The organism is Streptomyces sp. NPDC047061, from assembly GCF_040643955.1.
In the GTDB taxonomy this organism is placed as follows: Bacteria; Actinomycetota; Actinomycetes; order Streptomycetales; family Streptomycetaceae; genus Streptomyces.
On record NZ_JBEYVI010000017.1, the window covers coordinates 1 to 113,942 of the forward strand.

Below are 113,942 nucleotides of genomic sequence, written 5' to 3' on the forward strand. Positions count from 1 at the left end.
CTCCGCCAGCGCATCCTGCTCAGCTGATGCTCCGCCAAACCCGGCGATCACCCGCTACGAAAATCTTGGAAGACCCGCTCGCTTTACAGACCCGTTTTCCTCCGTGCAGAGTTCCCCGGTACGCGATCGCGTTGGCCAGTCGCATCACCGCCGGACCGAAGCGGTGCTGCTCGGTCAGGGTCACGCAGGCCGGGTGCCGCCGGGCGTCTGCCGGGTCCCGGATGCCGCAGTGCTGGAAGACGTCCGGAAGCAGCCAGCGCTTGACGTCGGGGCGGTCAAGGTCTTTGAGTTGCTCCTCGATGACCGGGCCGAGCTGCATGAAATCACCGAGCAGGACGGCCGCGCGGGTCGCTTTCGCCGTCGCGAGGATCACCTCGGGCAGCGTGGCCGCGCCGGCCTCGTCGACGAGGACCACGTCGTACGGGCCCTCGAAGACCGCCTTGTTGGTCCGGAATCGCGCGAGAGTCGTCGCCACCAGCCGGGCGCTCTTGATGATCTCGCCCTGGGCATTGCGGGCGAGGCGTTCGTACTCCTCCTGGAGCTCCTGAAACTTCTGCTCAAGGGAGGAGCGCTGTGCGGCATCCGCGGTGACTCGCGGTCGTAGACGCTCGGCACGGGCGTGTTGGGCCGGCCAGCCCCGCTGCTCGGCGAGGGCCGTGAGCGCGGTCGCCTCCTGCGCGCGGGTCACGGCCATTTCGACGCGGGTTGCTTCCGCACGGCGGTCGGAGACGAGATCCAGGGCCGACCGGTGAGCGGACCGTGCCGCAACGAATTCCTGCTCCAGGGAGGTGATCTGCTGCGGGGTATGGGCGATGCTGGCTGTCAGTTCCGTCAGCTGTGTCTCCAGCGCGGTGACGTGAGCGTTCGCGGTGGTGCGTGCGGCTCGCGCGGCGTGCTGTTCCCGGACGACGTCCTCCTCCGTGATGGCCGACTGCTCGCGAAGTTCCTGCCGCTTGTCACGGGTACGCCAACGCGCCACGGACCCCTTCTCGTCAAGTTGCCGCAGCTCCTCCCGTAGATCCCGGAGGTAGTCCTCGGTCATGAGGGTGTCGGCTTCTTTCCGCTCGGCTGCCCTGAGAACGCGGGACTGTTGGTCGCGCAGGGTGCCGACCTCGGCCCACTTGAGGCGTGATTCCTCCGCGTCCTTCCGGCGCTGCTTGGCTGCCACGGCTGCCTTCTCAGCCGCCTCGGCCGCGACGACGGCTTCGTCCGACAGGACCGTGGCCGTCGCGGCCCGAGTCCGTAGGGAGGCCGTGTCCTGGCCGGGCGTGCGCAGCATCTTCAACGCGTCGAAATATTCGGCCGGATCGAAGCGCACGAGGGAGGTGTCCAGTGCTGCCAGTTCCGCCGCGCGTGCCCTGATGTCCACCAGCGCGGCTTCGACCCCGCGACGGCGCTCGGCGGTCTCTGCCAGGCGCTCGCGCACCATGAGCGGCAACGACACCTCGGGGTTGTCGGCGATCTCACGCAACTGTGGAGGGCCTACGCGGACGATGTCACCGGGCTGGTGCCGGTTCTCCTTCACCACCCCCAACAGGGCGTTGTCCACCGCGATGTTCGTGGCGGACACCAGCAGGCCCCGGTCGCCGCGGGTGAGCAGGTCACCGATGGCGCGCTTCAGCACGGTCGTCTTGCCGGTGCCCGGAGGGCCCCACACAAGGTGCACACCCTCGCCGAGCAGGCACGGTAGGCATCGGCCTGCGCGGGGTGGAACCCCGGGGGGTTCGGGTCGGCCGAGGACGTACCGCCGATCGAGCCACCGGCCAGGGCGTTCGCAAGCGGGGCCTCGCCCAGCCCCGCGATGCCGTCGCGCAGAGCCTCGACGAGGAACGTCGGCGGCTGCTTGAGGATCTACAGATACGGGTCCGTGACGTCGGCGAACTCGGCGACCTTGACGGTGAGCAGAGAGCCGTTCTGCACCGTCTCCGAGACGGAGAAGCCACTCTTTTCGATGCCGTCCGACTCGGGGCCCGCCAGTCGCAGACCTTCGAGTTGGTCCGGCCCGATGTCCGAGCCGCGTACGTCGACCGCGTACCAGCCGTCCTCCCCGGTGCGGACCGCACGCCCGATCCGCTGCCAGCGCGGCCGTTTGCCCGCACCCCCCGAGATCGCCAACAGTTCCCCAAGGGCCGTAGCGATCTCCTCGCGCCACCCCACCTGCTGTCCCCCTGTCCGGTCTCAGTTCTGTGGATCCATGGAGCGGAGAAGTTCGAGCAGACCCTGCGCCGGCAGCAACTGGTCGTCGGTCACGGGGTCCGGGCTGAAGTGCATCAGGCTGTTGCGGAACTGGCGGCACTCCTCAAGCGCGGCCAGGAAGTACTCCTGGTCGATGGCCCAGTCCAGGGCGGCCCAGTTCTCCGGCACCTTGAGCAGGTGCCCATACGCTCCGAAGGTCAGATTCGCAGCCGAGTTCACCCGGGTAGCGCGTCGGCCGGGAATCACCGCGCGGATGAGGTCGAGCGGGATGCACCGGTCGACCACCCGGCGCAGCCGCTGCTCGATCTCCTCGACGAGCACGAAGGGACGTACCCGGGTTCCGAACTGAACCGTCAGATCGGCCGCCGTGACCAAGCCGCAGACCTTGTGATCGCGGTCCCGTACGAGCACGTACCCGGACTGCTGGACGGTGCCGATCCAGTCCAGCAGGTCGTCCGAACGGTCGGCCTCCTGGCCCCTGACCGTGGCGGCTTCGAGGCTCGCATGCGGATCGGCCATGTGGGCGCGCCCGATCGACTCCCAGCTGACGACGCCCCGCAGCCGCCCGCCCGCGTCGAGGACGGGTAGCTGGCTGTAACCGCGCAGCACCATGAGCGTCATGGCGCTCTTGAGGCTGGCCCCCACCCTTACGAACTCGGGCATGCGGTTCGCCGACTCGAGATTGCTGACATGGTAGGAGACGGTCTGTGTCTCGACCTCGCCGTCGGCCTCGACGTCACCACGCGGCACCGCGGCGGTGTCCGTGAAGCGGGTCATGGCGCTCGTTCCCGATGCGTCGGGCTCGGCACCGCCCGCCAGTACGGCGATCCTGCTGTTGATGCTGCCTTCCGTGAAGGGCGGTACGGTCACGAGGCCCCGCTGGTCGAGATCGTTCTTGATCTGCTCGACGGCCGCCGGGTACCGGCGCTGGACGCCCCAGACGGCGAGGAAGTCACGGATGGACAGCGCGAGCGGTTCGTCCGCGGCGCGGCGGCGCACCTCTTCGTACAGCTTGGTGGGTTCCGTCAGACTAGCGGCGAACTCATCGGCGTCGGGCCGCCCCGGATCGGGCTTGCCCTCAGCCAGAGCGGCTACGCGCTCCGCCGCCGCGAACCGGCTGAGTTCGAAGACGGCCAGCAGCGATCCCATGCTGTCCTGCAGGTCGGGCTGAATCGACTGCCGGTCGATGTCTTTGATCAGCCACTCCACCCGCCTAATGTGACGCGGATCGCCGGCGGTAGCCGCCTGGTACTCGTAGCCGTCGACGACTCGGCCCACAGCCACGCGCCCCGATCTCAGCGGCAGGACGACGAAGTCCTCGGGCTTTATCTCGTGGACGAAGCGGTAGAGCTGACCGGTCCAGTTACCGACCGTGTAGGGGCCTTCGTCGGGGTAGGCGGCTGCGACGGCGGCCTTGATTTCCTCGCGGGTGGTGAGGGTGGTCAGGTTCCCCAGCCCCTGCCACGCGACCAGGAGTACGCCATCCTCCAGGGCCAGGTTCTCCCGTTCGCCGTTCTCTCCAGCCCGTATCACCCAGGCCCGCATGCCGTTCCTCCCCGTATGAACATGACACCCGATCGCGCAGCGTGCACATGTATAGCGTCCAGTGTTCAGTCAGCCGTTGATTCAAGCCAGGGCAGAAACAGGCGCCTTGCCGCCGTTCACCGACCGCCCCTGTCCTGGCACTGCCCGTAAACTGATCGACAGCAGTGCGGCCGGGGGGTCGTGACGTGAGCGTGGGGGTACGAGAGCTCCGATGAAGCCGCTGGACGCCGACAAAGACCCGCGTGTGCTGGGGCCGTTCGAACTGCTCGCCCGGCTGGGGGAAGGCGGCATGGGCGTGGCCTATCTGGCCCGCCGGATCCCGCTGGACGGCCTCACGGACGAACTGACCGCGACGTACCACCTGGTCGAGCCCGACGAGGGCGCGGACGCTGCTGAGCCGAGGCTCGCCGTGGTCAAGATGATCCAGCCGCATCTGCTGGACAAGCCGGGGGCCCGGAAGCGGTTCGACCGGGAGATCGACACCGTCCGGGCCGTGGTCAGCGACCGTGTACCGGCACTCCTGGCGGCCGACACCGACGCGGCGGAACCGTGGTTCGCCATGGACTACATCGAGGGACCGTCGCTGCACAACATGGTGAAGGAGTCCGGCACGTTCTCCGTGGGCCCGTACGTCGCCCTCGGCCTCCACCTGGCCGACGCGCTGCGCGCCATCCACGGCACGGGACTGCTGCACCGGGACCTCAAGCCGGACAACGTGGTGCTGGGCCCGGACGGCCCGGTCGTCCTGGACTTCGGACTGGCCACGCTCATCGAGCGACGGACCAGCCAGGCGATCACCGGGCCCGGTGAAGCATGGGGAACCAAGCCGTTCATGTCCTACGAGCAGCTTCACGACTTCCCCAGCGCCAAGGAACCCACCGACGTGTACGCGCTCGGCGCCACGCTGTTCTTCGCGTTGACGGGCAGGCCGCCCTACCCGGAGGAGCCCTTGCTCACCCCGCCGAACTGGAACGGTGTCGGCGCGGACTTCCGCCCGCTGCTCGCGCAGATACTGGTGGACCTCCCCGGCCCACGGCCGGATCTGGACCGGGTGGAGATGGGGCTGCGGGCCCTCCTCCACGAAGCGGGGCTGACTCAGGACCTGGCGTTCGAGGAGCTGCGGGTGCTCGTGGCGGAGGCCGGCCTGGCTCCGGAGCTGCCCCCCGAGGCACGCTCGGGCGGTGTCGATCCGGCGGTGCGGGAGCTGGCCCAACGGGCGGTCGATGTGGGAGTGGCGCCCGACGCTCCCTGGGCCGGTGGCACGCCCGTGGACCTGTCGAGCGGCGGCGCGGATTTCTTCGGCATCGTCGACACCGACGACATCGAGCTGGCCGTGGACGCCGCCGAGGACGGCGTCCCGCCCGGGTATACGCCGACGGCCGTCGACCAGCCCGAGGCACAGCCGGCCGAACCGCTTCCCGCCCCCGCGGACGGGAGCCCCGAGGCGCCCGCTGCCGAAACACCCGACCCCACCAGCTACCCCCTCCAGCCACCGCGGCCGCCCGAGGATCAACCCGCAGCCGCTCCGCCCCGTGCCGCACTGCGCGTGGCCGAGCGGTTGCGGAAGGCCTACGCGCACAGCGGCAAGCTGTAAGCAGCGGAGACGTCGCCGCCGGAGGTCGGGCGGAGTTGCCTCGATGCGCGACGGGCTCACGCACGGCCCGGCTGGTCGCGGGTGCTCCGCGCCATCCCCCGTCCGCTCCCACGTCACCTCTCCGGCGCTCTAGGCTTCAGGACGACGCCGTGCCCATTGGTGGCATCAGCCGCCACTCGGCCTGATCACCACAGGGCGTTCCCGTACGACCCGAAAGGACCCGCACACCATGCCCGACACCGTGCCCGGCAGCACCGAGGACCGCCCCGCCGCCCAGGCAATGGCGCGACCCGACGGAGCTCCGCCCGCCGGCACGGTGATCGAGGTGCGGGACGAGGAGTGGATGGTCCGCAGCAGCGAGGAGGTGCGGCCCGGCGAGTTCGTGATCGAGGCGGTCGGAGCGTCCGAGCTGGTGCGTGGCCAGGAGGCCCGGTTCCTCGTGCCCACGATGGACCAGCCGCGGATCCTGCTGCCCGAGGACACCGAGCTCCTCGGCGACCGCTCGCCGCACTTCCGGCGCAGCCGCCTCTTCCTGGAGGCGGTGCTGCGCAAGACCCCGCTGCCGCAGACCGAACGCCGGCTGGCACTCGCCGACGGCTTCCTCCTCGACCGCATGGACTACCAGCTGCGGCCCGCCGCGAAGGCCCTGGCGAACCCGCTGCGGCCACGTCTCCTGATCGGTGACGTCGTGGGGCTCGGCAAGACCCTGGAGATCGGGGTGCTGCTCAGCGAGCTGATCCGGCGCGGCCGGGGCGAGCGCATTCTCGTCGTCACGCCAGCTCCGGTGCTCGAACAGTTCCAGCACGAGATGTGGACGCGCTTCTCGCTGCCGCTGGTGCGGCTCGACAGCGCGGGCGTCGCCCGGATCGAGCGGAAGATCCCGGCGGGTCGCAATCCGTTCACGTACTTCAAGCGCGTGATCATCTCCATGGACACGCTGAAGAACCCCAAGCGCTACCGTCCCTGGCTGGAACACATCCGCTGGGACGCGGTGGTCATCGACGAATCCCACAACCTCATCAACCAGGGCAGTGACCGGCGCGCCCTCGCCGACCTCCTGGCCGAGCGCACGGACGCCCTGGTGCTGGCCAGCGCCACCCCGCACAACGGTGACATGCAGGCCTTCACCGGCCTGATCCGCCTCCTCGACCCCATGGCGGTCAAGGACCCCCGCCATCCCAAGGCCGAAGAGCTGGACCATCTGATGCTGCGCCGCACCAAGGTCAGCGCCGAGGTGGCGCAACAGCTCAAGGACCACTGGGCTCCGCGCGGTGCCTCCCACCCGGTGCGCTGCCAGGCGAACGATCTGGAGGAGGAGGTCTTCCAGGAACTGGCCCGGCACTGGCTGAAGCAGCCCGATGCCGAGGCCGGTACGGAGGACAGACTGTTCCCGTACGTCCTGCTCAAGTCGTTCCTCTCCTCGCACCGCGCCCTCTTCGTCACGGCTTGCCAGAGGCTCACCAAGACGGGGCACCGCCTCCCCGACGGACACAAGATCTTCCACGAGCCCCCGGCCGACGTCGCGGTACAAACGCCCGAGGCCGCCTCCCTCCTGCGTCTCATGGAACTCGCCCGTGCCATCGACCGCGCGGCCGGCGGGAAGGACGGGCTGACCGCCACTTCCAAGCTCGCAGGGTTGGTCGAGGAGCTGCGCCGCATCGGCGTAGGGGCGGGCAACGTGCCCCGGGCGGTCGTCTTCTCCGAGCGCCGCGAGACCCTCGACTGGCTCGGCGAGGTACTCCCCCCGCTGCTGGGCTGGAAGAAGAAGGACGACGCCAAGGCCGCGGTCAAGGTGCTCCACAGCACCGGCGTTTCGGACCGGGTGCAGATGGAGTACGTCGACGAGTTCGCCCGCGCGGGCGGCGACGTCCGCCTGCTGCTCACCGGCGACGGCGCCTCCGAAGGCGTCAACCTGCACCGTCAGTGTCACCACCTGATCCACTGGGACCTGCCCTGGAGCCTGATCAGGGTCGAGCAGCGCAACGGCCGCATCGACCGCTACGGGCAGAGTGAACCGCCCGAGTTCCGCGCGATGATCCTCGAATCGTCCGTCGAGGGCGCGCTCGACGACACCGACATCGCAGAGAAGGTCCTCGCCCGTGAGGCGCGAGTGCACGCCGTCCTCGGCGCCGTGGAGGCGGCGACGAAGGAGAACGACGGCGACCTGGAGGAGAAGCGCGTCATGGAGGCGCTACTCAAGGGCGAGGCACCGCAGGAGGCCGTGGCGGACCTGGAGTCCGTTCTCCTGGACGACGGCGTCACCGCGGCGGATCTGCCGCTCGCGCAACAGCTGAACGCAGAGTTCGGCGCGGACGGCGACCCGTTCGAGGACGCCGACTTCGACTTCGACACGGACTACGACGGCGACGCGGGCTTCGACTTCGACGACGCCTCGGACGCCCCGCGGGAGGAGCCGGCCCCCGCCGCGCAGGCCGCCGCAGCCCCGGCCCCTCTCCACCACGTCGACGAACTGCGCCTGTTCAAGGACCGCCGCGCCTACATCCTCGCCGGCCTCGCGGAGCTGGCCGACCTGGAGCCCTTCCGCCTGGACACCACCGTGAACGGCACCGACCTCAGCTTCGACACCCCGGACGACCTCGCCGACCGCCTCGACGTGCTACCCGCCGGCTACCTGCGCGACCAGGGCATCACCCGCCGAATGAAGCTCACCTTCAGCAAGAAGGACGCCACCGACTCCCTGAAGCGGGCCCGAGAGGACGCCGACTCGTCCTCGCTGTGGCCGGACGCCCACTACGTCGGCGAGCTGCACCCCGTCATGGAGTGGATCACCGACAAGGTCCTGGTCCAGCTGGGCCGTCAGCAGGCACCGGTGATCCAGGTGGACCGCACCCGCCTGCCCGAGCCGGTGTTCCTCACGCAGGGCGTGTGGTCCAACAAGGACGGACGGCCGACGGTCGTCGCCTGGCTGGCCGTCGACCGGCTCGGCCGACCGGACGAGCAGCCCCGGATCAGGGAACTGACCCCGGCACTCCTCGCGGACCTCGGCCTGGGCCCGGACATGCCCGACCACTTCGCCGAGGGCGACCCGGCCGCGCTCCGGCGCCATGTGCCCGAGGCCGTGGAGGCGACCCGCCGCGAGATGCGGCTGCGCCGCGAGGACGCGGAGAAGCTGGTCGACCGGCCCCTGCACGAGTACGAGCAGAGGGTCGGCCTCTGGCGCGCGCAGACCCTCCCCGGTTTCAGCGGTGGCCGCACCGCCCGCGACCGCGCCGCCGAGAACCTCGAAGAGGCGGCGACCCGGCTCCGTACGACGGGCGACCCGATGGTGCGGGTCCTCGCGGTCCTGGAGCCGAGCTCATGACCACCTCCGCATCCCCCCGCCCCACCACCACTGACGCGATCCGGCAGGAGCAGCAAGCGTGAAGTTCGACGCTCTGACCAACGAGGGTGAGTACTTCCCGCCCTTCTACCTGGACGAGATCCTGCCCAAGCAGCTCAAGACCGGCCGTCTGAAGGAATGGACGACCGAGGAGCGCCAGGGTCGGCCCACCCCGCGCCAGGGCCTGCGCGACCTCACGGGCCCGTACCTCGACGTACGCCTCACCGTGGGCGGCGAGGCCGAGAAGTACAACCCGCTGCCTGATGCCGGGGCGATCGCGGCCCAGAAGTCGGCGACGGAGGCCCTCAAGGTACATACGGGCCCCGACGGCCCCCTCGCCTTCCAGCCGACGCCCGAGCCCCGCGTCTACGACGACACCCCGGAAGGCGCCTGGCGGGCGGGCCTGAACGCCTGGCACGTCCGGGTCCTGAAGGCCCTGGGATTCACTCCCGCCCCCGGGCACCTCACCGTGCACGGCGCCGCCGCTCCGGTCGCGGTGCCCGTGGCCCACAGCGAGCCCGGTATCGCCGTCCTCACCGGCGGCTTCGCCGACGACATCGCCGCCACACGCGGCGACGGCTCCGCCAACCGTCTGGCCGCTCCCGTGCGCGTGGCGTCCGGCAAGACCCTCACCACGGTCACGGACCTGGCGGCCTGGCTGCTGTCCGCCGACGACGCGCCCCACTACGCGCTGCTCCTCTTCGGCGGGGTCATCGTCCTCGCCGACCGGGAGAACTTCGCGCGCGGCCGTCACCTGGCCGTCAGCCTGGAGGTGGCGCTGCCCCGCAAGGGACTCAAGGGCGCGACCGCAGGCGAACTCGACGTGATCGCCGCCCTGTTCGGGGCCCAGTCGCTGCGTCCGGCCGAGGACGGCGGGGACGACGACATCGCCCGCCTGGTGGCGGAGTCCCGGGACCACTCCGTGGGCGTGACCTCCGACCTGCGCGAGGGCCTCAAGAAGTCGGTCCACCTCATCGCCAACGAGGTGCTGGAGCTGGCCGGCCGGCAGGGTGCCAGGCCGCAGGACCTCCCGCTGTGGCTCCCGGGCCCCCTCGGCGACCCCGGCGCGCTGCCCCGCCTCCTCACCAACGAGTCGCTCCGCTACCTGTACCGCATCCTCTTCCTCCTCTACGCCGAGGCCCGCCCCGAGCTGGACATCCTCCCGATGAAGAGCCCGGAGTACACCTCCGGCTACAGCGTGGGCCGACTGCGCGAACTGGTCGTCCAGGAGAAGCTGTCCAGCGCCTCGCGCGACCGCCACCACTTCCACGACTCGCTGGCGCTGCTCTTCGAGAAGGTCTTCACCGGTCATCCGGTCGCGGATACGGTCACCTCGCGCGAGGCGGTGACCGACGTCGAGAGCGAGACACCGGAACTGGCCGAGGACGACGGCTACGCGGACGTCCGCATTGAGGCCCTGCGCTCCCGGCTCTTCGACCCCACGTCGATAAGGCTCGTCGACCAGATCATCGTCCACCCGGCCGACCCCGCCCGCCGCCTCGATCTGCGCCTGCGCAACAAGGTCCTGCACCAGGTGCTGCGCAACCTGACCCTGGTGGAGGGCCGGGGCCGTAACGGGCGCGGCGGCTTCATCTCGTACGCCAACCTCGACATCAACCACCTGGGCGCGGTGTACGAGGGCCTGATGTCGTACACCGGTTTCATCGCCGACGAGCCGCTGTACGAGGTCGCCAAGGGCGGTGACCCGAGCGGCGGCTCCTGGCTGATCAAGGCGAGCCAGGTCAGCTCGGGGCGCTACCCGAACGACGTGTTCGTGGGGACGGAGCGCGACCCGCAGACCAATCAACTGGTGCCGGTGCCGCGCAAGATCGACTCGTACGTCTACCGTCTCGCCGGCCGCGACCGCGAGACCAGCGCGTCGTACTACACGCCCAAGTCCCTCACCGAGGCGACGGTCGAGCAGACGCTGCGCTTCCGTCTTGACGAGAAGGGCGAGGTCGATCCCAAGGAGCCGGAGAAGGCCTGGATCAACGCCGCGGATGTCCTGAAGTGGCGGGTGTGCGAACCGGCCCTGGGGTCTGGCGCGTTCCTCAACGAGGCGGTCAACCAGCTGGCCGTGCTGTACCTGAAGCTCGCCGAGCGCGAGCGGGGCGTGGAGATCGACCCCGAGGACTACCAGCGCGAACTCCAGAAGGTGAAGGCGTACATCGCGCTGCACAACGCGTACGGCGTCGACCTCAACGAGACGGCGGTCGAGCTGGCCGAGATCTCGCTGTGGCTGAACACCATGCACCGGGGCATGAAGGCGCCTTGGTACGGCCTTCACCTCCGCCGGGGCAACTCGCTGATCGGTGCGGCGCGCAAGGTGTACCCCGGCAATAGCCTGAGCAAGGGCGGCTGGCTGACGGCGAAGGAGCCGCAGAGGCCTCGGCACGTGCCGCTGGGGGAGAAGCTGAAGGTGCGGGAGGTGCACCAGTTCCTGCTGCCCGCGATGGGGTGGGGGTCGATCGGGGAGAAGGTCTCCGTCCGGACCCTGAACAAGGGCACGTCGGAGGAGACGGTCAAGGCCGTGGTCGACGGGAAGGTCGTCGACTGGCTGGAGCCGGAGCTGGTCGAGGCGCTGCGTAAGTGGCGGTCGGCGATGCGGCGCAACCCGAAGGGGGACCCCAGGCGGGCGCCCGCGCCGAAGAAGAAGGCTGCGCCGACTGCGGAGAAGCAGGCGGAGAGGGATGATGCGCTGGGGCAGGGCGCGTTCGATCTCGGCTTGGAGATCTGGGAGCAGCCGACGCTGGGGATCTCGTCGGCGGCGGGTAGTGGTGGCGGCAGTGGTGCGTCTCGGGTGACGGCTGCTGTGCCTCCGGCCAAGTCCGCGCAGGATGATGACGAGGAGCCTGGGGCGAGGACTCAGACCGGGCGGTTGATCGGGCTTGGTCGGCGGGTCGAGTATCTGTGGGACCTCGTCGTGATGCGGCTGAAGCTCTCCGAGGAGGAGATCTCACGGCACGTGGATGTGTGGGGGGCGACGGCTCCCCGGGACGGGGAGGGGGACGAGGGCCGTCGCCCTCCGATGGACCGGGACGCGGTCCTGAAGGCCCTGACCCGGGTGGGCACTCCCTACTGGCGTCTCAAGCAGGTCATGGACGCCTGGTGCGCGCTGTGGTTCTGGCCGCTGGAGGAGATCGGCCTGCTGGACGGCACGGACGAGTTCCAGTACCTGCCGAACGGGGAGGACCTCACGGCTCTGCCCAAGGGGCAGGCAGGGCGGAAGGTCGCGCTCAAATCCCTCGACGACTGGATCGAGTTCGCCGAGTCCGTACTTGGGCGGGTCGACGTGGACACCGGGGAGGGGAAGCAGGTGTCGCTGTTGTCCTTCGACGGTGTGAAGAACCTTCGTGCGCTGGATACGAAGGAGGCCGAACTCGACGAGAAGATGACCGAGGCCACGGCGTGGTCCCGGCCGGCGGATCTGGGGGACGTCTTCCCGTGGTACGAGTCGGTGCAGCGGATCGCGGAGGAACGAGGGTTCTTCCACTGGGAGTTGAACTTCGCCCATGTGTTTACGGAGGGCGGGTTCGACTTGATGGTGGGGAATCCGCCGTGGGTCAAGCAGGAGTGGAGGGAGGGTGGGGTCCTCGCCGAGTTTGAGCCGTGGTTCGAGCTGGCCGAGAAGCCCAGCAACGAGGCCTGGGATGAGCGCAAGGCCGAGGTCGTGGGGTGGCCGGGGGTTCGGCCGACGTTTCTGGGTGAGCTGGCGGACCATGCGGCGCTGTCAGGATTCCTCGCCTCGGTGGACACCTATCCGGAGTTGGTGGGGACGCAGCCGGATCTGTATCGTGCGTTCATGTTGCTGGGGTGGAGGGCTGTCGGGGACCGGGGGACGGCCGGGTTGGTCCACCCCTCCACGCATCTCACAGGGGCGAAGGAAGGGGTCCTACGTAAGTCGGCTTATCAACACCTGCGGCTGCATGCGGACTTCGTGAACGCCAAACTCCTCTTCGCGCCACCGGTCAGTGACACCACGCACTTCAGCGTCAACGTGTATGGGCGCGCACAAGAGATCAGTTTCCAGCACTTGAGCTGGCTCTTCCACCCGCTGGTGCTCACCCAGTCCATCCGCCACAACGGTGAGGGCGACGCTCCCGGCATCAAGCACCGGGGCACATGGGACATGCGCCCGCACTTGAGCCGCGTCATCACGGTGACCCGCGAGACTCTTACGGAGTGGCAGAAGTTGGCTGGCGAGGAGAATCCGCCTCCTGTGGCTGAAGCCAAGCTCCTGTTCCCGGTGACGGCTTCTGAAGACGCGGCCATTGCAGCTCTCGCTAAGTGGCCGCACCGACTTGTGGGACTCGATCCACGCATTAGCCCTGGTTTTCACGAGAAGAACGACCGCACTGCGGGTTACTTCATTTGGGACTCCGGGCCAGCAGATACGTGGAACGACGTGATTCTTCAAGGGCCCTTCTTTGGTATCGCAACGCCCTTTGCGAAACGGCCTATCGAGGGTGCTCAGACCTCACTCCAGGTGGAGCCGTGGGATGCTGCGCAGCTGAAGATTGACGAGGTGCCGCGCACGAACTATCGCCCTGTGGGGGATCATGTCGGATTCGTGGGCGCGCAGGATCGATGGGTGGACCACGAGCGGCTTGCCCAGCTTCGGAACAACGCAGCTGCGGTTGCTGCTGCGGAGGCGGACGTCAAGGTAGCCGACCCGGAGCTGGAGGAGGAGTACCTTGGCGAAGCTGTCGAGGAGTTGCTGCTTGCGGTAAGTATGCGTCCGTACTCTGAGTTCTACCGGGTGGCGTGGCGCGAGATGATCGCTTCCAACACTGAGCGCAGCCTGTTCGCGGCACTCATTCCGCCCGGGGCTAACCACATTCACGCGGTGCGAAGTGCCACGGTGAGGTCGCCGCGTATTACGGTATTGACAGCAGGCTTCTTTGCCTCGCTGCCTCTCGACTACTTCCTCAGAAGCTCAGGGCGGGGCCACCTGGACGCGTCAGACGCCAAGGTCATGCCGGCACCTGCAGAGGGACACCCCCTTGAAGGAGCCCTCCTCCTCCGCACCCTCCGCCTGAACTGTCAGACCAACGCCTACGCTCCCCTCTGGCAAGAGCTCTACGACCCCGCCTGGCAGCAGGACACGTGGGCAGCCTCCGGAACCTGGCCCAATTCCACGCCCCCACTCGCCGAAGGCGTAGGCCGCACCTGGACCCGTGACACCCCCCTCCGTACGGAGTTCGCCCGTCGCGCGGCCCTAGTCGAGATCGACGCCCTGGTCGCCGTATGGCTCGGGATAAGCGCGGACGAACTCGTCGCCATGTACGACGCCCGGTTCCCCGTACTCCAGCAGTACGAGGAGAACATGTGGTTCGATGCGGCCGGCCGCCGTATCGCCAAGGCGCACCAGCAGCACGGCTACGGGCAGCCCAAGGACGCCTGGAAGACACTGAGTTCACACGACGAGTTCCCGAACGAGTACACGGTCCCCGACGGTTACACCGACCCCCTCTACCAGGCCCGCCGCAAGAAAGAGATGAAGGCGGCGCACGCCGAGTTCACCCGCCGCATGCGCGAAGCGTGACGCAAGAGAGCCCTGCCGCCCGACAAGGACCGGCAGGGCTCTTGCGTACGTACGATCGTCAGGCCTCCCCGACGAACCCCGCCCACGCCTCGCGCGACACATGGATGACCGGCCCGGCCATGGCCTTGGAGTCCCGGATGTGCACAGCTCCCGTACCGGCGGCGACCTCGACGCACTGGCCACCCTCGGCTCCGCTGTAGCTGCTCTTGAACCAGGCGAGACCGGACGCGACGGCCGGGGACTCAGAGTTGTTCATAGCGATCCCAGCAACCCTTCCATGAAGTCAAGCGACTCTCGTGACGGGAGAGCCTGCGATCGGATGATCCCATAGCGGGCGGCGGCGAGAGTCGTCTGTTCCGGCTCGGTCTGAAGGGCGCTGGTTCCCTGCGCCTCGGTGTAGACGAACCTCTTTCCTTCCCTGCGTGTGATTACCGTGAACGCGCCGTCTACACCTGCGTTGTACTCGCGGTCTGTCGGCATGACCTGGATCTCGACGTTCCGTTTCTCGGCGATCAGAAGCAGGTGCTCCAACTGCCCACGGTGCACGACCTCACCTCCCCAAGGGTGCCGCAGTGCCGCCTCTTCGAGCACGAAGCTCAGTAGCGGTGCGGGCCAGCGACTGAAGATGTCCTGCCGGGCGAGGCGGGCTGTCACGCGCTGCTCGATCGTCTCCTGGTCCAGGACGGGGCGCCGCATGTCCAGCACGGCCCTCGTGTACTCCTCCGTCTGGAGCAGCCCGTTGAGCACATGGGTGTCATAGGCGAGCAGCTCAACGGCCTCCTTCTCCAGCGTCGCCATCCCCTGAAAGAACACCGGATACTGAGCCCGCTCCACCTGCTCCTTCCACACCGTCAGCAACCCACCCGCCCCCAGCACCTCATCCGCCAGCTCGATCGTCCTCGGCGACGGAATCCTCCGCCCCTGCTCGAACGACGCGACAGTCGACGCCGAATACCCCAACCGCCGCCCGAACTCCTCCCGCTCCATCCCCGCCCGCACTCGCAGCGTCTTCATGCTCTGCCCGAACGCGGTCACCACCCCCTGCCCGGCCTTGTCCGCCGCGGCCTGCCCGCCCGCCTCCCCACCGCAGTTCTCCCAGCCGTCCCCGAAGCTCGCCGTCACCTCGTCGCCCGCTGCCCCGGTTCCCGCCTTCGCGCTCGCACCGTCGGTCACCACTACCGCCTCCCTGGCCCAACGCCCGCCCCGGAGCGCCGTCACGCCGCGTGTCTCGTACTGGTACCGACAACGCGCGTACAACCGGCCCGCGTCGGCGCGTCACCACTGGTCACGCTACGCGACCGGCGACACCGTTGTCGGCATGACGAACAAACCCGGCACTCCCACCCGCACCACTCAACCCGCCCGCCCCGCCAGCTACCTGATCACCCATCACGCTCCCCCCGACCACGCTTTCGAGATGCGCTTCACCTCCACCCCGCGCGGCGCCCGCCTCGCCCGGAGGCTCGCCGCGAACCGGCTCGACGCGTGGGGGATCCCGTACGACACGCACCGGCACGACGCGATCGTGCTGGTCCTCGCCGAGCTGGCCGCCAATGCCGTGCGGCACGGTCACGTCCCCGGCCGGGACTTCCACCTCCGCCTCCAGGCGATCGCCCACACCCGGACCGTCCGTATCGAGGTCACCGACACCCGCGCCGAACGGACACCGCCCCGCCCGGACGCCCTGCCCACCCCCGGTGCTGAGGACGCCGGCGGCCGGGGGCTGCTCCTGGTCGCCGGCCTCGCCTCCCGCTGGGGCTGGCGTCTCCGGACCGACGGGGGTCCGGGTAAAACGGTCTGGGCGGAGTGCGCGCTCACCGCGGCAGGGTCGGTTGAGCGCCGCACAACCGCCGACGGAACCGGCGCGGTCACCCCGGCCTGTGACTGACCAGCCGGTCGAGCATGCGCTCAAGGGGCTGGTTGTCGCCCAGGAAGCTCTTGACCGAGGCGTCCTGGTTCTCGCCGGGATCCATCGCGGCCCAGCTGATCGGCCAGCCCGCCTCCCCGCTCAGCGCGGTGAGGAAGGCGCGCTGGGTGCGTCCGTTGCCTTCACGGAAAGGGTGAAGGGCGTTGATGTCCCCGTAGAGACCGGCCGCCGCGCGGACGAAGTCACCGCGAGCGAGGCCGCGAAGGTGATCGGCGGCCTGGAGGCGGCCGAAGACCTCCGCCGCGTAGGCGGACAGGTGCTGGAGCGGGCAGAACGGCGTGTACTTGGCCAGGTCCACCGTGCGTAGTTCGCCCGCCCAGTCGTACAGATCGTTGAAGATCGCGGCGTGGAAACGGCATAGGTGGGCCAAGTCGAAGTCCCCCGGCGGAGGATGCTCGTCGACCTGGAGAAGCCGGGCACGCGTGATATCGGCCTCGGCGGCGGCGAGCGTGGCGGCGTCGGTGATACCGAGAAGGTTGCGCAGGACGCCGTTCGGCAGGACGTACGGGTCGCTCATCCAGTCGCCTGGCGCTTCTCGGGTCGATGGCGGGCCAGGGCGCGGGCGGCCATCTCCTCGGCCGAGAGAGCGCCGCGCACGTAGGCTTCGGCGTCCTGGTCGGATGCGGCGGTCGGCCGGAGGCCTTCGGCGGCGAGGGAGCCGGTGACGGTTTCGACCGCCCCCCGGCGGGCGGCACGACCCGTCAGTTCCTCGTAGGCCTCGATGGAGAGCAGCACACCTTGCGCCTTGCGATGGGCGCCGATCAGCACCGGCTCAGCCTGCGGGCCCGCCTCGGCCAGTTCGGCCAGTATCCGCGACAGGCCACTTCGGGCGTCGCTCACGGTGACGATCTCAGGTACTCGCACAGCTCCACGCTACCCGAAATCTGGACTTAATTCTGTACAGATTTGCGCTATCCTCCGCTCCTGTGGCGACGGCGCGGGTAGCTGGGGCTGGCACCTCCGGCCGGACGGCCCCGGCAAGACGGTCTGGGTCGAGTGTGCGCTCACGCTCCCCGAGTGACCTGGACGGGTACGTACCCGTACCCGTATCCTGGCGAGGCTCGAACGAGGAGGCTGCCATGTCCGACGCCAACGTCCGTATCCCCGCCGATGCCCGCGACAGACTCGCCCGGATAGCTTCCTCTGAAGGCATGTCCCTGCGCGGCTACCTGTCCCACCTCGCCGAGACGCTGCTCACTCCTGAGGAGCGCGCGGAGCGGGCCGAGCAGGCTCGTGCCGCCCTGCGGGAATGGAACGGTTACGACCCGAGCGCCGACGAACAGGCGGCGCTCGACGCGGAGTTGGACCAGCGGCTGCGTGAGGCGGGAGCGCGGTGACAGAGCCCCTGCACATCGTCCTCGACGATACGGCGATGGTCGCGGCCGGGCAGGGCAACGTGCTCGCCTCGCGCCTGATCCATCGCGCCCATGCCGAGGCGGGCTGGTTCCTGTACGCCCCGGCATGTGCCCTGGTCTCGGCGGACCGCGTACGGCCCGGCACGGCGGAGCATCTCGCCGCGCTCCCGGGGGTGACCGTTCTCGACCTGGACCTGCCCGCCGCGCTCGCCCTGGCCCGCGAGGACTCGTGGGCGCCGGCCCACGCGCGGTACGCGGCCGAGCCGACGCCTGAGCGGCCGAACGGCGCGGTGGTCGCCACCACCGAACCCGAGGCCTGGAAGGGGCAGCCGGTGAGGATCATCGACCTCAGACCCTGATCGTCCCCGTCCTGTCGAACGCGGGTGCACTGTCAGTGGCCGGTCGTAGAGTGGAGCGTGATCAGTCCAGGCGGTGACGGGTGCCGGGACACGGGAGACGGGGGCAACGGCGCGTCATGAGACCCACACTCGCCGCGCGGACACTGCGCGACACCACGGTCGAGTATCTGACGACGACCTTCGCCCTGGCCGAACCCGACACCCAGGACGCCTTGGAGGAGTTCCTCACCGACCCGGCCGACGGTCTGTTCCGGGGCCCCTACCTCCGTATCCGGCGCCCCTTCCGGCCGGCGGCCGACGGCTGGGAACGGCACCTGGACTGGTTCCCGGGAGGTTTCCGGCCCTACGCGCACCAGGCGGAGTCGTTCGCCCGGCTGACCAGCAAGGGCGGACACCGACCCGAGCCGACCCTCGTCACGACCGGCACCGGCTCCGGTAAGACGGAGTCCTTCCTCATCCCCGTACTCGACCACTGCCGCCGCGCGCGGGCGGCCGGGAAGGCGGGGATCAAGGCCGTACTGCTGTATCCGATGAACGCGCTCGCCGGTGACCAGGCCGGGCGTCTCGGTGACCAGTTCGAGAATGACAAGCGGCTCGACGACGTCACGGCGGGGCTGTACATCGGCGAGGCCTCGGCCGCGCGCGGGTCGGAGCCGCCGTACGGGCGGGTGATGGTGGACCGGGCCGAGATCCGCCGCAACCCGCCGGACATCCTGATCACCAACTACAAGATGCTGGACCTGCTCCTCCAGCGGCAGCAGGACGCCTCCCTGTGGCGGGACGCGGACCTGGCGTATGTCGTGATCGACGAGTTCCACACCTTCGACGGCGCGCAGGGCACCGACGTGGCGATGCTGCTGCGCCGCCTCGCCGCCGTGGTCGGGGCCGCAGAGAAGGGGCGGCCGCTCGGCTCGATCTGTCCGGTGGCGACCTCCGCGACGCTCGGGTCCGGCGGCGGTGCGGGCGGGGCGCGGGCCATGCTGGACGTGGCCTCGCAGGTGTTCGGCGTGCGGTTCCCGGACGACGCGGTCGTGGGGGAGGACCGGCGGGACATAGACGAGTTCCTCTCTCCCGTCGACCACTCGCTGCCCCTGCCCTCTCCCAAGGAGCTGGCCGACCTCCCGGACCCGGTGCGCACGCCCGGCGGCATGGACACCGTGGCGCGGGCCACTCTGGGGTGCGACACGGCGGATCCGCGCGAGCTGGGGCGGCGGCTGCTCGCCCACCCCCTCACGCACGCGCTGCTGCACACCAAGGACGCCCCGCTGACGGCCTTGGAGGTGCTGGAAGAGTTCGACGCCACGTCGGCCTGGCGGGCCGTCGCCGTGCAGGACCCGGAGAGGGCCGCAGCCGCCCTGGCACGCTTCGTCGCGCTGATCTCCGTGGCCCGTGATCCCGACGCGCCCGCCGACAAGGAACGGCCCCTGCTGTTGGTGGAGACGCACCTGTGGCTGCGGGCGCTGTCCCGCGTGCTCAGGTTCGTCAGCCCCGAGCCGGTGTTCTCCTGGTCGGACGCAGACCAGGCCGCCCTCGCCGAGCAGGCCCGCGCGGACGCCGAGCGGCAGGCGGTGACCGTGGCCGCGCAGGTGGAGCGGCGGCGGAAGGCTCGGACCTCTGGGCGGCTGCCGGCCGCGTACTGCCGGCACTGCGGGCGCTCGGGATGGTCCGCCATCTGCCCCGACCGCAATCCGCAGAACCTGGTGCACGCCCCGGACGAGATCTACCGCGCCAGCGCGGCGGGCGGAGCCGCCAAGGGCCGGGTCCGGGCAATGATCGCGGCCACCCCGGCGGAGGCCGCCGAGCAGGCCCGCGCCACGCTCGCACGTCGTGCCCAGCGCGGCCGTCGGGGCGCCGCGCACGACGCGACCCTGATGGTCCTGGAGGACAACGGCACGACACTGCGCCGACTGGAGCCGGACGAGGTCCTTCGTGGTGACGGCGGGATCTCTCCCGCTCCCGACAACGGCGTCTACGTCTGGACCTGGTACGAGAACCAGGAACGCAGCGAATTCGCGAAGCAGGACCGCTGCCCCGCCTGCGGGCAGACTCAGGGCATCCGCTTCCTCGGTGCCGGTGTCGCCCCGCTCGCCTCGGTCGTCGTCACTCAGCTCTTCACCGGTGGCGAACTGCCGGACGAGGACGAGGAGAAGCGGGACCGCCGCAAGACCCTGATCTTCAACGACTCCGTGCAGGACGCGGCACACCGCGCCGGCTTCGTGGCCAGCCGCGCCTGGAAGTTCTCGCTCCGCTCACTGATCCACGAGCAGCTGTCCTTGCGCGTCCGTACGGAGCCCGCCTTCGCGGCCGACGGTGTCCCGCTCAACGAACTGATCGCCGCCATGGTGAGCCGGGCCGCCGTGCAGGAGAAGCGGGTCCTCGCCTCCGTCGTCCCGCCCGACCTGCATGACGTGGCGCAGGTCAAGCGCCTGCTCGAAGGCCGCAAGCGGATCCCGGAGTCGACCTGGGAACTGGTCGGCCAGCGCCTCGCGTTCAACACGCTACTGGAGTTCGGCCTGCACTCCCGCCTCGGCCGCACGCTGGAACTGACCCGCACGGTCGCGGCCGAGGTGCACCTGCCCCAGCCCGAGAAGGCGGCCAAGACGGCCGAAGCCCTGTTCGACCGGCACCAGGGGCAGCTCCTGCCCGATGGCGTTGGTGCGGCGAGCGGCCCCCCGGGCCCAGGAGACCCCGAGCGGTTGCGCTACTTCGAGGGATACGTCCGCGGACTCCTCGAACACATCCGTCAGATCGGCGGTATCCACCACACCTGGCTGGACGACTTCATCGACGAGGAGGGCCGTACCCGCTACCCGGTCTGGACGGGGCGTCCCCCGGGTATGCCCGCGTTCGGCCGCAACTCCGAAGCACCGGCGTTCGTGCTGGTCGGTGCTCGCAGCGGAAGCACGGACTTCGAACGGGTGGACAGCCGGGACAGCTGGTACGTCGACTTCACTCAGCGCTGTCTGCTGATGGACCGGCAGACCGCGCAGGAGTATCTGGCCGCGCTGTTCGAGCAGCTGGCCGACGCCGACATCGGCGCACTGGCTCGGCGGCGTACCGACACCGCCGACAAGCAGCAGGGCCACGGCGTGTACGGGCTCACACCGGGCCATGTCCGTGTGCGGCCTCTGGACGACGAACAGACCCGGCTCGCCGTACTCACGTGCCGGGAGTGCGGCTGGACGCAGACCGTGCCGCCGGAGCGGGCCTCCGTGTGGCAGGGCACGCGGTGTCCGGCCAAGCGTTGCGAGGGAGCCCTCACCCGGCCCTCCAAGGAGGTCGGCGGCCGGGCGGCCCGCGACCCGCGCTCCAACTACTACCGGCGTCTGTACCGGGAGGCCAAGCCGTACAGCGTGGTCGCCGCCGAACACACCGGTGTCCTCAAGCGCAAGGAGCGCGAGGAGGTGGAGAAAGGTTTCCGGCGCGGCGTCAAGCACACCGACCCGAACGTCCTGTCCTGCACCCCGACCCTCGAACTCGGTATTGACATCGGTCAGTTGGAGTCGGTCATCCTGGCATCGCTGCCGCCGTCCACGGCCGGCTACGTCCAGCGGGTCGGCCGCGCCGGCCGCGCCACCGGCAACGCCTTCATGGTGTCCCTGGCCGACACCAGCCCTCGCGCGCTCTACCACCTCGCCGAACCGCGCCATCTGATCGCGGGCCCGATCCTGCCGCCCGGCTGCTTCCTGTCGGCGGGCGAGCTGCTGTGCCGTCAGTACACGGCGTTCCTGATCGACCGCGCGGCCCGGGGCGCGCTGGAAGGTGTCATTCCGCTGCCGGACCGGGTGACTCAACTCGTCGGCGTTTCCGGTTGGCTGAAGCGGTTCAGCAAGGCGACGGTCGGCCGCCTCGACCTCGCGGACGAATTCCTGCGGCTGTTCCCCGAGATCGACGGCGTTCCCGGTTCCGGCGCCTCCAGCGATGCCCGCAAGGTGCTGCGGCGGTTCGCCGCGGAGAAGCTGGGCCAGGAGTTGGACGCCGCCGAACGCGCCTGGCAGGCCGAGTGCGCCGACCTCGTCCAGCGCCGCAGCATGATCAACGAGGCGGCGGACGCACTCCAGGAATCCGTTGACGACGAGGCCCGCGAGAAGCGCACCCTGATCAGGGAGGCGACCGGCGTCACCAAGCGGCTCGCGGAGATGGCCCAGTCCGACGCCCAGGGCTTCCTCGTCGAGCACGGGCTGCTCCCCAACTACAGCCTCGTCGAGGACGGCGTACGACTGGAGGCGATGCTCAGCTTCAAGGAGCCCGTGCGCAAGAGTCGTACAGCTGCCGAGAAGGCGGATCCCGCGGGCGCGCCGAAGACCAAGTGGAGCAGCGAACCGCGCGTCTACGACCGGCCCGCCGAGGCCGCCCTCACCGAACTCGCCCCGGGCAACGCCTACTACGTACGTGGCTATCGGCACGTCGTCGACGGGTTCGACCTCGGCCCCGCCAGGAAGGGCTCGCAGACCGGCATGCCCGTCGGGCTGCGGACCTGGCGGATCTGCCGGGAGTGCGGCCATGTCCGCACCGGTGAGCGGGCCGAGCAGGACACCTCCCCCTGCCCGCGCTGCGGCGGCCACGGCATCGGCGGACGCAACGCCGTCTTCCAGGTCGTCGTGCCCCGAAAGGTGACCGCCCACGACAAGCGGGACGACGCCAGGATCGTCGACGACCACGAGAACCGTGTCCGGACCACCTACACCACCGTGACCGCCGTCGACGTCGACCGGCAGAACATCAAGGAGACCTGGCGGCACAAGAACAGGACCTTCGGGGTGGACCACGTCCGCGAGGCGGTCATCCGGCGCTTCAACCTCGGCAAGGCCCGGCACGGCCGCCCCAAGGACACCTACTTCGCCGGCACCGAGGTGGCGGCCCCCACCAAGTTCACCGTGTGCCCGCGCTGCGGCGGCGCCACCGACCGGGAGCCCGGCAACAGCCCCAGCCCCACCCAGGACTCGCTCAGCCAGTCCCTGCTCGGCCGTCCCGAACTCGCGCACCACCGGCCGTGGTGCCCCACCCGCCGCCGCGACAAGCAGGCCACGCCCGAGGACGTGCAGGTGATCACCGCCACCGAGCACCGCACGGAGGCGCTGCGCATCCTGCTTCCCGCCGCCACCCTGAACGTGCCCGAACGTCTCGCCTCCTTCTCCGCCGCACTCCACCTGGGCCTCGCCCGGCGCTACGGCGGCGACCCCGCGCACATCCGCTCCGCTCCTGCCACCGAGCCCGACCGGGACAGCGAGCTCACCCGCAACTACCTGGTGCTGTACGACGCCCTGCCCGGCGGGACCGGATACCTCCAGCGCTTGGTGGAGCGCGAGGGGGAGGAGTTCCGGGCGGTGCTCGCCGAGGCCCAGGCCGCGCTGCGGGTCTGCCCCTGCAAGGACACCCCGCGCCGCCGCGCCTGCCACCTGTGCCTGCTCGGCTATGCCCCGGAACGGGACTACAAGGACCTCGACCGGCAGGAAGCCCTGTGGATGCTCGACGATCTGCTGGGCGCCGACGGCCACAGCGGTTGGGACTTCCGCAAAGAGTCGGCCGACGCCGAGATCCGCTTCGCCGCTCAGGCGGAGAGCGACCTTGAGCGCCGTTTCATCGAGGCCCTGGACAGCTGGCTGGCCGCCCCTGAGAACGCTGCCGCCGCTGACCACGAACAGACCCCGACCGGCAGGCAGGGTAAACAGTTCACCCTCGCCCGGCCCGGCGGCGGCAGCCCGGTTCGCTGGGAGGTCGTCGCCCAGAAGGACCTGCACGGCTACCGCACCCGCCCGGACCTCCTCTTCCGCCCGGTCGCCGGCGACACCACGACCGAGGGCGCGCCACCGCTGTCGATCGCCGTCTACCTCGACGGCTACCGCTGGCACGCCTCCTCCCGTACCAACCGGATCGCGGCCGACGCCGCCAAGCGTGCCCTGCTGCGCGCCGACGGCATCCTCGTCTGGCAGATCACCTGGGACGACGTGGTGGCCTGGGAAAGGTCTCTGAGGGGTCCGCAGGAAGAGCCGGCCGACGACGCGGACGAACCTCGCGACCCGCTGGCACCCGTCATCGCGGGGCCCGAGGCCGACGCGGCATGGCCGCCGTACGACGTGGCCTCCCCCACGGGGCCGGGGGCCGTGGTGCGCAAGCGGTGGGCGGACGCACGGCGGGATCCGTCCGAGGTCGATGCCCTCCTGTACGCCGGGGCGATCCCCTCCCTGCTGGGCTTCCTGCGCGACCCGCGACTCAACAAGTGGCAGCAGCTCGCCCAACTCGCGGTCAGCGCACCCGCCTTCCTCCGCAAGAACGACCTCGTCGACGCCGACCGGGTCAGCGCGACGGGGTGGATCGAGGCTGCCGTCCGGGACGAGCCCGCCCCGGCCGTCACGGGACAAGGGCTCAAACTTCTCCCGTTCCAGGACGGTTCCGGGCTGCCGCTCGTCCTCGCCGGAGCCCAGCGCGCCGACGCCAAAGCGCTGCGCTGGAGCGCCCTCGCCGTGCTCGACGACCGGCCCGAGGCGGTCGAGGGCGATCGGCCCGAGCACAGGCGCCGTTGGAAGGCCTGGCTGAGCTGGGGGAACATCATCCAGTTCCTCGACCCCAGCGGCGCGGGTCAGGCCGACGGACTCACCCTCGCCCGCTCGACGCTCGACGCCTTCGACGCCTCTCTGCTCGCCGCCACCGCCGGTTCGGGCACGGGCCTCCTGGCCGCGCTACGCGGAGACGTGCCGGGCACCGGACTCGCCCTTCCGGAGGACATCGACGAGGCCGGCGACCGCGCTCACGGCGTCAACCCGATGGAACCCGAAGACCAACCGGAAGTGGGGATTCCGGACGTAGCCGAGGGCATGACTCCAGTGGAGCGCACAGCCTGGCAGCTGGTCGTGGGAGAGCTCTCCAAGTGGGGAGACCCCGAGGTTGCGGCGCTCGCCGAACAACTGTCGGCCCATGGGGACGTACCGGCGGGCAAGGCCGGCTGGGACGTCGACGGCGTCTCCCGCACCATCGAACTCGCCTGGCCCGCCCATAAGATCGGCATCGTCCTCGGGGAGGACGCCGAGGACACGGAGTACATGGCCCAGTGCGCGTCGGCCGGCTGGCACGTACGCGCGCCGGGTGACTGGGACGTGGAGGAACTCGCCCGGCTGCTGGGCGAGAAGGGGGTCGCGCAATGAGCTACGGGGCGGGTCGGCCGGGGAACCGGGCCAGGACGCGGGTCCAGGTGGGGCTTCAGGCCCACGAGGACATCCGGCGTCGGGGCGGCGCCGCGGCCGACGCGGTCGCGACCTTCGTCCACCGGCTGCGAGCGGACCGGAACAACCAGGCCCTGCGCCGGACCTTCCTGCGCGCCGCGGGCGACAACGGAGACCTGTACGTCGCGCAAGCCGACACGTGCATGGTTCTGCTCCTGTCGACCGACGGCGAGGACGAGATGCGGGTCCTCGCGGTACGCGACGGAGCCCTGGCCGGTGCCGAACTCGCCCGGCTCACCGTCGAGATCAACCCGGTGTCGGGCGCGATCGAGGTGGTCGACCAGAGCGAGGTCAGCGCCAATGTCCTGGCCCTGCCGGACCGTACGGAACCCACTGCGGACGACGCCACGCGCGACCGGACCACGACGGCCGCCCCACCGGACACCCCTCGTGCTGAAGCCGCCCCACCGGTACCGACACCCACCAGCAGCCTCCGCACCCCGCTCTTCGCCCGTTACGACGACGAGCTCCTCCTCGACCTCGGAGTCGTCCGCTCCCTCCTGCCCGCGTTGCGGAAGGTCTGCACCGACGAGCAGTTCGACGGACTGCTCACCCACAACCTCCCGGAACTCACGCGGGATGTTCTCCTCGCACTGCGCGACCGCGTGGATCCGAAGGAAGTACGGCAGTACATCACGGAGAAATGGCGTTCCGAGGAGGACGTCAATCCCCGTGACTGGTCCCGTGCGGCCCAGCGTGCGGTGTCCCAGGCCGAGACCGACGACGACGCCGTACTCGGTGCGCTGGGCAAGAGCTTCGACGCCTGGCGGCTGTTCCTCCACCCCGAGCAGAAGCGGCTTGCCACCGGTGACTTCAAGGGCTCGGCGAAGGTCACGGGCGGTCCCGGCACCGGCAAGACGGTCGTGGCCCTCCACCGGGTACGCCACCTGGTCGACCGGCTGCCTCCCGGTCACTCGCACGCAGTTCTGCTCACCACGTACAACGCCAACCTCGCGCTGGACCTCAAGGAGCGGCTGCGCCAGCTGGGCGGCGACGAACTGCTGGGTCGCGTCGACGTCAAGTCGGTCGATGTCCTCGCCCGCGAGATCGTCCAGGAGGCACGGATGGATCTGGGCTGGCCGATTGACGACAGTACGGCCATGAACCTGTGGCACACGGTGATCACCGAGACGAGGAGGTTCGAGTACGACGCCGACTTCCTGGACACGGAGTTCAAGCATGTGATCGTCGCGGGCGGGTGTGGCTCGTGGGAGACCTATCGGCGCGTCAGCCGCTCGGGGCGCCCCCGCATCACCAACGCACAGCGCCACGAGATCTGGGAGCTCGTGCTCGCCTACAAGACCCACTTGGAGTCGCCGCCGCTGCAGACGACGTATGCACTGATCGCCGAAAAGGCGGCTGCCATCGAACAGAGGCGGATGGCCCGCACCGAGGAACAGGCCCGCTACAAGGAGGAAGTGGGGGGCCGCGACCTGGTCCACCGCGAGGCGGGGAGCGGCATGTGGCTCAAACCGCGCTACCAGCACATCGTCGTCGACGAGGCACAGGACCTGTCCGCCTCACACTGGCGGATGCTGCGTGCCATGGTCCGCAAGGGCCCGAACGACATCTTCCTCGTCGGCGACGCCCACCAGCGCATCTACGGCAACCGGGTCGTCCTCGGCCACCAGGGCATCGAGGTCCGCGGCCGCGCCTCACGGCGTCTCACCCTCAACTACCGCACCACCCGGCAGATCCTGGGCAGCGCGAACCGTCTGATCGAGGGTGCGTCTTTCGACGACCTCGACACGGGCACGGACACCCTCGACGGCTACCGCTCCGTCCTCACAGGGCTGGCTCCACAGTTCTGGCGTGCCCCCGACCGGCTCACCGAGATGCGGGCTGTGGCGACCCTCATCCAGGAGCGCCACGACGCCTACGGCACGCCGTACTCCGCCATGGCCGTGAGTGTGCCCGACGGGAGCGCGGCGCAGGAGTTCGCCAACGTTCTCGCCCGTGAGCCCTACCGCATTCCGGTGGTGGAGCTGGGACGAGAGGGAGTCCGCGCCGACCTGGACGCCGTACGCATCGGCACCATGCACCGTTTCAAGGGCCTGGAGTTTCAACGGGTCTTCCTCACGTCCATCGGCGAGGGTCAGGTACCGCATCAGCGCATCGAGCAGTACCGACTCACGACCCCGGACCGCTACCGCCAGGAGGAACAGCGCGCCCGCTCCCTTGTGTTCGTCGCCGCCACCCGCGCACGCGACGAGCTGATCGTCACCTGGAGCGGCGAGGCGAGCCGCTTCCTTCCCGCGGGCGCCGACAAGACCGCCCACCGAGCCACCGACCTGCTGAGACAGGACGGACCACCGTCAGGTTCGTCGGGAACTGCCGCCGCCTGACGGTAGCGGTCACGGTCCTGTGGGCGGGGCGGGCTGAACCGGCCCGCCCCGCCTCTCTCGACCACGCTCCTCATCGATCGCAGCCGTCCCACCCCTCACAGATCCTTTTGGTCCGGCTCGCGATCCGTCGTGAGCCGCTCGGCCTCCTCCGCGCGGTCGGGGAGCTGGCGAGTGTGTGGCGGTCGGCAGTCGGGGGTGCGGCAGCCGTCGGCCGACAGTCGGTTTGCAGGGCAGGAGTGTAGGCACAAGGCGCTCAGCCTTCACCTCGGCTGGTACGGCCTCGTAACCCGGGTCCGCGACCGGCCTGCGTCCACCATGCACAGACGTTCGCAGCGGACCTTCTGACTCCGACGTCCTGTTACGTCATCCTTGAGTTGTCGCTGGGGGCGGCGGGAGGCCTGGGCTGAGTTCAACGGCCGCTCAGCCCAGGGTCCTCACCCCGCCGTCGGACTCGGCGACACCGTGCTGTTCGCCGGTGGAGTGAGGACGACCTGCGGCTGGCCCGCGACCGCGGGGGGTGGGGTCAGGGACTGGGCCGGGAGGTTGGGCGTGGTGGTCTCCTGGGCGAGGGCCTGGGTGAAGTCGACCAGGCCGGTTTTCTCCACGGCCGTGATGTGGTCCAGGACGGTGTCGTTGGCCTGGTCGGCCAGCGCGCGGACCAGCGAATTCCTTGTGGTGGAGCGGATGCTCGCGATCGTGGTGAGGAGCTGGCCGTTCGTCGCGCGCACCGTGGTCGCCAGGTCTGTGTCGAACTGCTTGCCGCTCTCCCCGTTGAGGCGGGTCTCGAAGCTCTGCTGTTGTGGCGACGGCTGGTTGGGCAGCGTGATGCCCAGCTGGTTGGCGACATCGCGGACCGCGGCGTCCAACGAGGCATCTCCGGCGACCAGTTGCTTCCCGGCGTTCCTGACCGCCTTCGTCGTCCCCTTCTTCGACGCCTTCTGGCCGACCGGGTACTCCCAGAGCCCTGCTGCGCGGACCTTGACCACGAAATCCTGGTCGGCTGCCGTCAGCGGTCCGGTCGCCGGGGTGGCGACGATCCGTTCGGGTGCGCTGCTGACCTTCTGGACTCCGAGCATGGAAGGGTAGACGAGGGAGCCGAGGGTGATGCTGAGGGCACCACCTACAAAGAGAGTTCCCGCCGCCTTTCGTGAAACGAGCACCGTGTCTCCTGATCCGGTTCTTCGGATCCCGCACGTACGGACATACGGATGCGACGGTTCCGTAGAACCTTTTGGGATCGTCATGGGTTCGTAAAGCAATCCGTTGCCGAGGTGTGGAGTCAGGTGCGCCTGTGCGCTCAGGGGCGTGAAGAAGGGCCGTTCGGCCCTATCGGGACCGGGTGCCTCACGGCCGATCATGTAGCGGCGACCGGGAAGGGCCAGGTCCATTCCCGCACTTCTGTTCCTTCCCGGCTCGTCGACGACATCAGTTGGTGAGGAGGGCGCCGTTCGGTTGACGAGACAGAGCAGTTGGGCACTGTGGGATGCATGGGGATTGAACGGTTCATCGGTATCGACCTCGCCTGGGCGCAGAGCGGAGCCCGCACCAAGCCCAATGAAACCGGCGTGGCCGCCATCGACAGGCACGGCGTCGTGGTCGAGTGCGGCTGGACCCGTGGACTCGAAGAGACAATGGCATGGCTGGCCAGGACGGCAGTCGACGGATCGACCCTTGCGTTCGTCGACGCTCCGCTGGTCGTCGACAACCCGGTTGGCCAGCGGACGTGTGAGCGGGAGGTCGGCCAGCGGTACGGCCGTTGGAAGGTGAGCGCGAACAGCACCAACCAGAGCTCTCCTCGACAGGCTGGAGTACTGCTCCGGGAACGGCTGCAGGAGTCGGGCTGGAGCTAAGACGACGGTAGAAGCGGGCCCTTCTGCTCTCCTCCCACCCGGTCTCCCGTCGGCTGCTCTCCGAGCCCTCACCCCACAAGGCGGCTGACTACAAGCACCGGGAAGATCTCATCGACGCGCTGCTCTGTGCGTGGACGGCCGCACTGTGGTCCCGGCACGGACTGGCGCGCTGCCAAGTACTCGGAGCGGACAGTCTCCTGCCTCCCGGACAGGCTCCCACCATCATCGCGCCGGCCCGCCCCGAGCAGCGCCGTGACTGATGTGAACTAGCAGGAAAGGAGAGGGAGTTGGGTCGTAGGATGTGCCGCGAACGCTCCCTGCCCCGGCCGAAGGACGTGCCCGACCCATGAGCGACTCCGTCATGACTCCCGACCCGGCCGAGCAGCAGAAGATCGACACGACGGTGCCGCACTCCGCGCGGATCTGGAACTACTGGCTCGGTGGCAAGGACAACTACGCCGTCGACCAGGCGGCCGGTGACGCGTACACCGAGGTCTTCCCCGGGATCGTCACCATCGCCCGCTCCAGCCGGGCCTTCCTGCGGCGGAACATCGCGCACCTCGTGTCCGAGGCGGGGATCCGGCAGTTCCTGGACGTCGGGACCGGGCTTCCGACCGCGCAGAACACCCACGAGGTCGCCCAGGGGCTCGCCCCCGAGGCGCGGATCGTGTACGTCGACAACGACCCGATGGTGCTCGCCCACGCCCGCACGCTCCTTTACTCCAGCAAGGAGGGGGCGACTGCGTATGTCGACGCCAACGTGACGGATCCGGAGCGGATTCTCGCGGCCGCCGCCAAAACGCTGGACTTCGGTCGTCCCACCGCGCTGATCCTCAGCAACATCCTGGGGCACGTCGCCGAGTACGACCAGGCCCGGTCCATTGTCGCCACGCTGATGGAAGCCCTGCCCTCCGGCAGCTATCTGTCCATCAATGACGGGTCGCGTGGCATCGACCCCGTCTTCGAGCGGGCCCAGGACGCCTACAACGACAGTGGTGCCGTTCCGTACAACCTGCGCAGCATCGATGAGATCACCGCCTTCTTCGACGGTCTGGAGCTCGTCGAACCGGGTGTGGTGTCGGTGACGGAGTGGCGGCCGGAGGGTGGTGACGGCGGTTCGGGTGGCTCGGGCGCTCCGGAGGTCGTTGCCGAGCACGGGGGACTTGCGCGGAAGCCGTGACGCGCTGACGTCATAACGGCACGAGGCTGCTCAGGCCACCGCGCTCAGCGTGTCCGCCAAGCGGCGCCTGGCCGCGCGTGCCGCCGGGAGGGCGGACAGGGCCGCCGCGCCCAGGACTGCCGCCATGCCGAACAGGAGCAGCAGCGCCGGCGGTGGGCTCTGGGCGATGCCCGCGCCGATGCCGCTCGACCTGCCCTGGGTGTTGATCAGCCAGTGGGCGAGTGGGGTGCCGAGGACTGTGCCCGCCAGGGTTGCGGCGAGGGCCGTGCAGCCGGTGGCCGTGACCGTGACCGCGGTGATCTGACGGGGGGAGAGGATCGCGGGCGGATCGGGGGTGGGGTCGGGCCGGGCTCTGCGACTGGATGGTGGACCGGTGCCGAAAGTTCGGACGCGCCGCCGTGGCGTGCGTCACAGTGCCGGACGGGCGGTCCCGCCAGCCCGTGCGGGCGATCGGGTCATCTTGCCGGTACGGCGCACTTCACGGCCTCGTACAGTGAGCACGGCGAAGCGGCCCGGACGCGGTGCGGAGCCCGACGGCCCGTCACGACAAGGGGGAAGATCTGTGCGGAACGTGATTCTCGTCCACGGCGCGTTCGTGGACGGATCCGGCTGGGCGGGGGTGCACGAGCGCCTCGTCGCCGCGGGATACCAGGTCACCATCGCGCAGAACGCCACCCGGTCCCTCGCCGAGGACGTCGCGGCGGTCCGGCGGCTGATCGCCCTGCAGGACGGGCCGGTGACCCTGGTGGGGCACTCCTACGGCGGTGTCGTCACCACCGAGGCCGGTGTCGACCCCAAGGTGTCCGCGCTCGTCTACGTCGCCGCCTTCGCCCCGGACCGCGGCGAGTCCGTCGACTCCCTGATCTCCGACCCGCCCCCGGGCGCGTCGGTGCCGCCGTTCCTGCCGATGCGGGACGGCTATGTGCTGCTCGACCACGACCGGTTCCACGCCTCCTTCGCCGGTGACCTGCCCGAGGCACGGGCGCGGTTCATGGCCGACTCGCAGGTGCCGTGGGGGTCCGGGGCGCTGTCCGGGACCGTCGGCGAACCCGCGTGGCGGACCAGGCCCAGCTGGTACCTGGTCGCGGCCGACGACCGGATGATCCCGCCGCTGGCCCAGCGGGCGATGGCCGAGCGCGCGGGCGCCACGGTCGTCGAGGCACCCGGCAGCCATGCCATCTATGTGTCGCGGCCCGAGGCGGTCGTCGAGGTCATCGAGCTGGCCGCCGCCACCGGTTGAGACACCCGGCGGCCCGAGTCGCACCCCTGGCACCTCCCGTGTGCGTACGCTGTATCACCGCGCGGAGCACATAGGCGAGCACCTCGGCTCACCCGCGTAGCACATCGACGAGAGGCCCGACCGCATGTCCGAGTCATCCGGCACCGAGCTGGCGTCCGAGTACAGCGCGCGGATCGCGCAGGACCTGGAACTCAACGCCGCGGAACAGGACCGCCTCGCCACCGAGATCGCCGCCCTGGAAGAGCGGTTGCACGCGGTACGGGAGAACCGGGTGGTGCTGGAGCGGCTGCAACAGGCACTCACCCCGCAGGCCACCGCCCCCTCCGCAGCCGGGACAGCCGGTACCGCCGGGACCGTTGGGACAGTCGGGACCTCCGGAGCGGCCGAAGCCGCCGACACCGTCGAGGCCGCCGTGCCGCACCAGCGGACCGAACCCGCGCCGGACCGCGCCGACTCCGCGAAGTCCGGCTCCGCGAAGTCCACCCCCGCGAAGCCGAGCCTCGTCGAGGCCGTCCACACCTACCTCGCCGAGCAGCGGGAGCCGCGCTCCGCCACCGACGTAGCCGAGGCGATCAGGGCCGGTCAGCCCGGCCGCACCATCAAGACGACGGTGATCCGTACGACGCTGGAGAACCTGGTCGCCAGGAACCGGGCCCGGCGCACCAAGCAGGGCCGGGCGGTCTTCTACACCCTGACTGCACCCGAGACCGGAGCCTGACACCGCGCCCGGCCCGCCCGGGACACAGGTCCGCCGTCCACGACCGACACAACTCCGCCGGCCTCGGCCGACATATGTCCGGCGGCCGACGCCCGGCGGCCGCAGACATGTCCGGGCGGCTTCCTGTGCGAACGAACCCACACTCCGAACGAAGGGGCGGACGACCCCGGTGAGCGGGAGTCCGGTGGCGGCCCTGCCTGGTACAACCTGTGTGTGTCGACTGGCAGTCCGGGCGCCCGGGAGAGTCGCTCGACCTCGCCGTGCCGGCCGACGTCCCGGCGCCCGACCCCCGTACCCCGAAAGGCACTGGAGCGCGCCATATCGGCACAGAGGGGCGTAAGTTTCATTGGGTCATTTGACGTAAGCCGGTGACTCACCGGCGCCATAAAGTGCCGAACGTGCCTGAGAACCAAGCAGATGGAATGTGCGACGCGCTGAGCGTTCCGGTCTCCGTCGTCCTGCGGGCGAGCGACGCGATCCTGGAACACGCCACCGGCGCCTACCTGCAGTCGAGTGCACGCGTGAAACTCCTGACCGCGCAGGGGCTGCCCGACGCGGACGTGTCCGTCCTCCTGCTGAGCGCCGTGGACGACCACTGGATCAGGGTCATGCGGCAGGACGCCGCCCGCGCCCCCGGCCCACCCGTCCCGGTCGTGATGATCGCCGACCGGATCAGCGAGCGGCAGCTCTCGCTGGCCGTCGAGTACGGACTGACCAGCTTCCTGTACCGGGGCGACCTGAACCTCGACCGGCTGGTCGACGCCGTCGTCGAGGCCGGCGCCGGGCGCTGCCGGATGCCCGAGGACCTGGTGGCGCACCTGATCGCCGAACTGGGCAACCAGCAGCGGCAGCAGACCCTCACCGACCTGTCCCGCAGGGACGGCCTGCTGGTCCGGGAGATCGAGGTGCTCCGCATGCTCTCCGAGGGAATGAACACGGTCGAGATAGCCGACAAGATGAGCTACTCGGAACGCACCATCAAGGGCATCATCCACGAGGCCGTGAAGAGACTGCGGGTCAGGAACCGGACCCAGGCCGTGGCGTACGCGATCCGGACGGGCATCTTCTGAACCCGGCCCGCAGCAGGATCCGGCACAGCGCGGGAAACACCTGCGAAACGGGACGTTCCTAGACTCGCGGACGTGCGCCTGACCGTGCTTGACGCCCCCACCGAGTGGAGCCGCTTCGCCGAGGGCTCCGTCGAACGCCGGATGCTGCTCGCCCTCGGCGAGAGCCTCGGCACCGCGCTGCGCCCGAAGCCGCTGATGCTGCCGGACGGCAGCCGGGTCGAGGTCGAGGGCATCGACGCCCCGGGCCGCGTGCTCGTCCAACTCGTCTGCAACCAGGGCGCCTACAAGCCCGCCTACCGCAACAAGGTCATGGCGGACATGTTCAAGCTGCTCTGGCTGCGGAACTCGGTACCCACCGCCGAGCGCACGGTCCTGCTCGTCACCGAGGTGATCGTGCAGGCGCTGGGCGGCTGGGTGGCGCGCGCCGCCGCGGATCTCGGCGTCGAGGTCTACGTCTTCGACGGCGACAGCGTCGTAACACTGCCGCGCCGAACGTAAAGCCGATGAAACGGACCGCCGTGACCGGGTGAAACACGAGGTTCCTACTGTCGGGGGCACCTAAGCGGATTTCCGCGTGGCAGTTCCGCACTCGCCACGCACGCTCTCCGACTTCCAGGATCGGGCCTTCGTGCTCGCGACATGGATGGGAGCGTGAAGGTGACTGGTACGCCAGCACTCGACCTGCGGTCGGTGCGCCGGGTCTACGGATTCGGGCCGTCCGCGACGACCGCCCTCGACGACGTCCACCTGTCGGTACCCGTGGGCCGGTTCGTCAGCCTGATCGGGCCCAGCGGCTGCGGCAAGTCGACGCTGCTGCGGCTCGCGGCCGGTCTGGAGGAACCCGACCACGGCACCGTACGGGTGCACGGCGTCCCGCCCGCCGAGGCCTGCGCGGCCAAGATGATCGGCCTGGTGCCGCAGAGCCCGGCCCTGCTGCCGTGGCTGTCGGTGCTGAAGAACGTCACCCTGCCACAGAAGATCAACAAGGGTGCGGCGCGCCGCCGGGAGCGGATCGCCGGCCACGCCGAGCGCGTGGTGACCGGCGCCCCGGACATGCGGGAGCTCCTGGCCAAGGCCGGTCTCGGGGAGGCCATGCACAAGCTTCCCGCCCAGCTCTCCGGCGGGATGCGGCAACGCGCCGCGATCGTCCGCGCCTTCGGCCTGCGGCCCGACGTCCTCGTCATGGACGAACCCTTCTCGGCGCTCGACGAGTTCACCCGGGAGAGCCTCCAGGACCAGCTCCTCGACCTCTGGGACGAGCTGAGGACGACGGTCCTGTTCGTCACCCACTCCGTCTCCGAGGCCGTACGGCTCTCCGACACCGTGGTCGTCATGGCCCCCCGCCCCGGCCGCATCGTCGACACCGTCGAGGTCGACCTGGAACGGCCGCGCGGCGACCGCCTCTTCGGGGAGCGCCGGTTCCACGCGTACGAGGACCTGATCCGGGACCGGCTGCGCCGGGCCTGGCACGGTGAAGCCGCGTGAGGGAGGCGGGAGCGATGACCGTAGCCGACGAACGCAGCGCCCGGACCGCCGCCGCCACCGAACCGCCCGCCGAGCCCTCCCGTTTCAGCCTGCGGCATCCGAGGTCCCGGATCGCCTGGATCCGCCCCGCCGTCTGGGCACCGCTCCTCGTGACGCTGGCCCTGCTCGCCCTGCTCTGGCAGTGGGGCGCCGACGAACTGCCCTACCTGCTGCCCCCGTTGGGGAAGATCGGTGCCTCGCTCACCGCCGAGTTCGGCTACTACGTCGACAACGCCCTGGTCACCCTCGGCGAGGCGGCGGCCGGCCTGGGGACGGGGTTCGCCGCCGCGTTCGTCCTCGCGGTGCTGACGAGTGAACTCCCGCTGCTGCGACGGGCCGTCATGCCGATCGCGGTCGTCCTCAACGTGACCCCGCTGGTGGCGATCGCACCCGCCCTCGTCGTCGCCTTCGGCTTCGGCCCGCTGCCCAAGCTGATCATCGCGGCCCTGATCTGCTTCTTCCCGATCCTCATCAACACCGCCGCCGGACTGCGCTCGGTGCCCCGACAGGTCCTCCAGGTGTACCGGACGATGGACGCGAGCCGCGCCGAACTGCTCTGGCACGTCCGCATCCCCCACGCACTGCCGTTCCTGTTCGCCGCGCTGCGCATCGTCTTCCCGCTGTCGATCATCGGTGCCGTCGTGGCCGAGATGTCGGCGTCCGGCTCGGCCCGCGGCCTCGGCACCGTGATCAGCGTCGCCTCGTCCATGAACCAGCTCCCGGTCGTATACGCCGCGATCCTCGTCCTCGCCGTCATGGGCGTCCTGCTGCTGCTCGCCGTGACGCTGGTCGAACGCCGCGTCCTGCACTGGCACGACAGCACGCACGACTGACCGGGCCCGCGCCCGCACCGTCCCGCCCGGGACCCACGAGGCCCGGCGCGCCGACGCCCCGTGCCGTCACCCGCCCCACTCGTCAACACCTACGCGCACACCGCCAGTTGGGAGTCACCCATGCAGTCACGCCTCGCCAGATCCGGCCTCGCCACGCTCGCCGCCGTCGCCCTGACGGCCGTGGCCGCCGGATGCGGATCGGGATCCGACGCCACCACCTCGAAGGGCTCGGAGGGATCGGCGATCTCCGCCGGGCGCTGCGCCGAGAACAAGGCCGCGGGCAGGATCACCTACCTCTCCGGCTACCAGTACCAGTCGTCCGCGTCGATCCTCGAATACATCGCCGCGAGCAGACTCGGCTACTTCAAGGACCTCTGCCTCGACGTCACCCTCAAGCCCGGCACCGGCGACACCTCCCAGAACACCAAGCTGCTCGCCAGTGGACAGGCCACCGTCAGCCCCGTCGCCGAACAGGACGTCATCCAGGCCCGCGCCAACGGGATCGACATCACCGGCGTCTCCTCGTACTCCGACGCCGGCCTCGACATCCTCATGACCAACAAGGACATCACCGCCCTGACCCAGCTCGACGGCAGGACCGTCGGCCACAAGGGCTATGTGCCCGCCTCGGTCCGGGCGATGCTGGTCAAGGTCGGCGTGAAATGGGACTCGCTCAAACTGGTCAAGGAGGGCTACGACCCCTCCGTACTGCCCCGCAAGCAGGGCGGACTCGAAGCGCTCACCGGATTCGTCTCCAACGAACCCAACCAGCTCAAGGCGGCCGGCCACGATGTCACCGTCTGGAAGCCGGTCGACTACGACGTCCCCAGCTCGCTCGGCGCGATGGCGGTCGACCCGGCCTTCGCCAAGGCCCACCCGCACGCCGTCGAGGACATCCTGCGCGCCGCCCTGCACGCCTACGCCTACTGCTCGGCGAGCACGGCCCACATCACCGAGTGCGTCGGCTACGCGGCCGCCCTGTCGGGACCGACGTACGACAAGAAACTCAACGCGACCATCTGGAAGACCGAGACCCAGGTGGTGAAGGACAACCCGACGCCGGGACAGCCCCTCGGCGCCGTCGACCCGAAGAACGTCACCGCACTCGTCGCCATGCTCCACCAGTTCGCGATCGTCCCCGCAGACGTGACCCCCGCCAAGGCCGCGACATGGTTCGACACGTCGTACGTCAAGAACATCTACACGGACGGCAAGCTGACCTGGCCCGCTCCGTAAACGGCTCCGGCAGGAGCGCCCCATAGGGGCGCGGGGAACTGCGCGACCAGCCCCAACGGCGCCGCAGCCGACCGACGACGCACACCCGCACGAAAGGCCCGCAACGTGCCCACGAAAGAGTACGGAATCTTCCTCCCCATCGGGAACGGCGGCTGGATGCTCTCCACCACCGCCCCCCACCCCGAGGCCAGCTACGCCTGGAACAAGCGTGCCGCCGTGCACGCGGAGGCCATCGGCCTCGACTTCGTGATGTCGATGGCGAAGTGGCGCGGCTTCGGCGGCAGCACCGACCACTGGGGCCGTTCACTGGAGTCGATGACCATGATGGCCGCCCTCGCCGAGGCGACCAGCAGGGTGAAGATCTGGGCGACCCTGCACGCCAACGTCCACAACCCCGCCGTCGCCGCGAAGATGTTCGCCACCCTCCAGGACATCTCCGGCGGCCGCGCCGGCATGAACATCGTCAACGGCTCGTACGCGGGGGAGTTCGAGCAGTTCGGCCAGTGGGACCCGGACCTCGGCCACGAGGACCGCTACCGGATGACGGAACTCTGGACCGAGGCCGTCACGCGCCTGTGGACCGAGGACTCCGTCACCCTGCACACCCCGTACTTCGACCTCGTCGACTGCGAGTCCCGCCCGCATCCGGCCGTCCGCCCCACCCTCATCAACGCGGGCCGCTCCGAGGACGCCCGCCGCTTCCAGGCCCGCTACGCCGACGGCGCCTTCCTCGCCGCCGAGAGCCTCGACGAGATGCGCATGCTGTCGACGGACGTGCACGAACGGGCGGCGGCGGCCGGCCGGGTCTGCAGGACGTACTCCATGCTCACCGTCGTCCAGGACGAGACCGACGCACTCGCCGCCGAGAAGGTCAGGGCCTGGGGCGCCGGCCTGGACCGGGAGGCCCTCGCCCGGATGCGCAGCACCTGGGGCATCCCCGAGGAACAGGCCCGCGCCTGGGCCGAGGGCGCGGACGGGGAGGCCGCGTTCCAGACGCCGTACGTCGCCGGATCGGCGAGCACCGTCACCGACCACATCGAGTACATCGTGCGCGAGGCCGACCTGGACGGACTCATGCTGATCTTCCCGGAGTACGACGAGGACATGCTGCTGTTCGGCAAGACCGTGCTGCCCGAACTGCGGGCCCGGGACGGGGTGACCGCCTGATGCCCGGCCCCGGCCCCGCCCTCAGGGAGAGACAACTCGCCCACCTCGCGCGGCCCGGCAGCGGGCCCGCGCTGGTCGTGGTCGACGTACAGCGCGACTTCGCCGAACCGGAACGCCTGACGGCATACGGCCTGACCGACGACTGCCGCTCGGCCCTCGACCTGGCCGTCACCCGCACCCAGCACCTCGTCGACGCCGCGCGTGAGCACGAAGTGCCCGTCGTCTGGGTCGAGTTGGGAAGCGACCCGGCCCGGCCCTGGCGGGCCGGCAACTGGCTGCGCGGCGGCGACTACGACGCCCCCATGGGCCCGGACGAGCCGTGCGTGCTCGGTTCGCCCGGCGCCGAGTGGTTCCGGCTACGGCCCGCCGACGGCGAGACGCGGGTGGTCAAGCGCGGCTACAGCGGGTTCCTCGGCACCGACCTCGACACGCGGCTGCGCGCGGCCGGCCGCGGCTGGCTGACCGTCGTCGGCCTGACCAGCGAGTGCTGCGTGTACGCGACCGCGCAGGACGCCGTACAGCTGGACTGGCCGGTCGTCGTCCCCCGGGACGCCACCGCCGCCTACGACCTCGACGTCAACGCCGCCGCCCTGGCGCAGCTGGCACTGAACGTCGCCGTACTCAGCGACGCCGACGAGGTCGTCGGCCTGTGGAAGCGGGGCGCCCGGTGACCGGCATGCACATCGGCTTCGACCTCTCCTTCACCCACACCGAGGGCGCCTGGGCCCGGCCCGGCTCCTGGGTCGGCACGGACTTCCCCGACGTCCGCCTGTACATGGAACTGGCCAGGACCGCCGAACGCGCGGGCGTCGGCCTGCTCTTCTTCGGCGACGGCAGCGGCATCCCCAGCACCTGGCGCGGCAGCATCGCACCGGCCGTGGAGTGGGGCATCCAGTGGCCGCGCCACGACATGTCCCCGGTGATCGCGGCGATGTCCACGGTCACCGAACGCATCGGCTTCGGCCTGACCTACTCCTCCACCTTCATGCACCCGTTCTACGTCGCCCGGCTGCTGAACTCCCTCGACCACGTCACCGGCGGCCGTATCGCCTTCAACGTGGTCGCCTCCACGCGCGGCGCGGACGCGGCGAACTACGGCTTCGGCGAGCTGATGGACCACGACCTGCGCTACGAGCGGATGGAGGAGTTCGTCGCGGTCTGCCGGGCGCTGTGGGACTCCGTCGCCCCCGACGCGATCGTCCGCGACCGGGCCACCGGCCGCTTCGCCGACCCGGCCAAGGTGCACCCGATCGACCACGAGGGCCGCTTCTTCACGGTCAAGGGCCCGCTCGCCTCCGTGCCCGGCCCCCAGCACCATCCGCTGATCGTGCAGGCGGGCAACTCGCCCCGCGGCATCGCCGCCTCCGCCCGCTTCGCCGACCTGGTCTTCGGCTTCGGCGGCAGCCTCGCCGCCCAGCAACGGCACCGCAAACTGCTCGACGAGGCACTCCTCGCCGAGCGCCGCGACCCGGCCGGCGTCGGCATCCTGTGGGCCACCCAGGTCATCGTCGGCCGTACGACGGCCGAGGCACGGGCCCGCCGCGACGCGGCACTCTCGTTCTGGAACGAGGAGACCGTCGCCACCCACCTCTCCCACAACATGGGCTACGACCTGGCCACGCTCCCGGAGTCGTTCCGCCTCGGCGAGCTGCGGGACGCGATCGTCGCGGCCAACGCCAGCCCGGCCGGTCTCGTCGGCTCGCTCGTCGCGGAGTTCGGCACCGAGCACACGATGAGCCGGGCGGAGTTCCTCGCGCACGGCCGCAGCAGGGCCACCGGCCTCGACCACGGCATCGTCGGGGATCCCGGCACCGTCGCCGACGCCCTGGAGGAGAACTTCGCGGCGACCGGCTCGCGCGGCGGCTACATGTTCTCCAGCCCGCTGGCCATGCCCTCCGGCTTCGCCGACATCGCCGAACTGCTCCTCCCCGAGCTGCGCCGCCGCGGCAGCCTCGCCCCGGCCTACCCCGGCACCACGCTGCGCGAGAACCTGGCGGTGTGAGATGACCGCAGGGAGCGGGCGGCGCGACTGGCTCGCCCTCGCCGGCATCTGCGCGGGCCTCTTCATGCTGCTGCTGGACAGCACCGTCACCTCGGTCGCCCTGCCCGCGCTGATCAGCGGCCTGCACACCACCGAGACCCTCGCGATCTGGGTCAACAGCGGCTACCTCATCGCCTGTGCCGTCCCCCTGGTCGTCGCGGGCCGGCTGGGCGACCGCCACGGCCACCGGCGCGTCCTCCTCCTCGGCCTCGCCGCCTTCACGCTCGGCTCGCTGCTGTGCGCGCTCGCCCCCACTGCCGGGGCCCTCATCGCCTGGCGGGTCCTCCAGGGCATCGGCGCCGCGCTCATGACCCCGCAGTGCCTCACCCTCATCAGAGCCCTGTTCCGGCCGCCCCGCCTCGCCGTCGCGCTCGGCGTGTGGGGTGCGGTCGGCGGGGCCGCGGTGGCCGCCGGCCCGCTGCTCGGCGGCCTGCTCGTCGCCGCCGGCGGCTGGCCCGCGGTGTTCTGGGTCAACGTGCCCGTGGGCCTCGCGACGATGGCGGCCGTGACCGCGTTCGTCCCCGCCCTGCCCCGGCAGGGGGCCGTCATCCCCGTCTGGGCGGTCTGCGCGAACGCGGCCGGTGCCGGGGCGCTCGTCCTCGGCGTCCAGGGCACCGACGCGGCCCGCGCCGACGTGTGGGGCGTCCCGCGCTGGCTCCTCGCCGCCCTCGGCGCGCTGCTCGTCACGGCCGTGGTCCGGCTCCAACGCCGTTCAGGGCGGCGGGCGTTGGTCCCCGTCACCGTCCTGCGCAGCCGGGGCTTCGTCACCGCGGCCTGGGGCGCCGGCGCGGCCTCCTTCTGCTCCGGCTCGGCGATGATCCCGCTGATGCTCTACCTCCAGCGGGAGCGCGGGCTCGCCCCCGGCACGGCGGCGCTCACCCTCGTACCGATGGGCGTGGTGTGCGTGCTCGGCGCCCCGCTCTCGGCCCGCCTCAACAACGGCATCGGCCCCCGTGCCGTGGCCGTCACCGGCTCCGCCGCCCTCGTCCTCTCCGTCGGCGCCTCGGCGGCACTGGTCGCCACGGACGCGCCGATCCCCGTCCTGACCGCCGCCTTCGCGGTGTACGGGGTGGCCAACTCGTTCGTCTGGTCGCCCTTCTCCATCGCCGCCGTGACCACGGTCGCCCCGGACGAGGTCGGAGCGGCCTCGGGAACCTTCAACGCCGTGAAACAACTCGGCGCGGTCCTGGGCAGCGCGGTCTGCGCCGTCCTGCTGACCGGGTTCGGCTACGCCACCACCCTCGCCGCGCTCGCCGCCGTCGGCCTGCTCACCCTCCTCGCCGCCACCCTCCTCCGAACCGACCAGCACCCCGGGGCGGGACCTCCCGGGGCCGGCACCGCCACCCCGCACCTACCCACAGGAGTCGCCTGATGAAGACCGAACCCCCGATGACGACCCCGGCAGGCTTCACCTCGGACCCCGGCGACATACAGGGGGCGTTCTCCGCGTTCCCGTCCGGCGTCGCCGCCCTCTCCGCACGCGTCCACGGCGAACCGACCGTCATGATCGTCTCGTCGTTCGCCGTCGGCGTCTCCCACCGCCCGCCCATGGTCTCCTTCGCCGTCCAGCACACCTCGACCACCTGGCCGACCCTCGCGGACGCCCGGACCATCGGCGTCTCCGTCCTCGGCGAGGACCACAGCGGCAAGGCCCGCCAGCTCGCCTCCCGCAGCAAGGCGGGCCGCCTCGTCGGCCTCGGCACACTGGAGACGGCATCGGGCGCCATCCTCCTGGAGGGCGCCCCGGTCTGGCTGGAGTGCACCGTCGAACACACCTACCCGGCCGGCGACCACGACATCATCGTGCTGCGCGTCCTCGCCCTGATGACGGACGACGACCGCAGCCCGGTGGTGTGGCACCGGCGGGAACTGAAGATGCTGGCGGGGTGAGACGGGCGACGGACAGCAGGCAGGACCGGACGAGGCACCGGGCGAGCCCCGCCGTCCTGGGCCGCGGCGAACCGGCCCCCCCGCACCACCGACGCCGTGACGTCCGGACTGGCAGAGTGGGACGGCACACACGGTGAACGGGTCCCCGGGGACCGGCGGACCATGCGGAGGGTGACCATGCGTTCCTTGACCTTCGTCATCGGTACGGGACGCAGCGGCTCGACCGCGCTGTCGGGCATCCTCAACGCCCATCCGGACGTACTGAGCCTCAACGAGTTCATGGCCTCGGTGGGCGACGCCGCCTTTCCGGAAGGGAGGGTGACCGGCGCGCAGTTCTGGCAGACCCTCGTCCAGCCCGCCCCGCACTTCGAGCGGATGATCCGCAGCGGTCTGCCGCTGCCGGAGTTCCTCTACACCCGCCGCCCCGGCAGATACACGGCGGAGACCACAGGCATCCCCGCGCTCTCCCTGATGGTGCTGCCCCACCTCTCGGACGAGCCGGACGGCCTTCTCGACGAACTGGGCGCAGCGGTGGCCCGGTGGCCCGAGCGGACCGCCGCCGAGCATCACCGGGCACTGTTCGACCTGCTGTGCGCGCGGTTCGGACGGACCGCCGTCGTGGAGCGGTCCGGCTACTCGACCGGCTGGGCGCCGGGGCTGCGGGCCGCGTTCCCGCATGCGAGGTTCGTGCACATGTTCCGGGACGGACCGGACTGCGCCCTGTCCATGAGCCGCCATCCCGGTTACCGCACGATCTCCCTGCTGCGCGAGATCAAGGCACGCGCCGGTGTCGACAGCTTCGCCGACCTGACCGAGGAACACGTGCGCGCCCTGCCCGCGGACCTGGCTCCGCTGCTCGGCGAACGCTTCGATCCCGCCCTCGTACGCGACCGGGACATCCCCCTGCGGACCTTCGGCACCCTGTGGTCCGAACTCGTCACCGAAGGCACCCGGTTCCTTGCCCGGCTGCCCGCCGACCGGCGCAGCACGCTCTCCTACGAGAACCTGCTCGACCGTCCTGCCGAAGAGCTGACGCGCCTGGCCGAGTTCATCGGCGTCGCCCCACTGCCGCACTGGCTGCACACCGCGTCCGCGCTGCTCGACCACAGCCGACGCGGTTCCGCCCGCAGACTGCCGGTGGCCGAACTCGCCGAACTGAGCGAGAGCTGCGCGCCGGGCACCCGCGTTCTGGAGGCGGTCCGCTAGACGGGTGTATGGCCCTTCAGGTAGACACGTACGGGTTCGGGGAGCCCGGCGTCGAGGGCTTCCGGGATCGGGGTCCAGCGGAGTTGTTCCGGGGGGAGCCGTGTCTCCGTGTCGGACGGGGTCTCGGTCAGCAGCTGGCACACCACGAACGAGCGTGGGTCCGACGGATCCGTACCCGCCGGTCCCAGCGGCGTCGAACCGTCGACGAGATAGCCGGTGAGTTCGTACACCACGCGCGCCGCGGCGGCCGTCGCCGACTCGGCTGGTTCAGGAGCACCCGAGGGCAGTTCCCAGTGGTTGTGCGCGTTCACCATCAGCAGGCGTCCGTCGTACACGACGACCGCGTCCACCGTGTTCCCGGCGGTCTGCTCCGACGCCATGGCCCACCCGTCCCTTCCCGCTTCGGCCGACGGCCCGGTCGGCCGCGTCAGCCCGGTCCATCCTTTCCTGCCCGGACCCGCCCGACACCGTCAGCCGGTGACGATTCCCACGACGAGGTTGATGGCGGTGGCGAGGATGCCGGTGCCGAAGACGTAGGAGAGCAGTGTGTGCCGGAGTACGATCGCGCGGATCGTCGAGCTCGAGACGTCGGTGTCGGAGACCTGGTAGGTCATGCCGAGGTTGTAACTGAAGTAGAAGAAGTCCCGGTACGCCGGCGGGGCGTCCGAGTTGAAGTCGATGCCGTCCGCGGACTCGTAGTACACGTAGGCGTAGCGGGCGGCGTACATCAGGTGCAGCGCCGCCCAGGCCGTGAAGACGCCGCACAGGGCGGTCGCGGCCGCGGCATGGCCGGGGTCGGGCTTGCCGCGCACGAGCAGCAGGACGATGGCGGCGAGTCCGCACAGCGCCGCCGCGACCACCACGAGTTCGTCGGTCACCGGCCGGAAGTCCTCGCGCCGCGCATTGCGGTGGGTGGCGGTGGCATCCATCGGCCACAGCGCCGCCCAGCCCGCCACGACGAAGCAGAGTTCCGTGGTGGCGATCGCGGCCAGCGCCCCCAGTGCTCCGTCGACGGCCACCGCGACGGCCGTGCCGACCACGGCTCCGGCGACCGCCGCGCCGGTGAGGCGGGGCACCGCATCCAGCGGCAACGGGATCTTCATGCGTCGTCACGGTAGTCCCGCCTGCGTGTCCACGCCTCCGCTCGCTCCACGGCTGCCGCGAGTCGCCGGGGCCGGGGAGGAGGGTCAGAGTGTCCTGTCGATGTGGCCGGGTGCGGCGGGTGCGGATCCGTCCGGAAGGTGAGTCGTCGTCGATGAACCCAGCGACCGCGCCGTCACCCTCGCCAGATGTCCCCCGAACACCCCCGCCGCGTCCGGCGTCAGCGTCCGCAGCGCCACCAGTGCCGTGATCACCACGTCGCACAGCTCCCCCTGTACGTCCTCCCAGGTGTGGGTGACGCCCTTGCGGGGGTTCTGGCCGGTCGCCCCGATCACCGCCTGGGCGACCTCGCCGACCTCCTCCGTGAGTTTGAGCATGCGCAGGACGAGGCCGGTGTCGCCGCCGTGCGTACGGTTGGCGTCCAGCCAGGTCCAGAGGTCGTCGATGGCGGCCCACAGGTCGGCCGTGGGCGGTGTCCGCTGTTCCGTCATGGCCCGTAGCCTGCCCCACCCGCACAGACGGCTACCCCTCGAAGAGCGCCCCCTGCTCGCCCTCCTCGGCCCGCCGCACCCGCCGGTTCCGCGCGCCGATCACCACCGCCGTCACCGCCGCCGTCACGCCCAGCGCCGCCGGGACCATCCAGCCCCGGTCGAAGACGTGCCCGAACGCGTGGTCCAGGGAGAGCCGGCCGGGGCCCGCGACGGCCAGACCCGAGGCGGTCAGGCCCAGGGTCGCCGCGTACTCGTACCCGCCCCCCTGGGCGAAGAAGCCGTTCGGCATGTGCAGGGCGGTCGCGCCCGCCATCGCCCCGGCCGCCGCGGCCCCCGCCGCCGGGGTCGCCAGGCCCAGCGCCAGCAGCGTCCCGCCGCCCGCCTCCGCCAGCCCCGCCGCCAGCGCGCTCTGCCTCCCGGGCACGTACCCGACCGACTCCATGAACCGGCCCGTGCCCTCGATCCCGCCCCCGCCGAACCAGCCGAACAGCTTCTGCGCGCCGTGCGCCGCCAGCACCCCGCCGGTGCCCAGCCGGAGCAGCAGCAGGCCCACGTCACGTCGGTCGTAGCAGGTCACGGGTGCTCCCATCGGCGGCAGCGGATCACGGGTCTCCACCGTCGCACCCGGCACACCCGGTCGGCCCGTCCGCGCGGCCGTTCGGGTGGCGGGCGGGTGGCGGGCCGCCGGGACCGATGTGACGCTGACTGACATGACGATCAAGACAGCCAAGCTCAGCGACCCCGCCGTCCGGGCCTTCGTCACCGCCGTCAACGCCAGCGACCGTGACAGCTTCCGCAGCATCCTCACCGAGGACGCGACCATGGCCGACGACGGCTCCGACCGGAACCTCGACGACTGGATCGACCGGGAGATCTTCTCCTCCAACGGCCACCTGGACGTCGACAACGAGTCCAACGGCGGCCGCTCCCTGCTCGCCCACTACCGCAACGACACCTGGGGCGAGATGGTCACCCGCTGGGACTTCACGGTCGAGGACGACGGCCGCATCTCCCGCTTCGAGACCGGGCAGGCGTAGCGCGAGGGCGGCGCGAGGGCAGCGGGCCCGGTAAGTGCCTTGCCTTGGTGTGCACTTCAACTCCTAGCGTCTCGGTCATGGAAACCGAAAGCATGGAAACCGAAAGCACGGGAACCGAAAGCACGGGAACCGAAAGCACGGGAACCGACAGCACCACCAGGACCCTGGGACGTTCCGGCATCCGCGTCAGCGCGCTCGGCTTCGGCTGCTGGGCCATCGGAGGCGAGTGGCAGGACGCCACCGGGCAGCCGCTCGGCTGGGGCAAGGTCGACGACGAGGAGTCCGTACGGGCGGTCCACCGCGCCCTCGACCTGGGCGTGACGTTCTTCGACACCGCCGACACCTACGGCGCCGGCCACAGCGAGCGCGTCCTCGGCCGGGCCCTCGGCAAGCGGCGCGACGACGTGGTCGTCGCCACCAAGTGGGGCAACGTCTTCGACGAGGGGAGCCGTACGCTCACCGGCAGTGACGACTCCCCGGCCCACGTCCGCCGCGCCCTCACCGCCTCCCTGCGGCGTCTCGGCACCGACCACGTGGACCTCTACCAGTTCCACCTCTCCGACGCCGACCCGGTCCGTGCCGCCGAACTCCGCGACGTCTGCGAGGAGTTGGTCGCCGAGGGGCTGATCCGGGCCTACGGCTGGAGCACCGACGACCCGGCCCGCGCCGCCGTCTTCGCCGAGGGGCCGCACTGCACGGCCGTGCAGCACACCCTCAACGTGCTGCAGGACGCTCCGCAACTCGTCGCGCTGGCCGAGGAGTCGGGGCTCGCCGCCATCAACCGCAGCCCGCTCGCCATGGGGTTGCTCGGCGGGCGGCGGGCAGGCGCCGCCGACGGCGACATCCGCAGCAGGCCGCCGGCCTGGCTGCCCGGGTTCGGGGACGGCGCCGGGGCCGACCCCGAGTGGGTCGAGCGGATCGAGGCCCTGCGGGAGATCCTCACCAGCGGCGGACGGACCCTCGCCCAGGGCGCCCTCGGCTGGATCTGGGCCCGCAGCCCGCGCACGGTCCCGATCCCGGGCTTCCGGTCCGTCGCCCAGGCCGAGCAGAACGCCGGCGCGATCGCGAAGGGGCCGCTCACCGCCGAGCAGATGGCCGAGATCGACCGTCTCCTCGGGCGGTGAGCGGCCCCGGCCGCCCGCTGATCGCGGTCAGCAGCCCTGACCGCAGCCCTGACCGTGGTCAGTAACCCTGACCGCCCCCGTACTGCTGCTGCACGTACGGCTGCTGGTCGTAGCCCTGCTGCGGACCGCCGTGCGCCGCCGCCTGCTGCCGGCCGTCACCGGCCGCCGCCTGCTGCGCGTACCGCTGTCCGCCGCCCTGCTCGGTGAGGGTGATCTGGCCGGCCTTGATGGTGGCCAGGCGCGGGGCACGGCGCGCGATGGAGGAGTCGTGGGTGACCATGATGAACGTCAGCCCGTACTCGTGCCACAGGCCCTCCAGCAGGGCCATGATGTCGTCGCGGGTGCCCTCGTCGAGGTTGCCGGTCGGCTCGTCGGCGAGGAGCACCTTCGGCTTCTTCACCAGCGCGCGGGCGATCGCGACGCGCTGCTGCTGGCCGCCGGACAGCTCGGAGGGGGCGTGCGTGAGGCGCTCGCCCAGGCCCACCGAGCGCAGGGCCTCCGCCGCCCGCTCGCGACGGTCCGCCGGCTTGATGCCGAGCGGGACGAGGGCCGTCTCGACGTTCTCCTGGGCGGTGAGCGTCGGGATGAGGTTGAACGACTGGAAGATGATGCCGATCTTCTCGGCGCGCAGCCGGGTCAGCTTGGTCTCGCTGACCCGGGCGAGGTCGACGTCGTCCAGCATGACGCTGCCCTCGGTCGGGCGGTCCAGGCCGCCGATCATCTGGAGCAGGGTCGACTTGCCACCGCCGGTCGGGCCCTGGATGACGAGCTGGTCGCCGTCCTCGATGGTCAGGTCGACGCCGCGCAGCGCCTCGACCGTCTCCTTGCCCCGCGTGTAGCGCTTGGTGACTCCGGTGAGTCTGTACATGGGTTCTCCACTGGGTGCTGTAAGGGGTGGGGGCGCCGCCTCCCGGGGGGAGTGGAAGCGGCGCCCCGGCTTGGAGGGAGGGGCGGGGGAGTTACGCGACGCTGCGCAGGGCGTCGGCCGGGCGCATCCGGGAGGCGCGCCAGCCGCCCATCGCGCCGGCGATCAGACCGCCGGTGACCGCGAGGCCGACCGCGAGGGCGATGGTGGTGAGGGAGACGGGCGCGGACAGCGCGATCTCCAGGGTGTTCTGGGAGGCCTGCTGGCCGGGACCGCCGCCGCCCGGGCCGCCGCCCGCGCCGCCGGTGCTGCCCACCTGGGCGGTGAGCTTCGGGCTGATCGCGGTGACCGCGTAGGCCGCGCCGACGCCGAGGGCGATGCCGAGGGCGCCGCCGATCAGGCCGTTGACCATGGACTCGCCGACCACCTGCCGGGTCACGTTGCGCGAGGGCCAGCCGAGCGCCTTCAGGGTGCCGAACTCACGCACCCGGCGGGACACCGCGGACGAGGTCAGCAGGGCCGCCACCAGGAAGGCCGCGACCAGCACCGCGATGGACAGCCACTTGCCGACGCTGGTCGCCAGGCTGGAGGCGGTGGAGAGGGAACCGGAGACGGTGGACGCCAGGTCGGCGGAGGTGGTGACCGTCGTACCCGAGATGTTGGCGGTGATCGCCTTCTTCACGGCGGAGATCTGCTTGGAGTCGGTCGCCTTGACGTAGATCGTGGTGACCTGGTTCTTGGCGTCGCCGAGGGTCTGGGCGACCTTCAGCGGGACGAACACGTCGGTGTCGGACTCGCTGCTGTCCGGGGTCGCGATGCCGATGACCGTGAACTTGGTGCTGGAGATCTTGAAGGTCGAGCCGACCTTGTACTTCTTCTCCTTGGCGTACGACTTGCTGACCACCGCGACCTTCGAGCTGGTCTGCGCGGAGGTGAAGGTCTTGCCCGAGGTGACCTTCATGGTGGAGAGGGGGCCGAGGCCCTGGTGGGCCACGTCGACGCCGACCACGGAGTAGCTGTTGACGTTGAAGTTGGCGCCGCCGCCCTGGACCTGCGGCGCACCGCCCGAGCTGCTGCTGCCGCTGCCGCCCGGCTGGCCCTGGCCGCTGGTGCTACTGCTGCTGCCGCTGGTGGAGGACTTCGCCTTGCCCTGGGTGAAGGAGCCGTCGACCTTGGTGACGTTCAGGGAGAGCGCTCCGACCGCGCTCTCCACGCCCGTCTGGTCGGCGACCTTGGTGACCAGGGAGGACTTCAGGGCCTGACCGCCCTGAGTCTGCACCCGGTCCGAACTCTGCGTGGAGCTGCTGCTGGACTTGGCGTCGAACTTGAAGTTCGGGCCGCCGGAGCTGCCCGAGGTCGGCGCGGTACGGGCCTTGGTGACCGTCATGTCGGTACCGAGGCCGTAGAGCGACTTGAGGACCTTGTCCTGCGCCTGAGTCATGCCGGCCGACACCGAGTTGACCGTGATGACCAGCGCGATACCGAGCGCCAGACCCAGAGCGATGACCAGGGCCGCCTTCTTTCTGCGGCCAAGCTCGCGCTTGAGATAGATGCCAAACATCCCGTTCCTCGAAGGTTCTTGGCGCCCGCTGTGGACGCGAGCTCAAGCTAGGGAGAAACCTTTGAGCAGCCCTGGGTAAAACATGTGTCAGAGCTGAGAAACGGCGAGGTCTTAGCAAACTTTCATAAGACAGCAAATTCCTGGGCGGGCGAGGGGATACTGCCAGGTAGCTCCTGTGGCCTGCGGTGTACGGTCCCGGGATGCGCGATTCCTCTCGGCTGACCCGGCGTGCCGCCCTCGGACTGACGGCCGCCGCTCTTCCCCTGTCCGCGGCGGCCTCCGCCTCGGCCGCCACCGCTTCGGCCACCGCGTCGGCCGCTGCTTCGGCCGCCGCCACGGCTGCCGTCGTCATAGGCGGCGAGCGGCTGGCCCGCGGCGGCATACAGGTGCGCGGTGCCACGGGCCTGCCCAAGAAGATCACCGCCCGCGCCTGGCTGATCGCCGACTGCGACAGCGGAGAGGTGCTCGCCTCGTACAACGCGCACCGGCGGCTGGCGCCCGCCTCCACCCTGAAGATGCTGTTCGCGGACACCGTGCTGAAGAAGTTCGAGCGGACCGAGCGCTACAAGGTCAAGGACTCCGACATCTCCGACGTCCCGGCCGGCTCCAGCCTGGTCGGCATCAAGCCCGGCCTCACCTACACCGTCGAGCAGCTGTGGCAGGGCGTCTTCCTGCGCTCCGGCAACGACGCCGTGCACGTGCTCTCCCACATGAACGGCGGGATCGCGAGGACCGTCGCCGAGATGCAGGCGAAGGCGGCCGACCTGCAGGCCCTCGACACCCATGTGGTCAGCCCCGACGGCTTCGACCACAAGGGCCAGCTCTCCTCGGCCTACGACCTGACCCTCTTCGCCCGGCACGGGCTGAAGGACGACGACTTCCGCGGCTACTGCGGCACGCGGACCGCGAACTTCCCGGCGGGCGGCAAGAAGACCTTCCAGATCCAGAACACCGACCGTCTGCTCACCGGAGCCTGGGGGCTCGACGTCTACAAGGGCCTGTTCGGCGTGAAGAACGGCTACACCAGTCACGCCGGCAACACCTTCACCGGTGGTGCCACCCGGGGCGGGCGCACTCTCCTGGTCACCGTGATGCACCCGGACCCCGGCACCAACGCCGTGTACGAGCAGACCGCCGCGCTGCTCGACTGGGGCTTCGGGAAGGGGAGTTCGGCGCAGTCGGTGGGCCTGCTGGTGGATCCGCTGAGCGAGGGCGGGGCGAGCGCGAGTCCGTCGCCGTCGAAGGGCAAGGGGGCCGCGGGGGCGGCCGGTTCGGAGGCTGCGGCCGGTTCCGGGTCCTCCGGGCTGTCGCCGTGGCCGCTCGCGGGGGGTGCGGCCGGAGCGCTCGCGCTGCTGGGCGCGGGGACGTGGGCGCTGCGCCGACGGCGGCGGGCGACCGGTGCGACCACTGGTGCGGCGGCCGATGCCGCGGCCGGTCCCGACTCGGGTGACACCGCGGCCGGCTGACGTCACGCGGCAGCCGCCCCACCCACCGGTGCGTACCCGCGGTCCCATGCGGGTCCACCCCCACCCCGGTCCGGTGGAACGGCTGCCGCCTCCCCCCTCGGTGTGGCCGGCGGTCTGCGGAATGCCAGAGCCCCAACTGTGAAGTTCTGGTGGAGGAGAGTCGAGCATAGGCCCGTTACCGGGCGCAATACCGCGGAAGTCTGAATTCCGGTTGTGCAGGTTGTGGATTGTCCGACTGAACGGCGGTTCAGCCCCGGCCCACGTACGGCATCGCCGTCGCCAGCACCGTCGCGAACTGCACGTTCGCCGCCAACGGCAGCTCGGCCATGTGCCGCACGGTCCGCGCCACGTCGGCCACGTCCATCACGGGTTCCGGGGCGATCTCCCCGTTCGCCTGCAATGCGCCGGTCTGCATCCGGGCCGTCATGTCCGTCGCCGCGTTGCCGATGTCGATCTGCCCGACCGCGATGCCGTACGGCCGCCCGTCGAGGGACAGGGACTTGGTCAGTCCCGTGAGCGCGTGTTTGGTCGCGGTGTAGGCGACGGAGTGCGGGCGGGGCGTGTGCGCCGAGACGGACCCGTTGTTGATGATCCGCCCGCCCTGCGGCTCCTGCTCCTTCATCTGCCGGAACGCCGCCTGCGCGCACAGGAACGCCCCGTTGAGGTTGGTGTCCACGACGTGCCGCCACGCCTCGTACGGCAGGTCCTCCACGGCCACCCCGCCGGGCCCGGACGTCCCCGCGTTGTTGAACAGCAGGTCCACCCGGCCGAACCGGTCCACGGCCGCCGCGAACAGCGCGGTCACGTCGCCGGGTTGTGAGACGTCGGTCCGTACGGCGAGCGCGGCGCCCTCGGGCACCAGCGCCGCCGTCTCGTCCAGCGTCGCGGGGCGCCGGCCGGCCAGCGCCACCGACCAGCCGGCCCGCAGCAGTTCCGTGGCCACGGCCCGGCCGATGCCGGAGCCGGCGCCGGTGACCACGGCGGTCTTTGGTTGTTTGGTGTCCATGGGCTCGCAGCGTAGGCGCTCCGCTGGGGAGGGCCGGGTTGCGTCCCGTTGTCGGTCGGGTGCGGGCCGGTGGGGGCTGGTCGCGCAGTTCCCCGCGCCCCTTACGGGGCGCGGTGCTCTCAGAGTTCGTTCGGGTAGTGCACGCCGATCTGCTCTCGTAGGGCGTCCAGGGTGCGCATGACCGCGAGGGTGCCGGCGAGGGGGACGAGGGGGGATTCGGTCTCGCCGGCCCGCAGGGCGCGCATGACCTCGCGGGCCTCGTGGCGGAGTGTGTTGCGCGGTCCGTCGGCCGGGTCCAGGGAGAACTCCTGCGGGGTGAGGCCGTCGCGGTGCAGCACGAAGCGTTCGGGGTTGAAGAAGCCGTCCGGGATGTCGATGCGGCCGCGTGAACCGGTGACCGAGGCGGTGGTGCCGGTGCCGCCGACGATGGAGCAGTGCACCGATGCGAGAGCGCCGCTCTCCCAGGAGAGCAGTGCACCCGTCTGGAGATCGACGCCCTCGTCCGAGAGCACCGCTCGCGCCGACAGCCCGTCCGGCTCGCCGAGCAGCAGGTGGGCGAACGACACCGGGTACACCCCCAGGTCGAGCAGCGCGCCCCCGGCCAGCGCCGGGTCCCGCAGCCGGTGCGCCGGCGGGAACGGGCCCTCCAGGCCGAAGTCCGCCTGCACCGTCCGCACCTCGCCGATCGCCCCGTCCGCGACCAGTGCCGTCAGCCGCCGCACCAGCGGGTTGCAGTACATCCACATCGCCTCCATCAGGAAGCGGTCGTGCTCCTTCGCCAGCGCGACGAGTTCCCCGGCCTCACGGCTGTTGACCGTGAACGCCTTCTCGCACAGCACGTTGCGCCCGGCCTCCAGGCACAGCCCCGCGGCCGCCCGGTGCGCCGAGTGCGGAGTGGCGACGTACACGATGTCGACGTCCTCGTCCCGGGCCAGCGACTCCCAGTCGCCGTACGCACGCCCGATGCCGAACCGCTCCGCGAACCCCGCCGCCGACTCCGCGGACCGCGAGGCCACCGCCACGATCTCCGCGTCGGGCAGGTCCACCAGATCCGCCGCGAACGAGGCCGCGATCCCGCCCGTCGCCAGGATCCCCCACCGCACGCTCTGCTCACCCATCCCGGCCGCCCGCCCTCGCTCGTGTGTTTCCCGGCAGTCTGTACGAGCTGAGAGCATATGCGGGGGCCATCGAGTAGCGCCCCCGAAGGGGCGCGGGGCTGCATCTGATGTGCGGCTCCGCCGCGTGGGCGCGACCAGCCACAACGGCGCCGCAGCCGACAGGCGGCGCACCACGAGACCTGCGAGATCTCACGAAGACGGGGGACACATGCCCGAGCAGCCGGCGCCGCCGACACCGGACGCCCAGGACACCGCCGTACCCGCCGTACCCGCACCGCACGGCCCCGCCGTCGGTGCAGGTCCCGCCGCCCGCCGTACCGGCTTCCTGCTGGTCCTGGTCCTCGGCGGGCTCACCGCGACGCCCCCGCTGGCGATGGACATGTACCTCCCCTCCCTCCCGGAGGTCACCCGCTCCCTCGGCGCCCCCGCCGCGACCGTCCAGCTCACCCTCACCGCCTGCCTCGCCGGCATGGCCCTCGGCCAGCTGGTCGTCGGCCCGATGAGCGACCGCTGGGGCCGCCGCCGCCCGCTGCTGGCCGGCCTCGCCTGCTACGTCGTCGCCACCGCCCTGTGCGCCGTCGCGCCGGACGTCGGGACCCTGGTCGCCTTCCGGCTGGTCCAGGGTCTCGCGGGCGCGGCCGGCATCGTGATCGCGCGGGCCGTCGTACGCGACCTCTACGACGGGGTCGCCATGGCCCGCTTCTTCTCCACCCTGATGCTGGTCTCCGGGGTCGCCCCGGTGGTCGCCCCGCTGATCGGCGGGCAGATCCTGCGGGTGACGGACTGGCGGGGCGTCTTCGTCGTCCTCACGGCCGTCGGAGCGCTGCTCGCGGCGCTGGTCTGGGTACGGCTCCCGGAGACCCTGCCGCCGGCCCGCCGGCACGCCGGGGGAGCGGCCGCCGCCGTCCGCGCCATGCGCACCCTCCTCGCCGACCTGCCCTTCACCGGCTACATGCTCGCCGGCGGCTTCGCCTTCGCCGCGCTCTTCGCGTATATCGCTGCCTCGCCCTTCGTCATTCAAGAAATCTATGGCGCGTCCCCGCAGACCTTCTCCCTCCTCTTCGGCCTCAACTCGGTCGGCCTGGTGATCGCCGGGCAGGTCAACGGGAAGGTGCTGGTCGGCCGGGTCAGCCTGGACAAGGTGCTGGGCGCGGGCCTGGCCGTGACCGTCCTCGCCGCGACCGCGCTGCTGCTGATGGCGAGCGGCGCCCTCGGCCCGGTCGGGCTCGCCCCGGTCGCCGCCGCCCTCTTCGTCCTGATGTCCGCGATGGGCCTCACCCTCCCCAACGCCCAGTCCCTCGCCCTGCTGCGCACCCGGCACGCCGCCGGGTCCGCGTCCGCGCTGCTCGGGACGTCCTCGTTCCTCGTCGGCGCGGTCGCCTCGCCACTGGTCGGGATCGCCGGGGAGAGAACCGCCGTGCCCATGGCGATCGTCCAACTGGCGGGGGCACTGGTGGCGCTGGCCTGCTTCGTGGGAATGTGCCGTCCCTGGGCAGCACGTGGGAACGCCCGTGCGAAGTCGAGAAAGGGGGAGGAGAGCTGAGCGCACCGAGACTGCGCGTCGACACACCGGAACGGGCCGGTCTCGACCCCGCGGAACTCAGACACCTCGTCCGCGAGGTGCGCGGCCTCACCACCGGTGAGCGGCCCTGGGCGGCCGGAGCCGTCGTGGTCGCCGGACGCGGACCCGTGATCGCCGTACAGGAGGCGGCCGGCTGGGCCGTGCGCTGCTCCGCCTACGACCCCGCGACCGACGCCGGTGTCGAACTCCTGCCCGCCGCCCGGGTCCCGACGACCGTCGGCACCCCCTTCGACCTCGCCTCCCTCACCAAGCTCTTCACCGCGGTCGCCGCCGTGCAGCAGCTGGAGCGCGGCACCCTCGGCATCGACGCCCGCGTCGGCGCCTACCTCCCCGACTTCCACGGCGCCGCCGCGCACGGCATCACCGTCCGCCAGCTCCTCACCCACACCTCCGGGCTGCGCCCCGAACTCCCGCTGTACGACTGCCCCGACGACGCGGCCCGCCTCGACCTGCTCCGCGCCGAGGCCCCCAGCAGCGCACCCGGCGCATACCGCTACTCCGACCTCAACCTGCTCCTCCTCCAGCACGTCCTGGAGCGGATCACCGGCCGCCCCCTCGACGTCCTGGTCCGCGACGGCATCACCCGTCCGCTCGGCATGACCGCCACCGACTTCGGCCCCTGCCCCGGGGCGGCGGCCACCGAGGACCAGCGGCGGCCGTGGGCCAAGGCGGACCGGGGGATGCTGCGGGGCGTCGTGCACGACGAGAACGCCTGGGCGCTGGGTGGGGTGGCCGGGCACGCCGGCCTCTTCTCCACCGCCCGGGACCTGGCGATCTTCTGCCGCGCGCTGCTCTCGGGCGGCGCGTACGGCCCCGCGCGCGTCCTCGGCCCCGACTTCGTGGACCTGCTGCTGGCCCCGCCCGGCCTGGGCTTCCTGGTGGACCAGCCGTGGTTCATGGGAGAGCTGGCGGGACACGGTGCGGCGGGCCACACCGGCTTCACCGGGACGAGCCTGGTGCTGGACCGGGCGACGGACACATTCCTGGTGCTGCTGGCCAACACCGTGCATCCGCGCCGCCGCCCCGGCGACAGCGCCCCGCGGGCGGCCGCGGCGACCCGCCTCGCCAGGGCTGTCCATACAATCGCCGGGTGAGTCACCCCACCCATCCCGTCGCCCCGGCCGACCGGCTGCGCGCCGCCCTCGCCGACCTCCTCGACGGGCTGCCCCCGAAGCAGGCCGCCGGAGCCGTCGAGCGGCTGATCGCCAACTACCGCGGGGCCACCCCGACCGACGCGCCGATCCTGCGGGACCGGGCGGACGTGGTGGCGTACGCGGCGTACCGGATGCCGGCGACCTTCGAGGCGGTACGGTCCGCGCTGGCGGCGTTCGCCGACGCGGTGCCGGAGGGCTGGGCGCCCGGGAGCCATGTGGACGTCGGCGGCGGGACGGGCGCGGCGACCTGGGCGGTGACCGACACCTGGGACGGCGTGCGGCCGGTGACGGTCCTCGACTGGGCCGAGCCGGCGCTGGCCCTCGGCCGGGAGATCGCCGCCGCGAACCCGGCCCTGCGGGACGCGAAGTGGCAGCGCTCTCGGATCGGAGCGGCGCTCACCATCGAGAGCACTGATCTCGTCACGGTGTCGTACGTCCTCAACGAGCTCGACGAGACCGGCCGTACCGCCCTCGTCGACGCCGCCGGGGCCGCCGCGCAGGCCGTCGTCATCGTCGAGGCCGGCACGCCCGCCGGCTACGCCCGGATCATCGAGGCCCGGGACCGCCTGATCGCCGCCGGCCTGCACGTCGCCGCCCCCTGCCCGCACAGCGCCGCCTGCCCGATCGTCCCCGGCACGGACTGGTGCCACTTCTCGGCCCGGGTCAGCCGCTCCTCCCTGCACCGCCAGGTCAAGGGCGGATCACTGCCCTACGAGGACGAGAAGTTCAGCTACGTGGCCGCCACCCGCTTCCCGCCCGCCCCGGCACCGGCCCGGGTGGTCCGCCGCCCCCAGATCCGCAAGGGCCAGGTCCTGCTCGACCTGTGCGAGACCGACGAACAGCTCCGCCGCACGACGGTCACCAAACGCCACGGCGACCTGTACAGGGCGGCCCGGGACGCGGACTGGGGAGACGCCTGGCCGCCGGGGTGACACAGCTCTCGTACCCCCCGCTTCATGCCCAGACAGGGCCATAAGGCATCCTGGCCGGACCACAGCGAGGCGAGGCGATAGATGAGCGCGACGTTCGGTGGCCCCAGCGGCCGGCAGGGCAGACTCTCCCGGTGGCTCCGCGGACGCCGTCCGAAGGAGGCGGCCGCCGCAGGCGACGCGGGCCGTACGGACCTGCTGCTCGCCGCCGCCGCGGCGGGCCTCCCACTGGCCCCCGCCGCGCACCCCGCGCCCGGCTACGGCTGTTCCTGCGACCGCGTCGGCTGTCCCACCCCGGCCCGGCACCCGGTGTCGTTCGCGTGGCAGACGCAGTCCACGACCGACCGCGCCCAGATCGAGCGCTGGGCCCGGCACCAGCCGCAGGCCAACTTCATCACCGCGACCGGCATGACCCACGACGTCCTGGACGTCCCCCTGGAGGCCGGCCGGCAGGCCCTGGAGCGGCTGCTCGCGAACGGCGTCGAGGTCGGCCCGGTCGCCGAGAGCGACGACGGGCGCCTGCTCTTCTTCACCCTCACCCGCGGCACCCCCGAGGACGAGGACGAGTGGTGGCCGTGCGAGCTGGACTGCCGCCCCGAGACCATGGACGAGCACCCGGGCCTGCGCTGGCACTGCCGGGGCTCCTACGTCCTCGTACCGCCCGCCCGGCTGCCCGGCGACGACGACCGCCGGGTGCACTGGGTACGCGGCCCCGAGCACGCGCTCCCCGACCCGCTGAGCCTGCTGGAGATCCTGACGGATGCGTGCGCCCGGTACGCGGGCGAGGAGGCCGACCAGGTGGGCGCCGGCTGGTAGGTGCTCTGCGGGAAGCGCAGGGTTGGGTCGTCGGTCGGCTGCGGCGGCGTGGGGGCTGGTCGCGCCCACGCGGCGGTAGCCGCATGTCGGATCCGGCCCCGCGCCCCTTTCGGGGCGCTTCACAGGGGGCGCTGTTCAGGCAGGCGCTGTTCAGGAACCCTGGGCCGAGGTCAGGCCCTGGATGCGGCCCAGTACCGAGACCTTGCCGGTGCCCGCCGGGTCCAGGGCGACCTGGTTGGAGACGAACTGCATCGTCAGCGACTGCTTGATCTCGCCCTTGGTGAGCGCCTTGACGTCCTGGTTCGGGGTCGGCACCGAGGTGCCGGTGGCCGCGGTCTGCTTGGCGTAGTAGCGGGTGGTGAAGAACACCAGCGCCCCGCCGTCGGCGGTCCGCAGCGCGAGCGGCGCATAGTCGCCGTTGGTCAGCGGCTCGTCGATGTACTGGGTGGCGAGACCCGGCTTGGTGGACTTCTCGCGGTCCGTGCGCCAGCCGCTGGTGTGCGCGCCGTCCGCGAAGACGGTGCCGCCGCTCTTCAGGTAGGTGGCGTAGTCCTGGCTCAGGTCGCCCGGGGAGGCGGCGAGTTGGGCGCTGTTCGCCGGGACGGCCTCCGCCCAGCCGTCCTTGTCGGTGGTGAACTTCGGTACGGCGTCCGGCGTGACCAGCGTCAGATACGCCACCTGGAACGGCGCGGAGAGGCTGTTGCGGGTGAAGACCAGCAGCCAGCGTTCGTCGCCGCCCTTGTTGCCGTGCGCGTTCGCGACGAACCAGCGCGGCCAGCCGGCCTTCTTCGGGATGGTGTACGTGACGTCGTCGAACTCCAGTGGCGAGTGGCCGGAGTTGCCGCCCGGGCTGTTGACGTGCCCGGCCTTCAGGCGAGCGGAGTCGATGTCGGCGAGGGCGCCGGTGGTGTAGTCCGCGTCCAGGGAGCTGTCGAAGGCCTTGTCGGCCTTGTTGTAGGCGTCCGTGAACTGCCGCAGCGCCTTGGCGGCTTCGGCGCGGGTGGTGGCGGGGAGCACCTCGCGCTCGCCGTGCACCACCACGCAGCCGCTCGCCGTCAGCGACAGGGCGGTCAGCGAGACCGCCAGGAGCGCGTTCCGATCACGCCTGCGGAGCCGGCGGCGCCGTAGCGGACCGCGATCCCTGGTCGCCAGGTGCGTCATCAGGTGCCGTGCCATCAGGTGCCTTCACCTTCCCCTTCCCGGAGCCGAACCCTACCGGGGCGAAGAAGAGTGCGAGCGTGGGGACCAGGTACAGCAGCCACACCGTGACCTGGAGCACGGTCGGGTCCGGCTGGAAGTTGAAGACGCCCTTCAGCAGCGTCCCGTACCAGCTGTCCGGCGGGATGGTGCCGCTGATGTCGAAGGCCTGGTTGGTCAGGCCCGGGATCCAGTCGGCCTCCTGGAGGTCGTGGAAGCCGTAGGCCAGCACGCCCGCCGCGACCACGACCAGCATGCCGCCGGTCCAGGTGAAGAACTTGGCGAGGTTGATCCGCAGGGCGCCCCGGTAGAACAGCCAGCCGAGGAACACCGCGGTGGCCAGGCCGAGCGCGACGCCGACCAGCGGGCGCGGGGTGCCGTCGCTGGCCGCGTGCACGGAGGCCCACACGAACAGCGCGGTCTCAAGGCCCTCCCGGCCGACGGCCAGGAAGGCGGTGGCGACCAGCGCGCCCGTGCCCATCGCGAGGGCCGCGTCCAGCTTGCCGTGCAGCTCCGCCTTCAGGTGCCGGGCGGTGCGCCGCATCCAGAACACCATCCACGTCACCAGGCCCACCGCGACGATCGACAGCGACCCGCCGAGCGCCTCCTGCGCCTGGAACGTCAGCTCCTGGGAGCCGAATTCGAGCGCGCACCCGAAGCCCATGGCGATCAGCACCGCCACCGCGATGCCGATCCAGATCGGCTTCAGGGCGTCCGTGCGGCCGGTCTTGACCAGGTAGGCGATGAGGATGCAGACGACGAGCGACGCCTCAAGGCCTTCCCGCAGCCCGATCAGGTAGTTGGAGAACACGGATCACGCCCCCTTGGAGGACTTGGAGGATTCGGAGAACAGCGTCCGGCCCCACCAGTCGTCCTTGTCCCGGACGCCGGGCGGGACCGCGAAGACCGCCGAACCCACGTGCTGGATGTACTCGTTGAGTGCGTCGGACGCCGACAGCCTGCGCTGCAGCGGGATGAACCCCTTGCGGACGTCACGCATGTAGGCCAGGAAGAACAGCCCGGCGTCGAGCCGCCCGAGCCCGTCCGTCCCGTCGGTGAAGGAGTAGCCCCGGCGCAGGATGGTGATGCCGCCGTTGGAGTCCGGGTGCGCGAGCCGCACATGGGCGTCGGGCTTCATGGCCTTCAGGAACGGCGCGTCGTGCTCCTTGGCCTTGCCGACCGGGGCGCCCTCGCCCTTGTCCCGCCCGAAGACGTCCTCCTGCTCCTGGAGCGAGGTCCGGTCCCAGGTCTCGATGTTCATCCGGATCCGGCGGGCGACGAGGTACGACCCCCCGCTCATCCACCCCGTCCCGTCCCCGTCTCCGGCCCACACGAACTTCTTCAGGCGGTCGGTCTCGGTCCCCGCGATGTTGCGGGTGCCGTCCTTGAACCCCATGAGATTGCGCGGGGTCTGGGCGTCCGGGGTCGTCGACGAGGTCTTCCCGAAGCCGAGCTGGGACCACCGGATGGCGACCTTGCCGAAGCCGATCCGGGCGAGGTTGCGGATGGCGTGCACGGCGACCTGCGGATCGTCGGCGCAGGCCTGGACGCACAGATCGCCGCCGGTACGGGACGAGTCGAGGTTGTCCCCGGGGAACCCGGGCAGGTCGACGAGCGCGGCCGGCCGCTGCCCGGCGAGCCCGAACTTCTCGAAGAAGGACGGTCCGAAGCCGATCGTCAGCGTGAGCCGGGACGGCTTGAGTCCGAGGGCCTCACCGGTGTCGTCCGGCGGCGCTTCGGCGAGCCCGCCGTACGCGCCCTCGCCGACCGCCTTGCCCGCGGTCATCCGCCGGGCCGCGGCCGTCCAGTCCTTGAGCAGCTGGACGAACTCGTCCCGGTCGTCGGTCTTCACGTCGAACGCGGCGAAGTGCAGCCGGTCCTGGACGGGCGTGGCGATCCCGGCCTGGTGGGCACCGTGGAACGGGACGGCGGCACCGGTGTCCGCGGCGACCGGGTCGACGTCGTCGCCGACCTCGGTCATCGCCACCGCGCCCCCGGCCACGGCGGCCCCGAGCGCGAGCCCGGCCCCGCCCCACCCGATCAGCGCCCGACGCGACGGATTGGCTTTCTCGCTCATTGCCCGCCCCCTACTTGACCACGGCCGCGGCGAGCTTGGACAGCGGCTCCGCGAGGGCGTTGACCGCGTCCGACAGCTCCTTGCGCTGCGCCTCGGTGACCGTGTCGTACGCGACGAAGCCGTCGGAGGTCTTGTCCGTGCGGTACTTGTCGAGGAGCGTGTCCAGCGCGGCGAACTGCTTGTCGAGTTCCGCGGTGAGGGTCGCGTCGTTCTTCTGGGCAACCGGCTTGAGCAGCTCGTACGCCTTCTGCGCGCCGTCGACGTTGGCCTTGAAGTCGCTCAGGTCGGTGTGGGAGTAACGGTCCTCCTCGCCGGTGACCTTGCCGGTGGCGACCTCGTCGAGGAGCTCCTTGGCGCCGTTGGCCATGGAGGTCGGGGTGATCTCGGCCTTGCCGACCCGCTTCTGCCAGTCCTTCAGGTCGGTGAGCAGCTCATCGGCGAGGGCCTGCTGCTCGGCGCCGGCCTTCTTGTCCACCCACAGCGCCTTCTCCAGCGCGTGCCAGCCGGTCCACTTCTGGCCCTTCTCCAGGTCGTTGACGCGGGTGTCGGTCTTGGGGTCGATGTCCCCGAACGACTCGGCGATCGGCTCGGTGGTCTCCCAGCCGACCCGGGAGGGGGCGTAGGCGTCCTTGGCGGCGTCGACGTCACCGGCCTTGATGGCGTTGACGAACGTCTCGACCTTCGGGATCGTCGCGTCGGCCTGCTCCTGCGCGTACTCGCGGTAGGCGGCGACAGCCGCGTCCAGCTTCGGGTCGCGCTTGGCGACCGTGCCGCCGGTCACGGTCAGCTTCTGCCGCACGCCGTGCCCCTTCATCCCGGGCCGGCAGGCTATTTCGTACGACCCCGCCTTCACCTCGGCGGTGAGCGTGTACTTCGTCCCCGGCCCGATGTTCTCCTTCTCGGAGACGATCCGGTCGTCCGGGAAGAGGATCTCGACCTCGGTGGCCTTGGAGCCCGTGTTCTCGATGGCGAGCGTGACGTGCCCCGCCGGGACCGACTTCGTCGACGTCTCGCACTTCGAGTCGGCGGCGGTGACCTGGATGGCGTCGTCGCCCTTGGCGTCGCTCTTCGCCGTGCAGGCCGAGAGGGCGGTCAGGGCGGCCACGGTGGCGGCGGCGGTGACGGTGAGTCGGACGGCACGCATGCAGGCTCCAAGCGGGGATGGTGTGGTGAGGCTGGCCTAACTTACCTGAGGCTTACCTCACTCATACCCGTCCGGGTGGTGATTCATCAGCCACAGAAAGATCACAGACACGGCTTGATATCGACGGCGAAAAACAAACGCCAAGGAATAGCAAAGGGAAGGTCAAGGGGAGCGCTTCGGTGCGACGACGGCAACTCCCGTCCGTGGATGCGGGAACACCTCGACCGGCTGGTCGTAGACCTCCGACAGCAACCGCTCCTCGAACACCTCGGCGGGCGGGCCGTCGGCGGCGACACGACCGGCGCACAGGATCGCGACCCGGTGCGCGTAGGCGGCGGCGAGGGCGAGGTCGTGCAGCACCACGACCACCGCGTCACCGGCGTGCGCCCTGTCCCGGCAGAGCCGCAGCACCAGTTCCTGGTGCTTGAGGTCGAGCGCGGCGGTGGGTTCGTCGAGCAGCAGCAGGGGCGCGCGCTGCGCGAGCACCCGGGCGAGGGCGACCCGGGCCCGCTCGCCGCCGCTGAGCGCGGCGAACGACCGCCCGGCGAAGGCGGTCACCTCGGTCGCCGCCATCGCCTCGGCGACGGCGCGTTCGTCCTCGCCGGGTGCGGAGCCGGTGTGCGGCGCCCGCCCCATCCGCACCACGTCCGCCACCGTGAACGGGAACGACAGCGTGGCCGACTGCGGCAGCACCGCCCGCCGGAGCGCGAGCTCCCCGGCGGACCACTCCGTGGCGGGACGGCCGAAGAGCCGGACGACTCCACCACCGACCACCACATCGCCGGCGAGCGCGGCCAACAGAGTCGACTTCCCGGCCCCGTTGGGCCCGACGAGAGCGACCACTTCCCCGGCCCGGGCAACGACATCGACACCCCCGAGAACGAACCGCCCACCGAGCCGCACACACAGCCCCTCGGCCTCAACGAGAACCTCACCGGCAACTGGGGGAGGAGGGCCGGGATTCGGACGGCGGAGTCTCATGGGCGGGGTTCTCCGATCGGTCGGCTGCGGTCGGCTCGGCACCGCCGGACGACGCCGTCGTGGCGTGGCGCCGTTGCGGCGGGAAAGAGCGAGCGGCGGAGGCGCGTTCGAGGCCTGCGGGCCTGGGGCGAACAGGTGGGCGGTGGTGCCCTGTCAGGGCTCGGGGCGTGTCGAAAGGGGTGGCGGCAGCGCCCCGGAAGGGGCGCGGGGAACTGCGCGACCAGCCACGACGGCGGCGCACCCGGCGGCGGACCGGCACCGCCGACGGCGAGGCCCGGTCGGCGGCGCACCCGGCGGCGGACCGGCACCGCCGACGGCGAGGCCTGCTCGGCGCCGTGACCCGCATCGCTACGCCCACCCCCCTTGCCGGCGCCGTGTCCTCCGTAGCAGCCAGAAGAAGAACGGGCTGCCGAGGAGGGCCGTGAGGAGGCCGAGGGGGAGTTCCGCCGGGGCGGACACCGTGCGGGCGGTGAGGTCGGCGGTCAGGAGGGTGACCGCCCCCAGCAGCGCGCTGCCCGGGACGAGGAAGCGGTGCCCCGGCCCCGCCGCCATCCGCAGGACGTGCGGGACGACCAGGCCCACGAAGCCGATGATCCCCGACACGCTCACCGCCGCCGCCGTGAGGAGGGCGATGACCAGGACCAGGGTGAGCCGCAGGCGTTCGACGTCGACGCCCAGGTGCCGGGCCGGGCGTTCGCCGAGGGAGAGAAGGTCGAGACGGCGGGCGTAGCGGGGCGCCAGGGCGAGGCCGAGCACGGCGCACGGGAGTACCGCCAGCACCTTCGACCATGTCGCCTGGGACAGCGAACCCAGCTGCCAGAACGTGATCTGGTTGACCGCCGCGGTGTCCGCGAAGAAGAGGAACAGCCCGATCAGCGCCCCCGCGAACGCGTTCACCGCGATACCCGTCAGGATCAGGGTCACCACCTCGGTACGGCCTCCGGAACGCGCCATCGCGTACACCAGCAGCACCGTCGCCAGCCCCGCCCCGAACGCGCACACCGACACCGTCCAGGTCCCGAGGAAGTCGAGCCCGAACGCGATCACCCCGACCGCCCCCACCGCGGCCCCCGAGGAGACCCCGATCACCCCGGGCTCGGCGAGCGGGTTGCCGAACACGCCCTGCATCACCGCCCCCGCACACCCCAGCGAGGCACCGACGAGCAGCGCCAGCACGATCCGCGGGAAGCGGACGTTCCAGAGGACGGACTCGGGCACCCGGCCCAGCGCCGTACCGCCGAGTCCGGCGCGGTGCAGGACCGAGCCCAGCACGTCCCCGGTCGGAATGGGATACGCCCCGAGCCCCGCAGCCACCGGCACCAGTACGACCAGCACCGCGACCAGCCCCAGCGCGAGCAGCCACCCGACCGTCGGCCTCCCTCCGTGCCCGCTCACTTCGCGCCGCCCCCGTACAACTGCGTCACCACGGACTTCAACACCTGGTCCGTGCGCGGCCCGTAGTTGAGCAGCACCCCGTCCTCCACCGACACCACCCGCCGGTCCATCCCGGCCGGGGTCTGCGCCACCCCCGGGATCCTCACCAGACCGTCGACGCCCCCGACCGAGTCGAGTCCCTTGGTCATGACGAGAATCGCGTCCGGCGCGGCCTTGACGAGCGCCTCGGCGGTGATGGCGGTGAAGTCCTTCGTCAGCCCGGACCCGACCCCGGCGTCCACGGCCCGTGCCCCGACCCCCACCGCCACGCCGAAGCCCACCAAGTCGGCCGCGAAGAAGGCGACTTCCGGGGCGGATCACGCCATTGCGGCCGGTGCCGTCGACTGGGGCGTGCGCCGCACCTTCCGCGAGTACGTCACCGGTGACATCGCCCGCGGCAGGTGGACGCTGACCGGCGGAGCCGAGGACGGCGGTGCCCTCTTCCGCTTCCCGAAGGGCGAAGGGACGTACCGCGACGGCGCGTTGACGGCGCACTTCGCGGGCGCCGTCCGCTTCACCGGCGACCACGGCCTCGACCTGGGACTGAGCGCGGTCAGGGTCACCGTCGAGGACGGCACGGGCACCCTCTACGCCGACGTCGACAGCGACGCCTTCACCGGCGACAAGGTCCCGCTGGTCACCTTCACCGCCGGGGACTTCACCGCGAAGAAGGGGCTCGCCTCGGTCACCGAGGCCCCCGCGAAGCTCACCGCCCAAGGCGCCAGGGCCTTCGCCGGGATGTACCGGGCCGGCACCGCCATGGACCCGGTCTCCCTCGCCGTCGCCCTCACCACCGACACCGTCCTGCCTGCCCTGCCCGACCTGGGCAGCGCGGCCGACGAGACGGAGACGCCCGCGCCCGGCCCCACCTCGGCGCGGCCACTGGCCGACGACACCGCGGCCGCCGACGGCGACGGCACCCCCGTCCTGACCGTCGTCCTCACCACGGGTGCCCTGCTGGCGGCCGCCGCGCTCTTCGCGGTCGCCGTCCGCAGGCGCCGCACCCGCCCGGCGGCCGGGCCCGCCCCCGCCGGCGAGGACCGACCCACCCACACCCCCGAACACCCCTGAGGAGCCACAGGCCCATGCTTGCCACCACACCCGGATCCCTCGCCCTCGCCGCCGCCGTGGCGGTCACCCTGGGTGCCGGCGCGCTGACCGCCGCGACCACCGCGTCGGCCGCCGAAGTCCCGCTCAGCGGCTACGAGTTGACCTGGGGCATCAAGCAGTCGTACCGCACCTACGTGACCGGGATGGCGGCCGGTGCCTTCACCCCGTCCGACGGCGCCTCGCAGGCCGCGGGCAACGGCGCCTTCACCTTCACCCTGGGCGCCGGCAGCTACGACTCCGACGCGCACACCGTCGCCCTCGCCTTCCAGGGCAGCCTCCGCATCTCCTCCCAGCTGCACGGCTTCGACCTCACCCTGTCCGACGTGCGGTTCGACAGCGGGGCCGCGGAGATCACCGCCGACGTGACCCGCAACGGCACGACGACCGACGACGTGCCGCTCGCGACGGTGACCGTCACCCGCGCGATGACGGACATGACGACCACCCTCACCAAGCAGGCCGCGGACGTCCTCGGCAGCGCGGGCTACGAGGGCGCGGCCGGCGACCCGCTGACGGTCGTCCAGACGACCGCACAGTCCCCGACGCCCAGCGCCTCCGCGTCCACGAGCACCTCCCCGTCGCCGTCGCCGTCCGCGTCGGCCTCGGCGAGCACGTCCGCGTCCCCTTCGGCGTCCGCCTCCACGTCCGCGTCCACGTCCGCCTCGCCCTCCGCCTCCGAGCCCGAGGAGACCCCGGCCGAGGGCGACATAGCCGACGGCACCCTCACCTGGGGCGTGAAGGAGTCCTTCCGCACGTATGTCGTCGGCAGCGTGGCCAACGGGAGGATCACCGTCTCCGGCGGGGCCACCCAGGCCGCCGGCAACGGCGTCTTCACCTTCACCGACGCGACCGGCACCTACGACACCGACGCCGGCACCCTCACCACCGCTTTCGGGGGCGCGGTCAACTTCAAGGGCCACGAGAGCGACGGCACCTACGCCCTCGACCTCACCCTCTCCGGCGTCCGCGCGACGATCGCCGACGGCAAGGGCACCCTGACCGCCGACGTCACCAGCCTCGGCACCACCACCGAGGACGTCGAACTCGCCGACCTGAAGGCCGGATCCGCCGACCTGACCGCCACGGACGACGTCATCACCCTGGACGACGTCACCGCCACCCTCACCGAGGCCGGCGCGAAGGCGTTCAGCGGCTACTACACCGCGGGCACCGCACTCGACCCGCTGGACCTCTCCATCGCCCTGACGGACGACGCCCAGCTCCCGTCTGGCGACGACGGGGCGACCGGCACCCCGACCGCCACCGCTTCGGACGACACCACCGGTTCGGCGAGCGGCGGTGCCGTCGCCTCCACGACGGGCGGCACGGGTGGTGCCCTCGCCTCCACCGGCTCGGCCCTTCCGGCAGCCGCCCTCGGCACGGCGGCAGCCGTCACCGTCGCCGCGGGCGCGGGTGTCGTGTATGCGATGCGCAGGCGTCGTACCCAGGGGTGACGCCGCGAGTGCTTCAATGCCGGAGTGACTGACTACGACGTGCTGCGTGTCTTCTGCGCGGCGAACGGCGGATACGGCAACGAGCTCGGGGTCGTCCGCGACGGCTCCGTGCTGCCCGCGCGGGAGGACCGGCAGGCGCTGGCGGCGAAGCTCGGGTTCAGCGAGACCGTGTTCGTGGACGACCCCGAGCGCGGGGCCGTCGACATCTACACCCCCACCCTGCGCCTGCCGTTCGCCGGCCACCCCTGCGTCGGCACGGCCTGGCTGCTGGACGTACCCGAACTGGTCACCCCGGCCGGCGTGGTCGGCGCCCGGCTGGACGGGGAGTTCAGCTGGATCGAGGCGCTCCCGGAGTGGGTCCCGCCGCGCACCCTGCGCCAGTACGCCACGGCCGCCCAGGTCGACGCGCTGCCGGTGCCGCCGCCGGGGGAGTGGATCTACGCCTGGGCGTGGGAGGACGAGTCGGCCGGGCGGATCCGCGCCCGTGCCTTCCCGGGCCGCGACGACGGCATCGACGAGGACGAGGCGACCGGTGCGGCGGCGCTGCTGCTCACCGCGGAACTGGGCCGGGCCCTGAACATCACCCAGGGCAGGGGCTCGCAGATCCTTACCGCGCCCCAGCCGTTCGGCTGGGTGGAGATCGGCGGGCGGGTCCTCCTGGAAGGCCCGGAGAAGCAGCCGGGGATCAGCTGGTGACCGACTTGTCGGCGCGCCCGCGCCGCACGTAGTACCAGGTCATGTTCGACGACAGCCCCGTCAGCAGCACCCAGACCACGCCGATCGGCCAGCTGCCCTGGACGAAGGAGACGACGGCGGCGGCGACGGCGAGGACGCAGACGATCAGCGCGTAGAGGGCGAGGCGGGGCATGAGATCGCTTTCCTGACGAGTGCGGGGGACACTGCTGGCGCCCACCAGTGTCCCCCATCCCCTCAGACGTCCGTGACGCGGAGCCCGGCGTGTGCCTTGTAGCGGCGGTTGACCGAGATCAGGTTCGCGACCAGGGACTCCACCTGGTGGGCGTTGCGCAGCCGTCCCGCGAAGACGCCGCGCATCCCGGGGATGCGCCCGGCCAGCGCCTGCACGACCTCCACGTCGGCCCGCACCTCGCCGAGCACCATCACATCGGTGTCGATCTCCTCGATCTCCGGGTCCTGGAGGAGTACGGCGGAGAGATGGTGGAAGGCGGCCGTGACCCGGGAGTCCGGCAGCAGCGCCGCGGCCTGCTGCGCCGCGCTGCCCTCCTCCGGCTTGAGCGCGTAGGCGCCCTGCTTGTCGAAGCCGAGCGGGTTGACGCAGTCCACGACCAGCTTGCCGGCCAGTTCCTCGCGCAGTGACTCCAGCGTCTTGCCGTGCCCGTCCCACGGTACGGCGACGATCACGAGGTCGCTGCGGCGCGCGCACTCGGCGTTGTCGGCGCCCTCGACACCGTGCCCGAGCTCGTCGGCGGCGGCCTGCGCGCGCTCGGCGGCCCGGGAGCCGATGATCACCTTCTGGCCGGCCCGGGCCAGCCGGTAGGCGAGGCCCTTGCCCTGCGGGCCGGTGCCGCCGAGCACCCCCACGACCAGACCGGAGACGTCGGGCAGGTCCCAGGGATCCTTGGCGGCGGCCTTCTCGGCCGCCGGCTGCTGTGCACTGTCGGTAGAGGTCATGGGCCGACTCTACGTCCGGGCCGACGGCCGTACCCGGCCAGGTTCGGTCAGGTGAGCCGGTTCACGGGCACCCGGCGGAAGGTGATCGTCGTGTACGCGCTGAAGTCACCGGTCTCGTACAGGAGCCCGACGGTGGCCGCGTCGATCCGGGTCAGGTCGGAGTAGGCGGCGGGCAGCCCGTCCACGGTGTGCACGGACCGCCAGGTGGTCCCGCCGTCGGCGGAGGCGCGGATCGTCATCAGGGCGCGGCTCGCCGCATCGCCGGGTCCGGAGTACAGCAGCAGGTCCGGATCGCGGAGTTGGAGCACGCTGGCCTGGCAGACGGGTGCGGTGAGCCCGGCCTGCGGCCGGAAGGGCTTCACGAGGGTGCGCCCGCCGTCCGCCGAGTGCGCGTCGGCCCTGTTCCCCGGCGCCGGGGAGTCGTTGCGCGTGTTGAAGTAGACGCGCCCGTCGGGCAGTTCGGCGGCGGTGGTCTCGTTCACGTTGATGTACCCGTTGGTGTTCTCGTCGAGGTAGCCGAGGTACCAGGTCTCCCCGTGGTCGTCGCTGAGCAGGCAGTGCCCGCTGTTGTACCTGCCCTCGGTGCCGTTGTCCGTCCCGGTGGGCGGCAGGGTGTGGTTGGCGGCCACGACCACCCGCCCCGAACGCAGTTGCAGCGCATGCCCGGGCGTGGTGGCGTACCACCGCCACCCGGCCTTCTTCACCGACTTGGTGATCTCCTTCGGCGCGGACCAGGTCACTCCGTCGTCGTCACTGTGCTGCACCCAGACCCGCCGCCCGTCGGCGTCCGGCACCTGCCCGCGCAGGATGGCGTCCTCGGTGGCGGAGGCGGCGCTGCGGACGTGCACCAGCAGGATGCGGCCGGTGTCGAGGACGACGGGGGCGGGGTTCCCGGCGAGATCGGTCCCGTTGCTCGCGGCGACCTGGAGCGCCCCCCAGGTACGCCCCCCGTCCCCCGACCTCTTCAGGACGACGTCGATGTGCCCGTGGTCGGCGGCCGAGTCGACTCTCCCCTCGCAGAAGGCGAGCACGGTGCCGGCCCGGGAGACCACCACCGCCGGGATCCGGAAACTGGCGTAGCCCTCTTTGCCGGCGCGAAAGGGAATGCTTGCTTCTACGTCGCTCATGGGCCGCCTTCTCCCCGGTTCGGGCGAATTCGGAGTGAACTCCGCGTCACGAGTGTCCGATTGCGGCAGTATGCGGGGGCATGGACGCCGTACGGGTCGCGCTGTTGCGCGAAGTGCTCGCCGGGACCGAGTGGTTGACCGCGACGCGGAGATTCGCGGGGGCGCTGCGCGGTTCGGTGGTGACGCACGGCGGCGGACTCCTCCTCCTCGGCACCCCGGACCACGAACCCTGGCATCTCGCCGCGCACCTGGTGGACGAGGCGGCGTGGTCCGGTACGCCGGAACTGGCGCCGACCCTCGTACGGCACGACGCGCGTCCCACCGACCCGGCGCACCTCGCGGTCGGCCCCGGGCGCATCGAGACGGCCCGCCGCGGCGAGACACTGCTCGTGGTGGCGCCGGGTGACGCCGAACCCCTGCTGGAGCGGATCCACACCGCCCGCCGCGCCGGCGTGACGGTCCTGGCCCTCTCCACCACCACCGACGACGCGCTCACCGCCATGGCCCACGAGACGCTCACCGTCCCCGAGGCCGCGGAACTGGACCTGGACACGGTCCAGCACCTGGTCAGCGCGGCGGCCGGAGAGAACGGCCCGTCGCCGAGAAGCCACCGCCGCTTCCGCGACCGCCTCGCCCACCTGGCGGAGACGGTGATGGCCCCGCCCCCGACCCTCTGGTGACCTTTCCCGCCCACCCACCCGACTCGCTCAGTCAACTGCCTTCGGCAGCACCGTGGAAGGGCAGGGGCCCCGGCCCCGGATGTCGGCTGCGGGCACGTAGTGGTTGCTCGCGCAGTTCCCCGCGCCCCTTCAGGGCGCGTTGGTGCAGCGCCCCTTCAGGGGCGCGGGGCTGTATTCGATATGCGGCTCCGCCGCGTGGGCGCGACCAGCCCCCACCGAGCCGCACCCCATCGAGCGGCACCCACCCGGCCCCGCCCCCTTGCCCTTGGCTGATCGATTCGGCCCGCCCCACTCCTCACCTCTCCACCAACCGAGTCGGGTGGGTGGGTGGGCCGAAAAGCGGTTGAGACAGCGGGGCCGGCCGTTCAGCATGGGTCGGCGTGAGCCGCCTCCTCCCCGACCTCGCCCCCTGGCACGCCTCCGCCGACTTCCGGCGCCTGTGGGTCTCCGGGCTGGTCAGCAACTTCGGGAGTTTCCTGACGTTCGTCGCGCTCCCGGTGCAGATCAAGGACCTCACCGGGTCCGCGACCGCCGTAGGAGCCATCGGCGCGGTCGAGCTGCTTCCGCTCGTCCTGTTCGGGCTGTACGGCGGCGCCCTCGCCGACGCCCTCGACAAGCGCAAGCTGATCGTCCGGACCGAGGCCGCTCAGGGGCTGCTCAGCGCGGGGCTGCTGGTCAACGCCCTGCTGCCGCACCCGGCGGTATGGCCGCTGTACGTCGTCGCCGCGCTCTCCTCCGCCCTCGGGTCGGTCCAGCGCCCGGCGCTCGACTCGCTCTGGCCGAGGATCGTCGCCCATGACGACCTCCCGGCCGCGGCGGCCCTCAACTCGTTCCGCTGGACGGTCGGCGGCGTCGCGGGCCCCGCGGTCGCCGGCCTGGTCGTGGCGTACGCGGGTCTCGGCTGGGCCTACGGTGCCGATCTCGTGACGTTCCTGGTCTCCGTCGTCCTGATCGTCCCCATCGCCGCGTCTCCCGCCTCCCACGAGGCCGCCCGGCCCTCCCTCCGCTCCATCGTGGAAGGCGCCCGCTACGCCTGGAGCCGCAAGGAACTCCTCGGCACCTACGCCGTCGACCTCGCCGCGATGTTCCTCGCGATGCCGCTCGCCGTACTCCCGTTCCTGGCCGACGACTTGCACGCGGAGTGGTCCCTGGGGCTGATGTACGCGAGCGTCCCGGCCGGAGCGCTCGTCGTGAGCCTCGTCAGCGGCTGGACGTCCCGCGTGCACCGGCACGGGCGGATGGTGGTGCTGGCCGCCGCGCTGTGGGGCCTCGCGATCGCCGCCGCCGGCGCCGTGGCGAACGTGTGGCTGGTGCTGTTCTTCCTCGCGGTCGCCGGCGGCTGCGACATGGTCAGCGGGATCTTCCGCGGCATCATGTGGAACCAGACGATCCCCGACGAACTGCGCGGCCGGCTCGCCGGGATCGAGCTGCTGTCGTACTCGGTGGGCCCGACCCTCGGCCAGATCCGCTCCGGCGGTATGGCCGGATGGCTCGGCGTACGGGCGTCCGTCGGCGCGGGCGGCCTGCTCTGCACCGGCGCGGTCGGCCTGCTGGCCCTGTGCCTGCCCGCCCTGATGTCGTACGACGCGCGGACGAACGAACACGCCGTACGACTCCGCGCCCGGCGCACCGCCGAAGCCGCAACCGGGGCCGCGCCCGCTCGGCCCTCCTGATCAGTCCTCGTCCGAGGCGTCCCCCGCCGGCGCGTCGTGCCACTTCGGGTCGTTCTCCCACTGGAGGTTGCGTTCCCGCGCGATCTCCATCGCGTGCTCGGCCTCCTCACGGGTGGCGTAAGGGCCGAACCGGTCCTTGGCGGGGCACTCCGGGCCCTCCTCGACCTTCTGGTGCTGCAGGCAGTAGTACCACTCGCCCGCCTTCGCGACGGTCCGCTTCTTGAACAGGGCCATGACCGGCTCCTTTCGCCATCCACATGTTCCCCCATGCCCGCTGGTTAGACTCGCTGGCATGTCTGGCCAGTCGCTGCTCGTACCAGGGGAGCTCTCTCCCACCCGTTCGGTACCCGGAAACATCCGCCGCCCCGAGTACGTCGGCAAACCCGCGCCGACCCCGTACACCGGGCCGGAGGTGCAGACCCCGGAGACCATCGAGGCGATGCGCATCGCCGGCCGTATCGCCGCACAGGCGATGGAGGAGGCCGCGAAGATCATCGCGCCCGGTGTGACGACGGACGAGCTCGACAAGGTGGCGCACGCCTACATGTGCGACCACGGGGCCTACCCGTCCACCCTCGGCTACCGCGGCTTCCCCAAGTCCCTGTGCACCAGCGTCAACGAGGTCATCTGCCACGGCATTCCGGACTCGACGGTGCTCCGGGACGGGGACATCGTCAACCTGGACGTGACGGCGTACATCGGCGGGGTGCACGGCGACAACAACGCCACCTACCTGGTCGGGGACGTCGACGAGGAGAGCCGGCTCCTCGTGGAGCGGACCCGGGAGTCCCTCGACCGGGCGATCAAGGCGGTCCGGCCCGGCCGGCAGATCAACATCATCGGCCGGGTCATCGAGTCGTACGCCAAGCGCTTCGGCTACGGAGTCGTCCGCGACTTCACCGGGCACGGCATCAACTCGTCGTTCCACTCCGGGCTGATCATCCCGCACTACGACAGCCCGCAGGCGACGACCGTGATGCACCCGGGGATGACCTTCACGATCGAGCCGATGCTCACGCTCGGGACGTACGAGTACGACATGTGGGACGACGGCTGGACGGTCGTCACCAAGGACCGCAGGCGGACCGCGCAGTTCGAGCACACCCTGGTGGTGACCGACACCGGCGCGGAGATCCTGACCCTGCCGTAACCCTCCCGCTGCCGCCCGGCCCGTCCTCCCCTCGGAGGGCGGGCCTTTTTCCGGTACGCTTTTGCCGACAGGATGTCGGTAACTTTACCGACGAAGCGTCGGCAAGAGCATTGACTTAGGTAAGCCTTACCTTAGAGGATGTTGCCCATGGACTCCTTCTCGACACTCATCCGCACCGCGTCCCACGAGCAGCACGTGGCGGCGGAGACCTCGACGTTCATGAGCGACCTGCTGGGCGGCCGGCTCGGTGTGGAGGCGTACGCCCGCTACACCGAGCAGCTGTGGTTCGTGTACGAGGCGCTGGAGGACGCGGCCGGGCGGCTGGCGGCGGACCCGGTGGCGGGGCCGTTCGTGCGGCCCGAGCTGTTCCGGCTGGCGGCGCTGGAGCGCGACCTGGCGTACCTGCACGGGGCCGGGTGGCGGACGGGGCGCACGGCGCTGCCGGCGACCGAGGAGTACGCGGCGCGGGTCCGGGAGTGCGCCGAGGGCTGGGCGGGCGGGTACGTCGCCCACCACTACACCCGCTACCTCGGCGACCTCTCCGGCGGCCAGATCATCCGCGACCGGGCCGAGCGGACCTGGGGGTTCGCGCGCAGGGGCGACGGCGTCCGCTTCTACGTCTTCGAGGACATCGCCAACCCGGCCGCCTTCAAGCGGGACTACCGCGAACTGCTGGACGCGGTGCACGCCGACGACCTGGAGAAGCAGCGCATCGTGACCGAGTGCAAGCGGGCGTTCGCCCTCAACACGGCGGTGTTCCGGGAACTGGGCGAGGAGTTCCCGATGTCGGCCTGATCCCCGCCGTGCCGCTACTGGCTGATCGAGCAGAACTCGTTCGACCCCTGCCAGAAGCGGTAGAGCTGCTGCCCGCAGTACTGGTCCAGGTCCCCGACGCCCAAGTGGCGCAGCAGCGCGTCGATCACGTCGAAGAACGCGCTGTTGATCGACGGCACCCACAGCAGCGCGAACACGAAGAGCAGACCGAACGGGGCGAACGGCTCCACCTGGCGCTTGATGTTGTACGACAGCCAGGGCTCGATCACGCCGTAGCCGTCCAGGCCCGGCACCGGCAGAAAGTTCAGGATCGCGGCCGTCACCTGGAGCAGGGCGAGGAAGGCGAGCGCGAAACGGAAGTCGCGCGGGACACCGTCCAGGGCGTCGAGCCAGAAGGGGGCGGTGCAGACGGCGGCGAACAGGACGTTCGTCAGCGGACCGGCGGCGGAGACGAGGCTGTGCCGCCAGCGGCCCCGGATCCGGCTGCGCTCGATGAAGACCGCGCCGCCCGGCAGACCGATCCCGCCCATGATCACGAACAGCACCGGGAGCACGATGCTCAGCAGCGCGTGCGTGTACTTCAGCGGGTTCAGCGTCAGGTAGCCCTTGGCGCCCACCGTGATGTCCCCGCCGTGCAGGGCGGTGCGTGCGTGTGCGTACTCGTGCAGGCAGAGGGAGACGATCCAGGCCGCCGTCACGAACAGGAACACGGCGACCCCGGGCTGCTCGGCGAACCCGGACCAGGTGGCCCACCCGGTGACCGCGGTGACGGCGAGGATCCCGACGAACACGGGACTGATCCGCCGGTCACTGGGGCGGGTGGTGGTGGCGGTCATGGCGCGGGACTCCCGGGGCGCGTCGGTGGAGGTGGCGTGCGGGGTAGACCGTACAGGTGACAGGTGAAGAACGTCCTGCGGGCGGCCCGAGGTTCCTGTTAGTCGTTACGTCGACAGCGAGTCGAACCGGGAGGTGCTCATGACCCTCGCAGAGGGATGGGTCGAACTGGTCCAGGACCGGATCGACGTCCCGCGCAGCGCGCGCCTCCGGCTGACGGAGAACGGTCTGGCGTTGGTCCCCGTCACACAGGCGTACCTGACGACGGCACGGCGTATCCAGAACCAGATCGAGGCCGGGCTGCCCGGCTGGGCGGCGGTCGGCGAGTTCTCGCTGGTCCCGCCCCGAGAGGGATACAAGCCCGAACCCGCTGCCGCGGCGCTGCCGCTGGACCAGGTTCACCCGGGTGAGAGCGAGATCGACGAGGCGTTGCTGCCCTTCGTCGTCGAAGTCGTCTCCCCGGAGAGCAAGAACCGGGACTACAACACCAGGCCGAGCCACTACGCACTGCGCGGCATTCCGGTGTACCTCGTCGTCGACGTGCTCTCCGCGACCTGGACGCTCCTGACCCAGCCGGAAGACGGCACCTATCAGCGCACGCAGTCCGGCCCCTTCGGCAAGGAGATCACCATCCCCGTGGCCGGCCGGACCCTCACCCTCGACTCCTCCCAGTTCATGCGCATCTGAAACTCCGAGGCGGTGTCCCGGCGTCCCCAGGGACAATGGACCCCGTGCGCTACGCGATCCTCGGCACCACCCAGGTACTCCGCCCCGACGGCACGGCCGTCCCCATGGGCGGTTCTCGGCTGCGTGCCCTGCTGACCGTGCTCGCGCTGCGGGCCGGGCGCGGGGTGTCCGCCGGGCTGCTCGTCGACGAGGTGTGGGGCGACGAACCGCCCGCCGACGCCACCGGCGCCCTCCAGGCCCTGGTCGGCCGGCTGCGCCGGGCGCTCGGCGCGGACGCGATCGACTCCACCGACGGCGGCTACCGGCTCACCGCCGCCCCCGACGACGTCGACCTGCACCGCTTCGAGCGGCTCACCGGCGAGGGCCTGCGCGCCCTCGCCGACGGCGACCCCGCCAAGGCGGCCACCGTCCTCGACGACGCCCTCGCCCTGTGGCACGGCCCGGCCCTGGCCGACCTGCCCGACCGCACCGCCGAGGCGGCCCGCGTCGACGTCCGCCGCCTGGACGCCCTGCGCGCCCGGCACACCGCCGCCCTCGCCCTCGGCCAGGCCGAGCAGTCCCTGCCCGAGCTCACCGCCCTGTCCGACGCCCACCCCCTCGACGAACCCCTGCAGGCCCTGCGCCTGCGCGCCCTGCACAGCACCGGCCGCACCGCCGAGGCGCTGGCCGCCTACGACGACGTACGGCACCTCCTCGCCGACCGCCTCGGCTCCGACCCCGGGCCCGAACTGCGCGCCCTGCACGCCGAGCTCCTCGACCCGGCACCCACGGCGGACGAGCCGTCCCGGCCCGGCAACCTGCGCGCCCGGCTCACCTCCTTCGTCGGGCGCGAGGCCGACATCGAGACCATCCGGGGCGACCTGGCCGCCGCCCGGCTGGTCACCCTGCTCGGACCCGGCGGGGCCGGCAAGACCCGGCTGTCGCAGGAGGCCGCCGAGACCGTGCGGTACGCCGCCCGGGACGGCGTCTGGCTGGCCGAGCTGGCCCCCGTCGACGACCCGGCCGACGTCCCCGAGGCCGTGCTCAGCGCGCTCGGCGCCCGCCAGGCCGTGCTGTACGGCGGCGGCGCCGAGACCATGCGGGCCGCCGCCGACCGGCACGACGACCCGGTCGAGCGGCTCGTCGAGCACTGCGCCCGGCGTCGGATGGTGCTCGTCCTCGACAACTGCGAGCACGTCGTCGACGCGGCGGCCGACCTGGCGGCCCGGCTCCTGGAGCGCTGCCCGGACCTGACGATCCTCGCCACCAGCCGCGAACCCCTCGGCGTACCGGGGGAGTTGCTGCGCCCGGTGGAGCCGCTGCCCGAGCCGGTGGCGCTCCGGCTGCTCGCCGACCGGGGCGCCGCGGCCCGCCCCGGCTTCACGGTCGGCGCCGACGACGAGACCGCGGCCGCGTGCGCCGAGATCTGCCGCCGCCTGGACGGACTGCCCCTCGCCATCGAACTGGCCGCCGCCCGACTGCGGATGCTGACCCCGCGCCAGATAGCCGACCGGCTCGACGACCGCTTCCGCCTCCTCACCTCCGGCAGCCGTACCGTGCTGCCCCGCCAGCAGACCCTGCGCGCGGTCGTCGACTGGTCCTGGGACCTGCTCGACGCCGGCGAACGCGACGTCCTCGGCCGCCTCTCCCTCTTCGCGGGCGGCTGCGACCTGGCCGCCGCCGAGGCCGTCTGCGGCCCCGCCGCCCTCGACGCACTCGGCTCACTGGTCGACAAGTCCCTGGTCGTGGCCGCCCCTTCGGGTGCGGAGGGGATGCGCTACCGGCTCCTGGAGACCGTCGCCGAGTACGCCGCCCAGCGCCTCGACGAGAGCGGCGAACGCGCCGCCGCCGAGCGCGCCCATCTGACGTACTACCGCGAACTCGCCCGCACCAACGAGCCGTCGCTCCGCGGCCCCGGCCAGCGGGCCGCCATCGCACGGCTCCAGCTGGAGTACGAGAACCTGCGCACCGCGCTGCGGCACGCCATCGCCGTACGGGACGAGGGCGAGGCGCTCTGCCTGCTGCACTCCCTGTTCTGGTACTGGCAGATGCACGACCAGCGCATCGAGACCCGCACCTGGTGCGCCGACGCCATCGCCCTCGGCCCCGACCCGTTCGCCGCGCCGCTGCGCCGGGCCGAACCGGTCTGGCAGCGCTGCACCGACACCCCGCCGCCGTACACCGGAGAGGTCCTCGCCGAGGCCCGGCGCGGCGTGCACCTGGCCCACATGGCCTGCATGGACACCGAACTGGACGTCTGGCAGACGCCGGAGGCCCAGGCCAAGCTGCGCTCGGTCACCGAGGTCTACGAGCCCGGCATGCCGCAGACCTGCCGGGCGCCGGGCATGTTCTGGTTCTTCGCCGTGATGCTGACCGGCGGCATGGACCAGCTGCGCGCGATCCTCGACGCCGCCGTCCGCACCTGCCGCGAGGCACCCGGCTACGAGTGGGAGCTGGCCGGCAGCCTCGCCATGCGCGCCAACCTGCTCGCCAACCGGGCCGCCTGGGCGGGCGACGCCACCCGGGACGCCGACGAGGCACTGGAGATCTTCCGGCGCCTCGGGGACGACTGGGGCACCGCCGAGGCCTTCTCCGGGCGCGCCGAGTCCCGGGAGCGCAGGGGCGACTACCTGGCGGCGGCCGTCGACTACGAGGCCGCCATCGAGCGGGTCGGCCGGCTCGGCGCCCGCTCCCAGACCGCCGTGCTCAACGCCCGCCTCGGCGGCGTGCTCATCGAGTCGGGCGACACCGAGCGCGGGGAACGGCTGCTGCGCCAGGTCATCGCCGACAACGAGAGCCTGAGTAACGAGGCGATGCCCGCCGCCCGGCTCTTCCTGACCACCTGGCTGCTGATCAGCGGCCGCATCCCGGAGGCCCGCGAGCAGGTCCGGCTGCTGCGCAGCGAGTTCAAGATCTCGCACTTCGTCGTCTTCGACGCCCTGATCCTCACCCAGGAGGCCTGGGTGGACGCCCTCGACGGCCGCCACGCGGAGGCGCTGACCAGGCTGCGGGACGCGCTGCGGCTCGCCGCCGACCCGCTGAGCGAGGCCATCACCCCGCATCTGCCGTCCGTCTGCCTGACCGTCGCCGCGGTCGCCCTGGCCGGCCTGGACGGGGGCGTGCGCGCCGCGGACGCCGCCCGCTGCCTCGGCGCCGCCGACGCCCTGCTGCCGCCCGGCCACCTCCAGGTCGGCCTGGAGCGCACCGCACGGGACCGGTCGGAGGCCCGCGTCCGGGCCGTCCTCGACGACGACCGTGCCTACGAGTCGGCGTACGCCGAGGGCGGTGGCCTCTCCCCCGCGGAGGCCACCGCCCTGATCTGAGGTCCTTCGGCGAGCCTCAGCTCTTCGTACGGAACTTGTGGATCGCGTACGGTGCCGCGATCGCCGTGATCCCCACCGACCAGCCGAGCGTGATCCACAGGTCGTGGGCGACCGGGCCGCCGACCATCAGTCCGCGCGCCGCGTCGGCGAGCGTGGACAGCGGGTTGTAGTCGGTGAAGGCCTGCAGCCAGCCCGGCATCGACTTCGTCGGCGCGAAGATCGACGAGCCGAACTGCAGCGGGAACAGCACCAGGAACCCCATGGCCTGCACGGACTGGGCGTTCTTCAGGATCACGCCCAGGGTGAGGAACACCCACATGATCGAGGAGGCGAACACCGCGGACAGGCCCACGGCGGCGAACAGCCCGGCCCAGTTGTTGATGTGGAACCCGACGAGCACGGCGACGACCATCAGCACGGCGGTCGCGAACAGCATCCGCACCAGTTCCACCGAGATCTTCGCGAACAGCACCGAGCCGCGCCCGATCGGCAGCGACCGGAACCGGTCCATCACACCGGAGTTGAAGTCCTGGCTGAACCCGGTGCCGACGCCCTGCGAGAGCGTCATGCTCATCATCGCGATCATGCCCGGGATGACGTACTGGACGTAGCCGTCCTGGCCGCCGCCGAGCGCCTGCCCGATCGAGCCGCCGAAGACGTACACGAACAGCAGCGTGAAGACGATCGGCATCAGCAGCGCGTCGAACATCGACTCCGGGTCCTGCCGGATCCACAGCAGGTTGCGGCGGATCAGGGCTCCGGTGTGCCGCAGGTGCCCCCGCAGCGTGATCCGGGCGTCGGCGGCCGGGGTGACGGTGGCCGGGGTGGCGGTGGCGGTGGCGGCGCTCATACGGCGACCTCCTGACGGTCGTCGGCGGTCTTGGCGTCCTGCGGGGCACTGGCGCGGTGGCCGGTGAGGGACAGGAACACCTCGTCCAGGCTGGGGAGTTCGGTGGTGATGGAGCTGATGGTGATACCGCGTGCGGTGACGGCGCCGACCACGGCGGTCAGCTGCTCGTCGCTGAGGACCGGCACCAGGAGCGTGCCGTTCTCACCGTCCACGGTGGTGCCGGCGAGCCCGGTGATCCCGAGCTCGTCGATCATGGCGGCGAGCGGCCGTGCCTGCAGCGGGTCGACGGGCCGCACCCGCAGCGTCCGCCCGCCGACCTTCGCCTTCAGCTCCTCCACCCTGCCGTTCGCGATGACCTTCCCGCGGTCCACGACGGTCAGCTCGGAGGCGAGCTGCTCGGCCTCCTCCATGTACTGGGTGGTCAGCAGCACGGTCACCCCCTCGCCGACCATGGCCTTGACCTCGTCCCACACCTCGTTGCGGGTGCGCGGGTCGAGACCGGTGGTCGGCTCGTCCAGGAACAGCACCTGGGGGTGTCCGATCATCGAGGCGGCCAGGTCGAGCCGGCGCCGCATGCCGCCGGAGTAGGTGCTCGCCGGCCGCTTCGCGGCGTCGGTGAGCGAGAACCGCTCCAGCAGTTCGTCGGCGCGGGCCCGCGCGTCCTTGCGGGGCAGGTCGAGCAGCCGCCCGATCATGTACAGGTTCTCCCAGCCCGGCAGCTTCTCGTCCACGGAGGCGTACTGCCCGGTCAGCCCGATCACCCGGCGCAGCTGGCGGGGCTGGCGCAGCACGTCGTACCCGGCGACGGTCGCCTCTCCCGCATCGGGCTTCAGCAGCGTGGACAGGATCCGCACCAGGGTGGTCTTGCCGGCCCCGTTCGGTCCGAGCACACCCATCACGGTGCCCTGTCGGACGTCCAGATCAACTCCGTCGAGCGCCTTGGTGTCGCCGTAGTGCTTCACCAGCCCCCGTACGGACACGGCGTTGTTGTCGATTCGCGTCATGGGAAGAACCGTGCCAGGCCCCACCGACAAACCACCGACAGCCCACCGACACGGTCCGGCAGTCCACCGACAGCCCACCGACAGCTCGCCGAGGGAACCTGCCGACGGACCTGCCGCGGGCCCTCCGACGGGCTCGCCGACGGCTCGGTGGTGCGAGGGCGTACCGTGCCGGGCGTGACCCCACTCGCGGCCGGAGCCGTCACCACCCGTCGGCTCGACCTGCTGCCGCTGCGCGTCGAGCACGCCGAGGAGATGGCCGCGGTGCTGTCCGACCCGGCCCTGCACACCTTCACCGGCGGCGCACCGGACACCGCCGAGACCCTGCGCTCGCGCTACCGGCGCATCACCGCGGGCCCCGGCGACCCGGCCGTCTCCTGGCTGAACTGGGTGATCCGGCTCCGTGCGGAGTCCTGCCTGACGGGGTACGTCCAGGCGACGGTCACCGGCTCCGTCGCCGAGATCGCCTGGGTGGTGGGGACCCCGTGGCAGGGCAGGGGCATCGCCACGGAGGCGGCCCGCGCCCTCGTCGACCGGCTGCGGCGGCAGCCGGCCCGCACGGTCATCGCCCACATCCACCCGGACCACCGGGCCTCAGCCGCTGTCGCCAGGGCCGCCGGGCTCACGCCCACCGACATATGGCACGACGGCGAGATCCGCTGGAGTCGGCCCGCGCCGCTCTGACCGCAGACGTCAGCCGGCCCGCCGACGGGGGAAGATCGGCGGGCCGGCCTCGGTGTTTCCGCAGTGGCTCTCAGCAGGCCGGACGTTCAGCCGCGCCCCAAGGGGCGCGGGGAACTGCGCGACCAGCCACGACGAAGCCGTCAGACGACCGACGGCCCATCGCGGCACTCCCAGCGGAGCGCTCAGTGGACGGAGTGCTCCTCCAGCGGGAACGTTCCGCCGACGACGTCCTCGGCGTAGGCCCGGGCCGCGTTGCCCATGACCTCGCGCAGGTCCGCGTACTTCTTCACGAACTTCGGGACCCGGCCCGAGGTCAGGCCGAGCATGTCCGTCCAGACCAGCACCTGCGCGTCGGTCTCGGGACCGGCGCCGATGCCGACCGTCGGGATGTGCAGCACCCGGGTCACCTCGGCCGCGAGCTCGGCCGGGACCAGTTCGAGCACGACCGCGAACGCGCCCGCGTCCTGGACCGACTTGGCGTCGCGCAGCAGCTGCTGGGCCGCCTCCTCGCCGCGGCCCTGCACGCGGTAGCCCATCGCGTTGACGGACTGCGGGGTCAGGCCGATGTGCGCCATCACCGGGATGCCGGACTCGACGAGGAGCCGGATCTGCTCGTACGACCGCTCGCCGCCCTCCAGCTTGACCGCGCCGACGCCCGCCTCCTTCACCAGCCGGGTCGCCGAGCGCAGCGCCTGCACCGGGCCCTCCTGGTAGGAGCCGAAGGGGAGGTCGCCGACGATGAGGGCGCGCTGGGTGCCGCGGACCACGGCCGCCGACAGCATCGTCATCTCGTCCAGGGTGACGGGCACCGTCGACTCGTAGCCGAGGTGACAGTTGCCGGCCGAGTCGCCGACCAGGAGTACGGGGATGCCGGCCTCGTCGAAGACGGACGCGGTCATCGCGTCGTAGGCGGTGAGCATGGGCCACTTCTCGCCGCGTTCCTTGGCGAGGGCGATGTCCCGGACCGTGATGCGTCGCGTGCCCTTGCCCCCGTACAGCGCCCTGCTGCCGTCGGAGGGGCTGTTCTGCACAGTCTGGGCAGCCGAAAGCTGCGTCATGACACGGCTCCTTCAAGTCATCTCGAGGCACCCTGACGGCGTCCCCGGATCCCTCCCATGGTGGCACTTCGTGCCGCCCTCGGCCAGAGCGCCCCCGTGTGATCCACGGGTCACCGCCGACCCCGCTCACCCTGTCGCGTTCCATAAAGCCCGGGTAAAGGTATTCAGATACGAGACGGTGCCGTATTGAAATGGGCTTAGGCTCGTCGGCATGACAACTCCTGCCGACCACGCTCCACCCGGCCCCCGCATACCCGAGTCGGTGCACCGGCGCCGCTGGGCGATCCTCGGCGTGCTCATGCTCAGCCTGCTGATCGTGGTGCTCGACAACTCGATCCTGAACGTCGCCGTCAAGACCATCTCCACCCCGGCTCCGGTCGGCCTCGGCGCCACCCAGAGCCAGCTGGAGTGGGCGATCAACGCCTACACCCTGGTCTTCGCCGGCCTGCTCTTCACCTCCGGCCTCGTCGGTGACCGCCTCGGCCGCAAGAAGGTGCTGATCGGCGGCCTCGTGGTGTTCGGCATCGGCTCGGCCCTCGCCGCCGAGTCCGGCTCCGCGGACCAGCTGATCGCCTTCCGCGCCCTGATGGCCCTCGGCGCCGCCTTCGTGATGCCCGCCACCCTCGCCGTCCTGATGAACGTCTTCGAGCGTCAGGAGCAGCCGAAGGCGATCGGCATCTGGGCCGGCGGCGTCGGCCTCGCCATCGCCATCGGCCCGATCACCGGCGGTGTGCTGCTCGACCACTTCTGGTGGGGCTCGGTCTTCCTCATCAACGTGCCGATTGTGATCATCGCGCTCGCCCTGATGTTCTGGCTGGTGCCCGACTCGCGCGACCCGCGCCCCGGCCGGATCGACCCGGTCGGCGTGGTCCTGTCCGTCGTGGGCCTGGTCCTCCTGGTCTACGGCATCATCAAGGGCGGCGAACTCGCCGACTTCACCGACGCCAAGGTCCTCGCCACGATCGCCGCGGGCCTCGCGGTGCTCGCCGGCTTCGTGATCTTCGAGGCGCGCAGCGGCCACCCGTCCCTGGACGTCACCTACTTCAAGAACAAGGTCTTCTCGGCCGCCATGGCCGCCATCGCGCTGGTCTTCTTCGCGCTGATGGGCGTGACCTTCTTCTCCGTCTTCTACACCCAGAGCGTGCGCGGCTACTCGCCCCTGCAGTCCGGTCTGCTGCTGCTCCCGCTGGCCGCCGCGCAGATGATCTTCGCGCCGCGGGCCCGGCTGGTCGTGGACCGGTTCGGCAACAAGGCCACCACCGCGGGCGGTCTGGTGCTGATCGCCGTCACCCTGGGCGCCTTCGCCACCTTCGAGGCCGACACGCCGATCTGGATCCTGGAGATCGTCTTCTTCCTGATGGGCACCGGCATGGCGCACATCATGACGCCGACCTCCGTCGTCATCATGCAGGCGCTGCCCCGCGAGAAGGCCGGTTCCGCCTCCGCGCTCAGCAACACCTTCCGCCAGGTCGGCGGCGCCCTCGGCATCGCGGTCCTCGGCTCGGTGCTGTCGACGTCGTACCGCAACGGCATCGAGGGCAAGCTCGGCGCGCTGCCGCCCGGGCTGCGCGAGACCGCCGGCGAGTCCATCGAGGCCACCCTCGGCGTCGCCTCGAAGCTCGGGGCGCAGGGCAAGTCCCTGGTCACCCCCGCCAACGACGCCTTCCTGCACGCCATGCACACCACCGCCCTGTGCGGCGCGGGCGTCGCGCTGATCGGCGCCGTGGTCGTGGCCCTCTTCCTGCCGGGCAAGCCGCCGGCCGGTCAGCAGAGCGACCGGGAAGAGGAGTTGGTCGTAGCCGCGGAGTGAAGGACCGGGTGATGAAGAACCGGGTGAAGGACTGCGTGAAGGACTGAACGGACCGGTACCACGGGCAGGAGTCACGGGGGAAAGCACGTGGAGGACCACGGGGGGAGGCTTCGGCTGCGGGAGAATTCCCGCAGCCAGTGAGAGGACGGTATGACGTGACGCTTGCCGACAGCGGACCGCGGTCCATCGCCCCGGCCCGGGGCCGCCCGCGCAGCGAGGCGGTGGAGATCGCCATCCTGGAGGGCGTGATGAAGCTCCTGGAGGACGGCGTTCCGCTCGCCGAGCTCTCCATCGAGCGGATCGCCCGGACCGCCGGCGTCGGCAAGGCCACCATCTACCGCCGCTGGAACGGCAAGGAGGAGCTCTTCGTCGACGTCATGCGCGCCGCCGAGCCCCCCGACCCCGAACTCCCCGGCACCTCCATGCGCGACGACCTCGTCGTGCTGCTGGAGTCGCTGCGGCAGCGGGGCCTGATGAACCGTTCGTCGGCCATCCTGCACAACGTCTACGCCCAGATGAAGAGCAGCCCCCGCATCTGGAACGCCTACCACGCCAACGTCGTCAACCCCCGGCGCGAACTCGGCAAGGAAGTGCTGCGCCGGGGCCAGCGCAACGGCGAACTCCGCGCCGACGTCGACCTCGAGCTGGCCAACGACATGTTCACCGGCCCGATGCTGCTCAGGGCCATACTGCGCCCGGAGGCGGAACTCCCCGAGGGGCTGGCCGAACAGATGGTCGACACCGTGCTGGCGGGTCTGGGACCGGTCGGCACGCCGGAGCCGTAGTCAGGGTCGCGCGGCCGCCGCGGACATGACCCGAGTGTTCGCGTTTCGTCACAGTCCCGGCGGACCCGGCGGTAACCGGAACCCCTGCCCTCGCCTTGTTCGTCCTCGTCTTCCGTACGGCCGTCATGTGACGGCGGGAGAGGAGCCGATCATCCCCTAGGGTCGTAACCGGGGGACGACGGTGTGCACGGCAGGTTGTGAGGCAGACGGTATGGCGCAGCAGGCGTACATGACGGAGACGGACAACGGCGGCTCGGGACCCGAGCGCCGGGGAGACCGGTTCCGGCGCCTGGTGAACCGCTTGCTGTCCGGCTGGCGCGACGATCCGCGGATCTGGCGCCGGGGCATCGTCACCGCCGTGGTGGCGCTGCTCCTGGCCGGTGTGATGCTGCTGCACTCCCGCATCCCCAACGCCGTCGGCAACCTCGGCAGTCTCACCGAGACCTTCCTGCCCTGGCTGGGACTGCTGATCCCGGTCCTGCTGCTGATCGGCGTCCTGCGCAGGTCGGCGACGGCACTGATCGCGGTACTGCTCCCGGCGATCGTCTGGCTGAACCTGTTCGGCGGACTGCTCACCGACAAGCAGGGCACCGGCGGCGACTTCATGGCTGCCACCCACAACGTCAACGCCGACAACCCCGACCCGACCGGCACCGCCGCCCGGCTCGCCGCCTCCGGCGCCGATGTGCTGGCCCTGGAGGAGCTGACGGCGACGGCCGTGCCGACGTACGAGAAGGCGCTGGCGTCGACGTACAAGTACCACGCGGTCGAGGGCACCGTCGGGCTGTGGAGCAAGTACCGCCTCACCGGCGTGAAGGCGGTCGACATCAAGCTGGGCTGGACCCGCGCGATGCGGGCCACGGTCGCCACCCCGCACGGCCCCCTCGCCGTCTACGTCGCCCATCTGCCCTCCGTGCGCGTCAAGATGAACGCCGGGTTCACCGCCCGGCAGCGCGACAAGAGCGCGGACGCGCTGGGCGAGGCCATCGCCGACGAGAGCCTGCCGCGGGTGATCCTCCTCGGCGACCTCAACGGCACGATGAACGACCGCTCCCTGAACGCCGTCACCTCGCAGATGCGCTCCACGCAGGGCGCGGCGGGCAGCGGGTTCGGGTTCAGCTGGCCGGCCTCGTTCCCGATGGCCCGCATCGACCAGATCATGGTGAAGGGCGTGGAGCCGGAGAGCTCCTGGACCCTGTCGAGGACCGGCAGCGACCACCTCCCGATCGCCGCGCGTGTGAACCTGACCACATCGGGTTCGTAGAAAGCGCTGGTCAGCACGGTGTCGGCACGATGCCGACGACCTTGTCAGGACAATCGGACACCGCGCCGTAACCTGGCGGAATACTGAGCCTGGGACACTTTGTTCCGTAGCTGAACTTAGAACGCGCGGAACCCTGCTCCCCGAAAGGCACAGCCCGTCATGCCCCTGGCCCTGCTCGCCCTGGCCGTCGGCGCTTTTGGTCTCGGCACCACCGAATTCGTCATGATGGGCCTGCTGCCCGACGTCGCCGGCGACCTGCACGTCTCGATCCCCGCCGCCGGCCACCTGGTCTCGGCGTACGCGCTGGGCGTCGTCATCGGCGCCCCGCTCCTGGCCGCGCTCACCGCGCGCCTGCCCCGCCGCACGGTCCTCATCTCCCTGATGGGCCTGTTCGTGGCCGGCAACGCGCTCTCGGCCCTGGCCCCCGGCTACGACTCCCTCCTGGCCGCCCGCTTCCTCAGCGGCCTCCCGCACGGCGCCTTCTTCGGCGTCGGCGCGGTCGTCGCCACCAACCTGGTGGCACCGGAGCGCAAGGCCCGCTCCGTCTCCCTGATGTTCATGGGCCTGACCGTCGCCAACATCGCGGGCGTCCCGGTCGCCACCCTCATGGGCCAGCACCTCGGCTGGCGGGCGACCTTCCTGGGCGTGAGCCTCATCGGCGTCGCTGCGATGGCCGCCGTGTTCCTCCTCATCCACCCCGCCCACGTCCCGGCCCCGACGACCGGCCTGCGCGGCGAACTCTCCGCCCTGCGCTCCCTCCCCGTCTGGCTGGCCCTCGCCACCACGGTCGTCGGCTTCGGCGCCCTCTTCTCGGCGTACAGCTACATCACGCCGATGCTGACGGACGCCGCCGGTTACGCCGACGCGAACGTCACGCTGCTCCTCGCCCTCTTCGGCGTCGGCGCCACCATCGGCAACCTGGTCGGCGGCCGCCTCGCCGACCACGCGATGCGCGGCACGCTGTTCGGCGGCCTGGTGTCGATGGTCGCGGTGCTGCTCCTCTTCCCGGTCCTGATGGGCACGGAGTGGAGCGCGGCCCTGGCCGTCGTCCTGCTGGGCATCGCGGCGTTCGTCACCGGCTCGCCCCTCCAGCTGATGGTCATGGAGCGGGCGTCCGCGGGCCCCTCCCTCGCCTCCTCCGCCAACCAGGCGGCCTTCAACCTCGCCAACGCGGGCGGCGCCTGGATCGGCGGCGTGGCCCTGGCCGCGGGCTTCGGCGTCACCTCCCCGGCACTGGCGGGCGCGGCCCTGGCCGTCCTCGGCCTGGGCGTGGCGAGCGTGGCGTACGCGGTGGACCGGCGCCGGGCGGTTCCGGCGACCGTCCACGAGCGGGTCGTCGCCTCGCACGTCCCCGAGCCGGCGGAGCCGGTGCGCTCCTGACCGGCGGCACCGCTCAGCGGGCGATCCCCTTCCGGAAGCACACCCGGTCCTGCCCGGGACCGTCGTAGTCGCTGTGGACGGACACCCCGCCGATCTCCCTGTCCCCGCGCTCCACGGAGAACCCCATCGCCCGGTGGAACGCGATGGACCCCGCGTTCCCCGGCGAGGTGATCGCCCGGACCACCGTGCGGCCCTCCTCGGCGGCGCGCCGGCAGAACGCCGCGTAGAGGCGCCGGGCCACGCCCTGCCCGCGCAACTCCGGGTCCACGCCCACGAAGTGGATGTACGCCTCGGTGTCGTCGTCGGCGGCGTGGAAGCCGATGAGGAAGGCACGGACCTCCGTGCCTTCCTCCAGGACCAGGCTGGTGCCGGCGAAGAACTGCAGGAACAGCCTGGGCAGCAGCAGCGACAGCTCCCGGGCCTGCTCGGGGGTGCGTGAGTCCCCCCACCACCGCTGCACACATCCGACGAGCGTGCCGTGGTCGGAAACGGTCGCCTGGCGCAGTACGGGCATCGCGGTCCTCCCGGTCGCCGTCCGCTACGCGGCGTGGATGTGGGTGCGGGCCTGCTCGACCCACCCGGACACGGCCTTGGCACCGCAGCTCTCGGCGACCGACTCGGCCTCGTCGAGGTGGTGCAACGCCGCCGACGGATCGCCGGTCTCGGCCGCGAGGTAGGCCAGCGCCACCAGGCCGGCCGCCTCCCCGGGCCGGAAACCGATCTCGCGGCGCAGTGCCACCGATTCGGTCAACCGCTCGCGCGCCTGCTCGAAGTGGCCCGTGTCCTTGTCCGCGAAGCCCAGGTGGCGGATCGCGTAGGACATCGTCATCCGGTCGCCGACGGACTTCGCCAGCGCGTACGACCGCTCGAAGTACGGCCTGCCGGTGGCGCCGTCGCCCCTGACCACCTGGTGCCAGCAGCCGACCCAGAACAACGCGTCCGCCTCACCCGACGCGTCCCCCAGACGCGCGTACAGCTCGGCCGCCCGCTCGAAGAGCACCAGTTCCCGGCCGTCCTCCTCGCGGTCGTTCAGGAAACGGACGTGCAGTACCTTGCCCCGCGCCAGGGAAAGCGGTGCCTCGACCGCGTCCAGCACGTCGTCGGACCGGTCCAGCGCGGACGTGTCCCCGCCGAACATCGCCGCTTCGAACAGCTCACCCGAACGCTCGATCCAGTCCTGCCCCGGCATGCGCCAGCCCCTCCCCGTCGGACGATGACAGCGCCGAGGCTATCTCCGCGCCGCCCGCGGAAGACGGGGATTTTCGAAGGGTGCGATGCCAGGGGCGGGAGGATGGCTGATCTCGCACCAGACCGTCTTGCGGTCCGGACCCCGTTCCACGCCCCACCGGTCGCTCAGCGCGTCGAGTACGGCCAGACCGCGGCCCGACTCCTCCGTCTCCGAGGCGGGCAGCAAGGTGGGCAGTGTCCGCGGACCGGGGTCGGTCACCTCGATGCGGGTACGGCCGTGATCCCGCGTGCCCATGACCCGGACGGTCACCGGTGTCCCCTCGCCCACGTGCTTGATCACGTTCGTCAGCAACTCCGTCGCGCACAGCCGGACGTCGAAGGTGTGGTCGCGGAGTCGGCGGCGCAGTTCCGGCGCGGCCTTCGGGGTGGCCGTTAGGTGGATCTCCAGACGCGTCATCGCTCTGCCGCCACCGTCTTGCGGAGCGCTGCGGCGAGTGCCCGTGCCGTGGCCGTGTTGCAGTTCCCGAGCGCGACGAGTCCCGCGGGCGGGGCGTATGTGCCCGCGAAGCTCGGCAGGTCGACGCGGAGGGACGGGAGTGCGATGCCGTGTTCGGCGAGGGCGGTGCGGAGGTCCTCGACGCAGAGGGTGACGTCGTAGGCCGTGGGGGAGGGATCGGGCATGGGGGAGTGCCGCCTTCTGTGCGATGTGTGACGAACCGGTCACAGAATGTCCTCAGGCTCGCTACCGTGGAAGAGACTTCGCGTTCGCGACGCGAACTGCGGAAACGGCCCCATGAGTTACGGCGGTGAGCGAGTGGCCCGACGCAAGGACATCGACGGCTCTTCGAGCGTCCCCGACTTCTACGGCAAGGAGTTGCGGTGGAAGCGGGAGGCGGCGGGGCTGTCCCTGGAGAAACTGGTCGAGGGCAGCTTCTACGGCAAGTCGCATCTGAGTGACATCGAGCGTGGTGAGCGCCGGATGCCGTTGGAACTGGCCCGGCATGTGGACCGGGTGCTGGGGACGGACGGGTACTTCGAGCGGCATTGCGAGGATGTGCGGAGGGCGAGGAGGGGCCCGCATGCGGCGTACTTCGAGAAGGTCCTGGAGGCGGAGAGGCACGCCGAGTCCATTGAGGAGTGGTGCCCCAGCACCTTCCCGGGGCTGCTCCAAACCGCGCCGTACGCGCGGGCGCTGGTCTGGTCGGCTCATCCGGCCGCCGTCGATGAGTGGGTGGAGGAGAAGGTGCGGGCCCGTCTCGCCCGCGCCCGGCTGTTCGACGAGGACCACTCCGTCCCGGAGTACTGGGCGATCCTGCATGAGTCGCTGCTGGTCGATGCGGTCCTGCCTCCACAGGACATGGCCGAACAACTCGACCGGGTGGTGGAGTTGGCCGGGCGCCGCCGGATCGTTCCGCAGATGGTGTTGCGGAAGACTGGGTCCTATCCCTTGATGGCGGCCTCCATCAAGGTCATGACGTTCCCCGAGGCGCCGCCACTGGTCTACACGGAGGCGTCCTACAGCGGGGACACCATCGACGATCCGGCCCTCGTGAAGCAGTACCGCAAGGCATACGATCGGCTCAGGGCCGTCGCACTGTCACCGGAGACGTCCCTGGCCATGATCGAGGCAGCGGCAGGGGAATACCGAAATGGCAAGCAGCCGGATCGACTTGAGTGACGCGCTCTGGTTCAAGAGCAGCTACAGCAACGGTGACGGCGGGGACTGCGTCGAGGTAGCCGCTGACTTCCCCGGCGCCGCCGTCTGGCGCAAGTCGAGCTACAGCAATGCGAGCGGTGGCAACTGCGTCGAAGTCGCCCACGGAGTGCCCCTCCTCGTCCCCGTCCGCGACTCCAAAACGGCCCCCCACGGCCCCACCCTCATCCTCCCCGCCACCGCCTGGGCCCCCTTCGTGGCGTCCCTCAAGTAGGTGCGGCCCAAAGGGGGGTGAGGCGGGCGGTCGGCTGTCGTCCCCGTTCCGTCAGGCCTGTTCCACGGCCACCCGGGACGGGCGGAAGGCCGTCCGGCCGTGCTGTACGGACTGCCAGGCGACCAGCAGGACGATCGCCGCCCCCGAGATCAGCGCGGTGTTCGCGTTCCCCCAGTTGAGCCCCCGGTACTGGGCCCAGTCGGCGAAGGACGCGCCCACCGGGCGGGTGAAGACGTAGGCGAACCAGAACGTGCCGATCGCGACCGCCGGTGTGCGGAACCTCCGGAAGACCGCTCCGGAGAGCAGGATGACGCCCGCGAAGGCGAAGCCGGCCTGGAGGTTGTCCATGCCGAGGGAGTCGGTGGCCCAGTCGCCGGCGGCGGTGCCGAGGGCGAAGGTGCAGACGACGGCGAGCCAGTAGAAGGCCTCGCGGCGGCGGGTGGTGATGCTGTGGATGGACAGGGTCCGCTCGGCGCCGAACCAGGCCGCGAAGATGACGAGGAGCACAGCCGTGAACAGCCCCGTCGTCAGTGCCGTGGACCAGCCGGTGGCCTGGTGCAGGACATCCGCGCCGACGGTGCCGAAGACGCTGACCGCCACGACGTTGAGCCAGTAGGCCCACGGGAGGTACCGGCGTACGGAGAACTGGATGACGAGGGTGACCGCGAGGATCACGGCGGACACCCCGAGCGGCACCAGCTGGTCGGTGGAGACGCCCGCCTGACCCGGGCCGGGGCCGGGCCCGTGCGGACCGCCGCCGGCGCCGCCCGGACCGCCCGCGCTGCGGAAGACGCCGGAGAACCAGTCGCCGCCCGCCTCACCGAAGCCGGTGGTGAGCAGCTTGGTGGCCCAGAACAGAGCGGTGGCTTCCGGAACCTTGGCGAGCCCCCGCAGGGCTGTGGACTGTGGATGCGAATTCATGCCGGTCACGTTTTCGGGACGCCGTCTGAGACCCCTCTGACCTGCATTTGATCCGCATGAGATCAAGGTAAGAGAGTGACTCATGTGGCGCGTGAGGCCGAGCGCGGTATCCGACGTGATCATCCGGAGGTCCGCGTCAAGCAGGCGCAACGCCAAGGGAAAGGGGCCGTCTCCGAATGGTCATCACGGCGTACCGGCCCTATGCGTGAAGATCTTCTGAAGTTACGGTCGGGGCGCGGTGGTTGATGGGGCAATGACAACTTGCCCTCGCGGCCCCCGCAACAGTTCGTACGGGGGCAGTCGTTGAGAGCCGGGGCAAGCCATACACCCTTGAGTTGCGCTGCACAGGTCACCATGTGCCGCGCGGAACATCCGACCCCCCCGTTCGCCATCGACCACCGAGCGAGGATGTCGTGTCACATATCACCGAACGCCTGAGACCCGTGGCCCATGTGTCGCGTGCCGTCCTGCTGTTGTTCGCCGTGCTGATGGGAGTGCTGGTGGCCCCCGGCCGTGCCGAGGCCACCATCTGCCCTGGCGGCACGACCGACCAGACACCGATCGTGGTGGAGCCGGAGGCCGCGGACTCCACCACCACGACCCCGGTGCTGTCGGCGCTCCTTGAGACCTACAACGGCGTCGGCAGCATCACCGGCTCGCTGTACGTCACCGACAGCTCGGGCAACGCCGTGGGCGGTACTCCGATGGCCACCGGCACCGTCCTCTCGGGCCAGCGCCTGACCTACCAGGTGCCCTCCGGCGTGCTGAGCATCGGGACGACCTACAAGTGGTGGGTCACCGCGTCGATCACGGCCTGCATACACGCCAGCAGCGGCGCGATCAGTTTCACCCCCACCACGTCCACGTCCTCGTCGGGGCCGACCACGGGGCCCGACTCGGTGACGATCACCGGTTCGTCGCTGACCGCAGAGACGGCGAAGAGCGACTCCACCGCGTGCTCCGGCTCGCCGTGCTCTCTCTCCAAGAACCCCGCCACGCTGGACGTCGGCGGGGACGGCACCTCGCACTGGGTGTCGGCACTCAAACCGGACCTGTCGGCTATCCCCGCCGGATCCACCATCGACAGCGCCACCCTCGACCTGACGTCCACCGCCTGCCTCAACGGCTGTGCCGGCGACACCCTGAACATCGGGCTGGCGCAGGACGACGTGACCACGCAGACCGACGGCAGGTCGCTGGCCGCGGTCAGCACCACCCTCACCGCGAGCGGCACCGAGTCGGCCGGCGCCTACGACATCACGTCGCTGGTCACCGAGTGGGCCAACGGGGATGTCGCCGACGACGGCATTCTGCTGTCGGCGTCGGACGAGACGACCGCGACCTCCGGGGTGGGCTACGCCGGCCCGACCGCGGCCTCCGGGGCCGCGTCGATCAAGGTGACGTACACCCCGCCCGCCGCGCCGAGCGCCCCCACCTCGCTGACGACGACCGCAGGTGACGGCGGTGTCCTCGTGGCCTGGGCGGAACCGGCTTCGACCGGCTACGTCGCGGGGGAGAACGCCACCGACAACGACGACCCCGGTGACGGCATCTCCTCGTACACCGTCAGCGCGGTCAACGCCTCCGGCAGCACCGTGGCCACGACGACCACCTCCACCACCACCGAGGCCCTGCTGACCGGCCTGACCGACGGGACGAGCTACACCGTCAAGGTCACCGCCACCAATCCGGTGGGCACCGGACCGGCGGCCAGTGCCACCGGGGTCAGCCCCGAGGCGGTGCCCGGCGGACCCACCCAGTACATCCAGGCGGTCAGCCAGATGCTGAACGCCCGCGACGGACTGGAGAAGGGCACCTACACCACGTCCACCGCCGCACTGGCCTCGGACTCCTACGCCACCTATGTGTCCACCTGGCTCGGCTACGAGTCCACCGCCGACGCCGGGGTGCACACCGCGGAGGCCGCGAACAGCGAGTCGGAGACCAGCGACGCCACGACCCTGTCGAACTCGCTCGCCGGCCTCTCGGCGGACGGCAGCACGGTGACCGTGTACACCACCGCGCACGAGACCTTCACCACCGTCGACACCAGGACCGGCACCACGGACACCACCCCCGGCGACGCGATCGACCAGGACGCGTACACCTTCAGCGTCGGCAGCACCGTGCCGCAGATCACCCAGGCGGCCGACGCCGACGCCCTCGTCAAGCCCGTGACCACCGCCTCCGAGATCACCGCCTACTCCGCCACCCTCGACGGAACGTCCTCCAGCACACCGTCCGCCCTGGCCACCGACTCCAGTACCGGATACTTCACCACCGGCACCGACACGGTCAGCGCGTCGAGCGGCCACTGGGCCAACCTCTCCGGCGTCGTCGCCTGGGCGAACAAGTGGTACGACGGCACGTACAACGGGTTCTCGGACGACTGCACCGACTTCGCCTCGCGGGCCATCCACTACGGCGGCAAGCTGGCCGAGAACACGCCGAGCGTGCCGCCGGCGCACCACTCCGACGACCACTACTGGTTCCAGTCGCACGGCCTCCTCGGGGCGACCACCAGCTACTCGTGGGCCGGCGCCTACCACCAGGCGAACTTCCAGAACATCGAAGGCTCGTACTTCTACGGCTACGCCCTGAACGCCTCCCCGGGCGATCTGATCTTCGCGAACTGGTCGGGCGGCTCGTTCTCCGGTATCTCCCACACCGGCGTCATCGTGAAGAACGACGGTGGCAACCTCTACATCGACCAGCACTCCAACACCCGGCACAACGAACCGCTGTTGAAGGACGGCAGCCAGAAGACCTGGGCGTCCGGCCACCCCAACCTGCATGTGTGGATCGTGTCTCCCCACACCAAGTTCTGAAGCCCCGAAGAGAGCCCGAAGAGAGCCCGAAGAGAGAAGAAGAGAGAAGGAGCGGCTGTGAACACATCCAGGCCCGCCCTCCCGCGCGCGACCGCGGTCGCGGCCGTCGCCCTGCTGGCGGCCGGCTGCTCGGGGCACTCCCAGCTGACGGCGACCCCGCACGTACTGCTGACCAGCGGCGTCTACCAGGGCAAGTCCTGGTCGGTGTACGGCTGGGAGCAGGGCGGGCAACTGTGCATGGCGGTCGACGGGCCCGGCGACCCGACGGCCTCCGGGGTGGCGAGTGCCGGGGCCTGCGGGTTCGACGAGAAGAACCCGTCGTCGGGCTACTACGCCAGTGGTCCGGGGCCCGGTGACAGCTACGTCAACTACGGGCCCCTGCCCTCGCGCGCCACACAGATCAGGGTGGCGACCAAGGAGATCCTGCCGACCAGGCCGTTCCCGGCCGGCAAGCAGTTGCCCGCGGGGCGCTACTGGATCCAGATCATCCCGAAGGACTGGCCGCTCCCGGCCAACGGGAAGGTGGTCTCGCCGAAGCCCCTGGACGCGTCGGGCCGGCAGGTCGCGTACCAGGACTTCTGACCGCACAAAGGGGCGTGAGATCCGCAGGATCTCACGCCCCTTCGCTCAGTGCATCAGTGCTTGCGGTGTGCCTTCGTCGGCTTGTACGACTCGACGTAGCCGTTGGCCGGGCTGCCGACGCCGGTGACGTCGTCGTAGCCCTTGACCGCGGACAGGGAGCTGTCCTTGCCGAGGCTGCGGACCGAGGTCAGCAGGCCGTCGGTGGCGTCGTAGCCGTTGGCGAAGTCGACGCGGGCGACCGCGAGGTCCTTGCCGGTCGGCTTGTCGGTGACGTCGTGGAAGACGCCCTTCTTGCCGTACTTGGCGTAGATCGACGGGTTGGCGAAGCCGATCGCCTTGCCACCGGCCGCCTCCTGGGCGAGCGCCTGGACCGCCGCGATGGTCGGCGCGGCCAGCGAGGTGCCGCCGATGCGGTACTCGCTGTATGCCTCGGTGCCGTCCGCCTGGGTCTGCGTCTGGCCGACGAGGAAGCCGGTGTTCGGGTCGGCGATCGCCGAGATGTCCGGGACCACGCGGTTGCCGGAGGCGCTGTTGGCCTTGGCGAGCGAGTTCGGGACGACGCCCTTCTGGTAGTAGGGCTCGGAGACCGTCTTGCTGGTGCCGCCGCCCGCGCCCGAGGTGAACGCGCCGGGGAAGCTCGTCCAGCTCTTGCCGTCGGCCGACAGGGACGCCTTCTCGGTGCCCCAGCCGGTCTCCCACAGGTACTTGTCGCCCTTGCCGACGGCCAGCGAGGTACCGCCGACCGCCGTCACCCAGGCGGAGTTGGCCGGGGTGTCGACCTGCTTCGTCTTGGTGTTGGCGACCTCGTCGCCGTTGTCACCGGAGGAGAAGTAGAAGCCGATGCCCTGCACCGCGCCCAGCTGGAAGACCTGGTCGTAGGCGGCCGCGAGGTCCGGGGTCTGGTTGGCCTCGATGTCGCCCCACGAGTTGGAGACGATGTCGGCCAGGTGGTTGTCGACGATCTTGCTGAGGGAGTCGAGGAGGTCGTCGTCGTAGCAGGAGGCGGCGCCCACGTAGGTGACGTCGGCGTCCGGCGCGACCGCGTGCACGGCCTCGACGTCCAGGGTCTCCTCGCCGTACCAGCCGGCGGCCTGGCACTCTTCCGTCTTGGTGTAGGTGTCCGGCAGCACCTGGTGCAGCTGGCTGGTCTTCCAGGCCTGGTCGCCGTTCGTCTTGGCGTAGGTGCCGGCGTCGAAGGCGATGGTCGGCGAGGCGTACGCGTCGGTGATCGCGACGCGCACGTGCTTGCCGGTGTACTTGCCGGCGCCGTAGGCGGCCCGCAGCTGCTTGCCGGTGTAGCCCTTGATCGCGTACGGGATCTTGCCGCCGTACGCGTCCGGCAGCGTGGACGCGGTGTTCGAGCCGTAGTACGAGGAGAACGGCCCGGAGTTCTTGAACACGGAGTCAGGGGGCGGCAGCGTGTCGTCGTGGGTCGCCGTGTGCGGCGCGTTGTCCAGGCCGGTGACGGTCAGGATGGAGCTGCTGACGGCCGTCGGCACGGTCGCCGTCGTCGCCGGGGCGCGGTAGGTCTTCGAGCCCTTGGCGTAGTTGTGCAGCTGGGTGCCGAACGCCTTCTCGGCGGCGGACACGTCACCGGAGACGGTGATGTAGTGCTGCGTGACCCCGGTGACCGTCAGGCCGGCCGCGGTCAGCCAGTTCTTGACGGCCTTCACCTGGGCCTTGGTGGCGCCGTAGCGGGCCTGCACCTGCTTGGCGCTGAGGTACTTGCCGTAGAGCGGCGAGCTGGGGTCGGACACCGCCTTCGCGTAGGCCGCGAGGCCCTTGGCGTCCTGGCCGGCCAGGTAGACCCGGGCCTTCACTGTGGCGCTGTTGGAAGTGGCGCCCTTGTCCGCCTTGGCCGTGGCCCAGGTGGGCTTGGTGCCCTTCAGGGTGTCTCGGGCCGGGCTGTCCGCGGCGTGCGCCGCGGGTATGCCGAGCGCGAGCGCGCCGGCGATCATCGGCAGTGTCGCTGCCATGCTCACGCTGGCCCGCACCTTGGCACGGTTGGATCTCATACTGCCCCCTGCTATGCGGTTCGTCGCATGGAGTGGTCGGTCGTCCGTGATCACCAGGAGGCCTGCGGCGGAACGGCCCGTGAATGGATCACGCGGTGGACGTCACTCTTTCGGTGAACTGTTCATGCCAGGGGAAGGGGTTGGTCAAGGAAATCCCAAGTGGGCGTTGATTAGGGGCTTTTGGTCCGCTTTCGACGGCGCGCAGAACATTACAGATCGGTTGCGATTGTTGATGAATGCTTGCGGTGCCGTTAAGTCGACAAGTCCCCCCATTTGTACGGCTGTTCAGTCGCGCGGCTTGGCGCCCCGCTCCTTCAGCAGCTGCTTCATCGTCGTCAGCTCGGACTGCTGCGCGTCCACCATGCCCTGGGCGAGGCTCTTCTCCACCGCGACGGTGCACTTGGCCACGCACCCCTCGGCCATGTGGATGCCGCCCTTGTGGTGGTCCGTCATCAGCTGGAGGTAGAAGATCTCCGCCTGCTCGCCGTTCAGGGTCCCCAGCTTCTTCAGCTCGGTGTCGGTCGCCATGCCCGGCATCAGCGAACCGTCCCCGCGCTCGGGCATGTCGCCCATGCCCATCCAGGACATCGGCGGCTTCGCCGACACCTTCGGCAGGTCCCACAGGTCCAGCCAGCCCAGCAGCATGCCCCGCTGGTTGGCCTGCGTCTGCGCGATGTCGTAGGCGAGCCGCCGCACTTCGGTGTTCTTCGTGCGGTCGCGGACGATGTACGACATCTCCACGGCCTGCTGGTGGTGGACCGCCATGTCCCGCGCGAACCCCGCGTCCGCCCCGTCCGCGCTCGGGACGCTCAGCCCGCCGCCACCGCCGGCGCCGTCCTCGGCGACCGCGTACGTGATCGCGCCGGCCGCGACCAGCGCCGCGGCCGCGGTCCCGGCGATCCAGCCGATGTGCCTCTTCACGTCACATCGTCCCGCCGGTGCAGGAGGCGCCCGGCTCCGGGGTCTGCTTGCCCTGCACGTACGTCTCGAAGAACTTCGCGACCTTGGGGTCGTCGGCGCTCGTCACGCTCAGCTGGTGGCCCCACGCCGAGAGCTCGATCGGCGCGGTCTGGTTCGTGTACGGGCTCATCAGCGAGTACGGCGTCTGCTTCACCTTCGCCGCCAGCGTGTCCACGTCGGACTTCGTCGCCTTGTCGGTGTACGTCACCCAGACCGCGCCGTGCTCGAGCGCGTGCACGGCGTTCTCGTCCTTCACGGCCTTGGTGTAGACGTTGCCGTTGCAGTTGAGCCACACCGGGTTGTGGTTGCCGCCGACCGGCGGGTGCATCGGGTACTTCACCGTCCCCGTGACGTGGGTGCGGGAGAGCTTGCCCGACCAGGTCCGCACGCCGTCGCTGCCGGTGACGAAGTGCCCCGAGTCCCCGGAACCGCCCTTCGCGTCGCTCGCGCTGTCGCTCTTCCCCGACTGCGAGTTGACGAGCACCACGCCGCCGACCACGAGGCCGGTGACGACCACGACGCTCGCGCCGATCACCAGGATCCGGTTGCGCCGCTCACGCGCCTGCTCGGCACGCCGCATCTCCTCTATGCGTGCCTTGCGCGCTGCGTTGTTGCTCTTCTTGGCGGTAGCCATGGGCCGTGTCCTTCTTGGGGGAAAGGGACGTGGAGGGTGGGGCTCGCTGATCGTAATGGGGGAGATGGGGCCGGTCGTAGGGAGGGCACAGGAAAGACCTGGAAATGCCCTGATCCGACAGGAAACCGATAATTTGAATGACGGATGCGCATTACCTACGCTGGCCGGTATGCGGCTGTTGCGCTCCACCGATCTGGCCCTGCGCCTCCTGATGCGGCTCGCCGTCGCGGGCGGCGGGTCCAGCCCTACGACCCGTGAGGTCGCGGCGGACATGGACGTGCCGTACACGCACGCCGCGAAGGTGGTCGCCGAACTGCAGCACCTGGGGCTGGTCGACGCCCGGCGCGGCCGCGGCGGTGGACTCACCCTGACCGAGAAGGGCCGCACCGCCTCGGTGGGCACGCTGGTGCGCACCTTCGAGGGCGACGGCGACGTGGTGGACTGCGAGGGGGCGACGCCCTGCCCGCTGAACTCCGGGTGCCGGCTGCGGGGCGCCCTGCGCCGGGCCCAGGAGGCCTTCTTCGCGACCCTGGATCCGGTGACGGTGGCGGACATCGTGGCGGAACCGACGGGGGCGTTGCTGCTCGGTATTTCCAAGGGGCCGGGGGCGGTCTAGCGCCCCGCGGCACCCGCGGCGGCGGCTCGCCGACAACCAAGCGCGGGCCATGACTTGCCCTCCGTACGTGCCGCCGTATTCAAACATTCAACAAAGGGATCTTCGCGACCGGCCAAGAGCTCTACCCGCATAGACGAACCCGGTGCTGTCATGCTCACGACCGCCCGGACTCCTGCCGGGCACCGCTCCGGGAGACCTCCCCCCATGCCCCGAATATCCCGCTCCTTGGTCACCGCCCTCTCCTCCCTCGCCCTCGCCGCCGCCGGCCTCACGGTCGCCGCCGGCACCGCGCACGCGCAGAGCTGCAGCCAGGACTACCTCCCCCTCCCCGACCCCAGCTGCCAGCCCGGCGACTTCAACCCGGACGTCACCCAGTCCACCATCGACTCCACCATCTGCGTCTCCGGATGGACCGCGACCGTCCGGCCCTCCAGCTCCTACACGACCGCGCTGAAGAAGAAGCAGATCGTCGAGTACGGCTACACGGACACCAGCACCTCGGACTACGAGGAGGACCACTTCGTCCCCCTCGAACTCGGCGGTGCCCCCAAGAGCGAGCTCAACCTCTGGCCCGAGCCGGAGTACGGCACCAAGACCGCCGCCAACAAGGACACCGTCGAGAACAAGCTCAAGAAGGCCGTCTGCGCCGGCACCGTCACCCTCGCCGACGCCCAGGACGCGATCGTCACGGACTGGACGACCGCGCTGTCGGACCTCGGCCTGAGCTGATCCCGTCCGCCTGCTCGCTCAGGCTCGAACCGCCGTCATCCGCACATCCACAGGTCCGGCCCGAAGACCTCGTAGTGGATGTCGGCCGGCGGGACGCCCTGGGCGAGCAGCTGGGCGCGGACCGCGCGCATGAAGGGGAGCGGGCCGCACAGGTACGCGCGTGCGCCGGGCGCGACGTCGATGCCGGCGAGGTCCACCAGGCCGGTGCGGCTGTCCGGGCCGGCGTCCCGCTCGTAGAAGAAGCGCACGGTGGCGTCCGGCAGCTTCGCCGCGTACGCCTCGTGGTCGGCGCGCAGCGCGTGGTCGGCGGGGGAGCGGTCGCCGTGCACCACGGTCACCGGGGCGCGGTGGCCGTCGGCCGCGAGCGCGGCCAGCATCGCGACCATCGGGGTCACGCCGATACCGGCGGAGGCGAGCAGGAGGGGGCGGCCGTCGGTGTCGCCCAGGACGAGGTCGCCGTACGGCTCCGACAGTTCGAGGACGTCACCCACCTGCACGCGCGCGTGCAGGTGGTTCGAGACCTCGCCGTCGGGCGTCGCGTCGTCGCCGCGCACGCGCTTGACGCTGAACTGGCGGACCGACTCGCCCGGCGCGCCGGAGAGGCTGTACTGGCGTATCTGACGGGCGCCGTCGGGCAGGGTGACGCCCACGGAGACGTACTGCCCGGCCCGGAAGTCGCGCACCGCCGCCCCGCGGTCCGTCGGCCGCACCCGGAAGGTCACCACGTCGGCGGTCTCCACGACCCGCTCGACGACCTCCCACGGCCGCAGCCCCCGCAGGCCGCCGCTCTCCTCGTACAGCCGCTTCTCGATCGCGACGAGGGCGTTCGCCATCAGCCAGTAGACCTCGTCCCAGGCGGCCGCGACCTCGGGGGTGACGGCCTCGCCGAGCACCTCGGCGATGGCGGCGAAGAGGTGCTCGTGGACGACGCCGTACTGCTCGGGTGCGACGCCCAGTGAGGCGTGCTTGTGGGCGATGCGGCCCAGCAGGGCGTCGGGTCGCCGGTCCGGGTGGTCCAGCAGGTGCGTGGCGAACGCGGCGACGGAGCCGGCGAGGGCCTGGCGCTGGGTACCGGCGGCCTGGTTGCCGCGGTTGAAGAGGTCGCGCAGGAGGCCGGGGTGGGCGGCGAAGAGACGGGCGTAGAAGCGCTCGGTGATCTCGCCGAGCGCCGCGCCGACGGCGGGCAGGGTGGCGCGGACGGTGGCGGCGGAGGGCTCGGACAGCATCGGGGCTCCTTGTGGCTCGGCCGAACAGCTCTTTCTCCTGCACGCTAGTAAAACTTGCATCTCATATTCAAATTTAAGACCCGTGGTGTCCGTCACCGTGGTGCACGCCACGCGCACGCCATGCGCACCCCGCGTGCGCGCCACCTGACCGGCGTCCGGGAAACCGGACCGGCCATTACGGATGTCGGCGCGAACAGGCAAGATGGGCGGCAGGGCAGGACACCTGCCGTACGAGAGCCGTTCAGGCCGAGGTCGCTCGGGCGATCAAGGTGCGCAACGCGCATGAAATGCTGTTGTGGTGTGATGCTCAGGTGCCCGACCGCCTCCTGCGGGACAGGGAGACAGGCGGCCTGACCAGCAAGGATGGGGAAGCGGAAGATGGACAAGCAGCAGGAGTTCGTGCTCCGGACCTTGGAGGAGCGCGACATCCGGTTCGTACGCCTGTGGTTCACGGACGTGCTGGGCTTCCTCAAGTCCGTCGCCGTGGCCCCGGCCGAGCTTGAGCAGGCCTTCGACGAGGGCATCGGCTTCGACGGCTCCGCCATCGAGGGCTTCGCCCGGGTATACGAGTCCGACATGATCGCCAAGCCGGACCCGTCCACCTTCCAGGTCCTCCCGTGGCGCGCCGAGGCCCCCGGCACGGCCCGGATGTTCTGCGACATCCTGATGCCGGACGGCTCCCCCTCCTTCGCCGACCCGCGCTACGTCCTCAAGCGTGCCCTCGCCCGCACCTCCGACCTGGGCTTCACCTTCTACACCCACCCGGAGATCGAGTTCTTCCTCCTGAAGGACCGCCCGATGGACGGCTCGCGCCCCACCCCGGCCGACAACTCGGGCTACTTCGACCACACCCCGACCAACGTCGGCATGGACTTCCGCCGCCAGGCGATCACCATGCTGGAGTCGATGGGCATCTCGGTCGAGTTCTCCCACCACGAGGGCGCCCCCGGCCAGCAGGAGATCGACCTGCGCTACGCCGACGCGCTCTCCACGGCCGACAACATCATGACGTTCCGCCTGGTCATGAAGCAGGTCGCGCTGGAGCAGGGCGTGCAGGCCACGTTCATGCCGAAGCCCTTCTCCGAGCACCCCGGCTCCGGCATGCACACCCACCTCTCCCTCTTCGAGGGCGACCGCAACGCCTTCTACGAGTCGGGCGCGGAGTTCCAGCTCTCCAAGGTGGGCCGCTCCTTCATCGCGGGCCTGCTGAAGCACGCGGCGGAGACCGCGGCGGTCACCAACCAGTGGGTGAACTCCTACAAGCGCATCTGGGGCGGCTCCGAGCGCACGGCGGGCGCCGGCGGCGAGGCCCCCTCCTACATCTGCTGGGGCCACAACAACCGCAGCGCCCTGGTCCGGGTCCCGATGTACAAGCCCGGCAAGACGGGCTCGGCGCGCGTCGAGGTCCGCTCCATCGACTCCGGCGCCAACCCGTACCTGGCCTACGCCGTCCTGCTGGCCGCCGGCCTCAAGGGCATCGAGGAGGGCTACGAGCTCCCGCCGGGCGCCGAGGACGACGTCTGGGCCCTCTCCAACGCCGAGCGCCGCGCCATGGGCATCGAACCCCTCCCGCAGAACCTCGGCGAGGCCCTGACCCTGATGGAGAACAGTGACCTGGTCGCCGACACCCTCGGCGAACACGTCTTCGACTTCTTCCTCCGCAACAAGCGCCAGGAGTGGGAGGAGTACCGCAGCGAGGTCACCGCGTTCGAGCTGCGGAAGAACCTGCCGGTGCTGTAGGGGCAGGTCAGAGCGGGTTTCCCGCTGACTCGACGGATGGGGCTGACGATCTGTGACCGTCAGCCCCGTCGTGTCTCGCGAGCCCTGGGCCGCCTCTGGGCCGTCCGGCACTCACGGTGGTGCGGTGGAGGCGGTGGCAGCGTGTGTAGAGGGCGAGCGCTCTACGCACCACGCCATCGGCTTCGGAACGTCACGTCCCACTGCTACGACGGCGACAGAGTTCGGGCGGGCCGCTCCACGCGCTGTCAGGGCGCGCGGGAAGGCCCGCCTCTCGGGCTTATCGGCGGTCGTCCGTCCTGGTGTCGTCCACCTGCTCGCCTTCCGCCTGGGACGGCTCAGTCCTGGGGACATCTGGGTGCATGGCCGCACGTTCGGCAGGATCGTCCCGCTCGCCCTCGGCCTGGGAGGGCGTGTGGGAGTACAGCCACGGTTCGTAGTCCGAGTCCGAGGCGCCGGTTTTCATGGCAGGCCTCCTTGGTCGCTTGCCTTCCATGCTCCTCCTCGGACCGCAGCGGAGCTAGGGCAGTAGTCGGCTCTGGACCAGACGTGGACCAGAAGCTGGCGATTTGAACGCTGGCCGCACATCCCTGCTGGTCGGATGGGGCGTGAGCGAGTGATCTTGAGGGGACTGTAAATCTGCCGTGCTGCTGCAGGGTGGGGCCGTCTCTGGGCCGTCGAAGGCCGACCCAGAGCGACCGACAACGACCAACGACGGCCGTCCGCTCACAGGTCAGTGCTGCGCCGACGCCGATCGCATGAGGTCGCTCCGGGCCGACGTCACTTCCTCCGCAACAAGCGCCAGGAGTGGGAGGAGTACCGCAGCGAGGTCACGGCGTTCGAGCTGCGGAAGAACCTGCCGGTGCTGTAAGCGCAGGCCAGAGCCTGTTCCCTGTCGATTCGGCGGGTGGGGCCGACGGTCTCGTACCGTCGGCCCCTGCCGTGTCTCGGTGCTCCTGGGCGACCAGTGACAGGGGTCGCACGGAAGGGCCTTGTCAGTGGCTCCGACTACTGTGCGGAATGCTCGGCCGGACGGAGATCGTGAGGGACTCGCGGCCATGGGGGGTGGGTAGGAAGGTCCCCGGCATCCAGCTCGGGACTGGAATTGGGATCCGTGGTCCCACCCCCCCTTCGCCGTTCACCCTTCGGCACCGGTTCCGGAGGTGTGCCGGCGGTGGACGTAGCGGGCTTTGGTGGCCTCTCCGGCAGCGTTTGTAGGCGCGGGGAGTCGCAAGCAGTCGCCGGGCGGGGCTTTCCCGCTCGTCAGGATGGTGTGTGGTCGCGCTGGAGGACGACCATGGCCTGGTCGTCGTTCGGCCGGCCGCCCGTGTACGCCCGGACGTCTGCCGCGAGCCGGTCTACGAGCGGGCCGGGTGCCTGGTCCGCCCAGGCCGTGGCGCGTTCGGCGAGCGGGTAGAAGTCGCCGTCCGCGTTCCGGGCCTCGCTGACGCCGTCCGTGTACAGGACCAGCCTGTGGCCGTAGTCGAACGGGAAGGTCGCCGGTGTGTAGCAGCCGCCGGCGCTCTCCGTGCAGTACACGCCGGCGGGCCGCATGCCGAGGCCGAGCGGGGGCGACGGTTCGGGGACCGTCAGCGCCAGCGCCGACCTGGTGCGGCCGCGCAGCAGGAGGGGCGGCGGGTGCCCGCAGCTGATCAGGTGCACCACGGCTTCGTCGTCCGGGATGTCCAGGACGGCGGCGGTCACGAAGCGCTCGGCGGCGTCCTCGTCCGGCTCCGCGAACTCGGAGAGTCCCCACCGGACGGCGTCCTCGATGTAGGCGACCAGTTCCGGCAGCGGGATCGGGCGGTGTGCGGCGGCGCGGAAGGCGCCCAGCACGATCGCCGTGTCGCTGATCGAGGGGAGCCCCTTGCCGCGGACGTCCCCGATGAGCAGCCGCGTGGAGCCGGGGATCCGGGCGGCGGCGTACAGGTCGCCGCCGACGGTCGTGTCCGCTTCGGCGCTGCGGTAGTGCGAGGCGAGCGTGACATGTCCTCCATTCCCGACATTCGCGTCGTCAGTCCACGTACGCCGGTGACACCGCCGAGACGCTGATGCGGTGCGGCTTCCCCGTGCCGTCCGACGGGACCGAGTACAGGTCGGCGCCGTAGTCGCCCGGCAGCGCGTACACGATCGTGCGGGCGTCCTTCCAGACCGCCTGGTCGTCCACGCTCCGGGTCTCGGCCAGCGGCGTCTCGCGCATCGTCCCGAGGTCCAGGACGTACAGCCGCCAGGGGGCGTCCTTGGAGAGGCCCTTCACACGTTTCTTGTACGCGATGCGGGTGCCGTCGGGGGAGAGGGACGGGCATTCCACGTTCGGGTGGAGGGTGGTGACCGTGCGGGTGCGGAGGTCGCCCCGGACCAGGTAGGTCGAGCCCTTCGTCGCCAGCGTCGCGTAGAAGGTGGTGTCGTCCGCCGCGAACGTCACGCCCCAGAAGTTGACGTCCGCGGACTGGTAGGGGCGGTTGTTCCTGATGATGCGGAACGTCTCCAGGGACGGGATCAGGTCGCCGGTGCGGGTGTCGGCGATCGCCGTGCGGGTCGAGAAGTTCGTGCCCGCGTACGAGTCGCCGCCCACGAACGCCGTCCAGGCCGCGTAGTGGCCGGTGGGGGAGACCCGGGCCCGGGACGGGATGCCCGGGACGTCGTAGTGGGCCTTCGTGTGCAGCTTCGCGTCCAGGATCAGGGCGCGGTAGGTGTCCGAGACCGGGCCGTGGACGGCCTGCAGGCAGACGCCCGTGCCGGCGGCGGCGTAGAAGCGGAGGCACTTCACGCCGGAGGCGGTGCGGGGGCCGGCGGGGGCGGCGGCGGGGACCGTGGTCAGCTCGTCGCGGTGCGGGCCCCAGGCCATGTTGCGGAAGACCATGCGGCCGGGGGCCGTCAGGGTCACCGTCCCCGGGGTGACCTTCGGGCCGCCCGCCCGGGTGTGGTCCCGGCGCTCCGCCCGGGCCGAGGCGTGCAGGACGGAGGCCAGGGCGACGGCCGTCAGGACCGCGAGCGCCGAGAGGAGGATCAGGATGCGGGAGCGGGCGGGAGAGTGGGCGGTCATGCGGCGGCCTTTCGGAGGGGGCGGAGCGTGAGGGCGTACGCCGCGCACACCGCCAGGGCCACCGCCGACACGCTCAGCGCCGTACGGTCGCCCCACAGCGTCCACGCCGCCCCGAACCCCAGTGAGCAGGTGAAACGCGCCGCCGCCTGGCCTGTCTGGACCAGTGCGAGACCCGACGAGCGCAGCGCCTCGGGGACGCTGTCCGACGCGGCCGCCATCAGGACACCGTCGGTCGCCGCGTAGAACGTGCCGTGCAGGGCCAGTACCCCGTAGGGGAGGGCGGTGCCGTGCCAGGACGTCAGCAGCAGGGTGTAGGCCAGCAGCAGGGCGCCGTGGCCGGTCAGGAAGACGCGCCAGCGGCCCCAGCGGTCCGCGAGGCGGCCGAGGGGGACGGCGAGGAGGAGGAACGCGGCCGCCGTGCCGAGGGGGAGGAGGGCGAACCAGCGGTCCGGGACGCCGAGCCGGTGTTGCAGCAGCAGGTAGACGAAGGAGTCGCTCACCGTCGCGAGGCCGAGGAGCAGGGCGCAGACGGTGAGGCGGCGCAGGTCGCGGTCGGCCAGGAGGCCGAGTGCCGCGCGCAGGGTGGGGCGCGCGGTGGGGCGCGCGGCGGAGGGAACGGTGGTGGATGTGGTGGTGGTAGCGGTGGTGGAGGCGGGCGTCCCGGCACGGCCGCCGCCCGGTACGAAGAGGACCAGGATCAGCACGCCCAGCACCGCCACGCAGAAGCTGACCGTGAACACCGCGTCGTAGCCGTCCACCGTCGCCCGGAGGATGAGGAACGCGGCCAGGGGGCCGAGCAGGGCGCCCGCCGTGTCCATCGCGCGGTGGACACCGAAGGCGCGGCCCCGGGTCTCCGGGGTGGAGGAGAGCGAGATCAGGGCGTCCCGCGGGGCCGTGCGCAGACCCTTGCCGGTGCGGTCGGCCGCCAGGATCAGGCCGATGGGCGTCAACGAGTGCGCCACCAGCAGCAGGGGTTTGCAGAGGGCCGAGAGGGCGTAGCCCGCGCCCGCCACCCACTTGTGCCGGCCGCCGCCCCGGTCGGCCAGGTGACCGCCGGCCAGGCGTACGACCGCCGAGAAGCCGTTGTAGACGCCGTCGAGGAGGCCGAAGCCGAGCGGGGACAGGCCCAGGCCCGCCACCAGGTACAGCGGGAGGACCGCCGTGACCATCTCGGAGGACACGTCCGTGACCAGGCTGACCGTGCCGAGGGCGAGGACGGTGGGGGCGATCGTGGAGCGGTACCGCCCGGCCGTCGCGGGCCGGGCGGTACCTTCCACGGACGCCGTCGCCTGAGTGCTCGCGCGGCTGTCCGCTACGTACACGTCAGGACGCCCAGATCCCGGTGATGTCGGACGAGGACGCCGCGTTGCCCGCGTGCGCGCTCAGGCCCTGGCTGTCCTCCAGGGTGCGCAGCAGGTCGTAGTGGTCGTACGTGGTGGACGAGGTGGAGCCCGCGGTGACCGGCTGGCCGTACAGGACCGTCGGGATGCGGTTGCCTGCCAGGCGGTTGTCCTCGTCCATGGTGACGACGAGCAGGCTGTTGTGGGTCTTGGCCCAGGTGGCGTACGCGCCCAGGTTGTTCTTCAGCCAGGTGTCGCCGGTGGACACCGAGCAGTCGTGCATGTCGCTGCACAGGTTGGGGGTCACGAAGGACAGCTGGGGGAGGGTGGAGTAGTCGGTCGGGAACTGAGCGAACGTTTTTGCGGTCGAGGTCGGCACGTTGCTGAAGCCGAACCACGGGTTGTGCTTGCGCGCGTAGTTGCCGCTGCTGCAGGTGGTCGAGCCCTGGCTGGGCAGGGTCTCGTTGTAGCTGGCCCAGGTGCGGCCGGCCGCGAGCTGCTCGGAGGCCAGGTTCGCCGCCGAGGAGAAGCCCGCGGTGTAGCAGCTGTCGTCGGTGATGCCCTGGGTGGAGCCGGAGAACAGGGCGAAGTAGTTCGGCTGGCTCGGGTGGGTCTCGGCGTACATCTGGGTCAGGTTGGCGCCGCCGGTCGCCAGCGAGTTGATGTACGGGGCGCTGGAGGAGCCGATGACCTGGCTGTAGGCGTGGTTCTCGAAGACCACGACGATCACGTGGTCCGGGGTCGGTACGGCACTCGCGGCGTGCGCGGACGTGCCGCCGAGCCCGGTCCACAGGCCGACCGCGGCCGCGGTGAGGGCGGTGGCGGACGCCACCGTCGTACGGGCGCGGCGCATTAGCGCGGAACGTGCGGAACTGCCGGACACATCAACCTCCGGTGCTGGGGGAAGGAGGGGGTCGGTGGCGGTGCGGACTGAGCATGCACACGCCAATAATCCCCGCCCCCACCGCGCTCGGCCAGACAGGTGAAGACCGGATGAACTACTGGACCGGATGAACCTGGATCCAGAGCAGCTCGGACTCCGTCAGGACCTGCTCCGCGTCGGACCAGTCGTGGGCCGAGGTGCCCGCGCTGCTGTAGTGGCCGTCCAGCACACCGTCGGGTTCACGCATGTCGCCTCCCTGGGTTCGTTGCCGGTACGGACCACGATCCCGCCCGGAACTCATCGGCGCTCGTCCCGTGGTCTGCGGTTAGGCTCGGGCGTGGACGACCTTGATCCGAATCTCGATGCGCATACCGATCCCAGGGGAGGCCGCGGATGACGCCGGGGCGCAGGAGCAGCACCTTCACGCGACTGCTGCGGCACGGCTTCACCGACGCCTCCGCGGCCGAGCGGCTGCTGGACAGCGTCGAGCTGGCCGCAGTACGCGACGATCCGGTGCTCCTCGACGCGCTCGGCGCCACCGCCGACCCCGATCTCGCCCTGCACGGCCTGGTACGGCTCCTGGAGGCCCAGCCCGGCCCCACCGCCCGCCGCGAGCTGCTCGACACCCTGATAGCGGCCAAGCCGCTGCGGGACCGCCTGCTGGGCGTCCTCGGCGCCTCCGCCGCCCTCGCCGACCACCTCGCCCGGCACCCGCGCGACTGGGAGGCCCTGGTCACCTACGAGCCCCGCGACCTGCACCCCGGCGTCGCGGAGTTCGAACGCGGGCTCGCCGAGGCCGGCGACCCGGTCTCCCTCCGGGTCGCCTACCGGCGCTGCCTGCTCTCCATCGCCGCCCGGGACGTGTGCGGGACGACGGACGTCGCCCAGACCGCCGCCGAACTCGCCGACCTCGCCACCGCCACCCTGCGCGCCGCCCTCGCCCTCGCCGAGGCCGCCGCGCCCGGGGACGCCGCCGCCTGCCGGCTCGCGGTCATCGCCATGGGCAAGTGCGGCGGCCACGAGCTGAACTACGTCTCCGACGTCGACGTCATCTTCGTCGGGGAGGCTGCCGACGGGGCCGACGAGAGCAAGGCCCTGCGGTCCGCCACCAAGCTCGCCTCGCACATGATGCGGATCTGCTCCGAGACCACCGTGGAGGGGTCGATCTGGCCGGTCGACGCCAACCTCCGCCCCGAGGGCCGCAACGGCCCCCTCGTCCGCACCCTCAGCAGCCACCTCGCCTACTACCAGCGCTGGGCCAAGACCTGGGAGTTCCAGGCCCTGCTCAAGGCCCGCCCGGTCGCCGGCGACCTCGACCTCGGGCAGGAGTACGTCGCCGCGCTCGAACCCATGGTCTGGAAGGCCGCCGAACGCGACAACTTCGTCGCCGACGTGCAGAAGATGCGCCGCCGCGTGGTGGAGAACATCCCGGCCGCCGAGATCGACCGCGAGCTGAAGCTCGGCCCCGGAGGGCTCAGGGACGTCGAGTTCGCCGTGCAGCTCCTCCAGCTGGTGCACGGCCGCACCGACCTCACCCTGCGCTCCGGCACCACCCTCGACGCCCTCCAGGCCCTCGCCGCCGGCGGCTACGTGGGCCGCGCCGACGCCGTCCAGCTCGACGACGCCTACCGCTTCCTGCGCTCCATGGAGCACCGCATCCAGCTCTACCGGCTGCGCCGCACCCACCTGGTCCCCGAGGACGAGGCCGACCTGCGCCGCCTCGGCCGCTCGCTCGGCCTGCGCACCGACCCGGTGACCGAGCTGATCCGCGAGTGGAAGCAGCACACCGGCGTCGTACGGCGCCTGCACGAGAAGCTCTTCTACCGCCCGCTGCTCGACGCCGTCGCCCAACTCGGCCCCGGCGAAGCCCGGTTGAGCGCCGAGGCGGCCCGGGAGCGGCTGGTGGCCCTCGGCTACGCCGACCCTGCCGCCGCCCTGCGCCACCTGGAGGCCCTCGCCTCCGGCGTCACCCGCAAGGCCGCCATCCAGCGCACCCTGCTGCCCGTCCTGCTGGGCTGGTTCGCCGACTCCGCAGACCCGGACGCGGGCCTGCTGAACTTCCGCAAGGTCTCCGACGCGCTCGGCAAGACCCCCTGGTACCTACGGCTGTTGAGGGACGAGGGCGCCGCCGCCGAGAACCTCGCCCGCGTGCTGTCCGCCGGCCGCCTCGCCCCCGACCTGCTGATGCGCGCCCCGGAGGCGGTGGCCCTGCTCGGCGACGGCGACGGGGGCGGCCTGGAGCCGCGCGGCCGGGCCCAGCTGGAGCAGGAGATCCTCGCCGCCGCCGGCCGCGCCGACAACGCCGAGGACGGGGTGCGCGCGGCCCGCGGCGTGCGCCGGCGCGAGCTGTTCCGTACGGCCGCCGCCGACATCGTGGACTCCTACGGCACCGAGACCAAGCCCGCCGAGGCCGACCAGGGCGCCCTGGTCGACCGGGTCGGCGGTGCGGTCTCCGACCTGACGGCGGCCACGCTCGCGGGGACCCTGCGGGCGGTGGTCCGGGACGGCTGGGGCGACACCCTGCCCACCCGGTTCGCCATGATCGGCATGGGCCGCTTCGGGGGCCACGAGCTGGGCTACGGCTCCGACGCCGACGTCCTGTTCGTGCACGAACCGCAGGAGGGCGTGGATGAGCGGGAGGCCGCCGACGCGGCCAACAAGGTCGTCGCCGAGATGCGCCGGCTGCTCCAGGTGCCCAGCGCCGACCCGCCGTTGCTGATCGACGCGGACCTGCGCCCCGAGGGCAAGTCCGGGCCGCTGGTGCGCACCCTCAAGTCCTACGAGGCGTACTACCGCCGCTGGTCGCTGGTGTGGGAGTCGCAGGCCCTGCTGCGCGCCGAACCGGTCGCCGGGGACGAGGAGCTGGGACGCCGGTTCATCGAACTGGTCGACCCGCTGCGGTACCCGGCGGAGGGGCTCGGCGAGGACGCGGTGCGCGAGATCCGGCGGCTGAAGGCCCGGATGGAGTCCGAGCGGCTGCCGCGCGGCGCCGACCCGAAACTGCACACCAAGCTGGGGCCGGGCGGCCTCTCCGACGTCGAGTGGACCGTGCAGCTGCTGCAGCTGCGGCACGGCTGGGCCGAGCCGGGACTGCGCACCACCCGGACCCGTCAGGCGCTGGCCGCGGCACAGGCGGCCGGGCTGCTGGGCACCGAGGAGGCCGCGATCCTGGACGAGGCATGGGTGCTGGCCACGCGGGTGCGCAACGCCGTGATGCTGGTGCGCGGCCGGGCCGCCGACACGTTCCCCTCGGAGAGCCGGGAGCTGGCCGCGGTCGGGCGGTACCTGGGGTACGGGGACGGGCACGCCGGGGACATGCTCGACGCGTACCGGCGGACGGCGCGCAGGGCCCGGGCGGTCGTGGAGGAGCTCTTCTACGGGGCCTGACGGGGCTTGGCGGCCGCTCCGCGGGAGCCGGGAAGCCGGACGGTGACGAGGAGACCGCCGCCGGGGCGGGGCGCGAGGTCGAGGGTGCCGTCGTGCGCCCGGACGACGCTGCGCACGATGGCCAGCCCGAGGCCGACGCCGGCGTGCTCGTCGGTGCGGACGCGATCCGTGCCGCGCCGGAAGGGTTCGGTGAGGGTCGGTACCAGTTCCGGCGGGAGCGGACGGCCCGTGTTCTCGACCCGCAGCACGCTCGTGTCGTGCTGACGTTCGGTGTGGACCGTCACGGTGCCGCCGGCGGGGAGGTTGTGGACGACGGCGTTCTGGACGAGGTTCGTCACCATCCGCAGGAGCAGTGCCGCGGAGCCGACGGTGTGGGCCGGCTCGCCGGTGACGTCGAGCGTGACCCGGCGCTTCTCGGCGAGGGCGAGCAGCGTCTCGGCGGCCTCCTCGGCGACGAGGGAGAGGTCGACGGGCTCGCGGGTGAAGCTCCTGCCGTCGGCGCGGCTGAGCAGCAGGAGCGCCTCGGTGAGGTCGATCGCCCGCGTGTTGACGGTGCGCAGGCGTTCGACGAGTTCGCCCTGGTCCCGCGTGGGGTCGCTGCGGGCGGCGTCGAGGAGCGCGCGGGAGACGGCCAGCGGGGTGCGCAGTTCGTGGGAGGCGTTCGCGGCGAACCTCTGCTGTTCGGCGACGTGGGACTCGAGTCGTTCGAGCATGGTGTCGAACGCGTCGGCCAGTTCACGGAACTCGTCTCTGGGCCCCGTCATGCGGATCCGGTGGGAGAGCGATCCGGTCGAGGCCAGCCGTGCCGCGTACGCGATCCGGGTGAGCGGTGCGAGCATCCGGCCGGCGAGGATCCATCCGCCCAGCAGGCCGAAGACGAGGAGGAAGGCCAGTGCCGTGGCCGCGGCAGGGGCGAAGCCGTTCAGCAGGTCGGAGCGCCTGGGCCCGATGATGATCACGGCGCCGAACCTCTTCTGGATGGCTCTGGCGTCCTCGTCCGGCAGCCAGCGCAGCACGAACACCCACATCACGGCCAGCAGGAGAACGCCGGCGACGAGAAGGAATCCGGCGTAGCTGATGGTGAGCTTCAGTCGGGCGCTGAGGTCCGGGCGTTTGTTCACGGTGCCCCCAGCGTAGGCGGCACGGGACACGGGCGGCAGGCGACTCAGCCCGCCGGCGTCAGCGCGCGGCCCGGCAGGTCGGACGGCCCCGGTGCCGTCGTACGCCACCAGCGGCGCGACGCCAGCCCGGCCAGCAGGGCGCCGACGGCGTTGACCAGGACGTCGTCCACGGAGGACACCCGGTCCAGGCGGAAGACGTACTGCGCGGTCTCCACCAGCACCGAGCAGCCCGCCCCGAGCGCCAGGATCCGCGGCGCGGACGCCAGCGCGGCGAACCGCATCGGGGCGAAGAACCCCAGCGCCGCGAAGACCAGCAGGTTGCCGACGATCCCGAGCGTCCCCATCGTGACCAGGTCCCGCAGCGGCACGAGGCTCACCCGGGCCGGGGCGGTGCCGGCCCCCTCGCCCGGCATCATGGTCAGCCACACGAACGGCACCGTCCCGTGCACCATGCCCACCTCGGCCAGCGACGTCCGCCACGCCGACGCGTCACCGGCGGCACGGCGGCGGTACGCCAGCGCCCACGCCACCAGCGCGGCGAGCGGCAGCGTGACCAGCGTCATGAGCACCACGCCGTTGAAGGCGTCGAAGCAGCCGTGCCACTGCCCGGCCATGCACCTCGGGGCGGACATCAGGAGCGGCCGCCGTACGGCGAACGCGGCGCTCGCCACGCCGACGACCGCCAGGCAGAGGAAGGTTGCGTTTCGGTTCACGCCTCCCAGGAAAGACGGCCGGCGGTTGCGGCGGTGTATGCGGTTTTCGACACGCCCGCGATACGCGGATTCTGCTAGAGCGTCCGCCGGAGCAGGGTCCTGGCGTGGTTCATGAGGCCCGTCAGGCCCACCTCGAACGCGCGGTCCGCCCTGCCGTCCTCCACCGCCGCCAGGGCCTGCGCCAGGCGTGGGGTCGGTGTCCGGTCCGTCAGCTCCCACATCGTCTCCGGGGCCGCCAGGTCCAGCGCCGAGCCGAGCACCAGGTTCTCCAGGGCGATCAGCAGGGGCATCACGTCCGCCACGGCGAAGCCCGCCGTCAGCAGCACCGTGACCGCGCGCTCGTACTGCTCC

At 71.2% G+C, this 113,942-nt stretch carries 99 protein-coding genes and 4 pseudogenes (1 of these 103 running past the window's edge); 53 read left to right on the forward strand and 50 right to left on the reverse strand.

Translation table 11 applies throughout. The annotated features are described in order from the left end of the window. Window positions 1-19: 19 nt before the first annotated feature. The 3 genes from ABZ887_RS23960 to ABZ887_RS23970 form a co-directional block, all read right to left on the reverse strand. The gene (locus tag ABZ887_RS23960; protein WP_361292676.1) at window positions 20-1,624 is read right to left on the reverse strand and encodes an AAA domain-containing protein; all 1,605 of its coding nucleotides are present in this window, start codon (window positions 1,622-1,624) and stop codon (window positions 20-22) included. A gap of 227 nt (window positions 1,625-1,851) precedes the next feature. Further along, the gene (locus tag ABZ887_RS23965; RefSeq protein ID WP_361292678.1) at window positions 1,852-2,115 is read right to left on the reverse strand and encodes a hypothetical protein; all 264 of its coding nucleotides are present in this window, start codon (window positions 2,113-2,115) and stop codon (window positions 1,852-1,854) included. A gap of 63 nt (window positions 2,116-2,178) precedes the next feature. Beyond that, window positions 2,179-3,741: a CBS domain-containing protein gene (locus ABZ887_RS23970; protein ID WP_361292680.1), complete on the reverse strand. Its 1,563-nt coding sequence runs from the start codon at window positions 3,739-3,741 to the stop codon at window positions 2,179-2,181. A gap of 211 nt (window positions 3,742-3,952) precedes the next feature. Between ABZ887_RS23970 and ABZ887_RS23975 the strand changes: the two genes are divergently transcribed. The 3 genes from ABZ887_RS23975 (at window position 3,953) to ABZ887_RS23985 (ending at window position 14,220) form a co-directional block, all read left to right on the forward strand. Beyond that, window positions 3,953-5,335, forward strand: a complete 1,383-nt coding sequence (locus ABZ887_RS23975; RefSeq protein WP_361292682.1) for a protein kinase — start codon at window positions 3,953-3,955, stop codon at window positions 5,333-5,335. A 229-nt stretch (window positions 5,336-5,564) separates the two neighbouring features. Next, window positions 5,565-8,657 carry a DEAD/DEAH box helicase gene (locus ABZ887_RS23980; RefSeq protein ID WP_361292684.1) on the forward strand — a complete coding sequence of 1,031 codons (3,093 nt, stop codon included), beginning with the start codon at window positions 5,565-5,567 and terminating at the stop codon, window positions 8,655-8,657. 58 nt (window positions 8,658-8,715) lie between these two features. Beyond that, window positions 8,716-14,220, forward strand: a complete 5,505-nt coding sequence (locus ABZ887_RS23985; RefSeq protein WP_361292686.1) for a DNA methyltransferase — start codon at window positions 8,716-8,718, stop codon at window positions 14,218-14,220. A gap of 58 nt (window positions 14,221-14,278) precedes the next feature. Here ABZ887_RS23985 and ABZ887_RS23990 read toward each other — a convergent pair whose 3' ends face one another. Continuing rightward, window positions 14,279-14,476: a DUF397 domain-containing protein gene (locus ABZ887_RS23990; RefSeq protein WP_361292688.1), complete on the reverse strand. Its 198-nt coding sequence runs from the start codon at window positions 14,474-14,476 to the stop codon at window positions 14,279-14,281. Then, on the reverse strand, window positions 14,473-15,342 hold the full coding sequence (locus ABZ887_RS23995; RefSeq protein ID WP_361292974.1) for a helix-turn-helix transcriptional regulator: 870 nt from the start codon (window positions 15,340-15,342) through the stop codon (window positions 14,473-14,475). The genes ABZ887_RS23990 and ABZ887_RS23995 overlap by 4 nt, the downstream gene beginning before the upstream one ends. A gap of 196 nt (window positions 15,343-15,538) precedes the next feature. On the opposite strand from ABZ887_RS23995, the gene ABZ887_RS24000 reads away from it, so the two are divergent. Next, entirely contained in the window at window positions 15,539-16,108 is a 570-nt protein-coding gene (locus tag ABZ887_RS24000) for an ATP-binding protein (RefSeq protein ID WP_361292690.1), read from the forward strand. Here ABZ887_RS24000 and ABZ887_RS24005 read toward each other — a convergent pair. Together ABZ887_RS24005 and ABZ887_RS24010 are read right to left on the reverse strand one after the other, a co-directional pair. Beyond that, window positions 16,089-16,664, reverse strand: coding sequence for a Fic family protein (locus ABZ887_RS24005; protein ID WP_361292692.1), 576 nt, complete (start codon window positions 16,662-16,664; stop codon window positions 16,089-16,091). The two genes, ABZ887_RS24000 and ABZ887_RS24005, sit on opposite strands and share 20 nt — an antisense overlap. Further along, on the reverse strand, window positions 16,661-17,011 hold the full coding sequence (locus tag ABZ887_RS24010) for a type II toxin-antitoxin system Phd/YefM family antitoxin (protein WP_361292693.1): 351 nt from the start codon (window positions 17,009-17,011) through the stop codon (window positions 16,661-16,663). Before ABZ887_RS24010 ends, ABZ887_RS24005 begins: the two co-directional genes overlap by 4 nt. A 215-nt stretch (window positions 17,012-17,226) precedes the next feature. On the opposite strand from ABZ887_RS24010, the gene ABZ887_RS24015 reads away from it, so the two are divergent. The 4 genes from ABZ887_RS24015 to ABZ887_RS24030 all read left to right on the forward strand — a co-directional run bounded on the left by ABZ887_RS24015 (window position 17,227) and on the right by ABZ887_RS24030 (window position 27,426). Beyond that, window positions 17,227-17,484, forward strand: coding sequence for a hypothetical protein (locus ABZ887_RS24015; RefSeq protein ID WP_361292694.1), 258 nt, complete (start codon window positions 17,227-17,229; stop codon window positions 17,482-17,484). Then, complete coding sequence (locus tag ABZ887_RS24020) at window positions 17,481-17,861, forward strand: hypothetical protein (RefSeq protein ID WP_361292696.1); 381 nt, start codon at window positions 17,481-17,483, stop codon at window positions 17,859-17,861. Before ABZ887_RS24015 ends, ABZ887_RS24020 begins: the two co-directional genes overlap by 4 nt. Window positions 17,862-17,977: 116 nt before the next feature. Then, window positions 17,978-25,003, forward strand: a complete 7,026-nt coding sequence (locus tag ABZ887_RS24025) for a DEAD/DEAH box helicase (protein WP_361292698.1) — start codon at window positions 17,978-17,980, stop codon at window positions 25,001-25,003. Beyond that, window positions 25,000-27,426, forward strand: a complete 2,427-nt coding sequence (locus ABZ887_RS24030; protein WP_361292700.1) for a UvrD-helicase domain-containing protein — start codon at window positions 25,000-25,002, stop codon at window positions 27,424-27,426. Before ABZ887_RS24025 ends, ABZ887_RS24030 begins: the two co-directional genes overlap by 4 nt. A gap of 434 nt (window positions 27,427-27,860) precedes the next feature. Here the strand turns inward: ABZ887_RS24030 and ABZ887_RS24035 are convergent, their stop codons facing one another. Beyond that, complete coding sequence (locus ABZ887_RS24035; protein ID WP_361292702.1) at window positions 27,861-28,586, reverse strand: DUF4142 domain-containing protein; 726 nt, start codon at window positions 28,584-28,586, stop codon at window positions 27,861-27,863. 327 nt (window positions 28,587-28,913) lie between these two features. Between ABZ887_RS24035 and ABZ887_RS24040 the strand changes: the two genes are divergently transcribed. The 3 genes from ABZ887_RS24040 (at window position 28,914) to ABZ887_RS24050 (ending at window position 30,456) form a co-directional block, all read left to right on the forward strand. Continuing rightward, window positions 28,914-29,276 carry a DUF429 domain-containing protein gene (locus tag ABZ887_RS24040; RefSeq protein ID WP_361292704.1) on the forward strand — a complete coding sequence of 121 codons (363 nt, stop codon included), beginning with the start codon at window positions 28,914-28,916 and terminating at the stop codon, window positions 29,274-29,276. Window positions 29,277-29,329: 53 nt separating this feature from the next. Continuing rightward, window positions 29,330-29,536 (forward strand): hypothetical protein, encoded by a 207-nt coding sequence (locus ABZ887_RS24045; protein WP_361292976.1) that lies wholly within the window; start codon window positions 29,330-29,332, stop codon window positions 29,534-29,536. 86 nt (window positions 29,537-29,622) lie between these two features. Beyond that, complete coding sequence (locus ABZ887_RS24050; RefSeq protein ID WP_361292706.1) at window positions 29,623-30,456, forward strand: SAM-dependent methyltransferase; 834 nt, start codon at window positions 29,623-29,625, stop codon at window positions 30,454-30,456. A 126-nt stretch (window positions 30,457-30,582) separates the two neighbouring features. Here ABZ887_RS24050 and ABZ887_RS24055 read toward each other — a convergent pair. After that, a pseudogene (locus ABZ887_RS24055) lies at window positions 30,583-30,774 on the reverse strand (hypothetical protein); the annotation flags it as partial. Between the two features lie 244 nt (window positions 30,775-31,018). Here ABZ887_RS24055 and ABZ887_RS24060 point away from each other — a divergent pair. The 13 genes from ABZ887_RS24060 (at window position 31,019) to ABZ887_RS24120 (ending at window position 43,381) form a co-directional block, all read left to right on the forward strand. Continuing rightward, complete coding sequence (locus ABZ887_RS24060; RefSeq protein ID WP_361292708.1) at window positions 31,019-31,696, forward strand: alpha/beta hydrolase; 678 nt, start codon at window positions 31,019-31,021, stop codon at window positions 31,694-31,696. Between the two features lie 124 nt (window positions 31,697-31,820). Then, complete coding sequence (locus ABZ887_RS24065) at window positions 31,821-32,414, forward strand: hypothetical protein (RefSeq protein WP_361292710.1); 594 nt, start codon at window positions 31,821-31,823, stop codon at window positions 32,412-32,414. Between the two features lie 398 nt (window positions 32,415-32,812). Next, window positions 32,813-33,484, forward strand: coding sequence for a response regulator transcription factor (locus ABZ887_RS24070; protein ID WP_361292712.1), 672 nt, complete (start codon window positions 32,813-32,815; stop codon window positions 33,482-33,484). A gap of 72 nt (window positions 33,485-33,556) precedes the next feature. Next, window positions 33,557-33,982, forward strand: a complete 426-nt coding sequence (locus tag ABZ887_RS24075) for a hypothetical protein (protein WP_361292714.1) — start codon at window positions 33,557-33,559, stop codon at window positions 33,980-33,982. A 159-nt stretch (window positions 33,983-34,141) separates the two neighbouring features. Further along, entirely contained in the window at window positions 34,142-34,969 is an 828-nt protein-coding gene (locus ABZ887_RS24080) for an ABC transporter ATP-binding protein (protein ID WP_361292716.1), read from the forward strand. A gap of 14 nt (window positions 34,970-34,983) precedes the next feature. After that, complete coding sequence (locus tag ABZ887_RS24085) at window positions 34,984-35,841, forward strand: ABC transporter permease (protein ID WP_361292717.1); 858 nt, start codon at window positions 34,984-34,986, stop codon at window positions 35,839-35,841. A 120-nt stretch (window positions 35,842-35,961) separates the two neighbouring features. Further along, window positions 35,962-37,077 carry an ABC transporter substrate-binding protein gene (locus tag ABZ887_RS24090; RefSeq protein WP_361292719.1) on the forward strand — a complete coding sequence of 372 codons (1,116 nt, stop codon included), beginning with the start codon at window positions 35,962-35,964 and terminating at the stop codon, window positions 37,075-37,077. A 105-nt stretch (window positions 37,078-37,182) separates the two neighbouring features. Continuing rightward, window positions 37,183-38,244 carry an LLM class flavin-dependent oxidoreductase gene (locus tag ABZ887_RS24095; RefSeq protein ID WP_361292721.1) on the forward strand — a complete coding sequence of 354 codons (1,062 nt, stop codon included), beginning with the start codon at window positions 37,183-37,185 and terminating at the stop codon, window positions 38,242-38,244. Next, window positions 38,244-38,915, forward strand: coding sequence for an isochorismatase family cysteine hydrolase (locus tag ABZ887_RS24100; protein WP_361292723.1), 672 nt, complete (start codon window positions 38,244-38,246; stop codon window positions 38,913-38,915). Before ABZ887_RS24095 ends, ABZ887_RS24100 begins: the two co-directional genes overlap by 1 nt. A 5-nt stretch (window positions 38,916-38,920) precedes the next feature. Beyond that, entirely contained in the window at window positions 38,921-40,246 is a 1,326-nt protein-coding gene (locus tag ABZ887_RS24105; RefSeq protein WP_361292978.1) for an NtaA/DmoA family FMN-dependent monooxygenase, read from the forward strand. Between the two features lies 1 nt (window position 40,247). Further along, on the forward strand, window positions 40,248-41,657 hold the full coding sequence (locus ABZ887_RS24110) for an MFS transporter (RefSeq protein ID WP_361292725.1): 1,410 nt from the start codon (window positions 40,248-40,250) through the stop codon (window positions 41,655-41,657). Next, window positions 41,657-42,175, forward strand: coding sequence for a flavin reductase family protein (locus ABZ887_RS24115; protein ID WP_361292727.1), 519 nt, complete (start codon window positions 41,657-41,659; stop codon window positions 42,173-42,175). The genes ABZ887_RS24110 and ABZ887_RS24115 overlap by 1 nt, the downstream gene beginning before the upstream one ends. 177 nt (window positions 42,176-42,352) lie before the next feature. Then, window positions 42,353-43,381 carry a sulfotransferase gene (locus ABZ887_RS24120; protein ID WP_361292729.1) on the forward strand — a complete coding sequence of 343 codons (1,029 nt, stop codon included), beginning with the start codon at window positions 42,353-42,355 and terminating at the stop codon, window positions 43,379-43,381. Here ABZ887_RS24120 and ABZ887_RS24125 read toward each other — a convergent pair. The 4 genes from ABZ887_RS24125 to ABZ887_RS24140 form a co-directional block, all read right to left on the reverse strand. Beyond that, on the reverse strand, window positions 43,378-43,761 hold the full coding sequence (locus tag ABZ887_RS24125; protein ID WP_361292731.1) for an NUDIX domain-containing protein: 384 nt from the start codon (window positions 43,759-43,761) through the stop codon (window positions 43,378-43,380). The two genes, ABZ887_RS24120 and ABZ887_RS24125, sit on opposite strands and share 4 nt — an antisense overlap. A gap of 90 nt (window positions 43,762-43,851) precedes the next feature. Continuing rightward, complete coding sequence (locus ABZ887_RS24130; RefSeq protein WP_361292733.1) at window positions 43,852-44,484, reverse strand: DUF1345 domain-containing protein; 633 nt, start codon at window positions 44,482-44,484, stop codon at window positions 43,852-43,854. An 84-nt stretch (window positions 44,485-44,568) separates the two neighbouring features. Beyond that, window positions 44,569-44,973 carry a MazG-like family protein gene (locus ABZ887_RS24135; RefSeq protein WP_361292735.1) on the reverse strand — a complete coding sequence of 135 codons (405 nt, stop codon included), beginning with the start codon at window positions 44,971-44,973 and terminating at the stop codon, window positions 44,569-44,571. Window positions 44,974-45,004: 31 nt separating this feature from the next. Further along, window positions 45,005-45,550, reverse strand: coding sequence for a DoxX family membrane protein (locus ABZ887_RS24140; RefSeq protein ID WP_361292980.1), 546 nt, complete (start codon window positions 45,548-45,550; stop codon window positions 45,005-45,007). Window positions 45,551-45,683: 133 nt separating this feature from the next. Here ABZ887_RS24140 and ABZ887_RS24145 point away from each other — a divergent pair, with 133 nt between their 5' ends. Both ABZ887_RS24145 and ABZ887_RS24150 read left to right on the forward strand, forming a co-directional pair. Further along, complete coding sequence (locus tag ABZ887_RS24145) at window positions 45,684-46,010, forward strand: nuclear transport factor 2 family protein (protein WP_361292737.1); 327 nt, start codon at window positions 45,684-45,686, stop codon at window positions 46,008-46,010. A gap of 92 nt (window positions 46,011-46,102) precedes the next feature. Beyond that, the gene (locus ABZ887_RS24150) at window positions 46,103-47,134 is read left to right on the forward strand and encodes an aldo/keto reductase (protein ID WP_361292739.1); all 1,032 of its coding nucleotides are present in this window, start codon (window positions 46,103-46,105) and stop codon (window positions 47,132-47,134) included. Window positions 47,135-47,327: 193 nt separating this feature from the next. Here the strand turns inward: ABZ887_RS24150 and ABZ887_RS24155 are convergent. Together ABZ887_RS24155 and ABZ887_RS24160 are read right to left on the reverse strand one after the other, a co-directional pair. Further along, window positions 47,328-48,002, reverse strand: a pseudogene (locus ABZ887_RS24155) (ABC transporter ATP-binding protein); the annotation flags it as partial. Between the two features lie 91 nt (window positions 48,003-48,093). Then, on the reverse strand, window positions 48,094-49,560 hold the full coding sequence (locus ABZ887_RS24160; protein ID WP_361292741.1) for an ABC transporter permease: 1,467 nt from the start codon (window positions 49,558-49,560) through the stop codon (window positions 48,094-48,096). Between the two features lie 200 nt (window positions 49,561-49,760). Here ABZ887_RS24160 and ABZ887_RS24165 point away from each other — a divergent pair, with 200 nt between their 5' ends. Further along, window positions 49,761-51,026, forward strand: coding sequence for a serine hydrolase (locus tag ABZ887_RS24165; RefSeq protein WP_361292743.1), 1,266 nt, complete (start codon window positions 49,761-49,763; stop codon window positions 51,024-51,026). A gap of 247 nt (window positions 51,027-51,273) precedes the next feature. Here ABZ887_RS24165 and ABZ887_RS24170 read toward each other — a convergent pair whose 3' ends face one another. After that, the gene (locus ABZ887_RS24170) at window positions 51,274-52,032 is read right to left on the reverse strand and encodes an SDR family oxidoreductase (protein ID WP_361292745.1); all 759 of its coding nucleotides are present in this window, start codon (window positions 52,030-52,032) and stop codon (window positions 51,274-51,276) included. 119 nt (window positions 52,033-52,151) lie between these two features. Beyond that, the gene (locus ABZ887_RS24175; RefSeq protein ID WP_361292747.1) at window positions 52,152-53,150 is read right to left on the reverse strand and encodes a Gfo/Idh/MocA family oxidoreductase; all 999 of its coding nucleotides are present in this window, start codon (window positions 53,148-53,150) and stop codon (window positions 52,152-52,154) included. A 208-nt stretch (window positions 53,151-53,358) separates the two neighbouring features. On the opposite strand from ABZ887_RS24175, the gene ABZ887_RS24180 reads away from it, so the two are divergent. The 4 genes from ABZ887_RS24180 to ABZ887_RS24195 all read left to right on the forward strand — a co-directional run bounded on the left by ABZ887_RS24180 (window position 53,359) and on the right by ABZ887_RS24195 (window position 57,631). Further along, window positions 53,359-54,693 (forward strand): multidrug effflux MFS transporter, encoded by a 1,335-nt coding sequence (locus ABZ887_RS24180; RefSeq protein ID WP_361292749.1) that lies wholly within the window; start codon window positions 53,359-53,361, stop codon window positions 54,691-54,693. After that, window positions 54,630-55,826, forward strand: coding sequence for a serine hydrolase domain-containing protein (locus ABZ887_RS24185; RefSeq protein ID WP_361292751.1), 1,197 nt, complete (start codon window positions 54,630-54,632; stop codon window positions 55,824-55,826). Before ABZ887_RS24180 ends, ABZ887_RS24185 begins: the two co-directional genes overlap by 64 nt. Then, complete coding sequence (locus ABZ887_RS24190) at window positions 55,823-56,818, forward strand: small ribosomal subunit Rsm22 family protein (protein ID WP_361292753.1); 996 nt, start codon at window positions 55,823-55,825, stop codon at window positions 56,816-56,818. The genes ABZ887_RS24185 and ABZ887_RS24190 overlap by 4 nt, the downstream gene beginning before the upstream one ends. An 81-nt stretch (window positions 56,819-56,899) precedes the next feature. Continuing rightward, the gene (locus tag ABZ887_RS24195) at window positions 56,900-57,631 is read left to right on the forward strand and encodes a bifunctional DNA primase/polymerase (RefSeq protein ID WP_361292755.1); all 732 of its coding nucleotides are present in this window, start codon (window positions 56,900-56,902) and stop codon (window positions 57,629-57,631) included. Between the two features lie 150 nt (window positions 57,632-57,781). Here ABZ887_RS24195 and ABZ887_RS24200 read toward each other — a convergent pair whose 3' ends face one another. The 7 genes and pseudogenes from ABZ887_RS24200 to ABZ887_RS24230 all read right to left on the reverse strand — a co-directional run. Further along, window positions 57,782-58,807, reverse strand: a complete 1,026-nt coding sequence (locus ABZ887_RS24200; RefSeq protein ID WP_361292757.1) for a hypothetical protein — start codon at window positions 58,805-58,807, stop codon at window positions 57,782-57,784. After that, the gene (efeU, locus tag ABZ887_RS24205; protein ID WP_361292759.1) at window positions 58,731-59,639 is read right to left on the reverse strand and encodes an iron uptake transporter permease EfeU; all 909 of its coding nucleotides are present in this window, start codon (window positions 59,637-59,639) and stop codon (window positions 58,731-58,733) included. The genes ABZ887_RS24200 and efeU overlap by 77 nt, the downstream gene beginning before the upstream one ends. Before the next feature lie 3 nt (window positions 59,640-59,642). Further along, window positions 59,643-60,905, reverse strand: coding sequence for an iron uptake transporter deferrochelatase/peroxidase subunit (gene efeB, locus ABZ887_RS24210; RefSeq protein WP_361292761.1), 1,263 nt, complete (start codon window positions 60,903-60,905; stop codon window positions 59,643-59,645). 10 nt (window positions 60,906-60,915) lie between these two features. Further along, window positions 60,916-62,049, reverse strand: a complete 1,134-nt coding sequence (gene efeO, locus ABZ887_RS24215) for an iron uptake system protein EfeO (protein WP_361292763.1) — start codon at window positions 62,047-62,049, stop codon at window positions 60,916-60,918. 162 nt (window positions 62,050-62,211) lie between these two features. Then, a complete protein-coding gene (locus tag ABZ887_RS24220) occupies window positions 62,212-63,030 on the reverse strand; it encodes a heme ABC transporter ATP-binding protein (RefSeq protein ID WP_361292765.1) in 819 nt (272 codons plus the stop codon). Between the two features lie 348 nt (window positions 63,031-63,378). After that, window positions 63,379-64,389, reverse strand: a complete 1,011-nt coding sequence (locus ABZ887_RS24225) for an iron ABC transporter permease (RefSeq protein WP_361292982.1) — start codon at window positions 64,387-64,389, stop codon at window positions 63,379-63,381. A gap of 32 nt (window positions 64,390-64,421) precedes the next feature. Next, a pseudogene (locus ABZ887_RS24230) lies at window positions 64,422-64,709 on the reverse strand (ABC transporter substrate-binding protein); the annotation flags it as partial. Between the two features lie 88 nt (window positions 64,710-64,797). Between ABZ887_RS24230 and ABZ887_RS24235 the strand changes: the two are divergent. The 3 genes and pseudogenes from ABZ887_RS24235 to ABZ887_RS24245 all read left to right on the forward strand — a co-directional run. Further along, window positions 64,798-65,535: pseudogene (locus tag ABZ887_RS24235) on the forward strand (HtaA domain-containing protein); the annotation flags it as partial. A gap of 14 nt (window positions 65,536-65,549) precedes the next feature. After that, the gene (locus tag ABZ887_RS24240; RefSeq protein WP_361292767.1) at window positions 65,550-67,028 is read left to right on the forward strand and encodes an HtaA domain-containing protein; all 1,479 of its coding nucleotides are present in this window, start codon (window positions 65,550-65,552) and stop codon (window positions 67,026-67,028) included. Window positions 67,029-67,052: 24 nt separating this feature from the next. Next, window positions 67,053-67,724, forward strand: a complete 672-nt coding sequence (locus ABZ887_RS24245) for a PhzF family phenazine biosynthesis protein (RefSeq protein ID WP_361292769.1) — start codon at window positions 67,053-67,055, stop codon at window positions 67,722-67,724. On the opposite strand, the gene ABZ887_RS24250 is transcribed toward ABZ887_RS24245, so the two are convergent. The 3 genes from ABZ887_RS24250 to ABZ887_RS24260 all read right to left on the reverse strand — a co-directional run bounded on the left by ABZ887_RS24250 (window position 67,714) and on the right by ABZ887_RS24260 (window position 69,805). Continuing rightward, window positions 67,714-67,896, reverse strand: a complete 183-nt coding sequence (locus ABZ887_RS24250) for a hypothetical protein (protein ID WP_361292771.1) — start codon at window positions 67,894-67,896, stop codon at window positions 67,714-67,716. The two genes, ABZ887_RS24245 and ABZ887_RS24250, sit on opposite strands and share 11 nt — an antisense overlap. Before the next feature lie 62 nt (window positions 67,897-67,958). After that, complete coding sequence (gene npdG, locus ABZ887_RS24255) at window positions 67,959-68,678, reverse strand: NADPH-dependent F420 reductase (RefSeq protein ID WP_361292773.1); 720 nt, start codon at window positions 68,676-68,678, stop codon at window positions 67,959-67,961. Between the two features lie 47 nt (window positions 68,679-68,725). Continuing rightward, entirely contained in the window at window positions 68,726-69,805 is a 1,080-nt protein-coding gene (locus ABZ887_RS24260; RefSeq protein ID WP_361292775.1) for a sialidase family protein, read from the reverse strand. 80 nt (window positions 69,806-69,885) lie between these two features. Between ABZ887_RS24260 and ABZ887_RS24265 the strand changes: the two genes are divergently transcribed. Continuing rightward, window positions 69,886-70,485, forward strand: coding sequence for a hypothetical protein (locus tag ABZ887_RS24265; RefSeq protein WP_361292777.1), 600 nt, complete (start codon window positions 69,886-69,888; stop codon window positions 70,483-70,485). A gap of 380 nt (window positions 70,486-70,865) precedes the next feature. Continuing rightward, a complete protein-coding gene (locus tag ABZ887_RS24270; RefSeq protein WP_361292779.1) occupies window positions 70,866-72,158 on the forward strand; it encodes an MFS transporter in 1,293 nt (430 codons plus the stop codon). Here the strand turns inward: ABZ887_RS24270 and ABZ887_RS24275 are convergent, their stop codons facing one another. Further along, window positions 72,159-72,392: a hypothetical protein gene (locus tag ABZ887_RS24275; protein ID WP_361292781.1), complete on the reverse strand. Its 234-nt coding sequence runs from the start codon at window positions 72,390-72,392 to the stop codon at window positions 72,159-72,161. 58 nt (window positions 72,393-72,450) lie between these two features. Here ABZ887_RS24275 and map point away from each other — a divergent pair, with 58 nt between their 5' ends. Next, a complete protein-coding gene (gene map, locus ABZ887_RS24280; RefSeq protein WP_361292782.1) occupies window positions 72,451-73,308 on the forward strand; it encodes a type I methionyl aminopeptidase in 858 nt (285 codons plus the stop codon). A gap of 147 nt (window positions 73,309-73,455) precedes the next feature. After that, window positions 73,456-74,103, forward strand: coding sequence for a biliverdin-producing heme oxygenase (locus tag ABZ887_RS24285; RefSeq protein WP_361292784.1), 648 nt, complete (start codon window positions 73,456-73,458; stop codon window positions 74,101-74,103). Window positions 74,104-74,117: 14 nt separating this feature from the next. Here ABZ887_RS24285 and ABZ887_RS24290 read toward each other — a convergent pair whose 3' ends face one another. Continuing rightward, entirely contained in the window at window positions 74,118-74,918 is an 801-nt protein-coding gene (locus ABZ887_RS24290) for a site-2 protease family protein (protein WP_361292786.1), read from the reverse strand. 139 nt (window positions 74,919-75,057) lie between these two features. Here ABZ887_RS24290 and ABZ887_RS24295 point away from each other — a divergent pair, with 139 nt between their 5' ends. Beyond that, entirely contained in the window at window positions 75,058-75,603 is a 546-nt protein-coding gene (locus ABZ887_RS24295) for a Uma2 family endonuclease (RefSeq protein ID WP_361292788.1), read from the forward strand. Between the two features lie 35 nt (window positions 75,604-75,638). Continuing rightward, window positions 75,639-78,905: a BTAD domain-containing putative transcriptional regulator gene (locus ABZ887_RS24300; RefSeq protein WP_361292789.1), complete on the forward strand. Its 3,267-nt coding sequence runs from the start codon at window positions 75,639-75,641 to the stop codon at window positions 78,903-78,905. Between the two features lie 16 nt (window positions 78,906-78,921). On the opposite strand, the gene ABZ887_RS24305 is transcribed toward ABZ887_RS24300, so the two are convergent. Together ABZ887_RS24305 and ABZ887_RS24310 are read right to left on the reverse strand one after the other, a co-directional pair. Further along, complete coding sequence (locus ABZ887_RS24305) at window positions 78,922-79,755, reverse strand: ABC transporter permease (RefSeq protein ID WP_361292791.1); 834 nt, start codon at window positions 79,753-79,755, stop codon at window positions 78,922-78,924. Then, window positions 79,752-80,759 (reverse strand): ATP-binding cassette domain-containing protein, encoded by a 1,008-nt coding sequence (locus tag ABZ887_RS24310; RefSeq protein ID WP_361292793.1) that lies wholly within the window; start codon window positions 80,757-80,759, stop codon window positions 79,752-79,754. The genes ABZ887_RS24305 and ABZ887_RS24310 overlap by 4 nt, the downstream gene beginning before the upstream one ends. A 174-nt stretch (window positions 80,760-80,933) precedes the next feature. On the opposite strand from ABZ887_RS24310, the gene ABZ887_RS24315 reads away from it, so the two are divergent. Beyond that, complete coding sequence (locus tag ABZ887_RS24315; protein ID WP_361292795.1) at window positions 80,934-81,440, forward strand: GNAT family N-acetyltransferase; 507 nt, start codon at window positions 80,934-80,936, stop codon at window positions 81,438-81,440. Between the two features lie 182 nt (window positions 81,441-81,622). Here ABZ887_RS24315 and panB read toward each other — a convergent pair whose 3' ends face one another. After that, a complete protein-coding gene (gene panB, locus ABZ887_RS24320) occupies window positions 81,623-82,498 on the reverse strand; it encodes a 3-methyl-2-oxobutanoate hydroxymethyltransferase (RefSeq protein WP_217552617.1) in 876 nt (291 codons plus the stop codon). Between the two features lie 211 nt (window positions 82,499-82,709). Between panB and ABZ887_RS24325 the strand changes: the two genes are divergently transcribed. From ABZ887_RS24325 to ABZ887_RS24340, 4 genes are all read left to right on the forward strand, one after another. Next, window positions 82,710-84,308 carry an MFS transporter gene (locus ABZ887_RS24325; protein WP_361292797.1) on the forward strand — a complete coding sequence of 533 codons (1,599 nt, stop codon included), beginning with the start codon at window positions 82,710-82,712 and terminating at the stop codon, window positions 84,306-84,308. Between the two features lie 155 nt (window positions 84,309-84,463). Further along, the gene (locus ABZ887_RS24330) at window positions 84,464-85,093 is read left to right on the forward strand and encodes a TetR/AcrR family transcriptional regulator (RefSeq protein ID WP_361292799.1); all 630 of its coding nucleotides are present in this window, start codon (window positions 84,464-84,466) and stop codon (window positions 85,091-85,093) included. Window positions 85,094-85,304: 211 nt separating this feature from the next. Further along, on the forward strand, window positions 85,305-86,357 hold the full coding sequence (locus ABZ887_RS24335) for an endonuclease/exonuclease/phosphatase family protein (protein WP_361292801.1): 1,053 nt from the start codon (window positions 85,305-85,307) through the stop codon (window positions 86,355-86,357). Window positions 86,358-86,516: 159 nt separating this feature from the next. Further along, window positions 86,517-87,737, forward strand: coding sequence for an MFS transporter (locus tag ABZ887_RS24340; RefSeq protein ID WP_361292803.1), 1,221 nt, complete (start codon window positions 86,517-86,519; stop codon window positions 87,735-87,737). A gap of 13 nt (window positions 87,738-87,750) precedes the next feature. On the opposite strand, the gene ABZ887_RS24345 is transcribed toward ABZ887_RS24340, so the two are convergent. From ABZ887_RS24345 to ABZ887_RS24360, 4 genes are read right to left on the reverse strand one after another with little or no spacing between them, the layout of a single operon-like run. Continuing rightward, window positions 87,751-88,251, reverse strand: coding sequence for a GNAT family N-acetyltransferase (locus tag ABZ887_RS24345; RefSeq protein WP_361292805.1), 501 nt, complete (start codon window positions 88,249-88,251; stop codon window positions 87,751-87,753). 24 nt (window positions 88,252-88,275) lie between these two features. After that, the gene (locus ABZ887_RS24350; RefSeq protein ID WP_361292807.1) at window positions 88,276-88,926 is read right to left on the reverse strand and encodes a tetratricopeptide repeat protein; all 651 of its coding nucleotides are present in this window, start codon (window positions 88,924-88,926) and stop codon (window positions 88,276-88,278) included. A gap of 39 nt (window positions 88,927-88,965) precedes the next feature. Next, entirely contained in the window at window positions 88,966-89,382 is a 417-nt protein-coding gene (locus ABZ887_RS24355) for an ATP-binding protein (protein ID WP_361292809.1), read from the reverse strand. After that, window positions 89,379-89,606, reverse strand: a complete 228-nt coding sequence (locus ABZ887_RS24360; protein ID WP_361292811.1) for a hypothetical protein — start codon at window positions 89,604-89,606, stop codon at window positions 89,379-89,381. The genes ABZ887_RS24355 and ABZ887_RS24360 overlap by 4 nt, the downstream gene beginning before the upstream one ends. A gap of 133 nt (window positions 89,607-89,739) precedes the next feature. Here ABZ887_RS24360 and ABZ887_RS24365 point away from each other — a divergent pair, with 133 nt between their 5' ends. Together ABZ887_RS24365 and ABZ887_RS24370 are read left to right on the forward strand one after the other, a co-directional pair. Then, window positions 89,740-90,603: a helix-turn-helix transcriptional regulator gene (locus ABZ887_RS24365; RefSeq protein WP_361292813.1), complete on the forward strand. Its 864-nt coding sequence runs from the start codon at window positions 89,740-89,742 to the stop codon at window positions 90,601-90,603. Beyond that, window positions 90,575-90,853, forward strand: a complete 279-nt coding sequence (locus tag ABZ887_RS24370; protein ID WP_361292815.1) for a DUF397 domain-containing protein — start codon at window positions 90,575-90,577, stop codon at window positions 90,851-90,853. The genes ABZ887_RS24365 and ABZ887_RS24370 overlap by 29 nt, the downstream gene beginning before the upstream one ends. 51 nt (window positions 90,854-90,904) lie before the next feature. On the opposite strand, the gene ABZ887_RS24375 is transcribed toward ABZ887_RS24370, so the two are convergent. Next, window positions 90,905-91,774, reverse strand: coding sequence for a hypothetical protein (locus ABZ887_RS24375; protein WP_361292817.1), 870 nt, complete (start codon window positions 91,772-91,774; stop codon window positions 90,905-90,907). Between the two features lie 413 nt (window positions 91,775-92,187). Between ABZ887_RS24375 and ABZ887_RS24380 the strand changes: the two genes are divergently transcribed. Beyond that, a complete protein-coding gene (locus ABZ887_RS24380) occupies window positions 92,188-94,602 on the forward strand; it encodes a DNRLRE domain-containing protein (protein ID WP_361292819.1) in 2,415 nt (804 codons plus the stop codon). Between the two features lie 57 nt (window positions 94,603-94,659). Next, a complete protein-coding gene (locus ABZ887_RS24385) occupies window positions 94,660-95,184 on the forward strand; it encodes a hypothetical protein (protein WP_361292821.1) in 525 nt (174 codons plus the stop codon). A 53-nt stretch (window positions 95,185-95,237) separates the two neighbouring features. Here ABZ887_RS24385 and ABZ887_RS24390 read toward each other — a convergent pair whose 3' ends face one another. The 3 genes from ABZ887_RS24390 to ABZ887_RS24400 form a co-directional block, all read right to left on the reverse strand. Continuing rightward, on the reverse strand, window positions 95,238-97,160 hold the full coding sequence (locus tag ABZ887_RS24390; RefSeq protein WP_361292984.1) for a S53 family peptidase: 1,923 nt from the start codon (window positions 97,158-97,160) through the stop codon (window positions 95,238-95,240). A gap of 324 nt (window positions 97,161-97,484) precedes the next feature. Next, window positions 97,485-98,120: a DUF305 domain-containing protein gene (locus ABZ887_RS24395; protein WP_361292823.1), complete on the reverse strand. Its 636-nt coding sequence runs from the start codon at window positions 98,118-98,120 to the stop codon at window positions 97,485-97,487. Window position 98,121: 1 nt separating this feature from the next. After that, window positions 98,122-98,793, reverse strand: coding sequence for a DUF3105 domain-containing protein (locus tag ABZ887_RS24400; RefSeq protein ID WP_361292825.1), 672 nt, complete (start codon window positions 98,791-98,793; stop codon window positions 98,122-98,124). 169 nt (window positions 98,794-98,962) lie between these two features. On the opposite strand from ABZ887_RS24400, the gene ABZ887_RS24405 reads away from it, so the two are divergent. Continuing rightward, complete coding sequence (locus tag ABZ887_RS24405) at window positions 98,963-99,409, forward strand: Rrf2 family transcriptional regulator (protein WP_361292827.1); 447 nt, start codon at window positions 98,963-98,965, stop codon at window positions 99,407-99,409. A gap of 204 nt (window positions 99,410-99,613) precedes the next feature. Further along, on the forward strand, window positions 99,614-100,138 hold the full coding sequence (locus tag ABZ887_RS24410; protein WP_217560213.1) for a hypothetical protein: 525 nt from the start codon (window positions 99,614-99,616) through the stop codon (window positions 100,136-100,138). Between the two features lie 35 nt (window positions 100,139-100,173). Here the strand turns inward: ABZ887_RS24410 and ABZ887_RS24415 are convergent, their stop codons facing one another. After that, window positions 100,174-101,364: a globin domain-containing protein gene (locus ABZ887_RS24415; protein WP_361292829.1), complete on the reverse strand. Its 1,191-nt coding sequence runs from the start codon at window positions 101,362-101,364 to the stop codon at window positions 100,174-100,176. Window positions 101,365-101,742: 378 nt separating this feature from the next. Between ABZ887_RS24415 and ABZ887_RS24420 the strand changes: the two genes are divergently transcribed. After that, window positions 101,743-103,104: a glutamine synthetase family protein gene (locus ABZ887_RS24420; RefSeq protein WP_189260572.1), complete on the forward strand. Its 1,362-nt coding sequence runs from the start codon at window positions 101,743-101,745 to the stop codon at window positions 103,102-103,104. Window positions 103,105-103,381: 277 nt separating this feature from the next. Here the strand turns inward: ABZ887_RS24420 and ABZ887_RS24425 are convergent, their stop codons facing one another. The 6 genes from ABZ887_RS24425 to ABZ887_RS24450 form a co-directional block, all read right to left on the reverse strand. Further along, complete coding sequence (locus ABZ887_RS24425; protein WP_361292832.1) at window positions 103,382-103,567, reverse strand: hypothetical protein; 186 nt, start codon at window positions 103,565-103,567, stop codon at window positions 103,382-103,384. Window positions 103,568-104,364: 797 nt separating this feature from the next. Continuing rightward, the gene (locus ABZ887_RS24430) at window positions 104,365-105,030 is read right to left on the reverse strand and encodes a PP2C family protein-serine/threonine phosphatase (protein ID WP_361292986.1); all 666 of its coding nucleotides are present in this window, start codon (window positions 105,028-105,030) and stop codon (window positions 104,365-104,367) included. An 85-nt stretch (window positions 105,031-105,115) separates the two neighbouring features. After that, complete coding sequence (locus tag ABZ887_RS24435) at window positions 105,116-106,147, reverse strand: TolB-like translocation protein (protein ID WP_361292834.1); 1,032 nt, start codon at window positions 106,145-106,147, stop codon at window positions 105,116-105,118. Then, window positions 106,144-107,469, reverse strand: coding sequence for an MFS transporter (locus ABZ887_RS24440; protein ID WP_361292836.1), 1,326 nt, complete (start codon window positions 107,467-107,469; stop codon window positions 106,144-106,146). The genes ABZ887_RS24435 and ABZ887_RS24440 overlap by 4 nt, the downstream gene beginning before the upstream one ends. A gap of 1 nt (window position 107,470) precedes the next feature. After that, window positions 107,471-108,340 carry an alkaline phosphatase family protein gene (locus ABZ887_RS24445; RefSeq protein ID WP_361292838.1) on the reverse strand — a complete coding sequence of 290 codons (870 nt, stop codon included), beginning with the start codon at window positions 108,338-108,340 and terminating at the stop codon, window positions 107,471-107,473. Window positions 108,341-108,485: 145 nt separating this feature from the next. Then, window positions 108,486-108,617 carry a hypothetical protein gene (locus ABZ887_RS24450; protein WP_361292839.1) on the reverse strand — a complete coding sequence of 44 codons (132 nt, stop codon included), beginning with the start codon at window positions 108,615-108,617 and terminating at the stop codon, window positions 108,486-108,488. A gap of 146 nt (window positions 108,618-108,763) precedes the next feature. Between ABZ887_RS24450 and ABZ887_RS24455 the strand changes: the two genes are divergently transcribed. Then, window positions 108,764-111,757: a bifunctional [glutamine synthetase] adenylyltransferase/[glutamine synthetase]-adenylyl-L-tyrosine phosphorylase gene (locus ABZ887_RS24455; RefSeq protein WP_361292840.1), complete on the forward strand. Its 2,994-nt coding sequence runs from the start codon at window positions 108,764-108,766 to the stop codon at window positions 111,755-111,757. Here the strand turns inward: ABZ887_RS24455 and ABZ887_RS24460 are convergent. From ABZ887_RS24460 to ABZ887_RS24470, 3 genes are all read right to left on the reverse strand, one after another. After that, window positions 111,745-112,878, reverse strand: a complete 1,134-nt coding sequence (locus ABZ887_RS24460) for a HAMP domain-containing sensor histidine kinase (protein WP_361292842.1) — start codon at window positions 112,876-112,878, stop codon at window positions 111,745-111,747. The genes ABZ887_RS24455 and ABZ887_RS24460 overlap by 13 nt on opposite strands. 44 nt (window positions 112,879-112,922) lie before the next feature. Further along, window positions 112,923-113,591: a VanZ family protein gene (locus ABZ887_RS24465; protein ID WP_361292844.1), complete on the reverse strand. Its 669-nt coding sequence runs from the start codon at window positions 113,589-113,591 to the stop codon at window positions 112,923-112,925. 74 nt (window positions 113,592-113,665) lie between these two features. Continuing rightward, on the reverse strand, window positions 113,666-113,942 hold the 3' portion of the coding sequence (locus tag ABZ887_RS24470; protein ID WP_361292846.1) for a TetR/AcrR family transcriptional regulator C-terminal domain-containing protein. The gene runs 335 nt beyond the window's last position; only the last 277 of its 612 coding nucleotides appear in the window; its start codon lies beyond the right edge, outside the window — the gene reads right to left on this strand; its stop codon occupies window positions 113,666-113,668.

What these genes read in the sequence shown, in the direction of transcription:
- ABZ887_RS24450 (WP_361292839.1), bottom strand. Translation starts at nt 108,617, where the DNA reads ATGCGTGAACCCGACGGTGTGCTGGACGGCCACTACAGCAGCGCGGGC.
- ABZ887_RS24050 (WP_361292706.1), top strand. Translation starts at nt 29,623, where the DNA reads ATGAGCGACTCCGTCATGACTCCCGACCCGGCCGAGCAGCAGAAGATC.
- ABZ887_RS23990 (WP_361292688.1), bottom strand. Translation starts at nt 14,476, where the DNA reads ATGAACAACTCTGAGTCCCCGGCCGTCGCGTCCGGTCTCGCCTGGTTC.
- ABZ887_RS24425 (WP_361292832.1), bottom strand. Translation starts at nt 103,567, where the DNA reads ATGAAAACCGGCGCCTCGGACTCGGACTACGAACCGTGGCTGTACTCC.
- ABZ887_RS23975 (WP_361292682.1), top strand. Translation starts at nt 3,953, where the DNA reads ATGAAGCCGCTGGACGCCGACAAAGACCCGCGTGTGCTGGGGCCGTTC.
- ABZ887_RS24085 (WP_361292717.1), top strand. Translation starts at nt 34,984, where the DNA reads ATGACCGTAGCCGACGAACGCAGCGCCCGGACCGCCGCCGCCACCGAA.
- ABZ887_RS24285 (WP_361292784.1), top strand. Translation starts at nt 73,456, where the DNA reads ATGGACTCCTTCTCGACACTCATCCGCACCGCGTCCCACGAGCAGCAC.
- ABZ887_RS24310 (WP_361292793.1), bottom strand. Translation starts at nt 80,759, where the DNA reads ATGACGCGAATCGACAACAACGCCGTGTCCGTACGGGGGCTGGTGAAG.
- panB (WP_217552617.1), bottom strand. Translation starts at nt 82,498, where the DNA reads ATGACGCAGCTTTCGGCTGCCCAGACTGTGCAGAACAGCCCCTCCGAC.
- efeO (WP_361292763.1), bottom strand. Translation starts at nt 62,049, where the DNA reads ATGCGTGCCGTCCGACTCACCGTCACCGCCGCCGCCACCGTGGCCGCC.
- ABZ887_RS24150 (WP_361292739.1), top strand. Translation starts at nt 46,103, where the DNA reads ATGGAAACCGAAAGCACGGGAACCGAAAGCACGGGAACCGAAAGCACG.
- ABZ887_RS24090 (WP_361292719.1), top strand. Translation starts at nt 35,962, where the DNA reads ATGCAGTCACGCCTCGCCAGATCCGGCCTCGCCACGCTCGCCGCCGTC.
- ABZ887_RS24000 (WP_361292690.1), top strand. Translation starts at nt 15,539, where the DNA reads ATGACGAACAAACCCGGCACTCCCACCCGCACCACTCAACCCGCCCGC.
- ABZ887_RS24025 (WP_361292698.1), top strand. Translation starts at nt 17,978, where the DNA reads ATGAGACCCACACTCGCCGCGCGGACACTGCGCGACACCACGGTCGAG.
- npdG (WP_361292773.1), bottom strand. Translation starts at nt 68,678, where the DNA reads ATGACCTCTACCGACAGTGCACAGCAGCCGGCGGCCGAGAAGGCCGCC.
- ABZ887_RS24410 (WP_217560213.1), top strand. Translation starts at nt 99,614, where the DNA reads ATGCCCCGAATATCCCGCTCCTTGGTCACCGCCCTCTCCTCCCTCGCC.
- ABZ887_RS24360 (WP_361292811.1), bottom strand. Translation starts at nt 89,606, where the DNA reads ATGCCCGATCCCTCCCCCACGGCCTACGACGTCACCCTCTGCGTCGAG.
- ABZ887_RS24135 (WP_361292735.1), bottom strand. Translation starts at nt 44,973, where the DNA reads ATGACGGAACAGCGGACACCGCCCACGGCCGACCTGTGGGCCGCCATC.
- ABZ887_RS24240 (WP_361292767.1), top strand. Translation starts at nt 65,550, where the DNA reads ATGCTTGCCACCACACCCGGATCCCTCGCCCTCGCCGCCGCCGTGGCG.
- ABZ887_RS24305 (WP_361292791.1), bottom strand. Translation starts at nt 79,755, where the DNA reads ATGAGCGCCGCCACCGCCACCGCCACCCCGGCCACCGTCACCCCGGCC.
- ABZ887_RS24400 (WP_361292825.1), bottom strand. Translation starts at nt 98,793, where the DNA reads ATGGCTACCGCCAAGAAGAGCAACAACGCAGCGCGCAAGGCACGCATA.
- ABZ887_RS24415 (WP_361292829.1), bottom strand. Translation starts at nt 101,364, where the DNA reads ATGCTGTCCGAGCCCTCCGCCGCCACCGTCCGCGCCACCCTGCCCGCC.
- ABZ887_RS24300 (WP_361292789.1), top strand. Translation starts at nt 75,639, where the DNA reads ATGGACCCCGTGCGCTACGCGATCCTCGGCACCACCCAGGTACTCCGC.
- ABZ887_RS24370 (WP_361292815.1), top strand. Translation starts at nt 90,575, where the DNA reads ATGGCAAGCAGCCGGATCGACTTGAGTGACGCGCTCTGGTTCAAGAGC.
- ABZ887_RS24340 (WP_361292803.1), top strand. Translation starts at nt 86,517, where the DNA reads ATGCCCCTGGCCCTGCTCGCCCTGGCCGTCGGCGCTTTTGGTCTCGGC.
- ABZ887_RS24180 (WP_361292749.1), top strand. Translation starts at nt 53,359, where the DNA reads ATGCCCGAGCAGCCGGCGCCGCCGACACCGGACGCCCAGGACACCGCC.
- ABZ887_RS24125 (WP_361292731.1), bottom strand. Translation starts at nt 43,761, where the DNA reads ATGGCGTCGGAGCAGACCGCCGGGAACACGGTGGACGCGGTCGTCGTG.
- ABZ887_RS24170 (WP_361292745.1), bottom strand. Translation starts at nt 52,032, where the DNA reads ATGGACACCAAACAACCAAAGACCGCCGTGGTCACCGGCGCCGGCTCC.
- ABZ887_RS24220 (WP_361292765.1), bottom strand. Translation starts at nt 63,030, where the DNA reads ATGAGACTCCGCCGTCCGAATCCCGGCCCTCCTCCCCCAGTTGCCGGT.
- ABZ887_RS24105 (WP_361292978.1), top strand. Translation starts at nt 38,921, where the DNA reads ATGCACATCGGCTTCGACCTCTCCTTCACCCACACCGAGGGCGCCTGG.
- ABZ887_RS24275 (WP_361292781.1), bottom strand. Translation starts at nt 72,392, where the DNA reads ATGGCCCTGTTCAAGAAGCGGACCGTCGCGAAGGCGGGCGAGTGGTAC.
- ABZ887_RS24455 (WP_361292840.1), top strand. Translation starts at nt 108,764, where the DNA reads ATGACGCCGGGGCGCAGGAGCAGCACCTTCACGCGACTGCTGCGGCAC.
- ABZ887_RS24195 (WP_361292755.1), top strand. Translation starts at nt 56,900, where the DNA reads ATGAGCGCGACGTTCGGTGGCCCCAGCGGCCGGCAGGGCAGACTCTCC.
- ABZ887_RS24295 (WP_361292788.1), top strand. Translation starts at nt 75,058, where the DNA reads ATGACCCTCGCAGAGGGATGGGTCGAACTGGTCCAGGACCGGATCGAC.
- ABZ887_RS24015 (WP_361292694.1), top strand. Translation starts at nt 17,227, where the DNA reads ATGTCCGACGCCAACGTCCGTATCCCCGCCGATGCCCGCGACAGACTC.
- ABZ887_RS24065 (WP_361292710.1), top strand. Translation starts at nt 31,821, where the DNA reads ATGTCCGAGTCATCCGGCACCGAGCTGGCGTCCGAGTACAGCGCGCGG.
- ABZ887_RS24030 (WP_361292700.1), top strand. Translation starts at nt 25,000, where the DNA reads ATGAGCTACGGGGCGGGTCGGCCGGGGAACCGGGCCAGGACGCGGGTC.
- map (WP_361292782.1), top strand. Translation starts at nt 72,451, where the DNA reads ATGTCTGGCCAGTCGCTGCTCGTACCAGGGGAGCTCTCTCCCACCCGT.
- ABZ887_RS24200 (WP_361292757.1), bottom strand. Translation starts at nt 58,807, where the DNA reads ATGGCACGGCACCTGATGACGCACCTGGCGACCAGGGATCGCGGTCCG.
- ABZ887_RS24420 (WP_189260572.1), top strand. Translation starts at nt 101,743, where the DNA reads ATGGACAAGCAGCAGGAGTTCGTGCTCCGGACCTTGGAGGAGCGCGAC.
- ABZ887_RS24355 (WP_361292809.1), bottom strand. Translation starts at nt 89,382, where the DNA reads ATGACGCGTCTGGAGATCCACCTAACGGCCACCCCGAAGGCCGCGCCG.
- ABZ887_RS24175 (WP_361292747.1), bottom strand. Translation starts at nt 53,150, where the DNA reads ATGGGTGAGCAGAGCGTGCGGTGGGGGATCCTGGCGACGGGCGGGATC.
- ABZ887_RS24265 (WP_361292777.1), top strand. Translation starts at nt 69,886, where the DNA reads ATGGACGCCGTACGGGTCGCGCTGTTGCGCGAAGTGCTCGCCGGGACC.
- ABZ887_RS23970 (WP_361292680.1), bottom strand. Translation starts at nt 3,741, where the DNA reads ATGCGGGCCTGGGTGATACGGGCTGGAGAGAACGGCGAACGGGAGAAC.
- ABZ887_RS24325 (WP_361292797.1), top strand. Translation starts at nt 82,710, where the DNA reads ATGACAACTCCTGCCGACCACGCTCCACCCGGCCCCCGCATACCCGAG.
- efeB (WP_361292761.1), bottom strand. Translation starts at nt 60,905, where the DNA reads ATGAGCGAGAAAGCCAATCCGTCGCGTCGGGCGCTGATCGGGTGGGGC.
- ABZ887_RS23980 (WP_361292684.1), top strand. Translation starts at nt 5,565, where the DNA reads ATGCCCGACACCGTGCCCGGCAGCACCGAGGACCGCCCCGCCGCCCAG.
- ABZ887_RS24390 (WP_361292984.1), bottom strand. Translation starts at nt 97,160, where the DNA reads ATGGCAGCGACACTGCCGATGATCGCCGGCGCGCTCGCGCTCGGCATA.
- ABZ887_RS24375 (WP_361292817.1), bottom strand. Translation starts at nt 91,774, where the DNA reads ATGAATTCGCATCCACAGTCCACAGCCCTGCGGGGGCTCGCCAAGGTT.
- ABZ887_RS24290 (WP_361292786.1), bottom strand. Translation starts at nt 74,918, where the DNA reads ATGACCGCCACCACCACCCGCCCCAGTGACCGGCGGATCAGTCCCGTG.
- ABZ887_RS24100 (WP_361292723.1), top strand. Translation starts at nt 38,244, where the DNA reads ATGCCCGGCCCCGGCCCCGCCCTCAGGGAGAGACAACTCGCCCACCTC.
- ABZ887_RS24335 (WP_361292801.1), top strand. Translation starts at nt 85,305, where the DNA reads ATGGCGCAGCAGGCGTACATGACGGAGACGGACAACGGCGGCTCGGGA.
- ABZ887_RS24005 (WP_361292692.1), bottom strand. Translation starts at nt 16,664, where the DNA reads ATGAGCGACCCGTACGTCCTGCCGAACGGCGTCCTGCGCAACCTTCTC.
- ABZ887_RS24115 (WP_361292727.1), top strand. Translation starts at nt 41,657, where the DNA reads ATGAAGACCGAACCCCCGATGACGACCCCGGCAGGCTTCACCTCGGAC.
- ABZ887_RS24160 (WP_361292741.1), bottom strand. Translation starts at nt 49,560, where the DNA reads ATGTTTGGCATCTATCTCAAGCGCGAGCTTGGCCGCAGAAAGAAGGCG.
- ABZ887_RS24145 (WP_361292737.1), top strand. Translation starts at nt 45,684, where the DNA reads ATGACGATCAAGACAGCCAAGCTCAGCGACCCCGCCGTCCGGGCCTTC.
- ABZ887_RS24350 (WP_361292807.1), bottom strand. Translation starts at nt 88,926, where the DNA reads ATGCCGGGGCAGGACTGGATCGAGCGTTCGGGTGAGCTGTTCGAAGCG.
- ABZ887_RS24250 (WP_361292771.1), bottom strand. Translation starts at nt 67,896, where the DNA reads ATGCCCCGCCTCGCCCTCTACGCGCTGATCGTCTGCGTCCTCGCCGTC.
- ABZ887_RS24040 (WP_361292704.1), top strand. Translation starts at nt 28,914, where the DNA reads ATGGGGATTGAACGGTTCATCGGTATCGACCTCGCCTGGGCGCAGAGC.
- ABZ887_RS24120 (WP_361292729.1), top strand. Translation starts at nt 42,353, where the DNA reads ATGCGTTCCTTGACCTTCGTCATCGGTACGGGACGCAGCGGCTCGACC.
- ABZ887_RS24260 (WP_361292775.1), bottom strand. Translation starts at nt 69,805, where the DNA reads ATGAGCGACGTAGAAGCAAGCATTCCCTTTCGCGCCGGCAAAGAGGGC.
- ABZ887_RS24130 (WP_361292733.1), bottom strand. Translation starts at nt 44,484, where the DNA reads ATGAAGATCCCGTTGCCGCTGGATGCGGTGCCCCGCCTCACCGGCGCG.
- ABZ887_RS24405 (WP_361292827.1), top strand. Translation starts at nt 98,963, where the DNA reads ATGCGGCTGTTGCGCTCCACCGATCTGGCCCTGCGCCTCCTGATGCGG.
- ABZ887_RS24165 (WP_361292743.1), top strand. Translation starts at nt 49,761, where the DNA reads ATGCGCGATTCCTCTCGGCTGACCCGGCGTGCCGCCCTCGGACTGACG.
- ABZ887_RS24435 (WP_361292834.1), bottom strand. Translation starts at nt 106,147, where the DNA reads ATGACCGCCCACTCTCCCGCCCGCTCCCGCATCCTGATCCTCCTCTCG.
- ABZ887_RS24445 (WP_361292838.1), bottom strand. Translation starts at nt 108,340, where the DNA reads ATGCGCCGCGCCCGTACGACGGTGGCGTCCGCCACCGCCCTCACCGCG.
- ABZ887_RS24110 (WP_361292725.1), top strand. Translation starts at nt 40,248, where the DNA reads ATGACCGCAGGGAGCGGGCGGCGCGACTGGCTCGCCCTCGCCGGCATC.
- ABZ887_RS24345 (WP_361292805.1), bottom strand. Translation starts at nt 88,251, where the DNA reads ATGCCCGTACTGCGCCAGGCGACCGTTTCCGACCACGGCACGCTCGTC.